This is a genomic window from Coriobacteriia bacterium (assembly GCA_013336165.1).
Lineage (GTDB): Bacteria > Actinomycetota > Coriobacteriia > Anaerosomatales > JAAXUF01 > JAAXUF01.
In genome coordinates, this window is sequence record JAAXUF010000005.1 from 57,672 (window position 1) to 151,621 (window position 93,950).

At 63.4% G+C, this 93,950-nt stretch carries 95 protein-coding genes, 1 tRNA gene and 2 riboswitches (1 of these 98 only partly in view); of the genes, 13 read left to right on the forward strand and 83 right to left on the reverse strand.

Annotated elements, in window-relative coordinates; all coding sequences use genetic code 11:
• From HGA39_05250 to HGA39_05315, 14 genes are all read right to left on the reverse strand, one after another.
• Window positions 1-343 carry the 5' portion of a uroporphyrinogen-III synthase gene (locus tag HGA39_05250; GenBank protein NTW28753.1) on the reverse strand. The gene continues 491 nt to the left of window position 1, outside the view, so the window shows 343 of its 834 coding nt (coding positions 1-343); its start codon is at window positions 341-343; the stop codon falls past the left edge of the window.
• On the reverse strand, window positions 344-1,312 hold the full coding sequence (gene hemC, locus HGA39_05255; GenBank protein NTW28754.1) for a hydroxymethylbilane synthase: 969 nt from the start codon (window positions 1,310-1,312) through the stop codon (window positions 344-346).
• Window positions 1,299-2,681, reverse strand: a complete 1,383-nt coding sequence (locus HGA39_05260; protein ID NTW28755.1) for a glutamyl-tRNA reductase — start codon at window positions 2,679-2,681, stop codon at window positions 1,299-1,301. The genes hemC and HGA39_05260 overlap by 14 nt, the downstream gene beginning before the upstream one ends.
• A 100-nt stretch (window positions 2,682-2,781) precedes the next feature.
• Window positions 2,782-4,137, reverse strand: a complete 1,356-nt coding sequence (locus HGA39_05265) for a sensor domain-containing diguanylate cyclase (GenBank protein NTW28756.1) — start codon at window positions 4,135-4,137, stop codon at window positions 2,782-2,784.
• 204 nt (window positions 4,138-4,341) lie between these two features.
• Entirely contained in the window at window positions 4,342-5,154 is an 813-nt protein-coding gene (locus HGA39_05270) for an SDR family oxidoreductase (protein NTW28757.1), read from the reverse strand.
• Window positions 5,155-5,166: 12 nt separating this feature from the next.
• Window positions 5,167-6,072, reverse strand: a complete 906-nt coding sequence (gene ccsA / locus HGA39_05275) for a cytochrome c biogenesis protein CcsA (GenBank protein NTW28758.1) — start codon at window positions 6,070-6,072, stop codon at window positions 5,167-5,169.
• Window positions 6,041-6,235 (reverse strand): hypothetical protein, encoded by a 195-nt coding sequence (locus tag HGA39_05280; protein ID NTW28759.1) that lies wholly within the window; start codon window positions 6,233-6,235, stop codon window positions 6,041-6,043. Before HGA39_05280 ends, ccsA (HGA39_05275) begins: the two co-directional genes overlap by 32 nt.
• A gap of 15 nt (window positions 6,236-6,250) precedes the next feature.
• Window positions 6,251-6,961, reverse strand: coding sequence for a cytochrome c biogenesis protein CcsA (ccsA, locus tag HGA39_05285; protein NTW28760.1), 711 nt, complete (start codon window positions 6,959-6,961; stop codon window positions 6,251-6,253).
• A gap of 90 nt (window positions 6,962-7,051) precedes the next feature.
• Window positions 7,052-7,756 (reverse strand): heme ABC transporter permease CcmB, encoded by a 705-nt coding sequence (locus HGA39_05290; protein NTW28761.1) that lies wholly within the window; start codon window positions 7,754-7,756, stop codon window positions 7,052-7,054.
• 4 nt (window positions 7,757-7,760) lie between these two features.
• On the reverse strand, window positions 7,761-8,492 hold the full coding sequence (locus tag HGA39_05295) for an ABC transporter ATP-binding protein (protein NTW28762.1): 732 nt from the start codon (window positions 8,490-8,492) through the stop codon (window positions 7,761-7,763).
• Window positions 8,489-10,702 (reverse strand): heme lyase CcmF/NrfE family subunit, encoded by a 2,214-nt coding sequence (locus HGA39_05300; protein NTW28763.1) that lies wholly within the window; start codon window positions 10,700-10,702, stop codon window positions 8,489-8,491. Before HGA39_05300 ends, HGA39_05295 begins: the two co-directional genes overlap by 4 nt.
• A gap of 54 nt (window positions 10,703-10,756) precedes the next feature.
• Window positions 10,757-11,437, reverse strand: coding sequence for a cytochrome c maturation protein CcmE (locus HGA39_05305; GenBank protein ID NTW28764.1), 681 nt, complete (start codon window positions 11,435-11,437; stop codon window positions 10,757-10,759).
• A 111-nt stretch (window positions 11,438-11,548) separates the two neighbouring features.
• Window positions 11,549-12,463, reverse strand: coding sequence for a quinate 5-dehydrogenase (locus tag HGA39_05310; protein NTW28765.1), 915 nt, complete (start codon window positions 12,461-12,463; stop codon window positions 11,549-11,551).
• On the reverse strand, window positions 12,451-13,065 hold the full coding sequence (locus tag HGA39_05315) for a transcriptional regulator (protein NTW28766.1): 615 nt from the start codon (window positions 13,063-13,065) through the stop codon (window positions 12,451-12,453). Before HGA39_05315 ends, HGA39_05310 begins: the two co-directional genes overlap by 13 nt.
• 137 nt (window positions 13,066-13,202) lie before the next feature.
• Here HGA39_05315 and HGA39_05320 point away from each other — a divergent pair, with 137 nt between their 5' ends.
• Entirely contained in the window at window positions 13,203-14,192 is a 990-nt protein-coding gene (locus tag HGA39_05320; GenBank protein NTW28767.1) for a hypothetical protein, read from the forward strand.
• On the opposite strand, the gene HGA39_05325 is transcribed toward HGA39_05320, so the two are convergent.
• Window positions 14,142-14,906, reverse strand: coding sequence for a type III pantothenate kinase (locus HGA39_05325; protein ID NTW28768.1), 765 nt, complete (start codon window positions 14,904-14,906; stop codon window positions 14,142-14,144). The two genes, HGA39_05320 and HGA39_05325, sit on opposite strands and share 51 nt — an antisense overlap.
• Before the next feature lie 163 nt (window positions 14,907-15,069).
• Between HGA39_05325 and HGA39_05330 the strand changes: the two genes are divergently transcribed.
• Complete coding sequence (locus HGA39_05330; protein ID NTW28769.1) at window positions 15,070-15,774, forward strand: response regulator transcription factor; 705 nt, start codon at window positions 15,070-15,072, stop codon at window positions 15,772-15,774.
• On the forward strand, window positions 15,771-16,838 hold the full coding sequence (locus tag HGA39_05335; GenBank protein NTW28770.1) for a HAMP domain-containing protein: 1,068 nt from the start codon (window positions 15,771-15,773) through the stop codon (window positions 16,836-16,838). Before HGA39_05330 ends, HGA39_05335 begins: the two co-directional genes overlap by 4 nt.
• Window positions 16,839-16,849: 11 nt before the next feature.
• Here HGA39_05335 and HGA39_05340 read toward each other — a convergent pair whose 3' ends face one another.
• The 36 genes from HGA39_05340 to cysK all read right to left on the reverse strand — a co-directional run bounded on the left by HGA39_05340 (window position 16,850) and on the right by cysK (window position 55,230).
• On the reverse strand, window positions 16,850-17,347 hold the full coding sequence (locus HGA39_05340) for a biotin transporter BioY (protein NTW28771.1): 498 nt from the start codon (window positions 17,345-17,347) through the stop codon (window positions 16,850-16,852).
• Between the two features lie 237 nt (window positions 17,348-17,584).
• Window positions 17,585-18,859, reverse strand: coding sequence for a Fic family protein (locus tag HGA39_05345; protein NTW28772.1), 1,275 nt, complete (start codon window positions 18,857-18,859; stop codon window positions 17,585-17,587).
• Window positions 18,860-19,161: 302 nt separating this feature from the next.
• Window positions 19,162-19,656: a hypothetical protein gene (locus HGA39_05350; protein NTW28773.1), complete on the reverse strand. Its 495-nt coding sequence runs from the start codon at window positions 19,654-19,656 to the stop codon at window positions 19,162-19,164.
• A 543-nt stretch (window positions 19,657-20,199) separates the two neighbouring features.
• On the reverse strand, window positions 20,200-20,700 hold the full coding sequence (locus tag HGA39_05355) for an XRE family transcriptional regulator (GenBank protein NTW28774.1): 501 nt from the start codon (window positions 20,698-20,700) through the stop codon (window positions 20,200-20,202).
• Window positions 20,701-20,856: 156 nt separating this feature from the next.
• Entirely contained in the window at window positions 20,857-21,819 is a 963-nt protein-coding gene (locus HGA39_05360; protein ID NTW28775.1) for a biotin--[acetyl-CoA-carboxylase] ligase, read from the reverse strand.
• Window positions 21,806-22,513: a DedA family protein gene (locus tag HGA39_05365; protein ID NTW28776.1), complete on the reverse strand. Its 708-nt coding sequence runs from the start codon at window positions 22,511-22,513 to the stop codon at window positions 21,806-21,808. Before HGA39_05365 ends, HGA39_05360 begins: the two co-directional genes overlap by 14 nt.
• A complete protein-coding gene (gene nadC, locus HGA39_05370) occupies window positions 22,510-23,358 on the reverse strand; it encodes a carboxylating nicotinate-nucleotide diphosphorylase (GenBank protein ID NTW28777.1) in 849 nt (282 codons plus the stop codon). The genes HGA39_05365 and nadC overlap by 4 nt, the downstream gene beginning before the upstream one ends.
• A gap of 99 nt (window positions 23,359-23,457) precedes the next feature.
• Window positions 23,458-25,128: an L-aspartate oxidase gene (gene nadB / locus HGA39_05375; GenBank protein ID NTW28778.1), complete on the reverse strand. Its 1,671-nt coding sequence runs from the start codon at window positions 25,126-25,128 to the stop codon at window positions 23,458-23,460.
• Window positions 25,129-25,171: 43 nt separating this feature from the next.
• Window positions 25,172-26,086 carry a quinolinate synthase NadA gene (gene nadA / locus HGA39_05380; GenBank protein ID NTW28779.1) on the reverse strand — a complete coding sequence of 305 codons (915 nt, stop codon included), beginning with the start codon at window positions 26,084-26,086 and terminating at the stop codon, window positions 25,172-25,174.
• Complete coding sequence (locus tag HGA39_05385) at window positions 26,083-26,958, reverse strand: pantoate--beta-alanine ligase (GenBank protein ID NTW28780.1); 876 nt, start codon at window positions 26,956-26,958, stop codon at window positions 26,083-26,085. The genes nadA and HGA39_05385 overlap by 4 nt, the downstream gene beginning before the upstream one ends.
• Window positions 26,958-27,869 carry a 3-methyl-2-oxobutanoate hydroxymethyltransferase gene (gene panB, locus HGA39_05390; GenBank protein NTW28781.1) on the reverse strand — a complete coding sequence of 304 codons (912 nt, stop codon included), beginning with the start codon at window positions 27,867-27,869 and terminating at the stop codon, window positions 26,958-26,960. The genes HGA39_05385 and panB overlap by 1 nt, the downstream gene beginning before the upstream one ends.
• A 139-nt stretch (window positions 27,870-28,008) precedes the next feature.
• Entirely contained in the window at window positions 28,009-28,803 is a 795-nt protein-coding gene (gene folK, locus HGA39_05395; GenBank protein ID NTW28782.1) for a 2-amino-4-hydroxy-6-hydroxymethyldihydropteridine diphosphokinase, read from the reverse strand.
• A gap of 100 nt (window positions 28,804-28,903) precedes the next feature.
• Window positions 28,904-29,710: an energy-coupling factor transporter transmembrane protein EcfT gene (locus HGA39_05400; GenBank protein ID NTW28783.1), complete on the reverse strand. Its 807-nt coding sequence runs from the start codon at window positions 29,708-29,710 to the stop codon at window positions 28,904-28,906.
• Between the two features lies 1 nt (window position 29,711).
• Window positions 29,712-30,563, reverse strand: a complete 852-nt coding sequence (locus HGA39_05405; GenBank protein NTW28784.1) for an energy-coupling factor transporter ATPase — start codon at window positions 30,561-30,563, stop codon at window positions 29,712-29,714.
• Entirely contained in the window at window positions 30,539-31,417 is an 879-nt protein-coding gene (locus tag HGA39_05410; GenBank protein ID NTW28785.1) for an energy-coupling factor transporter ATPase, read from the reverse strand. Before HGA39_05410 ends, HGA39_05405 begins: the two co-directional genes overlap by 25 nt.
• 111 nt (window positions 31,418-31,528) lie before the next feature.
• On the reverse strand, window positions 31,529-32,155 hold the full coding sequence (locus HGA39_05415; protein ID NTW28786.1) for an ECF transporter S component: 627 nt from the start codon (window positions 32,153-32,155) through the stop codon (window positions 31,529-31,531).
• A gap of 87 nt (window positions 32,156-32,242) precedes the next feature.
• Window positions 32,243-32,379: riboswitch (FMN riboswitch) on the reverse strand.
• A gap of 146 nt (window positions 32,380-32,525) precedes the next feature.
• A complete protein-coding gene (locus tag HGA39_05420) occupies window positions 32,526-34,643 on the reverse strand; it encodes a sodium-translocating pyrophosphatase (protein NTW28787.1) in 2,118 nt (705 codons plus the stop codon).
• A gap of 170 nt (window positions 34,644-34,813) precedes the next feature.
• Window positions 34,814-35,644: a dihydropteroate synthase gene (gene folP, locus HGA39_05425; GenBank protein NTW28788.1), complete on the reverse strand. Its 831-nt coding sequence runs from the start codon at window positions 35,642-35,644 to the stop codon at window positions 34,814-34,816.
• Complete coding sequence (gene folE, locus HGA39_05430; protein NTW28789.1) at window positions 35,641-36,213, reverse strand: GTP cyclohydrolase I FolE; 573 nt, start codon at window positions 36,211-36,213, stop codon at window positions 35,641-35,643. Before folE ends, folP begins: the two co-directional genes overlap by 4 nt.
• A gap of 53 nt (window positions 36,214-36,266) precedes the next feature.
• On the reverse strand, window positions 36,267-36,914 hold the full coding sequence (locus HGA39_05435; protein NTW28790.1) for a response regulator transcription factor: 648 nt from the start codon (window positions 36,912-36,914) through the stop codon (window positions 36,267-36,269).
• Entirely contained in the window at window positions 36,915-38,036 is a 1,122-nt protein-coding gene (locus tag HGA39_05440; GenBank protein NTW28791.1) for a GAF domain-containing sensor histidine kinase, read from the reverse strand.
• A 47-nt stretch (window positions 38,037-38,083) separates the two neighbouring features.
• The gene (locus tag HGA39_05445; protein ID NTW28792.1) at window positions 38,084-39,997 is read right to left on the reverse strand and encodes an ATP-dependent zinc metalloprotease FtsH; all 1,914 of its coding nucleotides are present in this window, start codon (window positions 39,995-39,997) and stop codon (window positions 38,084-38,086) included.
• A gap of 112 nt (window positions 39,998-40,109) precedes the next feature.
• Entirely contained in the window at window positions 40,110-40,655 is a 546-nt protein-coding gene (gene hpt, locus HGA39_05450) for a hypoxanthine phosphoribosyltransferase (protein ID NTW28793.1), read from the reverse strand.
• A gap of 43 nt (window positions 40,656-40,698) precedes the next feature.
• Complete coding sequence (gene tilS / locus HGA39_05455; GenBank protein ID NTW28794.1) at window positions 40,699-42,102, reverse strand: tRNA lysidine(34) synthetase TilS; 1,404 nt, start codon at window positions 42,100-42,102, stop codon at window positions 40,699-40,701.
• A 106-nt stretch (window positions 42,103-42,208) separates the two neighbouring features.
• Window positions 42,209-42,961, reverse strand: coding sequence for an ABC transporter permease (locus HGA39_05460; GenBank protein NTW28795.1), 753 nt, complete (start codon window positions 42,959-42,961; stop codon window positions 42,209-42,211).
• A gap of 1 nt (window position 42,962) precedes the next feature.
• Window positions 42,963-44,111, reverse strand: a complete 1,149-nt coding sequence (locus HGA39_05465; GenBank protein ID NTW28796.1) for an ABC transporter ATP-binding protein — start codon at window positions 44,109-44,111, stop codon at window positions 42,963-42,965.
• Window positions 44,108-45,238, reverse strand: coding sequence for an ABC transporter permease (locus tag HGA39_05470; GenBank protein ID NTW28797.1), 1,131 nt, complete (start codon window positions 45,236-45,238; stop codon window positions 44,108-44,110). Before HGA39_05470 ends, HGA39_05465 begins: the two co-directional genes overlap by 4 nt.
• Before the next feature lie 86 nt (window positions 45,239-45,324).
• Window positions 45,325-46,278 (reverse strand): ABC transporter substrate-binding protein, encoded by a 954-nt coding sequence (locus HGA39_05475; protein NTW28798.1) that lies wholly within the window; start codon window positions 46,276-46,278, stop codon window positions 45,325-45,327.
• Between the two features lie 153 nt (window positions 46,279-46,431).
• On the reverse strand, window positions 46,432-48,273 hold the full coding sequence (locus HGA39_05480) for a GGDEF domain-containing protein (GenBank protein ID NTW28799.1): 1,842 nt from the start codon (window positions 48,271-48,273) through the stop codon (window positions 46,432-46,434).
• A gap of 235 nt (window positions 48,274-48,508) precedes the next feature.
• Window positions 48,509-49,225, reverse strand: coding sequence for an ABC transporter ATP-binding protein (locus HGA39_05485; protein ID NTW28800.1), 717 nt, complete (start codon window positions 49,223-49,225; stop codon window positions 48,509-48,511).
• Window positions 49,218-50,054 carry an ABC transporter ATP-binding protein gene (locus HGA39_05490; protein NTW28801.1) on the reverse strand — a complete coding sequence of 279 codons (837 nt, stop codon included), beginning with the start codon at window positions 50,052-50,054 and terminating at the stop codon, window positions 49,218-49,220. Before HGA39_05490 ends, HGA39_05485 begins: the two co-directional genes overlap by 8 nt.
• Window positions 50,055-50,080: 26 nt before the next feature.
• A complete protein-coding gene (locus tag HGA39_05495) occupies window positions 50,081-51,286 on the reverse strand; it encodes an ABC transporter ATP-binding protein (protein ID NTW28802.1) in 1,206 nt (401 codons plus the stop codon).
• Between the two features lie 16 nt (window positions 51,287-51,302).
• Window positions 51,303-52,223 carry a branched-chain amino acid ABC transporter permease gene (locus HGA39_05500; GenBank protein ID NTW28803.1) on the reverse strand — a complete coding sequence of 307 codons (921 nt, stop codon included), beginning with the start codon at window positions 52,221-52,223 and terminating at the stop codon, window positions 51,303-51,305.
• A gap of 190 nt (window positions 52,224-52,413) precedes the next feature.
• On the reverse strand, window positions 52,414-53,625 hold the full coding sequence (locus HGA39_05505; protein NTW28804.1) for a branched-chain amino acid ABC transporter substrate-binding protein: 1,212 nt from the start codon (window positions 53,623-53,625) through the stop codon (window positions 52,414-52,416).
• Between the two features lie 228 nt (window positions 53,626-53,853).
• On the reverse strand, window positions 53,854-54,270 hold the full coding sequence (locus HGA39_05510) for an Rrf2 family transcriptional regulator (GenBank protein NTW28805.1): 417 nt from the start codon (window positions 54,268-54,270) through the stop codon (window positions 53,854-53,856).
• A 3-nt stretch (window positions 54,271-54,273) separates the two neighbouring features.
• Window positions 54,274-55,230 carry a cysteine synthase A gene (cysK, locus tag HGA39_05515; protein ID NTW28806.1) on the reverse strand — a complete coding sequence of 319 codons (957 nt, stop codon included), beginning with the start codon at window positions 55,228-55,230 and terminating at the stop codon, window positions 54,274-54,276.
• Between the two features lie 226 nt (window positions 55,231-55,456).
• On the opposite strand from cysK, the gene HGA39_05520 reads away from it, so the two are divergent.
• The gene (locus tag HGA39_05520; protein NTW28807.1) at window positions 55,457-55,681 is read left to right on the forward strand and encodes a hypothetical protein; all 225 of its coding nucleotides are present in this window, start codon (window positions 55,457-55,459) and stop codon (window positions 55,679-55,681) included.
• Here HGA39_05520 and HGA39_05525 read toward each other — a convergent pair.
• Together HGA39_05525 and HGA39_05530 are read right to left on the reverse strand one after the other, a co-directional pair.
• Entirely contained in the window at window positions 55,659-56,414 is a 756-nt protein-coding gene (locus HGA39_05525) for a hypothetical protein (GenBank protein NTW28808.1), read from the reverse strand. The genes HGA39_05520 and HGA39_05525 overlap by 23 nt on opposite strands.
• A 70-nt stretch (window positions 56,415-56,484) precedes the next feature.
• Window positions 56,485-56,730: a glutaredoxin family protein gene (locus HGA39_05530; protein NTW28809.1), complete on the reverse strand. Its 246-nt coding sequence runs from the start codon at window positions 56,728-56,730 to the stop codon at window positions 56,485-56,487.
• Between the two features lie 67 nt (window positions 56,731-56,797).
• Between HGA39_05530 and HGA39_05535 the strand changes: the two genes are divergently transcribed.
• On the forward strand, window positions 56,798-57,619 hold the full coding sequence (locus tag HGA39_05535) for an MBL fold metallo-hydrolase (GenBank protein NTW28810.1): 822 nt from the start codon (window positions 56,798-56,800) through the stop codon (window positions 57,617-57,619).
• Complete coding sequence (locus HGA39_05540; GenBank protein ID NTW28811.1) at window positions 57,616-58,050, forward strand: DUF1284 domain-containing protein; 435 nt, start codon at window positions 57,616-57,618, stop codon at window positions 58,048-58,050. The genes HGA39_05535 and HGA39_05540 overlap by 4 nt, the downstream gene beginning before the upstream one ends.
• An 83-nt stretch (window positions 58,051-58,133) precedes the next feature.
• On the opposite strand, the gene HGA39_05545 is transcribed toward HGA39_05540, so the two are convergent.
• The 4 genes from HGA39_05545 to HGA39_05560 all read right to left on the reverse strand — a co-directional run bounded on the left by HGA39_05545 (window position 58,134) and on the right by HGA39_05560 (window position 61,733).
• Complete coding sequence (locus HGA39_05545; GenBank protein NTW28812.1) at window positions 58,134-58,373, reverse strand: hypothetical protein; 240 nt, start codon at window positions 58,371-58,373, stop codon at window positions 58,134-58,136.
• A 123-nt stretch (window positions 58,374-58,496) separates the two neighbouring features.
• Entirely contained in the window at window positions 58,497-59,753 is a 1,257-nt protein-coding gene (locus HGA39_05550; GenBank protein ID NTW28813.1) for an ABC transporter ATP-binding protein, read from the reverse strand.
• Window positions 59,750-60,775: an iron ABC transporter permease gene (locus tag HGA39_05555; GenBank protein ID NTW28814.1), complete on the reverse strand. Its 1,026-nt coding sequence runs from the start codon at window positions 60,773-60,775 to the stop codon at window positions 59,750-59,752. The genes HGA39_05550 and HGA39_05555 overlap by 4 nt, the downstream gene beginning before the upstream one ends.
• A 13-nt stretch (window positions 60,776-60,788) precedes the next feature.
• Window positions 60,789-61,733, reverse strand: a complete 945-nt coding sequence (locus HGA39_05560; protein ID NTW28815.1) for a cobalamin-binding protein — start codon at window positions 61,731-61,733, stop codon at window positions 60,789-60,791.
• Window positions 61,734-61,929: 196 nt separating this feature from the next.
• Window positions 61,930-62,079: riboswitch (cobalamin riboswitch) on the reverse strand.
• A 57-nt stretch (window positions 62,080-62,136) separates the two neighbouring features.
• Between HGA39_05560 and HGA39_05565 the strand changes: the two genes are divergently transcribed.
• Complete coding sequence (locus HGA39_05565; protein ID NTW28816.1) at window positions 62,137-62,688, forward strand: tetratricopeptide repeat protein; 552 nt, start codon at window positions 62,137-62,139, stop codon at window positions 62,686-62,688.
• Between the two features lie 18 nt (window positions 62,689-62,706).
• On the opposite strand, the gene HGA39_05570 is transcribed toward HGA39_05565, so the two are convergent.
• The 5 genes from HGA39_05570 to crcB all read right to left on the reverse strand — a co-directional run bounded on the left by HGA39_05570 (window position 62,707) and on the right by crcB (window position 66,760).
• Window positions 62,707-63,417 carry an anaerobic ribonucleoside-triphosphate reductase activating protein gene (locus HGA39_05570; protein ID NTW28817.1) on the reverse strand — a complete coding sequence of 237 codons (711 nt, stop codon included), beginning with the start codon at window positions 63,415-63,417 and terminating at the stop codon, window positions 62,707-62,709.
• The gene (locus HGA39_05575; GenBank protein ID NTW28818.1) at window positions 63,401-63,595 is read right to left on the reverse strand and encodes a hypothetical protein; all 195 of its coding nucleotides are present in this window, start codon (window positions 63,593-63,595) and stop codon (window positions 63,401-63,403) included. The genes HGA39_05570 and HGA39_05575 overlap by 17 nt, the downstream gene beginning before the upstream one ends.
• A 17-nt stretch (window positions 63,596-63,612) precedes the next feature.
• Window positions 63,613-65,628 carry a ribonucleoside triphosphate reductase gene (locus HGA39_05580; GenBank protein NTW28819.1) on the reverse strand — a complete coding sequence of 672 codons (2,016 nt, stop codon included), beginning with the start codon at window positions 65,626-65,628 and terminating at the stop codon, window positions 63,613-63,615.
• Window positions 65,629-66,037: 409 nt separating this feature from the next.
• Window positions 66,038-66,370 (reverse strand): DUF190 domain-containing protein, encoded by a 333-nt coding sequence (locus tag HGA39_05585; GenBank protein NTW28820.1) that lies wholly within the window; start codon window positions 66,368-66,370, stop codon window positions 66,038-66,040.
• Between the two features lie 12 nt (window positions 66,371-66,382).
• Window positions 66,383-66,760 (reverse strand): fluoride efflux transporter CrcB, encoded by a 378-nt coding sequence (gene crcB / locus HGA39_05590; GenBank protein ID NTW28821.1) that lies wholly within the window; start codon window positions 66,758-66,760, stop codon window positions 66,383-66,385.
• Between the two features lie 167 nt (window positions 66,761-66,927).
• Here crcB and HGA39_05595 point away from each other — a divergent pair, with 167 nt between their 5' ends.
• Window positions 66,928-68,712, forward strand: a complete 1,785-nt coding sequence (locus HGA39_05595; GenBank protein NTW28822.1) for an AAA family ATPase — start codon at window positions 66,928-66,930, stop codon at window positions 68,710-68,712.
• On the forward strand, window positions 68,709-70,991 hold the full coding sequence (locus HGA39_05600; protein ID NTW28823.1) for a sensor domain-containing diguanylate cyclase: 2,283 nt from the start codon (window positions 68,709-68,711) through the stop codon (window positions 70,989-70,991). The genes HGA39_05595 and HGA39_05600 overlap by 4 nt, the downstream gene beginning before the upstream one ends.
• Before the next feature lie 71 nt (window positions 70,992-71,062).
• Here HGA39_05600 and HGA39_05605 read toward each other — a convergent pair whose 3' ends face one another.
• The 4 genes from HGA39_05605 to HGA39_05620 all read right to left on the reverse strand — a co-directional run bounded on the left by HGA39_05605 (window position 71,063) and on the right by HGA39_05620 (window position 75,579).
• Window positions 71,063-73,492 (reverse strand): HAD-IC family P-type ATPase, encoded by a 2,430-nt coding sequence (locus HGA39_05605; GenBank protein ID NTW28824.1) that lies wholly within the window; start codon window positions 73,490-73,492, stop codon window positions 71,063-71,065.
• 39 nt (window positions 73,493-73,531) lie between these two features.
• Window positions 73,532-74,155: a hypothetical protein gene (locus tag HGA39_05610; GenBank protein NTW28825.1), complete on the reverse strand. Its 624-nt coding sequence runs from the start codon at window positions 74,153-74,155 to the stop codon at window positions 73,532-73,534.
• Window positions 74,156-74,280: 125 nt separating this feature from the next.
• Entirely contained in the window at window positions 74,281-75,009 is a 729-nt protein-coding gene (locus tag HGA39_05615; protein ID NTW28826.1) for a hypothetical protein, read from the reverse strand.
• A gap of 114 nt (window positions 75,010-75,123) precedes the next feature.
• Complete coding sequence (locus tag HGA39_05620) at window positions 75,124-75,579, reverse strand: hypothetical protein (GenBank protein ID NTW28827.1); 456 nt, start codon at window positions 75,577-75,579, stop codon at window positions 75,124-75,126.
• Window positions 75,580-75,714: 135 nt separating this feature from the next.
• Between HGA39_05620 and HGA39_05625 the strand changes: the two genes are divergently transcribed.
• Window positions 75,715-76,212, forward strand: a complete 498-nt coding sequence (locus HGA39_05625; GenBank protein ID NTW28828.1) for a PaaI family thioesterase — start codon at window positions 75,715-75,717, stop codon at window positions 76,210-76,212.
• Window positions 76,213-76,320: 108 nt separating this feature from the next.
• Entirely contained in the window at window positions 76,321-77,190 is an 870-nt protein-coding gene (locus HGA39_05630; GenBank protein ID NTW28829.1) for a spore gernimation protein, read from the forward strand.
• 102 nt (window positions 77,191-77,292) lie between these two features.
• Here the strand turns inward: HGA39_05630 and HGA39_05635 are convergent, their stop codons facing one another.
• The 16 genes from HGA39_05635 to HGA39_05710 form a co-directional block, all read right to left on the reverse strand.
• On the reverse strand, window positions 77,293-77,664 hold the full coding sequence (locus HGA39_05635) for a hypothetical protein (protein NTW28830.1): 372 nt from the start codon (window positions 77,662-77,664) through the stop codon (window positions 77,293-77,295).
• A gap of 59 nt (window positions 77,665-77,723) precedes the next feature.
• Complete coding sequence (locus HGA39_05640; protein NTW28831.1) at window positions 77,724-78,953, reverse strand: FtsX-like permease family protein; 1,230 nt, start codon at window positions 78,951-78,953, stop codon at window positions 77,724-77,726.
• Entirely contained in the window at window positions 78,950-79,648 is a 699-nt protein-coding gene (locus HGA39_05645; protein NTW28832.1) for an ABC transporter ATP-binding protein, read from the reverse strand. Before HGA39_05645 ends, HGA39_05640 begins: the two co-directional genes overlap by 4 nt.
• Window positions 79,648-81,009 carry an HlyD family efflux transporter periplasmic adaptor subunit gene (locus HGA39_05650; protein ID NTW28833.1) on the reverse strand — a complete coding sequence of 454 codons (1,362 nt, stop codon included), beginning with the start codon at window positions 81,007-81,009 and terminating at the stop codon, window positions 79,648-79,650. The genes HGA39_05645 and HGA39_05650 overlap by 1 nt, the downstream gene beginning before the upstream one ends.
• A gap of 171 nt (window positions 81,010-81,180) precedes the next feature.
• Window positions 81,181-81,882 (reverse strand): response regulator transcription factor, encoded by a 702-nt coding sequence (locus tag HGA39_05655; protein NTW28834.1) that lies wholly within the window; start codon window positions 81,880-81,882, stop codon window positions 81,181-81,183.
• The gene (locus tag HGA39_05660; protein ID NTW28835.1) at window positions 81,860-83,086 is read right to left on the reverse strand and encodes a sensor histidine kinase; all 1,227 of its coding nucleotides are present in this window, start codon (window positions 83,084-83,086) and stop codon (window positions 81,860-81,862) included. The genes HGA39_05655 and HGA39_05660 overlap by 23 nt, the downstream gene beginning before the upstream one ends.
• A 176-nt stretch (window positions 83,087-83,262) precedes the next feature.
• Complete coding sequence (locus tag HGA39_05665) at window positions 83,263-85,989, reverse strand: EAL domain-containing protein (GenBank protein ID NTW28836.1); 2,727 nt, start codon at window positions 85,987-85,989, stop codon at window positions 83,263-83,265.
• Window positions 85,990-86,092: 103 nt separating this feature from the next.
• Window positions 86,093-87,772, reverse strand: a complete 1,680-nt coding sequence (locus HGA39_05670; GenBank protein ID NTW28837.1) for an AMP-binding protein — start codon at window positions 87,770-87,772, stop codon at window positions 86,093-86,095.
• Between the two features lie 10 nt (window positions 87,773-87,782).
• Window positions 87,783-88,361 (reverse strand): cupin domain-containing protein, encoded by a 579-nt coding sequence (locus HGA39_05675; GenBank protein ID NTW28838.1) that lies wholly within the window; start codon window positions 88,359-88,361, stop codon window positions 87,783-87,785.
• A gap of 142 nt (window positions 88,362-88,503) precedes the next feature.
• Window positions 88,504-88,950: a YaiI/YqxD family protein gene (locus HGA39_05680; protein ID NTW28839.1), complete on the reverse strand. Its 447-nt coding sequence runs from the start codon at window positions 88,948-88,950 to the stop codon at window positions 88,504-88,506.
• Window positions 88,951-88,978: 28 nt separating this feature from the next.
• Complete coding sequence (locus tag HGA39_05685) at window positions 88,979-89,671, reverse strand: amino acid transporter (protein NTW28840.1); 693 nt, start codon at window positions 89,669-89,671, stop codon at window positions 88,979-88,981.
• Window positions 89,672-89,732: 61 nt separating this feature from the next.
• Window positions 89,733-89,809, reverse strand: a tRNA-Asp gene (locus tag HGA39_05690).
• Window positions 89,810-89,897: 88 nt separating this feature from the next.
• Window positions 89,898-90,209, reverse strand: a complete 312-nt coding sequence (locus tag HGA39_05695) for a hypothetical protein (GenBank protein ID NTW28841.1) — start codon at window positions 90,207-90,209, stop codon at window positions 89,898-89,900.
• Window positions 90,199-90,753 carry a hypothetical protein gene (locus HGA39_05700; protein NTW28842.1) on the reverse strand — a complete coding sequence of 185 codons (555 nt, stop codon included), beginning with the start codon at window positions 90,751-90,753 and terminating at the stop codon, window positions 90,199-90,201. Before HGA39_05700 ends, HGA39_05695 begins: the two co-directional genes overlap by 11 nt.
• Window positions 90,754-90,892: 139 nt before the next feature.
• Complete coding sequence (locus HGA39_05705) at window positions 90,893-92,281, reverse strand: HAMP domain-containing histidine kinase (protein ID NTW28843.1); 1,389 nt, start codon at window positions 92,279-92,281, stop codon at window positions 90,893-90,895.
• On the reverse strand, window positions 92,278-92,994 hold the full coding sequence (locus HGA39_05710; protein ID NTW28844.1) for a response regulator transcription factor: 717 nt from the start codon (window positions 92,992-92,994) through the stop codon (window positions 92,278-92,280). The genes HGA39_05705 and HGA39_05710 overlap by 4 nt, the downstream gene beginning before the upstream one ends.
• A 151-nt stretch (window positions 92,995-93,145) precedes the next feature.
• Between HGA39_05710 and HGA39_05715 the strand changes: the two genes are divergently transcribed.
• Together HGA39_05715 and HGA39_05720 are read left to right on the forward strand one after the other, a co-directional pair.
• The gene (locus HGA39_05715) at window positions 93,146-93,337 is read left to right on the forward strand and encodes a ferredoxin (GenBank protein ID NTW28845.1); all 192 of its coding nucleotides are present in this window, start codon (window positions 93,146-93,148) and stop codon (window positions 93,335-93,337) included.
• Window positions 93,280-93,702 (forward strand): peptide chain release factor-like protein, encoded by a 423-nt coding sequence (locus tag HGA39_05720; GenBank protein ID NTW28846.1) that lies wholly within the window; start codon window positions 93,280-93,282, stop codon window positions 93,700-93,702. Before HGA39_05715 ends, HGA39_05720 begins: the two co-directional genes overlap by 58 nt.
• Before the next feature lie 162 nt (window positions 93,703-93,864).
• Here the strand turns inward: HGA39_05720 and HGA39_05725 are convergent.
• On the reverse strand, window positions 93,865-93,950 hold an 86-nt coding region (locus HGA39_05725; protein NTW28847.1), incomplete at its 5' end, for an IS3 family transposase.

Below are 93,950 nucleotides of genomic sequence, written 5' to 3' on the forward strand. Positions count from 1 at the left end.
GCATCCGCTCGGCCGTCGCCGAGCCCACGGCTGCCAGCTTCGGGCGACCACTCAGTGCCGTCGGCTCCATTCCTAGCGCGTGCATGCGAGCGAGCAGCGCATCGACCCCGTTCGCGGAGCTGAACACAATCCAGTCGAAAGCCCCGGGTTCCGCGATGGCACGGTCAACCGGAGCCCATTCGACCGGGTCGGTGAGCTCGAGAAGCGGCAGCATGAGAACCTCGGCACCCAGCGCTTCGAGACGCTCGGCAAGCGTCTCGGCCTGCAGACGAGTGCGGGTCACCAGGACGCTGCGCCCCGCGAGTGGCCCTTGTACGGGCGAGAGGCCGCCCTCGGCTCTCATCTAGGTCTCCAGCAGGCCGTCGACACTGGTGGCCAGGCGCACCTGCTCGAGGATCGGCCCGGCACCGCCCGCGAGCAGCTCGGCGACCATCGCCTCGCCCAGTGCGACCGGTTCCTCTGCGGGACCCTCGACGTGTGCGCGCACGATGGTGTCGCCGTTCACGGTACCCACGACGGCATCCATCACCATCAGCTCGCCCACGAGCTGTGCGTTCGCGCCGATCGGCACCTGGCAGCCGCCCTCGAGGCGGCTCATGACAACACGCTCGGCAGTCACGCAGGCGAACGTGGATTCGTCGGTGATTCCCGCGCACACCTCGCGCATGAAAGCGTCGTCGCTGCGGATCTCGATGCCGATGGCGCCCTGCCCCACCGCCGAGACCATCTGCTCGGAGGAGATGTAATGCGTGATGCGGTCGGCCCAGCCCATCCGCGTGATGCCAGCGGCCGCCAGAATGACGGCGTCGACCTCCCCAGTCTCGGCTTTGCGCATGCGGGTGTCGAGATTGCCGCGCACGTCCACGATCTCGACGTCGGGCCTCAACGCCCGCAGCTGCGCGATGCGGCGCAGTGAACTCGTCCCCACGCGGGCGCTGGCGGGCAGCGACGCAAGCCCGTCGTCTCCGCTGTAGCCGGCGCCCGCGACGAGTGCGTCGCGCGGGTCGACTCGCACCGGCATCGCGGCGATTTCGAGCCCGCCGGGCAGCTCGGTGGGAACGTCCTTCATCGAGTGCACGGCGAGGTCAACGGCACCGGCGGCCAACTCGACCTCAATCTCCTTGGTGAACAGCCCCTTGCCGCCCACCTTGGCCAGCGGCACGTCGAGGATCTTGTCGCCGGTGGTCTTGATGATCCGGATCTCAACGGGCAGCCCGGTGATCTCCTCGACGAGTCCCTTGATGTACTCCGACTGCCACAGGGCGAGCTTGCTTCCCCGCGTGCCGATCACGAGCTTGTCACGAGTGGCCATCGGTCGGCGCTCCGTTTCCTAGGTTGTGACTGGCGGGCTTCTTCTCCTGCATGCCGAGAAGATGACGGATCAGACCGAGGCCATGCGGCGCACCGCCCTCAGGATTGTCGTCAAGCCCGTAGAGGTACCGCACGGCCTCGATGTAGGTGTAGCCGTCCTTCTCGGCGGCGACCTTCCTGAGGCGCTGCGTGGGCCCGTGGAGGACCTTGGTCACGATGGACTCGGAAAGCGCCTCTACCGTGGCCAGATCCCGCTCACTAAGATGCTCGAGGCGCTTCAGCGCGCGCTCGAGCTCAACTTGGCGGATCCGGTCGGCCTTCGAGTGGATCTCGGCGATCGTGGGAACGACTTCCATCGACTCCAGCCAACGGCGAAATGCCTGCAACTCCTCGGCAACGATCGCCTCGGCCCGATGAGCCTCGCGTGTGCGTTCTTCAAGGTTGGCCGAGACAACCCCGTTGAGGTCGTCGATGTCGTAGAGGTAGACGTCGGCAAGTTCGTTGACGGCGGGGTCGATGTCCCGCGGCACCGCGATGTCGATGAGGAACAGCGGGTTTGCCCCGCGGGCGCGCCGAACCGCGGCGATCTGCTCCTTTGTGACGACGTGCTCTGTCGCCGCCGTCGAGGAGATCACGATGTCCGCTTCGGCCATACGTTCGAAGAGTTCGTCATACGGAATGGCCTTGCCGGCAAAGCGCTCGGCGAGTTCGACGGCGCGCTCGTAGGTGCGGTTTGCGACGAGGACCTGAGCCGCCCCGCACGAGACGAGGTGCTTTGCCGTCAGTTCGCTCATCTTGCCGGCGCCAAGGATCAGGATCGTGCGGCCGGCAAGCGAGTCGAAGACCTTCTTCGCGAGTTCGACCGCGGCGTAGCTGATCGAGACGGCGTTCTCGCCGATCGCGGTCTCGTTGCGCACCCGCTTGCCCACCTCGAAGCTCTGCCGGAACAGCCGGTTGAAGACCCTGCGGCTGGCCCCGGCTTCAAACGAGCACTCGTAGGCCTCCTTCACCTGGCCCAGAATCTGCGCCTCACCCAGCACCATCGAATCCAGCGACGAGATGACCCTGAACAGATGACGGACAACAGCCTCGCCCTCGGAGACATAGAGGTAGCGGCTAATCTCCTCGCGGTTGAGCCCATGATAGCGGCACACGAAGTCGATGATCTCACCAGGGCCATCATCGGCGGCGGAAGTGACCGCGTAGATCTCCGTGCGATTGCAGGTCGAGACGATAACCGCCTCGCTTACGGCGTCGGCTGATGTGAGGAGCGAAAGCGCCTCCTCTTGGCATCCCGACGGGAAGGTCAGTTGTTCTCGAATCTCGACCGGAGCCGTCTTGTGGCTCAGGCCGACGAGTGTAAGCCGCATGTTTTTGTCGCTCGCCTCGCCCGCGAATAACTTCAGGAAACTTTCGAAGTCTAGCACCGTGCCGAGAGGAGCGGCAAACCGCTTCACCGGTCGCCGACCGCTACCGGCCTACCCGGCGGCGCTGTTTCTGTTTGTACATGCGCGCGTCGGCCTCGGCGAGCAACTTCTCCACGTCGCACTCCTCAGTCGATGCGGCCGCAGAACTGCCCCCCACACTCACACTGAGGGCGTAAGGACGCTCTTCCTGATGATTGAACTGGACCAGAGCGCGCCGGAATCGACGCATCGGGAGGCGCGGGTCTTCTCCGCCCACGAGCAGTACCGCGAACTCGTCACCGCCCATGCGTCCCACTATGTCCGCAGTACGTAGCGACGAAAAGAGGACGTCGGCGACATCGCGCAGCGCTTGGTCTCCGGCGCTGTGACCATGAACGTCGTTGATGACCTTCATGTTGTCGATATCCAAGAACAACACACTCAGCCATACCTTAAACCGGGCCGCAAGCGCCGCCTGCTGTCGCGCCAAGACAAGGAACCCACGACGATTATTCAGTCCTGTGAGTTCGTCTTTCAGAGACATCGCCCGATAGATCGCCTCTGACTGTTTCTGTGGCGAGATGTCTGTGAGCGCAGTCGTGAAGCCGGTAAATTTACCCGAAACATCGAGCATGCGCTTAAAACTGACAATGAACTGTCCCGTGCCCTCCTTGGTCTCGAGCGTACGCTCAACAGCCAGCTCGGTGGCGGGTGAAGCTGCGAAGGCCGCGGCGTCCTCGGCAAGTGGAACAAAGAGGTCACCGCGTCCTGTGCCGGAGTAATACGCCGCACCGGAACCCGAACTCAGCCCGAAAAGACTCGCCGCAGCGGCGTTTGCATTGTCCACTCGTCCTTTGCAGTCGAAGAGAACGACGGGCATGTGCATACTGTCGAAGATGGTCAGGTATTTGTTCTTCTCGTTGGTCATCTTGCGATTGCGATCCTCGAGCAGGTGCAACGCCTCGCTTCCAGACGTTCGCGTCCACTCGTCGCAGAACCCGATTTCGATGCGATCAAAGAAGCGAACCACCGCATGGGTGAAGAGCGACCGCGTCGCCTCGTCCACAACGCGTGCGGAAATCAGATCCAGATAGGCCTGGCAGTAATACTTCATGAGACCTAGAAACAGGGTCAGTGTGACGCCGCGAGAACGATGCATCTGCGCCTCGATCATGCCGAATGACGCAGCATGATCCTTCGTGAGATCTCCCTCGCAGGGGATTTCAAGCTCCCATCCGTGCTCTCGCACCGCGACCAGCAGCGATGTCGACAGCCCTTGTATGGAGACGCGCCATGCCTCCTCAAGTGTAGAGGTGTATCGGGTGTACTCAAGGCGACGTGCGTAGTCCAGCGCGCTCCGCATAAGCCAGAGTTGGTTGTCCTCAACCAGCGATCTCAGCTCATCCAATCGGCCATCCATCAGTTCTGCCTGCCCCCTACCGATACACCGGTCAGGCAGTTCGTACCCGCCGTCGTCCGATTATTGACATGTTCCGAGGATTGAGTATGGCAACCACTACCAAGCATATCAAAGACGCTCCACGCTCGAAGCCGTACGAAAAGCCGGCATCCACTTCCGCAGGGCTATCTGATCGGTCATCCAGCCCACTGGACTCTCAGGGGATCAGGATTTCCGAGCCTTCCTGATGTCACTATCTACGATCCAGAAGAAGATCTCCGGCCAGACGCCTTTGAGGCGGAAGTAGAAGCTGCTGAGAGCATCCGGGATGATGAAGTACTTCCCGCGATCGACACCGCGCACGATTGCGGTCGCGACCTTCTCGGCTGGGATGGGCTTGATGTTGCCGGCGATGACGTCGGTCTCGGCGGGGCGCAGGGTGTGCTCGAACGCAAGCGCGGGCGTGTCGGTGTCCGGCGGGCAGACGACGTGGACGTTGATGCCTTCGGGCTTCATCTCGAATCTCAGCGCCTCCGTGAAGCCCATGACCGCAAACTTCGCCGAAGAGTATCCGGAGTACCCGTAGATGCCGAGATACCCGGCCACGGAGCTCACGTTCACGATATCTCCCCGGCCGCGCGCAACCATGTGCGGCACGGCAGCGCGGCACGGGTACACGACGCTCCAGTAGCCGCATGAGATGTTGGCTTCGAAGTTATCGAGCGGCATTGTGGCAAACTCGCCGGGCACGATCACGCCTGCGGAGTTCACGAGGATGTCGGGGCCGAAACCCTCGGCGACGAGGGAGTCGATCGCGGTGCGCGCGGCCTCGAAGTCGGAAAGGTCGGCGGCGCGCGTGGCGATGCGCTGGTCAGTGCCCGCGCACAATGCGCGCAGCTCCTTCTCGGCGGCGGCGAGCTTGTCGGCACTGCGGCCGATGATGGCGACATCGCCGCCGCGGGCGGCGTAGAGCTTCGCGGTCGCGAGTCCGATGCCGCTGCTGCCGCCGGTCACAATGACGCTGATACGCTCGTTCACAAGATCCCTCTCCTAGAGGCCGAAGATGTGGAACCCGCCGCTGGCGGGAACGCGCGCCAGAATCGTCAGTGCGACCACGAACACGAAGCCGAGAAGCGCGATGCGGGCAGCCGTGCGGCCCGAGACATCGCGCCGGTAGACTGCCACGAGGTAGACGCCAAACGTCGCCCAGACGATGCCGGCAAGCATGATGCGCGGATCGAGAAACCACAGCGGTACGTGCTCTTCGCCTGCGCGCAGGACGCCGAACAGGAGGCCCGCGGTGTAGACGGGGAATGCAAGAGAAATCGCCCGGCGCGAGATCGCAATCAGGGACTCGAGTGACGGGAGACGCCACGTCAGTCCGCCGGAAGCGCGTCGTTTGAGTTGCCGCCCCTGAATGAGATACAGCGCCGAGGTGACGGCGCTAAACGCGAATCCGGCGTTGGCGAACACAATGAGCGCGACGTGGAATGCTACTCGCCAACTCGCAAGTTGCGAGAGCTGGACCGCCGTCAGGTCAGCCGGGTGCATCACGCTGCCGAAGGTCTCGGCAAGCGCCATCAACACCAACGCCGCGGGAATCAGAAACGCGCCGTACGTCTTGACCTTGAGGAAATGCTCGACCACGAAGTACAGCAGCGCCAGAGCCCACGCCACCAGCACAAGCTGGTTGGCACCGGTAAGCTGCGTGCCCCCGCTGGCAATCGAGCCGGCGCCGATCGACAGCGTCTGGCAGATGAAGCCGGCTCCCATTAGAAACGTCGCCCACCAGCCCACTCTGGGCCGCTTGAGCAGGAACCGGTAGGCGTAGAGAACCGACGCTCCGCAATAGAGCGCGAATGCGAACCAGAACAACACTGCGGACGCCTGCGCCAACTCCCCTGCCCTTTCGATGCGCCGCGTACTACTCGGCTGATCTCGGGCGGCGGCGCTCAATTGCCTCTTCGGCCACGTTGAGACGCTTCTCGAGCCCTCCGAGGCGTACCAGAATGAAGCCGATGTAGACGAACATGCCCACCCAGAGCAGCGCATACGCTGAGAGCACGTAGGGGGCCGCACCAAGCACCGTCTTGTATATCTCGGCAAGAACCGGATCCATTGCTTTGCTCCCTTGCTAGTTTTCGAGTTCTTCCTGTATGACCTCAATGCGTTCCTTGATGACTTCCTCGCGCAGGCGGGTCTGATAGACGACCCAAGCGAACATGAGCATGCCGAACAACCCGAGAAGAAACGCCGCCAGCTGAACGCCGGTCAGGCCGCCACCGCTACGCAGGACGACCGGGTGAAGCTCGTTGGGCACGAGCCGCGTAATCGCGAACGAGATCGGTGCATCGATGAAGGCGATGATGCCGAAGACGGCCGCGTAGGTGGCGCGGCGCTCCTCGTCGTCGACCGCGCTTCGCAGCACGAAGTACGCAATCACGAGCAGCGTCATGATGAAGTATGTGGTGAGCCTCGGCTCCCAGACCCACCACACGCCCCACTCGAAGCGCGTCCAAAGGTCACCCGTGAACATCGTGAGCAGCACGAACACCAGCGTAACCTCTGTGGCGATTCGCGAGCGTGTGTCGTAGCGCTTGTCCTTGGTCATAAGGAAGCGCACGCCGTAGTACGCCGTGAAGAAGAACACCAGGAACGAACTGATCGCCACGGGAACGTGGAAGTAGAAGATCTTCTGCGAGAAGAGCAGCTGGTTGCCGACCAGCACGCCGCCGATCACCTGCGATCCGCCTACGCCCGCTCCCTCAACGAGAGGCGCGTAGAAGAACGCCAGAATAAAGTCCGCCAGGGTCAACAGCGCGCCGCAGACGAGCAGCACCCACATCCATGCGCGCCCGGAGAGACCCAGAAACCCTTTCCCCACGCTGTCCTTCTCTCCCACAGAAGCTCCATTCGATCGCGACAGGCGCAAAACTCACGCGCCGATTATGAACTCGTACAGGCCAAACGCGGCCAGGATCATTATGCCATCGTAGCCGGCGCCCAACGCCAGCGACTTCCAGTACACCACTGCATACCCCGGATCGCCGATAAGAACCGCCGAGGTGGCTGCCACGCATGCGTAGAGCAGCGGAAACATCACCGGGATGAAGAGCACCGCGAGGATGAAATCCTTGCCGGTCGTGTTGACCGACATGGTGGAGAGCAGCGTACCGACTCCGGCGATGCCGATGGAGCCCACGATGAGCGGCAACGGCAGCATCCAAAGAGGCGCTCCCAGCTCCTTGCCGGACAGGAAGAAGAAGTAGAACAGCGGCAGCACGATCACCTCGACCATGGCAAGGAAGATGAGATTGCCGATCGCCTTGGCAAAGTAGATCACCGGGCGATCGATGGGCGACAGCAGCAGCGCTTCGAGGCAGCCTTGGTCCTTCTCGTGAACAAGCGAGCGGTTCAGGCCCAGAAGCGACGTGAAGATGATCGCCAGCCACAGCAGGCCGGATGCGATCCGCAGGATCTCGAAGTCCGAGCCCGCCTGCGACAGCGCGATCTCGTAGACCACGAGCACGAGCACGGCATAGAGGCCCATCGAAGTAAGCATCTCCCGCGTGCGAAGCTCCATGACGAGGTCTTTGCGCAAGATGGCCTTGAACTGACGAGCCGAGGAAATCTTGGCCATGACTCTAAGCCACCCCCAGCCCGACGGTGTGCCGATACGTCGACGCGAACGCTACAGGATCGATGTCGTCGGCCTCTTCGAACATGACCACTCGGCCACGCGCGAGGATGAGCGCGTGAGTGCACAGCTCCAGACCCTTGTCGAGGTCGTGGCTGACCATCACGAAGGTGTGATCGGCGCGAACTTGCGCGATGAGAGAGTCGAGGATGTCCATCGCATGCGGATCGAGTCCCGAGTACGGCTCGTCGAGAAAGACGATCTCCGGGCGGTGCAGCAACGCGCGCGCGATGGAAAGCCGCTGCGTCATGCCGCGCGAGAACGTGCGCACGGTGTCGAGACGCCGGTGATCAAGCTCTACCGCGCCGAGCAGTTCGCGGACCCTCTCGGCAGGGTTGTCGATGCAGTAGAGGTCGGCGAAGAAGCGCAGGTTCTCCTCGGCGGTGAGATCCGGGTAAAGAAGCGGGTTGTGGCTGATGAAGCCGATCCGCTCACGCAGCTCGACCGCACCCTCGACCACGTCGAGCCCCACGACTTTGACGCTCCCGCGGGAAGGCGCGGTGAGTGTGGAGAGGATCTTGAGCAGCGTGGTCTTACCGGCGCCGTTGGGCCCGAAGATCGACAGGAACGCGCCCCTCGGCAGATCGAGATCGACGCCGTCGAGCGCTTTGCGTGCACCGAAGGACCGCGACAGTCCGCGAACCTTCAGGGCGGGATATGTGGGCGCGGCCTCGCTCATGAACGCTTGGTCGGACGCTTCTTCGGGGCCGGCTTGACCGCAGCCTTGGCCTTAGCCTTGGCCTTCGCCTTGTCAGAAGCCTTCACGGAGGCCTTCCCCTTCTTCGAGGGAACCGCCGCCAGCTTGGCGCCTCGACGCGGCCAGGCCGCGACCGCGGTGCCGGCAAGCAGCATCAGAAAGCCGACCCACACGCACCAGATGAGTGGATTGACCTTCACGTTCACGTCAAAGGACTGGCCGTCTCCACCTTGGTATGCGACGAAGACGTCCTCAAGAGGCTGCCAGAGCACCTTCGCGTCGTAGCTCTGCTGCTGGGTAGCTGCAAACACCTTCTGGCCCGGGGTCACGACACCCAGAACCTTGCCGGATTTCGCGACCTGAAGGCTGACCTGCGTTTCGGAGGCGCCGCTCGCAAGGGTCGCGACGCTGGAACCTTGGTACGTGAACTGGTACGCCCCTACCTCGAAGGTCGACCCCACCTTCGCCGGAACCGTGACCGTACTGTCCATCACGAACATCGCCGAGCCGATCAGCCCGACCAGGATCACGCCCATACCGAGGTGCGCGAGGAACCCACCGGACTGCGAGCGCGCCTTGACGAAGATCGACCCGAGTGCGCTGAAGAACCCGGTGCCGCGAGACTCCGCGCGCTTGCGAGCGCCGGAGATAAAGAGCGATACGGTCGTCGCGATGAGAAGCGATGCGGTCAGAAGGCCCACAATCGCAAGACCCTTGTAGTACCACGCCGGCCCGGCTTCGGCCATGATCAGCCCCGGGTCGTTACCCAGCGCGACCATGCGCGCGTAGTTGGGCGCAATCGTGGTGAAGAAGATCGCAAGCAGCCCTGCCGCCAGCACCGCTGCGCCGGCAAGCGGCCACTTGATGCGCCGCCAAAATGTCGCCTTGTCGGTCAGCCCCCACGAAAGCAGCGGACAGACTGCGAGGATCATCAGGTACAGAATACCCAGCGGGCGGGCGACGGCATCGTAGGCCGACGCCGGGATCGATATGCCGCCAAGCGGCATCCACGTGGGCAACGCCGATGTCACCGTCATGTAGGCGACCAAGATGCCCGCCACAAGCATGATCACGTTGTTGAAGTAGTACGCCGCATCCTTGCTCGCCATCGACTCGAAATCGTCGTCGGCACCGAACTCAGTCCAGCGCATAACCAGCCCGATGCCCGCAGCAACCAGCGATCCGATGATCATAAGCAGGAAGAGCCACAGCGACAGGTTGTCCGGACTGAACGCATGCACCGATTCGACTACACCCGAACGCGTGATAAACGTGCCGAGGATGACGAGTGCGAACGTGAACGCCGCCAGCATCACCGACCATCGCTTGAAGCCTTCTCGGCGGCGGTACACCGTGAAGCTATGCAGCAGCGCGACCCCTGTGAGCCATGGGAGCAGCGAAGCGTTCTCCACCGGATCCCAACCCCAGTACCCTCCCCAGCCCAGAACCACGTACGCCCAGACCGCGCCAAGTCCGATGCCGGCGCCCAGGAGCATCCAGGAGAACACGGTGATTCTGCCGACGATATCGACCCAGCGGCTCGAACTGTCGTTGACGATGAGCGCCGCAATCGCAAACGCGAACGGAATCGTGAGGCCCGCGTAGCCGATAAACAACATCGGCGGATGCAGGATCATCGCCCAGTGCTGCAGAAGCGGATTCATGCCCCAGTTTGCCGCTTCGCCGATCAGGTGCTTGCTCGAATCGAGGAACTGAGAGGCCGTCTGGTTGAACGGGTTGTTCGCCGTGGAGAAGAGCATCGCAGCCGTGAACAGGCCGAGAACGACGTTGGTCACCATCAGGCCCATGTTGGACAAACGATCGGTGAACTCAAGCCGACGATAGGCGACCCACGCCGCAAACAGCGAGAGTATCCATGTCCACAGCAGGAAGGAGCCTTCTCGGCCCGCCCACACTGCGGAGATCTTGTAGAACCACGCGAGCGACGAGGTATCGGGGCTGTGGTTCTCGGCGACATACTGAAGCGTGAAGTCCTGGCGGAAGAAGGCGACGGCAAGCACCAGAAGCGCCACGGTCAGAGCGCCGCCAGCGACCAGGGTCGCGAGGTAGCCCGCGTTGGTGGCGTCTTCGCCACGCTTCTCGCCAAGCTTGTGCCCTATCAGTAGAGCGATGATCGAGAACATGGCGGCGACAAGCGCCAGCCCAAGACACATGACCCCGAACCGTGCCATACACCGACTCCGTTCCAGTTGTCGGCGGCTCGCATCCGCGAATCGCCGGGATTCCTACTCTTTCAGGGCTACGCTCGTCGCGATGAACTTCCCGGCGGAATCGAGTTCGCCGGAGATCACAACCGCGACACCGTCCTTCATGCCATCAGGCAGACCACCCGAGAACGTGACCGCCACAGCTGCACCGCTGCCATCGGCATTCTCGGCGACAACGAACCTGTCCGTGGAGGTCGCCGGCTGGATCGTGCCGGGCTTGATGTAGCCGGTCGCCTTGACCGGCTTGCCCGTCACGGAGGAACCCGCGATGACCAGGTCCTTGATCGGCATGGCGCCGGTGGCCGACTGGTACTTCGACGGGCACTTCGTGATCATCTCGGTGGCGTTTATCACCCCGCCCGAAGACAGCGTACCGGTCACGATCGCCACAACACCATCGCCGAACGTCGACGGCGCGGCACCTGTGTAGACGACTTTGAGCGTGGGACCCTGCCCGGCAGTGTCGGACTCGTCGCGGATGGTGAACGTCATCGGATTCGACTTCTTGTCCCACGACCCTGTCACGACCGCGCCGCCCACTTTGACGCGCTTGTCCACCAGCGACGTGTCGGATGCGATCTTTGCCACGTCTGAGTACACAGCACCCTGTTTGGTACCGGTCAGCATGACCGTCGTCAGAATCGCAACAAGTATGACGACCGTTACAGCTATCAGGCGTGTTCTCGCCCGTTTGTTCACGTTGAACTCAACTCCCTTACGCGTGCAAGGACAGCAGTCGGATACTAACACACAGGCCAGCGTTAACCTGCCCGTTCAGAGCAGGCCAGACAGCAAACGGGGTGCCGTTCCTCATGCCTTCTGCAGCCATTGCACGTCGGGCGCGAAACCAACGCTGTCAAGCAACTCGCGGTAGCGCTCCGGTGAGAGCTCTCCCGACGCGCCGTCAAGCGCCACCATGGTTGCTTCGATGACGTTAGTGCCGAAGGAACGGCCTGAAAGCCTCGGGGTGGAGGTCACGAACAGTTCGACGCCACGGCTGCGCGCGAGTTCGACATCGGCGGCCGTCGTGGTGTTGGTGATGATCCACTTGCCGCGCATATCCTCGGGCATGAACTTCTTCACGTACTGCCAGTCGCCGGCGATGATATCGGCCCAGGCGTAGAGCGCCTCCATCTTGGGGTTGCGCGTGGGCGCCTTGTCCTGCGAGGTCCCCGTAGGGTAGAGCACCGAGAACGGCAGCTGCGTCGCGAGCGGTGTCATCACGCGAACGAGCACCTTGAGCGAACTCCAACGCTTGATGATAATCGGCACGTCGAGCGCGTAGACAAGGTCGCCAAAGATCTGCTCGCACCCGGCATTCTGAAGCGCCTCGCTCATACCCCAGCGATCCACCGCCGAGCAGGTCAGGACCTTCTTGCCCCTAAGCGTCAGGCCGCACGTGTTGATGAGGTAGTCTACCGTCGAGCCTTCGACCGGACCTTTGAGGCCGCTGCCGTCGACGATCGGCGTCTTGTGGATGCCTTTGAGGAGCTTCTTCGCTTCACGGAAGTAATACTTGCGACCATCGGCGCGCAGGTAGATGTCGATGCCGCCCATGCCGAAAGCGTCGACCTTACCGTCGAGTTCGGCGAAACGAGCTGCAGCCTCGGTAAGGTTGCCGTTGTGGCCTTCTCGGCGAATGCGGAACGTCTCGCCGCCGAGTTCGATCTCGACCTCGTGGTCGCGACTGGACGAGCCGATCGAAACGCTGACTACCTCTTTGATGGCTTCCACCTCCCGGTGAGATCGGCGACCTGCTGGGCCGCCATGCCGATTCGGGTCTTGGGCCGGCGCGTGCGCCGCGCCGACATCACGTTGGCAAGAACGGTCTCCAGCTCGCCGAGATCGACCGTGACCGCACTCCTGAGCGGCGACGGTCCGAGCGGGATCCCGATGACTTCCCCGCCGAGAATCCGCTCCATAGTGTTGATGCGCCAATCGCTCGCCATGAGCACGACCACGTCGTAGTCGCGCAGTAGGGCGATGGTCTCGAGAAGGGCGTTGAACACCTTGGTCGCCTCGCCGGAGGATTCGACCTGCTCGCGCTCCTCTTGCGAGAGCACCAGCACGAAGTCGACGGCGTGTTTCTCGGCGACGGCCTTGACCTCGACGGCATTCGAAACGGGGAAGCCCACGACCGCCACGCGCGCTCCCCGGCGAACCTCGCCGAGGGTCTCGAGGAACGAGACGAACGAACGCTGCACGAGATGCGTGCGGGCGACGTCTTCCTGCGTGGCACCGCCCTCGCGTGCCGAGAGGATCGCGTCGATCGCGTCGACAAGCTTGTCTCGGCTCACAACCTTGTCGCCAATTCTGTAGAACTTCACGGCTGCCGCCCCTCGATAAGCCGAAACTGTGTACAGATTCGTGTACGGCGAGTATACGCGAGTGCGAATGCGTTTGGCGGCCGAGTGTGACCCGAAATGCTCTATCGTGGGAATGCATGCTCATGAGGAGGAAGCCCGTGCAGTGCAGTGACATGTACGCCGCAGTAAGCGCGATCGTGGACCCCGTCTTCCTTGTGGGCGGATCGGTCCGTGACAGGTTGATGGGACGCGACTGCAGCGACTACGACTTCGCGACCCCACTTGAGCCCGATCGCGTCGAGGAACTCATCCGCGCCGCCGGGAGACGGCCGTACCTTGTGGGCAAGAGGTTCGGCACAGTCGCCCTGCGGCTCGACGGTCGCGTGATCGAGATCACGACGTTTCGCTCGGAAGCCTACGAGGAGTTCAGCCGCAAGCCGCGCGTCGAGTTTCTCCGCGATCTCGCCGAGGACCTCCGCCGCCGCGACTTCACGGTCAACGCCATCGCAATGCGCGGTGACGGCGAAGTGATCGATCCGTGGGGCGGGCGCGCCGACATCGATGGACGCGTGATCCGCGCGGTCGGCGATCCGGGTGCCCGCTTCCGAGAGGACGCGCTGCGGATGCTTCGCGCCGCCAGATTCGCCGCGCAGCTCGAGTTCACGGTCGAGCCGGGCACCGTTGCGGCGATGGAGCGCCTGGCGCCCCGCATCCTCCACGTCGCCCGCGAGCGCTGGGTCCAGGAGCTCGACAGGCTACTCGTCGGGCTGGCCGCAACCGACGCCCTCCGGCTGCTCGCCGAGACCGGCCTGCTGCGCTGCATGCTGCCCGAGCTGCAGCTCCAGCTCGAAAGCGATCTCTTCGCCCGCACGCTCGCAGCGGTCGACTCGGCGCCCGCCGACGTCACCGCGCGATGGGCCGCCCTGCTGGGTGAGATCGCCGAGCCCTATCGGCGCGCGGGAAGACCGGCGCAGCACGCCGCGGCGGCCGGGCATGATCTGCTCGGCGGAGAGCTGGTGGAGCGCATCGGCCTGTACCTGAAGTGGAGCAACGATCGTCGCGAGGCAGTCAAGGCACTCGTACGCGACCGGCAAGCTCTAGCGGTTGCGGCCAAAGATGATGAGCAGGCCCTCGAGAGTGAGGTCTAGGTCGGCCTCGCCGATCGTCTCGCACAGCGGCGTCATCTGCAGTGCGAGCCCGCCCGTGGCGATCACCGGCGCTTGTGCGCCCAATTCGTCCCACACGCGGCGCACCAGCCCGTCGACCATCGCCGCCTCGCCCAGCAGCAGCCCGGCCTGCACGCTGGCGCGCGTGTTGGTGCCGATGACGCGGGAGGGCGCCTCGAGATCGACCTTTGAGAGCCGTGCCGCCTTCGAGAAGAGCGCCTCGGCGCTTGTCTCCACACCGGGTGCGATCGCTCCGCCGAGATAGGCGCCCTCGGCGTCGATCACGTCGATGGTCGTTGCCGTTCCGAAGTCGACCACGATGACCGGCCCGCCGAGTCTCTCGAACGCGGCGACACCGTTGACGATGCGGTCGGCGCCAACCTCGTGCGGATTGTCGTAGCGGATGGGCATGCCGGTCTTCAGGCCGGGGCCGACCACCATGAGTTCGCACTCCCGGAGTGTGTGCGCGAGGTCTTCCCATGCCACAGTCAAGCTCGGCACCACGGACGCTAAGACGACGTGGCGAACATCGGCGATGGAACGGTCGTCGAGCGCGAACAGCCCTGCGACCTTGACGCGCAACTCATCCCCTGTGAGGCGAGCATTCGTCGAGATGCGCCAGTGGCTCACCAGCTCATCGGCGATGAAAAGGCCCAGCACTGTCTGGGTATTTCCTACATCCACGGCCAGCAGCACGATATCTGCGCCTCCTCATTGTTGAGCTCGGGAAGTTGACGGCGAGGTGTCACCCGCCGACAGACCCTTTACATGCGATGCTATCATCTGACGGTAGCCCTCGCGAGGGCGCACACGTTCATGATCGAGGCAACGTGCCGCTAAATGAGCCGGGAGGCACACCGTGTCGGATACGCCAGCTCGTATCCTCGTCGTCGACGACGAGGCTTCCATCACCGGATTCGTTTCGTACAACCTGCGCAAGGAAGGCTACGAGGTCTCGGTCGCCGAGAACGGCGACGACGCGCTCGCCTTGGCCAAGGCGCAGCCGTTCGACCTCGTCGTACTCGATGTCATGCTCCCCGGCATCGACGGCTACGAGGTCTGCCGCCGTTTGCGGGTCGACTCCAAGGTGCCCGTCTTGTTCCTCTCGGCGCGCGACACCGAGCTCGATAAGGTTGTCGGACTCGAGATCGGCGGCGATGACTACCTAGCCAAGCCGTTCGGCGTCCGCGAACTCACCGCACGCGTCAAAGCGCTCCTGCGCCGCGCGCCTTCGGGCTCGCACGAGCCGGGTGCCAGCGCCGAGCACATCGAACTCGCCGGCGTCTCGCTCGACGAGGCCATGCACTCGGCGACCTCAGAAGGCCGCCCCATCGACCTCACACCACGCGAATTCGAACTGCTCGCGTGCCTGATGAAGCACGGCGGCAAGGTGCTCTCCCGCGACCAGCTGCTGCGCGAGGCTTGGGGCTGGGAGTACCTTGTCGAGACCAAAACCGTCGACACTCACGTGAAGCGCTTGCGCGACAAGCTCGAAGCTGCCGGCGTTGACCCGGCGCTCGTCGAGACCGTGCGCGGCTACGGCTACCGGTTCCACACTTCGTGAAGCCGATGCGTGCTTCCCTTCGCCGCCGCATCACGCTGACGATCTTTGCCGCCGCACTGCTGGGCGCCGGCATCATGGCTGCCGAGGCGTACTTTCTGCCCGGTCGACCGCTGGTGCTGGCGGGGACGCTCGCGGCCATCGTCGTCGTGGCGCTGCCTTTGGGCCGCGCGGTGGCCCGCAGCGTGACCAGCCCGCTTGAGCGGCTGGGAGCGGTGGCGACATCGTTTGCGTCGGGCGGCCACTCGTCGCGTGCGGACGCCACCGGGCCGCGCGAGGTCCGCATCATCGCCGAGGCGTTCAACCGCATGGCCGGCGAGGTCGACGTCGTGGTAAACGAGCTTAAGGCCGAGGAGCGTCGCAAGACGCAGTTCGTCTCGGACGTGAGTCACGAACTGCGCACGCCGCTGACCGCCATCCGCGGGGCTGCCGAGACCCTCCTCGACGGCGACGTCGAGCCCGAGGACCAGCAGCGCTTCCTGACCACGATCGCACTTGAAGCCGAGCGCCTGGGCAGACTTGCGAACGACCTGCTCACGCTACAGCGGATCGAGGGCGCGACCGGGGAACTGCCGCTGCGCCAGGTCGACCTGCGTCTGGCCGCCGACCGAGCGGCCGCGATGCTCGAACCGCTGCTGGAGGACCGCGAGGTCACGCTCACCGTCAACGGCCGCGCGCCGTTGGTCTTGGGAGACGTCGACAGGCTTCAGCAGGTAGTCTTGAACCTCGTCGACAACGCGAGCCGAATCGTCGGCGAAGGCGGCCATGTCCAGGTCGAGCTTTCCGCCGAGGGCGACCTCGCGGTGCTCTCCGTGATCGACGACGGACCCGGCATCGATGAAAGCGACCTCCCCCGCCTGTTCGACCGCTTCTACCGCGCCGACTCCAGCCGCACACGCCAAAGCGGCGGATCGGGGCTGGGACTGGCGATCGTGCGAGCGATCGTGAGCGCGCACGGCGGCCATATCGAAGCCGAGAACACGCCGAATGGCGGCGCCAAACTCACCGTCAAGCTCCCCGCGCTCCCCGCCGAGAAGACCCTCGACGAGCTCCTGCCCCAAGTCTAGAGACGGTGGCGCTACAGCCGCACGCCCGCCCGGCGCACGCCACGCGCCACGACGATGGCGACAGCAGCCTTGACCGCGTCCGGGATCACAAACGGAGCCACCCCGCCGATGAACGCCTGGACCGCAGTCAGATGGGCGACCAGCGAGAGCTGAGCCCAGCCTGCCGCGTATACGGCGACGATGACCACCAACGCGGCTGCAGCATCGGCGACAAGCGCGGACGTGCGCCGTTCCAGCGCGCCGCGCACCAGGGCACCCAGCGAAGCGCCAAGGACGAAGCCGAACAGGTAGCCGCCGGTCGGACCGACCACGACGCCGAGGCCTACCTGCCCGCTCGCAAACACGGGAACGCCTGCTGCGCCGAGGACAAGGTAGGCTCCCAGCGACGCGGCAGCCCACCCGGCAGGCAGCAGCAACGCCGCAAGCACGACGCCGAAGACCTGGAGCGTGACCGGCACGGAGCCGAGCGGGATTGCGATCCAGCCCGTGACGGCCATGAGGGCGGTCATGAGAGCAGCGGCGGCCAAGGCGCGAGTGCGTGTGCGAGCGGGGATTGCTTGCGATGCCAATGGGTTCTCGATTCCGTTAACCAGTGCGTCTTAGACCAGTTAACGGTAGCCGAGAGACCTCACGAGAGTCAACCTGTCGTGCTTATTTCTCCCATGCCTTCCTCGTGCTGGTACTTTGAACAGTACTGTGATGCCTCAGGTGCCAGCGGTCCCTCCGCGAACCTCAAGGATATCCCCCTACTTCCGTCGCGCGGGTACTGCACGTGCGGGTGGATCGACTTGCGTGTCTCCAGATGGGCTGGCGAGTTGCCGTTCAAACCTAGTGAAAGCGTCGATCACCTCAAGGGCCTCGAATGCCCGATTGCGCTTCCCGACGCTGACCTGCTTCAGGACTTGAGCGTCAACCAGCGCTTCAATTGCCAAGTTGGTCGCGCGGAAACTCCGGCCCAAGAGGCCAGCTGCCCCGCTGACCGTGAGTATCGGCGTTCCCGGCAAGGTCTGAACCAGAAGGTCGACTGCGGAATTGCGCCGCACAGGCCCCAGCCGCCCTCGCCATGCATCCTGAATCTCATGCACCGTGCGCTCAAAACCCCCTGCATCTCTTACCGAGCGCGTGCAGCAACCCGCAAACAGTGCGACCCATCGATTGAGCCCCGAAGACGCCTCAGGGGAGTCAGCCTCGCCTTCATGTCGATAGCCCGTGAGTCCAGAGATGTAGTCGACCGACAGAGTTGCAAGCACCAGCGAAACTGGCGGAACCACACGCGGCGCCAGACCACGGCGACGCAAAATCAGATGAACGAGTGCTCTACCCGTGCGCCCATTGCCATCCACGAAAGGATGTATGGTCTCGAATTGTGCGTGCACGACCGCAGCCTGGACCACAGCAGGCAGCGAGTCATCATTGCAGAATCGCGCCAGATCCTCCAAGAGCTCTGGAACCTTCGCCGCAGGAGGCGGAACAAACGCAGCCGAGCACGGATTGTAAGAGCTACCGCCGATCCAATTCTGCACTTCGCGCAGGCGCCCGCCATATCCAGCGAGGGCAGTTCCCGCAAGCAGCTGCGCATGGATGTCCAGAATCGTCTCCGCGGTCACCTCGTCATTTGAGTCAGCGGCATCCAAAGCACTGTCCATCGCGTCTATGTTGCCCAAGACTTCTTCTGCGGTCACGTCAATGCCACTGCGGCTTTCAAACTCGCGCGCAGCCTCAACACGCAGCAGTCGCCGTGCACCGACCTGCAGACCCTCGATCCGGGAGGAGGCTACGGCTTCGGCGCGCAGCAGCAGCCGCGCGATCGCCTCCGTGTTCACCAGACTCGTGGCGTGGGCATTGAGACGCAGGATAGCGGCTTCAGCATCCGCGACGTCCGCCGCAACCTCACCTTCCAGCTTGAATTGACGCCCTACGAGAGGATCAGGGACGTATGCGGTGTACTCGCATCCGCGGCGATCATTGCGAGTGATGCCATCGCCCTCCGAAACCCAGTATTCCTTGACAAAGTACGCCATGGCTCCTCCTTATTGAACTTTAGTATACAAGGTTCAATACAGGATCGTGAAGATGCACACATCGGGCGAAGAGGTCGCTCAAAGGTCCCGCGCTCACGGCGTGCAGGAGGTTGTCAACTGTGTAGATCCACCGTTGAGTTGGCAGGCGTCTGGTTGCCGTTAGCGTCGTGCCAACGCCATGTTCATGGTGCCGACTCTGACGAGCGGTACCAACTGCATCCCGACGTTCGCCGAGTGCAAGATCTCGAACAACTAATCATGATCGGGCAACCCACAACATACGCAGCACTATCACACCACCCCTACGGCGAGACAGCCGTATCCGATTCCGGATGAGACGCCCGGAGGCTGCGCGCGTCAAGCTTTCCTTGTGCTTCCTCGGGCGGCTCTTGCGCGAACCACTCATCCGCTCGTTGCAGCATATCGCCCCCAGAGCCAGTTGACTCACACACTTGATGCAATCGGCCCTTTCGAACGTCCGGTGCTTGGGCCCCAAACCCGACATTATCAGAGCGACGGAGCAGTACGCTGTAAGCATACGGTCTTACTCTCTTGTAGAAGGAGAGGTAAAGAAGACCCCAGATACCAGCCAGAATGCCAACGGGAATCGCATACCACAACGGTGTGTGTGCCATCGACGCGTAGATCAAAGTGCCAATCATCGTCACTACGCCCATCCAGACCGCAAAGAACACCGTTGTCAGCTTTCGACGGTGCCACAAAACCATCATCGGGACGGCAAAGCAAAGAATGATGCCTGCCAAGAGAATAAGACCTTGCACCGTCTCTTTGTCCATTAAGGTCTCCACTGTATCTGTGGGTTCTTCTCAAACACTTTCGTACGCATCACCGCTGGTCAACGCAAAGACCCAGTATTCGACCGACCGCAGAGCAGAGTAAGCAGATGACTCCTCTTCTCAGCCCCGAACATCCGCGGTTCTTCGCAGGACACATTGGCGCTCACTCATCGCTCCATACCACTGTCCCTCGCCAGGTCGCCCAGCAACGAACGAGCGGCTTCGCCGATCGCCGGCACCTTCTCCACTGCGATCTGCCAATCCGTGCGCGATCGATCGTGGCGTAGCCGTGGACGACGATGTTGCGTGCCGAGCGCATGCCGGGCGGGTCGAGTTCGGGGTGCGCTCGACATAGTCTTCGTGCCGATTGCGCAACTGAGAGGCGATCTCCCCGAGCTGGATAATCCCTCGCTCAATCGCCCCACGAGCCTGTGGATGAGGTCATGAACGTCCCACGATCCGTACTGGCGACGAGCTGCGCCACGCCGTCGGCCATGTCGCGCATATCGTGCAGGAACTGCTCAATCGTGCGGTCCTGGCTCATCACAGGGGCACCGACTCTCTCTCTACATTCTCCCGGACATGAGGCTTGAGGCACTTGCGCTCGCCGAGGTCGACTTTGCGACCGAGCGCCGCGCTCATCGCTTCCTCGACCACGGCGACGACAAACAGGTCAAGCTCCTCGGGAATGTCGGCCACCAAGTCCAAGTCGCTGCCCGCCGTATCGGTTCCACGCGCAACTGAGCCGAACACCACGACGTTTTGAAGACCGTACTCCTCGGCGATTCGCCTGAGCTCGTTGCGATGGCGCTCCAAGAGCACCGAAGGTCGCTCCGGTGCGAGCGACACGGCCGGCTCGCGGCCCAGAGCCGCCGCCGCGCGAGAGAGTGTTGAAAGTGTCACGGACTCGTCGGCGGGGTCTAGGACACGGCCGACGGTCGAACGGCTGGTGTGCATGCGTCTCGCGAGTTCGGCGCGGCTCACGCCGTCGCGGACCATGACTGCAGTCAGTTCGGCGGCGTAATCCGCTTTGGTCGCGGGCATCGGGCCTGCTCCCTTCGGGTCGGGTGTCTCACATATGATACACCACGAAGCCCCGTTTACGGGCGATGAAGTCCTAGGCACTACTCGGCGGCGACGAGCCTTTGAGCCAAGCGCTCCGTAACGAGCCGCTGAAAAGGCCTCAGCAACGATCCGTCCCTACCTCAGCGTCACATCCCCTGCCGCAACCGGCACCACCCAGCCATCTGCTTGCCGCACCAGCAGCCGCCCATCATCGTCCACACCCAATGCGACGCCATCGGCGATCACGACTCCCGACAGGTCGCGCACGGTCACGTTGTGCCCCGTGAGCAGCAGCAGTGACTCGTACTCAGCGCGCAGTGCCGAGAAACCGTGCGTCACCCAAGCGGCGTAGACGGACGCGATGCCGTCAAGCACGGCCGCGATCGTCTCGGGAATGCGCACGGCCGGGTCGACGTCGCCGAGCCAGGCGGCTCCCTCGCGAGCGATCGAGCCGCTGGAGGGCCGATGCACGTTGATACCGACGCCGGCCACAACCCACGCAACCCGGTCGGCCTCGGCAGTCATATGAAGGAGTATGCCGCAGACCTTGCCGCTGGCAAGAAACACATCGTTGGGCCATTTGAGCTGCGGGGAGAACCCCATCGAGGCCAAGCCCCGAGCAACTCCGAGCGCGACGGCAAGAGCGAGCGATGCAACTGCAGAGGGAACCGTTGCGGGCCTCAGCACCGCCGAGAAGTACGCTCCGCCGAGCGGCGAATCCCACGTGCGCCCGAGGCGTCCCTGCCCGTCGGTCTGTCGAGACGCGAGCGCCACGGTGCCCTCGGCAGCGCCTGTTCGCGTGAGCACGCGGGCATCGTCGTTGGTCGACGCGGTCTCCCCGCCACCGGTAAGCGCCGTCCAGAACGGATCCTTCAGCAGGATCGTCACCTCGGCAGGAAGCGGCAGGTCGGGCACGGCTGTCAGCTGATAGCCGGAACCCAGGAGCGCGTCGATTGAGTAGCCCGACGCCCTCAGGCCGGCGACATGCTTGGCGACGGCCACGCGGCTGATCCCGAGTTCGCGGGCCAGCTTCTCCCCGCTTAGGCCCTCGGCACCCGCCTCTCGAAGCGCAGCAAGCACCCGGTCACGCGTTGTCATCGGCGTCCTCCGCCTCCAGCGGACCGCCGTGCTCGGCCTCGTACTCGGCGTCAAGCTCGGCCACCATCACACGCTGGCGCCGCTTGCGTGCGCGCCACAGCACCACGACCGCGACGATCACGACGGCGAACACTCCCCACGAGAACCCGCCCAGAAGCTTGAGCCCCGCCTCGAAGTTCGCGCCCAAGAACGTGCCGATGCCCACGAGCACCGATACGTACAAGGTCGCGCCCGCGATCGAATACAGCTCAAAGAGCCATATGTTCATCTTTGAGGCTCCGGCCAACGCCGGCGCCATGTTCTTCATGACCGCAACCCATCGGGCGAAGACGATCGTCATCGGGCCGTTGCGCTCGAAGTAGACCTCGGCGGCTTCGATCATGTCGGCGCTGATGCCAACCCGAATCCCAACGCGCTCGATGAATTCCCGGCCCGCGCGCAAGCCGATCTGATAGCTGATGTTTGCGCCGATCAGAGCGCCGAGGATAGCGATCGCCCATATGAGCCACGGCGAGAGCGCGTGACCTTGCGAGGTCGACGCGGTAAACGCTGCGGCGGCAACGATGAGGTCGCCGGGCATGAAGCTCCCGACGACAAACAGGTTCTCGGCCACTGCTGCGAGCAGAACAATGATGTAGCCGTATGTCGCAAGGCCCGCGATGACCCAGGCGAGAGCATCGTTGAGCCAGCTCATGTCCGGACTGCCGTCTCGGCATCCTCATCGAGGCCGAAGTCGCAGGGGCCCGCCATGGTGAGCGCACTCGTGCTCACGCGGTCGACTCCGGTCTCGCGTAGGGCCGCAAGACGCCCGATGGTGATTCCGCCGGAAGCCTCGATCAGAACCGCTCGGCTGCGTTTCTCGGCGCTGTCGCGCACGGCTATGACGGCCGAGGTGAGTTCGGCGTCGTTCATGTTGTCGAGCAGCACCATGTCGGCACCGGCTTGGACCGCTTCAAGCGCCTGGGAGAGGTGGTCGGCCTCGACCTGGATCAGCAGATCGGGATGGCTCGCGCGTGCCTTGGCGACGGCCGACGCGATCCCGCCGGCGCGAGCGATGTGATTGTCTTTGATGAGCACCATGTCGTAGAGGCCCATGCGGTGGTTCGTGCCGCCGCCCACGGTGACGGCGTACTTCGAGAGCGCCCGCAGCCCCGGAAGCGTCTTTCGCGTGTCGCAGACCGTCAGCGCCGGACCGGCAGCTTCGACCCAGCGCGCCGTCTCAGTGGCTATCCCGGAAAGCGTCATCAGGAAGTCCAAAGCGGTCCGCTCACCGGAAAGTACCGCGGCGGCCGGTCCTTCGATCTCCATGACAGGCGTGCCGGGCGACACTCGCGCGCCCTCGGCGACAAGCGGGAAGGTTTCGATGGGTGTCAGAAGGCCCGCGAAGGTCGACAGCCTCTCAAAGACATCGGCGACCACCGGAAGCCCGCAGACGACGGCCTGACGCCGGGCGACAATCCTGCCCGAGAACCACGCGTCGTGCGCCAACACGGAGGTGCTCGTCACGTCGCGCTCAAGCAGACTCGGATCGGCTGGCATGCCTGCGCGAAAGTGCTTCGCCGCCACTCCGAAGTCCTCGGCAAGGGCGGAAGCCACAACCTGCTCAACATCGGGCGGCTCGAACACGAAGGGTCCTCTCTACTGGCGGTCCGGTGCGGACGTGGCGGTCGCTGCGTTCGCGGCGCCCTCCGCTGGGTCCACATGCCCCACCTGCGCCATCCGCGGCAAGGCTCCCCGGCGCAGAATCGTGCGAACACGCCAGCGCACGTCGTCGCGCGTCGGAGCGTCAAACCGGAAGTGACAGCCCCGGGACTCGGTGCGAATCCAAGCGGCGTGCGTGATGAGATCGCTGACTGTGACAAGATTCTCAAGCTCCAGATGCGCCGGGTCGATGCTCTCGGACTCGAGTACCGAGGTAAGGTCCGCCAGCACCATCGCCGCCTCGCCAAGCCCGGAGTCACTTCGACTCATGCCGACGTTTCGCTGCATCGCATCCTTGACCGCCGAGACCAAGCCTTCTGTCGTCACGTTCTCGGTGACCGGCTCGCCGCCGACCGCCATGATGCGGCTCGGCACCTTCTCGGCAGGGGAATCTCCGAGGGCGCGGGCAATGCGGCGCGAGAAGACGAGGCCTTCCAGCAGCGAGTTTGACGCAAGCCTGTTGGCGCCATGCAAGCCGCTCGCGGTCACCTCGCCTGAGGCGTAGAGGCCCGGGATCGTGGTGCGGCCATCGATGTCGATCGCGACACCGCCCACCATGTAGTGCGCGGCCGGAGCCACCGGCACGAGGTCGTGCGCGAGGTCGTATCCCGCCTCGGCACAGGCCTGCCAGATCGTCGGGAACCGCGCGCGCAGATACTCCTCGCCGAGATGGCGCGCGTCGAGGTGGACATTCTTGCGCCCAGCGGCGGTCATGATGCGCTCGATCTCACGGGAGACGACGTCGCGCGGCGCGAGCTCGGCCAGCGGATGGACGCCCAGCATGAAGCGCTCGCCGGACGCATCGAGCAGGTAGGCGCCCTCGCCGCGCAAAGCCTCGGTAATGAGGAATCGCGGAGCGGCCGAGCTATCGAGCGCCGTGGGGTGGAACTGCACGAACTCGAGATCGGCGACTTCGGCTCCCGCCCGCCAAGCGGCCGCAAGTCCGTCGCCCGTTGCCATCAGCGGGTTGGTGGTGACCCGGTACACCTGCCCGGCTCCACCCGTCGCCAGCACCACGGCGCTCGCCCAGAAGACCTCGAGCGCGCCAGTAGCCACATTGAGCACGAGCGCGCCGACGCATTTCTCGCCGGCGGTGAGCAGGTCGATCAGGAAGCGCTGTTCGAAGACGTCGATGCCGGTGCTTGCGCGCAGCGAGTCCGTGAGTGCCTGCTGGATCGCGGCGCCCGTCGCGTCACCGGAGTGCAGCACGCGCGGCAACGAGTGGCCGCCCTCGCGTGCAAGCGCGACCTCGCCGCCCTCGAAGTCGAAGCGCACTCCGCGCTCCTGCAGCGCCGCAAGCGCTTCCGGCGCCTCGCCGACCACCGCGCGCACGACGTCTTCGTCGCACAGCCCCTGGCCCACAACTAGAGTGTCGGCCAGATGCAGTTCGACCGAGTCCGCCTCCCCCACCGCTCCGGCGATGCCGCCCTGCGCGTACCACGTGTTGGTCTCGGCGAGCTCGCCCTTGGTGACGAGGGCCACCGCATGTGTCGGCGAAGCGGTAAGAGCCGCCGTTAGTCCGGCGATACCGCTGCCGATGACGAGCACGTCGTACTCGCGCTGCTCGCACTCGGCGGTGTCGAAGCCGATGAGGTACCGGCGGCCCAGTGCATCCGGCAGCACTCCGGGGGCAATCTCAGAACGTGCCTCGCTAGCCAATCGCCACCATCTTCTCTACGGCCGCTCGTGCGCGCTCGCGCACGTCGGCGGGAACTGTGACTTCTCCTGTGCCGTTCAGAAGCGCATCGCGCACCTTCGTCAGCGTGGTGAGTTTCATGTTAGGGCACAACATCCTCGGCGCAAGCTCAAAAAACCGCTTGTCCGGCGCGGCCTTCGAGAGAGCGTGAAGCAGGCCGGCCTCCGTCACCACGATGAACTCCTGCGCGGGGCTCTCAGCAGCATACGCGAGCATCTGTGAGGTGGAGAGCACCGCGTCGGCCAGATCGACGACTTCGGGACGGCACTCGGGATGCGCCATCACGAGTGCCCCCGGGTGCGCCTCGCGCGCGGCAAGCACCGCCGCCGGCGTGACCTCGTCGTGCGTCGGGCACCAGCCCTCCCACAGCGTCACCTCGACGCCGGGCAGCGCGCGGGCCACCCAGCTGCCCAGGTTGCGATCCGGCGCGAAAAGGATGCGCTTGGCACCCAGCGCTCGCACGACGGCCACAGCGTTCGCGCTGGTCACGCACACGTCGCTTTCCGCCTTCACCTCCGCCGAGGAGTTCACGTACGTCACGATCGGTACGCTCGGGTTGGCGGCCTTCCATGCGCGCAGCGCCTCGCCGGTTACCATGTCGGCCATCGGGCAGCCGGCCTTGGGTTCGGGGAGCAGCACGGTCTTCTCGGGAGCGAGGATCTTGGCGGTCTCGGCCATGAAGTGGACGCCGGCGAACACGATCGTTGTCGCACCCGTAGCGGCTGCCTGCCGAGAGAGGCCGAGCGAATCGCCGACAAAGTCGGCTACGTCCTGCACCTCCGCACGCTGGTAGTTGTGCGCGAGAATCACCGCGTCGCGCTCTTGCGCAAGCGTGCGAATCTCGGCGGACAACGCTGCGATGTCGATCACAGGCCTGGCTCCTTCGCAGCTTCTGCACGCGGATCAAGCGCGAGATTGTCGATGAGGTGGGTGGCGCCGACACGCCCCGCGATGATGGCCCGGGCCGGGCGGTCAACCTGGGAGAGTGGCTCAAGCGTCGCGGCGTCGACGACTGCGGCGTAGTCCAGGACGAGATCGGGGTGGCCGAGCGCGACCGCGAGCATCACGGCTTCAAGCGCGTGGACGTCCCGCTCGCCGCCCACCAACGCGAGCGCGGCCGCTTCGAGCGCATGCGGCAGCGCGAGCGCAGTCTGGCGCTCCTCGGCCGACAGGTACGCGTTGCGGCTCGAAAGCGCCAAGCCGTCGGCATCGCGCACGGTCGGGCAACCGACCACCTCCACGCCGAGATCCAGGTCGCGGTTCATGTGCCTGACGATCTGCAGCTGCTGGTAGTCCTTCTCGCCAAAGAACGCGAAATCGGGGCGCACGATGCACAAGAGCTTAGTGACGACCGTGGCTACGCCGTCGAAGTGGCCGGGGCGCATCGCACCTTCCCACCGCTGGGCGAGTGGCCCGGGGCTGACGGTGACCTGCGCGTCTGCGCCGTACATCTCCTCGGCACTCGGCGTGAAAACGAACTCGACGCCGGAGGCGCCGAGCAGTTCGAGGTCGGTCTCAATCCGGCGAGGGTACTTCTCGAAGTCCTCGCCCGGAAGAAACTGTGTCGGGTTCACGAAGATGGAGACCACCACCAGCCCCCCGCGTGCGCATGCAGCCTCCACAAGCGACAGGTGGCCTTCGTGGAGCGCTCCCATCGTGGGCACGAGAGCCACAGCGCGTCCCTGCCGGCGCGCCTCGGCGATCGCCGAGCGAACCTCGTCCTTGGAGTCGATGCGCAGAATCACAGGTACACCGGTCCGTCCGCGTCATCGTCGGCGAACCACTCGGCAAGCCGGGCATCAACCTCGTCCATCACTCCGGCGGCGCTGTGGGTGCTCTGCTCCTCGCCCGGGAACGTGCGCCCGCGCACGTCACCGGCGTATGCACTCACAGCCCGGCCGATCTCCTCGGCGAGGTTCGCGTAGCGCTTGGCATGGCGGGGCAGGAAGTCTCCGAGGCCGAGGATGTCGTGGAAAACCTGCACCTGCCCGTCGCAACCAACTCCCGCGCCGATGCCAATGGTGGGGATATCGAGCATGCCCGAGATCTTCTCGGCCAGCTCGGCGGGAACGCACTCGAGTACGACCGCGAAGGCCCCTGCGTCCTGCAGCGAGAGCGCGTCGAGCACGAGAGCGGCCGCACCGGCGGCGTCCTTGCCTTGCGTGCGATAGCCGCCCAGCGTGTTGACCGACTGCGGCGTGAGACCGATGTGCCCCATGACCGGGATGCCCGCGCCCGCGAGCCCGCTCACGAGGGCAAGCGTGTCGGCGGTGGCGCCTTCGAGCTTGACGGCATGCGCACCGGCCTGCGCGAGGAAGCGGCCCGCGTTGCGCATGCCTTCGGCGTAGTCGGCCTGGTAGCTCATGAACGGCATATCGGCGATCACGAGCGCGTGTCCTGTCGCGCGGCTGACGGCGCGCGTGGCGCGGAGCATGTCGTCCATGGTGACCGGCAAAGTCGAGCTTTCGCCGAGCACGGTCATGCCCAGGGAATCGCCGACCAGTATCGCGTCCACGCCGGCGGCCTCGACGAGGCGGGCCGAGTGGAAGTCATAGGCGGTGAGCATGACGATGGGGGTCCCCGAGCGCTTCATTTCGCGAAACGCCGCAGCCGTCACTCGGGGAACGGGGGCGGGTCGAGCCTGTGTGCTCATGACGTCTCCTTCGCGGTTCCACCGTCGCAGCCTCGCCCGATTGCCAGGTCCACGCGGCGCCTCCGACTAGAGAAATCAGTATAACGCGCCGAGAAAGCGCGGACATGCGTTGTTGTCGGGGAACGGCGGCAATGCGCGCCTAGTCGGTGCCTTCGCTGCTCGATTGGGCCGGCATCGTGTCGACGAGTGCGGCCAGAAGCTCGCGAGCAGCGTCGGCGTCAGCTTCGGGAACCAACAGCCGAAACGTTCTCGGCAGGCCGAAGGGATCCATCGTCATTTCGGGCTCGTAGGGATCCCATGCGTAGGGGATTCCCGCCTCCTCGAGCACCTCACGCTTCAACGCCAGCGCCGAGTCCCACCCGGCCGTTGCGTCCTGTCTGGCCGAGCTGCTCGCGACCTCGACCCACTCATCGGCCACTATCGGCATGTCGTGCAACAGCACGCCGATGTCGGGGATCTCGCCCAGATCGCCGATCACTACCCCCTCGGTCGCGCCGTCGCGCGTGATGCGCGTACCGTCGGGCAAATGCAGGCGAGGCGCGATATCCAGAAGCGGCGTGACCACGAAGTCCCTCTCGGCCAGCCGGGGGTGCGGAATCGTGAGCTCAGGCGTGGTGCTCTCCTCGTCGCCGAACAGCAGGATGTCGAGGTCGATGACGCGCGAGCCGTTCTCGATGCCGCGAACGCGCCCCATGCTGTCCTCGATCTCGTGCAGGTAGCCGAGAAGTTGCTCGGCGGAAAGCCCGGTCGAAACGGCAGCGACCGCGTTGGCGAACCTGCGCTGCTCGCGCAGATACGCCGGCTCCGACTCATAGGCGTGCGACACGCGTTCCACGTGCATTTCCGGGATCTCGGCTATGGCGTCAATGGCCCGCGAGAGATTGAGAATGCGATTGCCCTCATTGCTTCCGAGCGCGATGTAGGCGGCTACCATCCGTGAAGACCCCCTCTTGGCCAGAGTCAGCAGCGGGCGCGGCCGCTCACTTTGAGTATCCCCAAGCAGCGATAAGTGTTACCCGTTGACTCTCTATCGCCTAGATTCCCGTCACGCGGATCGCGATCAGCGCTGCAACCAACACCGCCGTCGCCCCGGCGGCTGCCCAGTCACGAGCGCGTGCCTTGAGTTCCCTGACGCGCGTGCGGCCCTCCCTGCCATGATAGCAGCGGCTCTCCATCGCGATTGCGAGTTCTTCCGCATGGCGAAACGCGCTCACGAACAACGGTGTCAACAGAGGGACGATCGCCTTGGCCCGTGCCAGCAGATTGCCGGTCTCGAAGTCGGCACCACGAGCGGTCTGCGCCTTCATTATCTTGTCGGCTTCGTCTACGAGCGTGGGAATGAAGCGCAGCGCGATGCTCATCATCATGCCGATCTCATGGGCCGGCATACCGAAGCGGGCGAAGGGGCTCAAGAGAGACTCCACGGCGTCGGAAAGGTCGATCGGCGATGTGGTGAATCCGAGCATCGCCGTCGCCATGAACAAGACGAGGAGGCGCAGCGTCAGGATGATCGCCGACCATAGGGCCGCATCGGTGATCGAAGCAGGTCCGAGATGCAGGATCTCCACTCCGCTCCTCTCAAAGAACAGATACGCTACGAACGTGAAGACCAGGAACCCGACCACAGGCTTGAGCGAGCCAACGACCTTGCCGAGCGGCACCCGAGTCATCAGAACCGCTGCTGTCAAGAAGGCGAAGAGACATGCAAGCCCCGCCCAACTCTTCGCAACCACGAGCACCAGCATGAATGTGACGGCCAAGACTATCTTGAATCGCGGATCCATGCGATGGATGATCGAGTCGGTGTTGTAGTACTGGCCGATGGTGACCTTTATCGCCATGTCACACACCCCCGCCGAGAGCAGAAGCGATAGAGTCAGCCAGTTCGTCGAGCGCGAAGATCCCGTCGGGGAGCACAAACCCCTTATCGCGGAGCCTCGTCGCGAAGCTCGTGGCGAAGGGTACGTCGAGGCCGATTTCTCTCAGCTGCAGACCGCGGCTGAAGACTTCCGACGGCGTTCCGTGCGCAAACACCCTGCCGTCCTTCAGAACGAGTACGCGCTCGGAATGGGCGGCGATGTCTTCCATGCTGTGCGACACCATGATGATGGTCATGCCGTGTGCGTGGAACCGCCGCACTATCGCCATGATCTCATCGCGCCCCGATGGATCGAGTCCGGCCATGGGTTCGTCCAGAACCAACACCTTCGGGTCCATCGCAATGATGCCGGCGAGCGCAACGCGGCGCATCTGCCCGCCCGAGAGGTCGAACGGGCTGCGGTGTGCGTAGTGCTCGTAGTCCAACTCGACTCCCGCCATGGCCAGCCGGACTCGGTTCTGCACTTCATCTTCAGGAAGCGAGAGGTTCCGCGGGCCAAAGGCGATGTCCTCGGCGACCGTCTCGGCGAAGAGCTGGCTTTCGGGATACTGGAACGCCATCCCGATCTGGCGGCGCACCTCTCGGCGTGTGCGTTTGTCGGCCAGGTCGACGCCATTGACCGCGACGCGCCCAGAGGTCGGCTGCAGCAGACCGTTGATATGCTGGACAAGAGTCGACTTGCCGCTCCCCGTGTGGCCGATGATCCCTAGGAACTCCCCATCGGCGACCTCGAAAGACACGTCCCAGAGAGCGCGTGTGCAGGCGTCGCCGGCGCAGGGGTAGTCGTAAGTCACATGTTCGAAAACAACCGGCACAACTCCACCTCCAGCGTCTCCTCATCCAGTGTGTCGGGTACATCGATTCCGCGTGCGCGAAGCGCTTCGGAGAGCTTCACGACCATCGGAACGTCGAGCCGCAGCTCTCTCAGACGATCACCCTGAGTGAACACCTGATCTGGAGTGCCCTCCATGGCGACGCGGCCCTCAGAGACGACTAGGACACGGTCGGCAGCCAACGCCTCCTCCATGAAGTGCGTGATGAGCATCACGGTCATTCCGTGCTCACTCAGCTGATGCGAGACTCGGCGGATTCCTCGGCGACCACGCGGGTCCAGCATCGCGCCCGGCTCGTCGAGGACAAGGATGTCGGGCTCCATCGCGAGAATGCCGGCAATGGCGATACGCTGCTTCTGGCCGCCGGACAGGTTCGCGAATTCAGTCCTCGCGAGGTCCTCCATGCCGACGGCCGCAAGCGCTGCGGCCACCCGCTGAATGATCTCCTCCCGGGAAACGCCGAGGTTCTCCGGGCCGAAAGCGACATCGTCGGCCACAATCGACGTGACCATCTGGTTCTCCGGGTTCTGGAACACCATGCCGACTCGGCTGCGCACGTCATAGACGTTGTCGGGATCTCCGGTATCGATACCCTCGATGACGACCCGTCCGGAATCCGGGATGCACAGCGCATTGACGTGCTTCGCCAGCGTCGACTTGCCGCTGCCGTTCGACCCGATGATGGCGAGGTACTCGCCCGGCCGCACATTCAGCGTGACTCCGGCAAGCGCCGGCCTCTCGCCGTCATAACTGTAGTGAACGTCATCGAAGTGCGCATCGCCCCCACGATACTTCCCGGCACCCGCCCCTTCGACGTCGACGACCGGGACCGGCACAGGTATCTGCGGGCCCCGGTCGAATGATTCGACATCGTCAATGTAGTGGGAAGTGCTCACCGGTTCTGAGTTACCCTTCGCAATTGAACATGCTGACGCAATAATCGCTCCCTAGTTCTCGGAAGGATCGGTGACTGTGGCAGGAACGCTCTTCTTGGCCGGCTTCACGATCTTGGAGATGCTCTTGTACACCAGGAAGGTGATAACGCTGTTGATCAGCACCTTGGCGACGTTGAACGGAAGGAGTGCCGGAACGATCAATCCGGCTACTACTGCGACCGGCATTCCGGTGTAGATGGGAGTAACCACCAGGTTCGCGAGAATACTCACGACCACCATGACCACCGAGCCGACCACGAGCCCCAAGGCCGCTCCCTTGCGGGTCTTGTTGCGCTTGTAGACAAGCCCGGCGGGCACGCCCATTGCGATCATTGCCAGAATGTTCATCACGACGCCCCATACTCCCGAAGTCGACCAGTGGAGCAGGGCGATGAGGGTTCCGATGACAGCGCCCGCAAGTGGCCCGAACGTAAACGTTCCCACGAGCATCGCCACCGACGACGGGTCATACTTGAGGAAATCGAATCCTGGGATAAGCGGAAAATCAATGAAGCTGATAAGTACACCGATCGCGACCAGCACAGCCATCGTCACGAGTTGCCGGGTGTCCCAGCGGTTCGTGTTCTTTGGTGCGCTCCCCTTCACGGGGGTCTGACTGGAAGTGCTCTGCTCGTCCATGTGCCTTTCGTCCCTTCGGTTGGGGCGGGCACAAAAATACCCGCCGATGGTCATCTGCGGGCTTCAAGCACGTCCACTTTGGACGAGTGCTCTGTTCTTTCATCCGGACTATACCGTCGGTCCCGGAATTGCACCGGATCAGCGGCACTTGCATGCCGGTCGCGGACTTATGGCTCTTGCCAATCACCGCCGGTGAGGAATCGCACCTCGCCCTGAACAGACTCACCAGAATAGTAGCCGCCTCGTGCGGTTTTGTAAACGCCGAGTTCTTCCGAGTTCCGCCAAGTCCCTCTCATGCAGAAGGGTCCCGGTTCGATACCCGGGACCCTTCGTGAGTGACTCTGAAACGACGTCGCGCCGAAGCCCTAAGCTAGCCGGCGAGGATCGCCAGCAGCGGGACGAGCAGCAGTGCAACGATGTTGAAGACCTTGATCATCGAGTTGAGCGCCGGGCCCGCAGTGTCCTTGTAAGGATCGCCGACGGTGTCGCCGGTGACAGCGGCCTGGTGAGCGAAGGAACCCTTGCCGCCGAACTCGCCTTCTTCGATGAGCTTCTTGGCGTTGTCCCACGCGCCGCCGCCCGAGGTCATCGAGATGGCGACGAACAGACCGGTGACGATCGTGCCGACCAGCGCACCACCCAGTACCAGCGCGGTCAACGTGAAGGCGTCAGCGTACCCGAAGGCTTTGAGGATGAAGCCGATGATGATGATCAGCACCGGAACGCCCGTCGGGATGAGGGCCGGAAGCGACATCTCCTTCAGGGCAGTCTGCGTCACGATGTCGACGCACTTGGCATAGTCAGGCTTGCCGGTGCCCTCCATGATGCCTGGGATCTCTTTGAACTGCCGGCGCACCTCGACGACGACGCTACCGGCGGCCTTGCCGACCGACGTCATCGCGAGCGAGGCGAACAGGTACGGCAGCGCGCCGCCTATGAGCAGACCGACGAGCACACGGGGATCGGACAGGTTGAAGACAAGGTTCGCGTTCGGAACCTGCTCGGCGATCGTGTGCGTGAAGTCCGCGAAGAGCACGACGGCGGCGAGGGCGGCCGAGGCAATCGCATAGCCTTTGGTGACGGCTTTCGTGGTGTTGCCAACCGCGTCGAGAGCGTCGGTGTGGACGCGAACCTCGGCGGGCAGGCCAGCCATCTCGGCGATGCCACCGGCGTTGTCGGTGACGGGACCGAACGAGTCGATCGCGACGACGATACCGGCCATGGAGAGCATGGCGAGCGCGGCCACGGCGATACCGAAGATGCCGCCAAGCCAGTAGCTGCCGAGCGTGGCAAGCACGATCGCGACGACCGGCAGCGCGGTCGCCTCCATGCCCACCGAGAGGCCCTGGATGACGTTGGTGCCGTGGCCAGTGACCGAGGCCTTGGCGATCGAGTGCACCGGACGGAACTTCGAGCCGGTGTAGTAGTCAGTGAGGTAGACCATCGCAGCGGTGAGCACAACGCCGATGACGGCGCAGAACCAGATCTTGAGCGGCGACAGGCTGGCGGAGGCCAGACCGGCGTTCACGACGGTCAGGTTTGACGTCAGCCACGTGGTTACGGGATAGAACGCCACTGCTGCAACGCCGGCGGCGACCCAGAGACCCTTGTAGAGAGCGCCCATGATGGTCCCGTTGGGGCTCATTTTCACGAACCAGGTACCGATGATCGACGCGACGATGGAGACCGCGCCGATCGCGACCGGGAAGCCCAGGGCGGCGGCGAGGCCGTCAGCGCCAAAGGCGAGGTTGCCGATCAGCATCGCGGCGACAGTGGTGACGACGTAGGTCTCGAAGAGGTCGGCAGCCATACCGGCGCAGTCGCCAACGTTGTCACCAACGTTATCGGCGATGACGGCGGGGTTGCGGGGATCGTCCTCAGGGATACCGGCCTCGACCTTGCCGACCAGGTCGGCTCCGACGTCAGCGGCCTTGGTGAAGATACCGCCGCCGAGACGAGCGAACACCGAGATCAGCGAGCCACCGAAGCCAAGGCCCACCAGCGCACCGAACGGCGCGATGCCAGCGTAGACCAAGAGCGACATGACCGACACCGACAGGATGCCGAGGCCGACCACGAACAGACCGGTGACGGTACCGGACTCGAAGGCCACCGTGAGCGCCTTGCCGAGCCCCGAGCGGGCAGCCTCAGCCGTGCGGACGTTGGCCCGGACGGAGATGCCCATACCGATGAAGCCCGCTGCAGCCGAGGAAATGCCGCCGAGCAGAAAGCCCAGCGCCGTCCACAGTCCGAAGCCGGGAACCTTGTAGAGGGCAAGGATGAGAACCGCGATGATCGCGGCAACAATTGCCACCGTACGGTACTGGCGGCCCAGATAGGCCATCGCACCTTCCTGGATGGCTGCAGCGATTTCCTGCATCTTAGCGTTGCCCGCAGGCAACTTGTTGATCCTCACAATGAGGAAATAGGCGTAGACAGCGGCAAGAACGCCGGCGGCCAAGCCGAGGAACAGGGGCAGTTGGGGCATTTCTCCTCCATGCATCCGGAACGTGCGGGCGTGAAAGCCCACACCCCTCAAGTCGGGGCACATTTTAGCAGAGTGAGTCCGCGTGCAAGAACAATTCGCGTACATGAATCTGCAAGCGACCCAATATGTGGCCGAAAAGGTCGGTGAGCGGTCGAGCAGGACGGCGGTACCTACTCGGCGAGCGCCTGGATGAGCTTGAGCGCTTGGACCGTGGGAGCCACGTCGTGCACCCTCAGGACAGCCGTGTTGCGCTCTGCGGCCCAGCATGCGACAGCGAGCGACCCGCCGAGACGCTCCTTCGGCTGCGCAACGCCGCTGAGCGCCCCTACGAAACTCTTTCGCGACGCGCCGACCACCAGCGGATAGCCGAGGGCGGCAAGCTCAGGCAGCCGCCTGAGCAGCTCGATGTTGTGTTCGAGCTTCTTACCAAAGCCGAGGCCCGGGTCGATCGCAATCCGATTGCGGGCCACGCCCGCAGCTTCGAGCGTCGAAGCATGTCTGATCAGGTACTCGCCCACCTCGATCACGACGTCGCCGTAGCGAGGTTGCTCCTGCATGGACCTCGGATCCCCTGCCATGTGCATCACGACCACGCCCGCGTCGCATGATGCCGCAACGCGGATCATCTGCGTATCGCGAAAGCCGGAGACGTCGTTGATGATACTCGCGCCCGCATCCACACACGCCTGCGCGACCTCGGATCGACGCGTGTCAACGGACACGGCAATGCCGTCCTGAGCAAAACGCGTCACCACCGGCCGAACCCGAGAGAGCTCGGCGGCAACCCCGACGGGCTCGGCTCCGGGGCGAGTCGATTCGCCCCCGATGTCGAGGATGTCGGCTCCCTCGGCAAGGAGGCGTTGTCCCCAGAGAATTGCAGCCGCAGGCTCGTCATGCAGACCACCGTCAGAGAACGAATCCGGCGTGACGTTGAGGATCCCCATGACAAGCGGGCCCGTCAGATCGAACTCAAAGCGTCCGCACTTCCAGATCGAGCTCACCTGCGCGACCTGTCGGTGATGAGCGACATGGCCTCGGCGCGGGTGGCGGGGTTGCTCTCAAAGATGCCGCGAACGGCGCTCGTGATGGTCTCGGCACCGGGCTTCTTGACGCCGCGCATCGACATGCACAGATGCTCGGCCTCGATGACCACGATCACGCCGACAGGGCCGAGATGCTCGACGATGGTATCGGCGATTTGGGAGGTCATTCGCTCCTGGACCTGCGGGCGCTTGGCGAACACGTCCACCACGCGGGCCAGCTTGGAAAGCCCGCAGATGCGCCCACCCTTCCCGGGGATGTAGGCCACATGTGCACGCCCCATGAACGGGATGAGGTGATGCTCGCACATCGAGTACAGCGGTATGTCGCGCACGAGCACCATTTCCTGGTGCCCCTCGTTGAAGGTCACGCAGAAGTGCTCTGAGGGGTCTTCTCCCATTCCCGAGAAGATCTCCTCGTACATGGAGGCGACTCGGCGCGGGGTTTCGAGCAGCCCTTCGCGATCCGGATCCTCGCCTATCCCTTCAAGGATGAGGCGAACACCGAGTTCTATCTTCTCACGATCCATGCACTGCTCCTGCCCTATCGGCGTCGGTATTCGTGGTTTGAGACGACCTTTGGCTACTGCTTTAGCCCGATGATTCCGGCCTTCACGGCAACCAAGACGGCCTGGGTCCTGTCGGCTTGGCGCAGCTTGCGCAGGATGTGGCTCACATGGGTCTTTACCGTCGTCTCGCCGATCCACAGCGCACGCCCGATGTCTTTGTTGGACATCCCTTTTGCCATGAGTTGCAGCACCTGCAGTTCGCGCTCGGACAGCGAATCCGTTTCGCCTTCTGCGCCCTTCTGGGTTCGCCCGGAAATGATGCGTGTTGCGACGTTGGAGTCGAACACCGACTGCCCGTCGGCGACAGCGCGAATCGCGCGGACGATCCTTTCGGGCCTGGTGCCTTTGAGAATGTATCCGGACGCTCCCGCCGAGAGCACCCCGAACACCTCGTCGTCGTCGTCGAAGCTGGTAAGAACCAGCACACGGCTTTCAGGGGATGCCTGTAAGATGCTTCGACAGGCCTCAACACCACCCGCTCCGGGCATCCTGAGATCCAGCAGCACAACGTCGGGCCGCAATTTCGTGCATTCGTCAATCACGCTCTGCGTGTCCGCGGCTTCGCCCGCGACAGCAATGTCCGCTTCGCTCTCGAGCAGCGTGCGAAGCGCGTATCGGACCAGTTCGTGATCGTCGGCGATGAGCACACTGATCTGTTCCATCTACGCCACAGCCCCGGAAAACTCGACACGGATGGTCGTGCCATGACCGGGCGCACTCTCCACGCTGAGGCTGCCGCCTTCGCGGAACACGCGCTCGCGGATGCTGCGCAGGCCCACGCCCGAGTGAGAACCGCTGTCCGGCTTGAACGCGGGGTCGAAACCCCGTCCGTTGTCGCAGATCGTGAGGCTAACACTCTCATCATCTGCCCCGGTGAGCCTCACCTCGAACGTCTCGGCCGCGGAATGTCTGACGATGTTGCTGACCGCTTCTTTTGCGACGCAGTAGAGGCAGGACTCACGAGAAGCGGGCATGGAAGGCATCGCGCCTTCGACTACGAGTCGGCCTTGGACCGTCGTGCCTACGGTGACCTCGTGAATCCAGTACTCGATCGCACCAGCCAAGCCAAGCTCATCGAGCTTCATCGGCCGCAGGTCGTAGATTATGTGGCGCAACTCGGTCATCGAATCGTCGACCTGCTGCTGCAGATGGTCAAGGCGTTCAGCCGCCCCCTCGGGGTCCATAGCGATGCGCTTCCGGGCGATCTCCATGCCCAGCGAGATCGCGAAGAGCGACTGCACCACGCCGTCATGCAGTTCGATTGCGATGCGGTCGCGCTCGCTGGCGAGCAGGACGTAGCGGCTCTGCTCGGCAAGACGGGCGTTCTCGACGGCCGCACCGGCGAACGCCGAGAGAACCGACAGGAAGGCGATCTGCGTCTCGGTGAAGGGCCGGTCGGCCGAATTGATGGCGAGGATCAACCCCACCGGATGGTCCTTGACCTTCACGGGGCTGAAAAGGAGCCAGGCGTCGTGCTCGGGGTAATGCTCAAGGAGCACGCCATCGGCTTCAAGCGCCGCTTCCCCGAGCTCCTCAAGCCGCTCCCCCCACCACGCCTGCGAATGCACATTGCGCCGGCCGCGCACCACGATGGTATCGAGGTCCAGCTGCCCGCCATGCGAGTCCGCGAGCACGATGACGGCCTTGTCGGTATCGGTGATGCGCTTCGCGCGCTCCACAATTCCGCTCAGGACGGCTTCAACCCCGCCCGACGAGGACACCACATCGGCAACCTCGCCGAGCATCGCGATCAGCTCAAGCTGATGGCTCTGGTCGAACTCCACAGTTCCCCCAACTCCTGCAACGACAGCGCCCTCTACGGCAGCGATCCCTACAACTGGAACGCCGAGGGGACGCCCGGCGCCATCGGCGGTCCGACAGGCTCCCCGCCTTCATCTTCGCTCTTGTTCTCCGCTTCCGGCTCGTCCGAGGGCTCCTCAGGCTCCGGCACCGGCCTTGCGGCCTTCTCGATGAGGAACTCTTCCCAGCGGCCGTTGAGCAGCGCCTCAAGCTCCTCGCGATCGAGCGTCTCGCGCTCGATGAGGATGCTTGCCATCAGATCGAGCTGCTGCATGCGCTCGCTCAAGATGGAACGAGCCTTCGAGTAGGCCTCGTCGATGAAGCGCGAGACCTCCTTGTCGATTTCATAGGCGACCTCGGGACTGTAGTCGGCATTCGCCGAGAAGTCGCGCCCGAGGAAGACCTCGTGATTGGCCTCGCCGAACGTCTGCGGCCCGAGTTTCTCGCTCATGCCGAATCTGGTGACCATCTGCTTGGCCAGCTTGGTCGCGCGCTCGATGTCGTTGCTGGCGCCGGTTGTGACATCGCCGATGGCGAGCTCTTCGGCCACGCGCCCGCCGAGCAGGCTCGCGAGGTCGGCGATCATCTCGGACTTGGTCCCGAGGAACTTCTCCTCCTCGGGCAGATGCCACGTGCTGCCCAGAGAGCGGCCGCGCGGAATGATGGTCACCTTGTGAATGACATCTCTGTTTGGCAGAACATGGCCGATGATGGCATGCCCGGATTCGTGATACGCGATGACCTTCTTCTCCTCCTCGGAGATGAGGCGGCTCTTGCGCTCCGGACCGGCGATGACGCGATCGATGCCCTCTTCAAGCTCGACCATGTCGACTTTCTTCTTGCCGTGCCGAGCCGCGAGCAGCGCGCCTTCATTCACCAAGTTGGCGAGGTCGGCACCGGTGAAGCCCGGCGTGCGGCGTGCGAGCACCTCGAGATCGACATCGTCGGCCAGTGGCTTGCCACGCGCGTGAATCTTCAGGATGCCGAGACGCCCCTTGAGGTCCGGGCGATCAACGGTGACCTGGCGGTCGAAGCGGCCCGGGCGCAGAAGCGCGGGGTCTAGGATATCGGGACGGTTGGTCGCCGCAATGAGGATGACGTTGTCCTTGATGTCGAAGCCGTCCATCTCCACGAGGAGCTGGTTCAGCGTCTGCTCACGCTCGTCATGGCCGCCGCCTAGTCCGGCACCACGCTGGCGCCCAACGGCGTCGATCTCGTCGACGAAGATGATGCAAGGACTTGCGGCCTTGGCCTGCTCGAACAGGTCACGCACTCGGCTGGCTCCCACACCAACGAACATCTCGACGAAGTCGGAACCCGAGATTGAGAAGAAGGGAACGGCTGCCTCGCCTGCAACTGCACGCGCGAGCAGCGTCTTACCTGTGCCTGGAGGGCCCACCAACAAAACGCCTTTTGGGATCTTGGCGCCGAGAGCCTGGAACTTCCCGGGGTTGGCGAGGAACTCCTTGATCTCCTGCAGTTCTTCGATTGCCTCATCGGCGCCGGCTACGTCTTTGAACGTGATCCTAGGCTGATCGCGCGTCATGCGCTTAGCCTTCGACTTGCCGAAGCTCATGATTTGAGAGTTGCCGCCCTGCATCCGGTTCAAGAAGAAGAACATGATCAGGACGAGCAGCAAGATGGGTAACACGGACGAGAGTATCGAGATCCAGGGGTTCGGCCCGGATGCATCAACGGTATAGGTGGTTGCCGAGTAGTCGGCCATGAGCGTGGCGAGGTTGTCCTCTCCGACATAGGTCGACGTGAACGACTTCACGTTGGTGTCGTTCTTGTCCGCGCCCGACTCCCAGTAGTGACCGGTGAGGGCGTTGCTGCTCACGACGTATGTCGCGTCTTTGACGCGTCCGTCCTTGACCGCCGTCACGAACTCGCTTGTCGCGAGTGCCGTAGGCTTGGTCGTGCTGGGCGAACCCATCTGGACCATGACGACCCACACAAGGACCGCCAGCAGAACCAGATACAGTAGAACGGTTCTTAAGTTCTTGTTCACATTCACGTGGTGCTCCTAAAAGAGAAACCGTAGTGAGCCGATACGCCTAGCTGGTGTAGATTTCGGGCTTCAGGACCCCGATATAGGGAAGATTTCGATAGCGCTCCGCGTAGTCCAGCCCATATCCGACCACAAACTCATCAGGTACATCAAATCCCACGTACTTACAGTTGATAAGTACCCGTTGCTTGCCTTGTTTGCTCAAGAAAGCCACAACTTCGAGCGACCGAGGTTTGCGTGATGCGAGGTTCTTGAGCAGGTACTTCAGAGTCAGCCCCGTATCGAGAATGTCCTCGCACACGAGAACATGGCGTCCTTCGACCGTCTCATCGAGATCCTTGAGTATCCTCACAACACCCGACGACTTGGTCGACGAGCCGTAGCTCGACACGGCCATGAAGTCGAGCTCAACCGGCGAGGAGATCGAGCGCGCGAGATCGGCGAGAAAGATCGCCGCACCACGCAGCACGCCGATGAGAAGCACGGGCTCGTCGCCGTAGTCCCGGCTGATCTGCTCGCCGAGATCACGAACACGCTGCTGAATGTCCTCTTCGCTGAGGATCACATGCGATATGTCGGAATGAAGTCCCATGCGCCCAGATCGTCCCTTCACCAACGAACTCGCTTATTTGCCCTTAGTCCTCGGCCTTCAGCCAAGAGAGCTTCATGGCCCTGCTCGTACCGGGACCGACCCGATACTCCTCACTCACGCGCACACCGGCCAACCATACGATGCGTTCGCCGTCCCTGACTACCGGCACCGCCGGCCGTTCTCGGCGAGGGACTTTTGCGTCGACCAGCAGGTCGGAGAGCTTTCGCGTCCCCTCCATGCCAAACGGCCGCATCCGATCCCCCGGTCGCAGCGCATCCACAACGAGCGTACGCGCATTCCCCGCGTCAATCGTCACCGAACAGGGACCGCCCGCTATGTCGGCAGGCGAGACCTCCTCGGCAATCATGCTCCCGGCCGGACCGAGATCGACGGTACCGGGTATCGGGAGCAAGGAAGGTGCCACCGCACGCGGCTCGGTGTCCGCGAGCGAGACGATCAGTTTACCGTACTCGCCCTCAGCCCGCAGACCGCACGGCAGGTCGCGGGCGAAGCCGTCTTGCGCGAGGCCGTCGACGAGCGCCTCGATGTGTGAGGATTCCAGCCGAGACGCCTCAGGAAACGCCGCCGCGAGGGCCGTGCGGATGGTACGCCGCGCCATCGTGCGATCCAGCGTCAGTATCCAGGCGCGATCGAATTCGATGCGCTCGTTGGGAGTGATGTCGGCGAAGTCGCGGGCGAAGTCGGAGGCCATGCGGGACAGGAGCGCGTCGTCGGCGGCTAGGAGATCGATGGAGCGCGCCAGCGTCTCGCGGAAGGCGGGGTTCACGCGCTCGGCGACCGGAACGATCTGTGTGCGCACGAGGGCGCGCAGTCGCGTGGTGTCGGCGTTCGTGGCGTCTTCGCGCCACGGCTGGCCGAGATCGTCGCGCAGGTACGCACGGATGGCTGCGCGGTCGCAATCGAGCAGCGGGCGAACAATGCGGCCGCGCTCGTACGGGATCGAGGAGAGCCCGGCCGCGCCGGAGCCGGTGATCGCGCGCATGAGGAAGGTCTCGACGCGGTCGTCACGATGGTGCGCCACGGCGATGCGACCAGCGGAGCGCGACACGCCCGCTGCGTCGCACGCGACATCGAGCGTCTCATCGGCGAAGCGGTAGCGGATACGGCGGCCGGCGTCCTCGAGGTTCAGGCCTTCCTCGGCGGCATAGGCCGCGACATCGAAGCGCACAACGGTGCAGGGAACGCCGATCTCGGCTGCGAGCGCCGACACGAAAGAGGCGTCACCATCGGCGGCATCGGCGCGCAGGAGGTGGTTCACGTGGAGGACCGAGATCGGCCCAGTCTCGCCGAGATCCCCTGCGGCAAGCAGGCGCAGAAGCGCAACGGAATCAGCGCCGCCGCTGACGAGCGCGAGCACAGGTGAGTCTTGCGGGAGCATGGCGCGACGCTGGACGGTCGCGCGTGCGGTTTCTGGAAGAGATGCCATGTGAGAAGGATAACGATATATCGGCAGGAGCGCCAGCGCACGAGCGGCGGCCTCCCGCTCCGCCGTGTGCGCCGCATCCTCGGCGTACGGGAACAGCTCAAACGGCTTACGCGCTCCCCCGCGGCCGCAGCCAGCCGCCGAGAACCGCCAGCGCGCCGTCGAGCACCAGCGCGAGTGCCGAGACTGTGAGTGCGCCTTCCAGCACGATGCCCGCGTTCTGCGTGCTGATGCCGGTGAAGATCGGCAGCCCCAAGCCGCCCGCGCCGGTTGCCGCAGCCACCGTCGCGGTACCGACGTTGATGATCACCGAGGTCCGCACACCCGCCATGATGACGCCGGAAGCCAACGGAAGCTCGACGGTGAACAGCACGCGCCAACGCCCCATCCCCATGCCGCGCGCAGCGTCGATGACGGCCGGCTGCACCGAATCGAGCCCGGAAACCACGCCGCTTACCACCGGGAACAGCCCGTACAGGAAGAGCGCCACAACCGCAGGCGCTAACCCGATGCCCAGCACCGGCAGCATGAGCGCGAGCACGGCGATCGGCGGGAACACTTGTCCGAAGTCCACCCCAGTCGAGACGATCTCTCGAAAATCCCGCCCGCTGTCGCGTGTCACCCAGATCCCCAGCGGGATGCCAACCACCAGCGTGAGTGCACTAGAGATGGCGACGATGAGGAGGTGCCGCGCTGCGAGATCGAGGAGCGGCGTCGCAAATACCGGGTCGCGCGCTTCGCCGAACAGCGCCGTGAGCGCGCTTGCCACCAGCGGCTGATTGGCCACCACGAGCGCGAGCGCCACTGCACCCGCCAGCACGCCGACCGTTCCTCCCCACCCGCGAGTCTGCACCCCGCTCATGTCAGGCCTCGGGGTTCTCGGCGGGGCGCGAGACGGAGGGCGCGGCGAGGTACGCGTCGCTGGTTTCGAGCGTGCGCTCGACGTCGGCGAGCGAGATGTCGCCGAGAAGGCGGCCGGCCTCGTCGACGACCGGCACCGTCCGGTATCCGAGCGCGAGCATGCGCGCAAGCGCCTCCTTGAGTGACGCGTCGGGCGCGACCGAGGTCTCGCGCCAGTCCACGCGGGTGGCAGCCTCGGCTGGCGTGACGCTGCGGGTGATCCGGCGGCAGTCGATCCAGCCGGCAAGAGTGCCGGCAGCATCCGTGAGGTATACGAACTGCTCTGGGCCGCAGGCCGCGCGCTCGACCTCATCGGGGTCATCGACGCGCGCCATGGGGAAGCCGGTGCGCATGGCGGTGCTCACGCGCACGCGGGCGAGGCGCTTGAGTGCCGCGTCGGCTCCCATGAAGTCGTGGGCGAACTGGTTCGCCGGGTGGTCGAGCAGCATCTCGGGGGTGTCGTACTGCTGGAGCCGCCCGTCGCACAGAAGCGCGATACGGTCCGCGAGGCGCATTGCTTCATCGGCGTCGTGCGTCACGAAGACGACGGTCTTGCGCAACTCCCGCTGGATGCGCGCGAACTCGCCCTGCAGACGGTCGCGCGTGAGCGGATCCACCGCGCCAAACGGCTCGTCCATCAGCAGCACCGGCGGATCGGCCGCTAGCGCCCGCGCGACTCCGACGCGCTGCGCTTCGCCGCCGGACAGCTCCCGCGGGTACTTGTCCGCGTACGCCGACGGGTTCAGGCCGACGAGCTCCAGCAACTCCGACGTTCTCGGCGCGATGCGCGAAGGTTTCCAGCCGAGGAGGCGCGGGACGGTCGCGATGTTCTCGGCGACAGTCATGTGGGGAAAGAGGCCGACCGACTGGATCGCATAGCCAATGTGGCGGCGCAGCTCCTCGGGTACGAGTGTGGCGGCGTCGATGCCGTCGATGAGGATGCGGCCGGATGTGGGCTCGATGAGACGGTTGATCATGCGCAGCGTTGTGGTCTTGCCGCAACCCGACGGGCCGATCAGCACGCAGACCTCGCCGTCGGGGATCTCGAGCGTGAGGTCGTCGACGGCGGTGTGGTCGCCATAGCGCTTGGCGACGTGTTCGAGCGTGATCATGCGGCGGCCCTTTCACGACGAATGCCCGGCGAGACGATCGCGCGCTCAAGCGCACGCATGCCGCGGTCGGCCGCGATCGAAAGCGCGACCATCGGCAGTGCGCCGAGCAGCGTGAGGTCCGCCGCCTGCGATCCCCAGCCGAGAAACACCAGCGTGCCCAGGTCCTGCGCGCCGCCGATCGCCATGACCGCAGCGATGCCGATGGTGAGCACGAGCGCTACGCGGACGCCCTCAAGCACGAGCGGCAGCGCCAGCGGGAACTCGACCCGGCGCAGGAGCTCGGCGCGCGACATGCCCATGCCGCGCCCGGCGTCGGCGATCGCGGCGTCGACTCCGGCGATGCCGAGGTAGGTGCTGCGCACGATCGGCAGCAGCGCGTAGAGCGTGAGCGCGATCAGCACCGGCAGCGGCCCGATTGAGGGCAGGCCGAGAGCGGCCAGCGGCACCATCAGCAGCCCGAACAGCGCGAGCGACGGCACCGTCTGGATGACGCCCACCACCGGGATCGCGGTCGCCCGCACAACGCGCCGGCGAGCCGCGAGGATGCCCAGCGGGATGCCCAGCGCGGCTGCGATCGCGGTGCCGCCGAGCGATAGATAGATGTGGTTGACGACGAGCGTCCAGAACGTGTCGGCTTGCGCCCGGTATTCGAGCGCCAGGGACAACCATGCGAGACCGCCCCACAGCACGGCGACCACAGGTAGCACGATGGCTGCCCCAGCCGCTGCGACGGTGACCATCCGATGCGACGCGCGAGCCCCCTGATACCACACGGCGACCACTCCCGCGAGCATGAGCCACGCACCCACGCCGATTGAGACCCGCGCAGGTGTGTCCCCCGCCGGAGTCAGCCTCACCGCCGCCGAGCCCAGCGCCAGAAGCCAGCAGCCCCATGTCGCCACGGCGGAGGCGAGCAGTGCCGGCCCGCGGTACCGCCGGGCAGCCTGCGACTGCACAACGGCCGCCGTCAGCGCGCCCGCCAGCGCGATGAACAGCAGCGCTGCCCAGAGCGGCGCGGCCGTCCAAAGCCTCACCGGCACGCCACTGACGATGCGATTCGCGCTCGACTCCACGAACGGCAACGCAACGCAACTCACGAGCGCGACAAGTGCGCCCGAGAGGGCCACCCTGTCACGCGCGCGGACGGAGGTCTCCTCGGCAATGATGTCTGGCGTTCTCGCTATGGTAGCCCCCCGATGCGTGCAGTTGGTCGCTATTTCACGAACCCCTGAGCTTTGAGCCAGTCCGCAGCAACTTGTTTCGCGCTCTTGCCATCGACGTCGACCTGCTTGTTGAGTGACTGCAACGTGGTCAGATCGAGTTTGGCGAACACGGGATTCAGAATGCCTGCGATCTCAGGGTACTTCTTCGTGACGTCTGCGCGGAACGTCGGAGCCGGCTGGTAGATCGGCTGAACGCCGAGCGGGTCGCCCAGAACCACGAGATCGAGCGCGGCTAGCGAGCCGTCGGTCCCGTAGGCCATGGCGGCGTTCACGCCTTGCGCACCCTCGGCGGCGGTCTTCTCGGTGACGGCGGTATCGCCGGTGGCGAAGGCGACTTGCTGTGCGGAGGTGAGCTTGAACCCGTACGCCTTCTCAAATGCCGGGAATGCGACGTCACTGGTGAAGAACTCCTGCGACCCTGCGATCTTGAAGGTGCCGCCCTTCTTGATGTAGGTCGCGAGATCAGAAAGCGTCGTGATGTTGTTGGCAGACGCGAACTTCTTCGGAACTGCCACGGCCCATGTGTTGTTTGCCGGTGCGGGCGATAGCCAGTCGATGCCGATTGCGGCATCTTCCGTCTTCGCCGTCTGATATGTCTGGTCGGCGCTCTTGAGCACCGCCGCATCCACTTTCACGTCGCCGTGAAAGACCAGCACGGCATTGGCGGTGTATTCGGGATAGACGTCGATCTGCCCGTCGAGCAATGCCTGGCGAACGACCTTTGTGGCACCCGTACGCGTCTTGTCGACAACGGTGAAGCCATTGGCCGCGAGCGTCTGCATGATGATCTGGCCCAGGATCGTGCCTTCGGTGTCGATCTTCGACCCGACGGTGATCGGGCCCTTCGTAGCGCTTGAGCCGCTCTTCGCCGAGCAACCCACCACTGCGACCAACAACGCCAAGGCCGCGACTATTGAGACGATGCGTCTCCAAGATCTTGTCATCCCGCCGCTCCCCTTTCAGACTCCCCGACACTGGACTCCCGCCAACGATACAGCGGATGCGCTCCAGAACGATGAAGTGTTTGTGCCCGAGTGCGGCTGAGGGCAATCGCGCCGAAGTGCGTATCACCGCGGAGTCCGAGAGTCCGACGCTTTCTACAATGCCGTTAGTTCAGCGGTATTCTGACAGAAGCCGGAAATCGGATTGCGCGGAATAGCGATACATTCGACTCGCGCGCCCGACGGCGTCAAGCGCTCGTGCAACACTCGCAACCTCTCCGATTTCACACGGCGCTTGACTGCGCCGAGCAGCGCCGGAATGTCTTCGACAGCGATCCTCAACTCTCCCGACGGGATCTCCAGCACTCCCGCCGATACGCCAAGAAGACCGAAGCGGCGAACTACCCCGTCTCGATCAGGCGCCATAATGCAGCCCCGATCCCTGTCTTGTGCCGAATGCAGGGAAGCTGCCGACTGTGCGAAGCGCTCACATAGGTCGCTGACAAGCGCAACCACTTCATCGATCTTCCGTCCGACAAGTCCAATGCTTGCAATGAAGTCATCGCCCCCGACGTGCCCAACAAAGAACTGTTTTTCGGCACCGGAGGACCGGAGCAGATCCCCGAACACCTGGATCGCCCGATCTCCCACCCGAAATCCATAGAGGTCATTGAACGGCTTGAACTGATCGAAATCAAAGTAGACAAATGCTCTGCCTTTGTCTCGATCGGCCAAGTCTCCTCGAAAATGCTCGTTGATCAAAGCGTTGCCCGGCAGGCGGGTAAGCGGATTCGAATCGCGCGCGCTCTCTAAATCGAACTCATGCAAGGCCGACAACAGCTCCGAAGGAGCGAGGATTCCGGCATAGCAACCGTTGTCGGTGACGACTATCCCATTTTGGGCACGCGTCGATACGGAGAAGAGCCCGAGTGCATCTTGAATCCCCGCGTGGACATCGCACGTGACAGTACGTGTGACCAACTCGCGGATTGTCCGCCCGCTGGGGCCGGTGAGAAGCGACCAGCCATACTGCGAGTACATGTAAGGTCGCATCGTCTGCTCAGTGACTATTCCGAGAGGCTCGCCACTCCCCTCGACCACGGCAACATAGGCCGGACGCTCAGCTCCCTTGAAGCGCTCGATGAGGGTGTCGACTCGATCGTCCGCGCCGACTGGTTCGACGTATTCCACAGGCAGCGATCGAAGTCTCATTGCTTTGCTTCTACGATCGTTTTGGGCGAGTTCCGCCAAGTGGGGATACGATTCGCGCAGATCGGCGAGTTCGGTTGTAGGGCGTTGAACGAAGTACCCCTGAACGAGATCGCATCCGATCTCCCGGCAAAAATGCAGTTCCTCTTCCGTTTCCGCGCCTTCCGCGATGACAGATATTCCGAGCAGATGCGCCATGTCGACCACGTGTTTGACGAAGAGGCTCTTCCTAGAGTCGGTGTTTGCCCCGCCGATGAAGAAGCGGTCAACCTTCACGAAGTCGGGCTGCGTCTCGTAGAGCATCTGAAGCCCCGAGAATCCCGTCCCGAAATCGTCGAGGGCAATGCGAAAATGCTGGTCGCGGTACGTTCCGACGGTCATGAGCGCACTGCCCGCGGAAACCCGGTGACGTTCGCTGATCTCGAAACACACACTGCTCGAAGCGATACCGTGTTCGGCGAGCATCCGATTGGTCTCGCCGGGATGATAGTCGGCCATCTCCATGACCCTGTTGTCCACATTCATGAACAGTTTGGCCGACCCGTGGTTGGGAAGCCTAATAAACTTCGCGATTGCCAGAGCGCGAAGCTCTAGGTCGAGCTGGAAGATCTGCCTCTCGGCGAACGCGGCATCGAGCATCTCATGTACCGAGCCAAAGTGCGCATCCCAGCCGCGTACGAGCGCCTCGTAGCCATAACAGGAGCCGGTGTGCAGATTGCATATCGGCTGGAAGGCGAAATCGAGGTGCGAGAAGACCGTCTTCCAGTGCTCGCCGACAACAGGACCCATTCGGAATGCCTCTCTTGTGCGATCACGTCTTGTCACTGCATGAGTGAGTATCGACAGCCCTGAGACCCCAAGACATTGGATCCGTGTGAACACTGGCAAACCTTAGTAACAAACCCGTGAAACTAAGGAAGACTGGCATCTCTCATGCGCCTCGCAACGGGCCGGACCAACGCAAACGGGGCGCCCTTTTCGAAAGGCGCCCCGCCATTGAATCAAAGCCGCACACTTCAGACATCTACTCGCCGAGATACGCTCCCCGGACAGCTTCGTTGGCAAGCAGTTCCTTGCCGGTGCCGGTCAGCGTGATTTCGCCTGTGGCCAGCACATAGCCGCGATCGGCGATGGAAAGCGCCATATTGGCGTTCTGCTCCACCAGCAGGATCGTGATGCCGGCGTCGTGGAGCTTCAGGATCGTCTCAAAGATCAGCTCAACCACAACCGGCGCCAAGCCCATTGAAGGCTCGTCAAGCATGAGGAGCTTCGGCTGCGACATGATCGCGCGGCCGATCGCGAGCATCTGTTGCTCTCCACCGGAAAGCGTTCCGCCCTGCTGGCCGACCCGCTCCTTCATCCTCGGAAACAGCTCGAAGACATGTTCGAGATCCGCGCGAATCCCGTCTTTGTCCTTGCGCAGGAACGCGCCCATCTCGAGGTTTTCCATGACAGTCATCCGAGAAAAGATCCTCCGGCCCTCAGGAACCTGAATGATGCCTTTTGCAGTGATCAGATGCGGTGGCATTCCGCCGATAGGAGCGCCATCGTAGACGATACTGCCCACCTTGGGCGCAATTTGTCCCGAGATGGTTTTGAGCGTCGTCGACTTGCCTGCTCCGTTCGCGCCGATGAGCGTGACAATCTCGCCCTGCTTCACTTCGAGAGAGATACCCCTCAGTGCCTCGATCTTTCCGTAGAACGAATGAATGCCGTCGACTTTGAGCAATGCGTCAGCCATTCGTCGGCTCCTTGTCAGATGCAGATACCTCGACGTCACTGGCGGCCCTCTCGGCCAGCAACGCATCAGCGCCCTTGCCGAGATACGCCTCGATGACCTTGGGATCGCGTTGGATGTCAGCAGGGCCGCCCTGCGCGATGAGCTCGCCGAAGTCGAGCACGTAGATGCGGTCGGCGAGGTCCATGACGACCTTCATGTCGTGCTCGATGAGCAGGATCGTCACTCCAGTGTTGCGGACTTTGCGCACCAATGCGTTGAGGCGCAGACTCTCCTGCGGGTTCATGCCGGCGGCAGGCTCATCGAGCAGCAGCAGCGAGGGCTCGGTCGCAAGAGCACGCGCTATCTCAAGCCTACGCTGGTCACCGTAGGGCAGGTTCTTGGCGAGCTCGTTGGCGCTCGCCGCCAGCCCTACGAACTCCAGCCGCTTGAATGCTTCCTCCTGGGTCGCGGCTTCCGCAGCTTTGAAGGCCGGCGTGCGGAAAACGGCTCCCCACATCGTGGCCTTGCTGCGCGTATGCCGGCCGACCATGACGTTCTCAAGAGCCGTCATGTTCTGGAACAGACGGATGTTCTGGAAGGTCCGAGCGATCCCCATCTTCGTGATCACGTGAGGCTTCTTGCCTCCCACGACGTTCCCGCGGAAGGTCAGAGCCCCCTGCGTGGGCGTGTAGATGCCCGTGAGCATGTTGAAGAATGTCGTCTTTCCGGCACCGTTCGGGCCGATCAGTGCGACAATCTCGCCTTCATCGATGTTCATTGTCACGTTGTTGACGGCCCTCAGGCCACCGAACTGCATCGTGACATTCTGTGCGTCTACCAGGCGTGCCATTTCATACCTCTCCTGCGCCCGGGGTGTTATTGGTCATCGGGATGCCCCACATCATGTTGCGCGTCGTAGAGCTGCTCGCTCTCGATATCTGCTATCTCCGCGGTCTCAGGCCGCAACTCTGCGGCCCTGCGTTTGGACGGCAGTATCCCTTGAGGTCGCCAGACCATCATCGCGACCATGAGTGCGCCAAACACCAGAAAACGGTAGTTGCCGATCGCTGTGACCTGTGCTCCGCTGAGGCCTGAGATGATGCCGGATGCCGCAAGGCCTTGAATCACAGCAGGCGTTCCCTGAATGAGCAGCGCACCGATGATCGCGCCCGGAATCGAGCCCATACCACCGATTACGATGCTGCACACGATGAACACCGACTCCATAAACGTGAACGATTCAGGACTCACGAACCCTTGATAGTTGGCGAAGGTCAGACCCGCGATTCCGCCCCACAAGGCGCCGAGCGAAAACGCCATGAGTTTGGTCTTGGTGATGCTGATGCCCATGGACGCCGCAGCGACCTCGTCCTCGCGCATCGCAGCCCACGAGCGGCCAAGATGTGAGTGGTCGAGGCGCCGCACAACGAACACGGTGAGCAGGCACAGCAAGACGATCAGATAGTACCAGTACAAGTTGTTCGAAAACTGGAAGTTGAAGCCGTTGGGCCCAAGGCCCGGGATCGAGAAGATCCAGTTGTCGGTCGCGTACTCCAGGCCTGCCGGAGAAGGAATCGACTGCCCGGCGCGAGGAAGTCCCGCTGCGCCGTTCGTGATCCCAAATGCGTTGTTGTTGATGATAATGCGGACGATCTCCCCAAACCCGAGCGTGACGATGGCGAGGTAGTCGCCTCGCAGTCTCAAGACCGGGGTGCCGAGCAAGACGCCCGCAAGAGCCGCGAATGCGCCGGCAACCGGGATCATGAGGAAGAACGAATACGGAACAAGCTCGGGCGGCAAGTGCTTCACGGCGGCTGCGCCTATGATCACACCCGAATACGCACCGATCGCATAGAACGCTATGTAGCCAAGGTCAAGCAGACCTGCCAAGCCGACAACGATATTCAAGCCGAGTGCGAGCATGACGTAGATGCCTACCAGCGCCATGATGCGCGTCATGATGAACAGGCCGAAACCGTCGAAGATGATCGGCGAGGCGATCAACACAATGGCCAGCAGGAAATAGAGAGCCTTCTTCGTGGCGCTCATTTTGCCCGAAGAGACAACCGTCTTGATATCCATCTTTGTTCCGCCCATGCTACACCTTCTCCACTACGGACTCGCCGAGCAGGCCGCCGGGACGGAAGATCAGAACGAGAATCAACACTGCAAACGCGATGACGTCCTTATAGCCTGTCGAGATATAGCCTGAAGCCAGCGATTCGACGATTCCGAGCACGAACCCTCCAAGCATGGCCCCGCGCAGGTTGCCGATGCCACCGATAACCGCAGCAGTAAACGCCTTCATTCCGGGCAAAAACCCCATGTTGAAGACGATCGACCCGTAGTACATGCCTGAGAAAATGCCCGCGACGGCACCCAGAGCCGGGCCGATGAAGAAGGCAAGCATGATGGCAAGGTTGATATCGATTCCCATGAGACCAGCGGCCTCTCGGTCCTGCGAAGTCGCTCTCATGGCTTTGCCCATGCGTGTCCGCGAGACATACGTGTCTAGGGCGATCATCAAGCCGATCGCCGATGCAACAATGACGACCTTCAGCACGCTGATGCTTACGCCGGCAACCTGAAACGCCTGCGCATTGTGCAAAAGATCGGGAAAAGGCAGCTGAGAGGAACTGATCCACAACAGCACTGCGTTCTGCAGGAAGATCGAAACACCTACGGCCGAGATGAGCGGGGCAAGACGCGGGGCATGGCGCAGGGGTCGGTATGCCACCCGCTCAATCACAACACCCATGATGCCAACCGCCACCATGGCGACAAGGAACACGATTGCGAAAAGAACGATCAGTCCCAGAGTCCCGCTCGTGAAGAACTGCTGGGCCGGCGCAAGCCAACTCAGCCAAGAGACCCTGGCGATGAAATCGGCGTTGGTAAGCATGGTAATCATGCCCAAGCCGACAAAAGCCCCACTCATGAAAAGCTCCGAATGTGCGAAGTTGATCATGAGCAAGATGCCATAGACGAGCGTATAGCCCAAGGCGATCAGCGCGTACATGCCGCCCAGGGTGATTCCGTTCACGAGCTGCCCGATGATGTTCTCAAGCACAGCTGGAATTCCTGTCTATCCGGACGCCATTCATAGACCAAGCCAAGCACCAACACTCGAATCCGAGCGGACACCCTCGTTGCCGATGCCCGCTCGGATTCGCATGCTTATCAGTCAAGAACAGCGGTGCGCCTGTTCCCTATTGCGGGGTTGCCTTGGTGACCCATTTGCCGCCCTGGACGACATAGAGCGTGATCGCCTTGTTGGTGGTGTCACCGTTCTTGTCGAACGCGATGTCGCCGGTGATACCGGTCGTCTTGGTCGCAGCAGCATTGGCAATGATGGCATCCTTGCCGGCCGAAGTCGTCAACTTTGCGACGCCTATCGAGGAGTCCTTCGCGGCCTTCACGATCGCGGCAATGATCACGTTTGCGGCATCATAAGAATACGCATCGTAAGCGGCGATCTCCTTGCCGGGGAACTTCTTCTCAAACGCGGTCTTGAACTCCTGGCCCTTGACAAGCTTGTCAATCGGAAGGCCAACGGAGGTTGCAAAGCAGCCTTCTGCCTGGGTGGTACCGGCAAGAGCAATGAACTGGCTGTCGTAGAGGCCGTCGCCGCTCATGAGGGGAGCAGCGATGCCGCCGTCATGGGCCTGCTTGGCGAGAAGGGCGCCGGCGTTGTAGATTCCGCCGTAGTAGATGACGTCAACCTTCGCGCTCTTGATCTTGGTGACCAGCGCGTTGAAATCGGTGTCCTTGTCGGACGTCTTAGCCGTGGCGACTACGGTGCCGCCGTTCGCTTTGAACTGCTTGGCAAACTCGGCGGCAAGACCCTCGCCGTAAGGGGTCGAGTCATCGATGACGTACGCGGTCTTGAAACCAAGAAGCTTGCTCGCGTAGTCGGCCGCTGCGGGACCCTGGATCGCATCCGTGGTGCAAACGCGATAGATGCCCGCGAGACCCTGCTGGGTCAGCGAGGGGTTGGTCGATGCAGGCGAGACCATGATGATCTTCTTGTCTGCGTAGATCTTGGAAGCGGGAATCGAGACACCGGAGTTCAGGTGACCCATAACCCCAAGGAGGTTCGGATCAGAAACGAACGTGTTGGCGACGTTGACGCCCGTCTTGGGGTCGCCCTGATCGTCACCGCTGACGGCCTGGAACGTGATACCGAGCGCCTTGACCTCGGCCGACTCGTTGGCCTGCGCGATTGCAAGTTCCGCACCGCGCACCATGCCTTGGCCGAGTGACGTGGCGCCGGCAGTGATCGGAGCACCAATGCCGATCTTGATCGTCTTGGTAGTAGTGGTGGTGGTGGTCGAACCCGACGTGCTGCACCCGGTTGCGGTCGCCGTCAGCGCCAAAAGTGCTGCCACAGCGACCAGCAGGTACTTCCTGCTGCCCTTCATGTTGCCTCCCTTGCTTCTCCTGGACAAATACGGTACCCCCGTGGCTGCCATCCCTGACACACGAGGCCCACGGCATCCCTCCGCAGCGTTTGGAGTGTATCAGAACCGCACACGCACGTGTATGCAAAAACCGCGAGAGGCAATGCGCGATCGACCATCGGCATCGCACTTTTCGAAGTTGGAAACATGCTCGACATAACAAATGGTGGTTTCAGGTGTCCGAAAGCCTTAAATCCAATACATAGAAGCTATTGCACGATCCATCTCTCGCTGTTTTGCGGCAAGCACCGATAGCGTCGTCCCGCCAAGAAAGCCAGACAATGCCTCATCGGCCTCTTCCCACAACGCTGATGCAGCCGAGCCTGTGACATGCGGCACATCCAGAACCTGGCCTTGAACCGCCTCGACCACATCGAGAACCGTGATCTCGTTTGCGGGTCTGCCCAGCGAGCATCCGCCCGTCGCACCGCGACGGCAGCTTACGATACCTGCGCGGGCCAAGACAGTGACCTGCTGCTCGACGAACCGACGTGGCAGCCCAAGGTAGTCAGCCAGATCGCCGGCTGCGATGACCTCGTTGTCGGGTTGAAGCGCAAGCAGTATGAGCGCACGCAGCGCATAGTCGAGCCGCTGGGGAACTCGCATGAACTATCCCAACTCCTCCCACAGCTTTGTGGACAGGTAGCGCTCGCCTGTCGACGGGCCGACCGTGACTATCAGTCGCCCGTCCATTTCCGGACGCGCGGCAATCCGCAATGCGACGGCGATGTTGGCGCCGCTCGAAATGCCCACGAAGATTCCCTCCTCATCGGCAAGTGTACGTGCAGTCGCTATAGCCTCCTCGGTCGTGACATGCTCGACACCGTTGAGAACCGTGAAGTCGAGTACTTCGGGGATGAAGTTGGCGCCGATGCCTTGAATACCATGCGAGGCTGGTGTGATTTCCTCGCCCGCGATGCGCTGTGCGATGATTGGCGACTCGGCGGGCTCGACCGCGATCGCGAGAACGTCCGGATGATGCTCCTTCAGGTAGCGCCCGACGCCGGAAATGGTGCCGCCCGTCCCCACACCAGCGATGAAAGCGCCGATCTTGAGGTCTCCCAGCGCCGCCTCGATCTCGGGACCGGTTGTCTCGTAGTGTGCTCGCGGGTTGGCAGGGTTGATGAACTGGCCGGCGAGCCATGCGTCCGGTGTCTCGGCGACAATCCGGTCGGCCTCGTCAACGGCCCCCGCCATGCCCAGAGCCTTGGGTGTCAGCACCAGTTCGGCGCCGTATGCCTTTAGGAGCTTGCGCCGCTCGATCGACATCGACTCCGGCATCGTCAGGATGACCCGGTACCCCCTTGAGGCGCCGAGCATCGCAAGAGCGATACCCGTGTTGCCGCTCGTCGGCTCGACGATGACGGACCTGTCGGGCGAGATGACCCCGCGCGCCTCGGCGTCATCGAGAATTCCGCGAGCGATCCTGTCCTTCACGGAGCCGCCCGGGTTGCGTGATTCAAGCTTGATCGCGACCAATGCGGGTAGCCCGGCGCTCAGGCGATTCAGAAAGACGATCGGGGTGTTGCCGATAGTGTCGTCTACACGCTTTACGATTCCAGTCATGTGCAGCCTCCCAGCTGACAAAGGATGTCTTGTCCGTATGCTATCCCCCTGCGTCGGGTCCGAGAAGCCCTTAATGCGCACCTTTTAACTGTAGTACATGCGCTTTCCCCGTGTTTCTTGCAGCGCGATGCGGGTGGACCGGTTTGCTCAGGAGTGCCCTTCTCCCCGCCTAGTGTGCGAAACTGATTGCAGATTCGTTAGCTCGACGTGGAAGAGATGAGAAGACGTGCCTCCGATGTTTTGGGCCTGGGTAGCAATCGCCGTGATCCTTGCCGTCTGCGAAGGCGCCACCGGCGGCCTACTGGCACTGCCCTGGGCGGTCGGAGCGGCCTGCGCGGCCGGACTCAATGCCCTTGGCGTGAGCGCAAATTGGCAGTGGGCCGCGTTCGCGGTGATATCGTCCGCTCTGACAGTCGCGGCACAGCGCTTCATTGTGAGAAGAGGGCGATAGCCGCCGAGATTTGGCGAACCGACACCCTGATGCAACATCCACTGCATCCGGCGTCACAAACCTCCATGGACTCACCGGTGAGTCCGAGTTCTAGGCCGTCCTTCTCGGCGACGAGAGATGTGTCCGAACTCGCGCTCACATGCCAGCCCGCCTGCTCCAGCGTGCCCCTCGCGCGCGCGACTTCAATCGCCGCGCTGCCCTGAGGAACCTGCCACACGCAGGACCACTTTCCCCCGGCCAACGGCTCCTCGCGAACGCTCACCACGGTGGCTGCCGCCGTACCGGTGGGATAGATGGGTAGTTCGCGAAGCGCTTGTCGGCCGGTCGCGGGCCATGCGAGACTCACGTATTCTCCGAGTCCGATCGCCGAGAGCACGAGCAGCGAGATCACGGCCAAGACGGTCGCCATGGCCATGCGTTCGGAACCGGAGGCCGCAGTGAGGTCCATCGCCTCGGCGAGCAGCAAGGCGGTGCTTCCCCAGAATGCGACGATCTCCCAAGGAACCACGCCGTTGACCATCATCGCAAGCGCGGTTGCGATGATGCCGAGCACACCGGTGGCTGCGACCAGCCAGCCGCCATACCGATACCCCAGAAGCCATGCGACCGCACCAGCAAGAGCCAGCACTCCGGCCGCAGCGCCGCAAGCTGCCACAACACCGCCAGCCAGCATGCCCGCGCAAGCCAGAGCAAGAGCCCCTGCGCCCGCCGCGCCCGGGACTGCTGCGCTCAAGAGAAGCGACCGCGGCCCTCTCGGCAAGAAGAGCGGTGATGTGCGTTCATGGGGTGTATTCATGTGCGGCCTACAGACCGAGAGCCCTGTCGATGTGTCCCTTGTTGAACCCGACCACGACTTCCTCGCCGATGAGAATCACAGGAAACGAAAGCCCTCCCGAGAGACGCTTGACCTCGGAGGCTGCGACAATCCGAGGTTCGCCTTCGAGTAGGTCCACCTCGGTCAGATCATAGGCCACGCCCCGCTCATCGAGATACTTCCGCGCCATCCGGCAGTAGGGGCACGTGGACAGTGCATACACGCGAACACCCATTTCAGCTCCTTACGACTAGAGAGAGTGTTCCCTAAAATGCAGGTTCTTGTGGGTGTACACTTCCCGCATGTCAGACACACGGAATTTGCGGATCGTTTTCCTCGGATCCGGTTCGGCGGGTAACGCCCTCGTCGCAACCGACGGCGAAACGACGCTCCTCATCGACTGCGGCTTCTCGGCGCGCGAGACGTGCCGACGCATGGCGCTTGCGGGTTTGAACCCGGCATCCGTCGACGCGATCCTGCTGACGCACGAGCACGGCGACCACATCCGCGGCGTCGAGGTGTTCGCTCGGCGACACGAAAGCGTCGTCTACGCGACGACGGGGACTCGGCGTGCGGCGGGTCTGGACGCATTCCGCTCGGAGGTGCGCAGTCTCGTGCCCGGGTGCGAGATCACCGTCGGGGCGCTTCGCGTGCTCCCCTTCCGGACATCGCACGACGCGGCCGAGCCCGTCGGATTCCGGATCGAGGCGCGAAGTGGCGGATGCTTTGGGATGGCGACCGACACGGGCGTGCTGACGCCCGAAGCCGCCGAAGCGTTGAGGGAGGTCGACCTTCTCGGCATCGAGTGCAACCACGACCTCGACATGCTGGAGCGAGGACCCTACCCGTACTGCCTCAAGCGCCGAATCCGGTCGGAAACAGGGCATCTCTCGAACCCCGATGCGGCCGACGCGCTTGCGCTTCTGGCTTCCGACCGTTTGCGCCGAGTGTTCGCTCTGCACCGCTCGGCAACAAACAACACGGCCAGCCTCGCGAAACGGGCGCTGGCGGCCCGCGCTGCCGGGATCGGTCTGAGCGTGCCCATCGAGGTCGCTTCGCAGGACGAACCGCTCGACTCGTTCCCGCCACAAACGCAGCTGTTCGCGGAGGAGGCTACGAGATGAGCGACGCGGACACTGCGGCACCTCCCCGCTTGCGCGGACATCACCTCATTTGCCTGCAGTTCTTTCGCGGCGAAGGGTACTCGGAGGCATTCGTCGCAAACCTCGCGGACGTGGTCATGCGTGCGAACGCCGAGCCGGCGCTTGTAGTGCAGGGCGCTGACGACGTGTGTGCCGCGTGCCCGGGACTCGGCCCCGACGGCACATGCCGCGACCCTGAGGCAGGCGAAACTGAGGTGCGCCGGCTGGACGCCCTGGCACTGGAAACCCTCGGACTGGCCGAGGACGATCGGGTCTCGCTCTCGCAAGCCCGCAAGCGGCTCACGGGTAATCCGGCACGGATCGCCCGCTGGCGCGCGGAGGCATGCGTCGGCTGCGCCTGGGAGAGTGTGTGCGCAGACGGCTGGAAGCAGGCCGCAGAGAACGCGAGTTGAGCGAGAGAGCCCCGCGTCGAGTTGGGCGCGGAGCTCCGGGGTGGGAATCCGTTTTGCCTACCTTGAGGTGCTCTTCGTCTTCGCTACTTCTTCTGCAGATAGATCTGTCCGCCACGCTGAACCACGCTCATGCCGAGAGCTTTGTCCTTCGCCACCTTGCGCAAAGCAACTACTGCCGTAATGGCCTTGACGCCAGCTATCTCAACTCGAACGCTTGCGTTGGATGACTTCATGAACTCATCCACGATAGTCGAGTACACACTTGCTCCGCGAGTTGATTTGGAAGGTACCTCGGCTGGCACGAGTTTGAATGACTTGTCCATGTTCTTTCTCCATCCAGGTGTTATCGACTACGCTATTTTGCTCACTATACCCTACTGATATGCTAGGCGAATGACAGGCGACATCTCACACGCAAATTCACGCGCACTGTCGCACCGGTGCCGCTAGGGCCGTTCGGTCAGCGTGTCGAATGCAGCATCGTGATTCGCGACGGCCTTCGCACCCAGCGCAAGCGCCTCGGACCAGAGAGTTTCGGCCTCGCCGCCCGCGAAATCGCGACCTGCGATCGCCCCCACCAGCACGACGGGCGTTCCGGCTCGCGCCGCGACGACAGCCGCGCGCAAGTTGCCGACGTTGCCGTTCCCGAAGGGGATCTCGGCGACCACGACCACATCCGCCTCCTGCGACAACTGCGCGACGTGCTCCTGCGCCTCCGCATCCATCGGCGCAAATGGTGGGATCGCGGCGTACTCGAGTCCGAGCGCTGTTGCGACAAGCTGGTCGGCGTCGCCGAGGTTGAGCGCGCCCGCCGAGACGTGCCAGCCGGCCAGCACCAGCCGACGCATCAGTGACGCGGCAACTCCCGAACCGCCGATCACCAGCGCACGTCCGCGCTGCGTGCGAGCGACGGCGCCCTCGCGCAACACCGGCGTGACGCTGACCGAGCCGGTGATGGGGTCGGTGCCGACGACGGCCCGCACGCCGAAGACCGCCGAAAGCATCTCGGCGGTGATGGCTAACGCAGGCGGAAGCGCTTCGCCGAGACGCCCGTCGGCGACAACCGCTATGCGGTCTGCATAACGCGCGGCCAGGTCGAGATCGTGGAAGACGGCGAGCACCGCCAGCCCCGAGTCGGCAAGCTCGCGTGTCAGGTCGAGAACCTGGAGCCGGTGGTTGAGATCGAGGTGGCTCACCGGCTCGTCCAGTAGTAGAATGCGCGGCTCCTGGGCAAGTGCCTGAGCCAAAGCGAGGCGTTGCAGGTCGCCGCCGGAGAGTTGGTCAGTGGGCTTGTCGGCGAGGTGCGCCGTGTCGGTGAGCGCCATCGCCCGATCGACGACCTCCCGGTCGTGCTCGCCGGGCGAAGCGAAGCGCGACAGGTGCGCGTGCCGCCCCATAGCCACGAAGTCGCGCGCCGGCACCGCAAACGCGGGCTGCACCTGCTGCGGCACGACGCCGACCATCCGTGCACGGGCCACCGAGGAATACTCCCTTGCCGGCAGACCACCTAGGTTCAGCGCTCCCCCGAGGAGCTCCGCATCCCCGGTCACCGTGCGCACGAGCGTGGACTTGCCGGCGCCATTGGGCCCAACAAGACCTACGATCTCGCCCGCGTGTACTTCTAGGTTCGCGCCACATACGACAGGCGCCCCGGCGTAGCCCACGTCGGCGCGTGCGTATTCCAACAAGACCTCGGCAATCACCGCGATCGCCCCCGCACCAGCAGCCAGATGAAGAACGGCCCGCCGAGAACCGCCGTCACGATGCCCACCGGGATTTCGACCGGACGGATCACCATGCGGGCCGCAAGGTCAGAGAGCACCAGAACCGATGCGCCGGCAAGAAGCGACGCCGGCAGCAGCCGACGATGGTCGGGGCCGACGATCCGCCGCATGATATGCGGCGTCATGAGTCCAACGAAGCCGATCAGCCCGGAGACCGCCACGGCGGCGGCCGTAAGGAGCGATGCTGCTGCCAACATGAGGAGCTTGAAGCGCTCAACGGACAGGCCGAGATGGCCGGCGCGCTCGTCACCAAGCAACATGAGGTTGAGTTCGCGCGTCGAAAGCAGCGGAAGGAGGATTCCCAGCACGAACATCGGCGCGATCATGGCTACGTACTGCCATGAGGCGGCGGACAGGCCACCCATCATCCAATACACCAGCGCCATCATCTGTTGGCGCGCGACCAGCATGATGAACGACGTCAGGGCCGCTAGCACATACGAGACCGCCACGCCTGCAAGCAGAAGTGATGTCGGCTCCAGACGCCCACGCGACGACGCGAGCCTCACGACCAGGATCATCGTGAGCAGCGCGCCCGCAAACGCGCCGGCCGGAACCGCTCCGAATCTCCACACGGTTGCGCCCGCGGTCGCGGTCAGTGCGACCATCGCCCCCAGCCCGGCACCACTCGACACGCCGAGAATGTAGGGGTCGGCCAGAGGGTTGCGGAAAAGCGCTTGGTAGAGCGTACCTGCCGCTGCCAACGATGCCCCAACCAGCGCGGCTATCAGCACCCGTGGAAGACGCACGTCCACCACAAGCGTATCGGCAAGCCCACCGCTGCTGCCGCTGAACCGCCGACCGAGAGCGGCGATCACGTCGCCCGCCGACAGCGGCACCGCCCCGAACGCCACGCCGACCAGCATCGCCGAGGCAAGCACGGCGATGAGAGCGGCGATGACCGCGGGATACGAGAGCGGCTGTCGATCGATCCTGGCCACGTTTCGCTACTTCCTAAAACGCTTCCGGATGCAGGCCCATGGCGATCTGCTTCAAGCCCTCGATGAGGCGCGGGCCGGGACGCGAGACTGTGTTGTCGTCCAGGATCACGACGCGCCCGTTCTTCACCGCTGAGAGCTTGTCGAAGCCGGCACGCTTCTCGATGGACGCGGGATCGCTGCTGGAACCTTTCGTCGCCAGGTAGACCTGCGGGTTGGCGGCTATGAGCTGCTCAGACGAGTAGGCTACGTAGCTTTTCTCGGTGACGACGTTGGTGCCACCGGCGAGCGTGATGAGCTCGTCAATGAAGGTGCCCTTGCCCACCGTGTAGAGCGGGTTTTGGCCGATCTCGACGAATGCCGTGACTTTGGGCTTACCAGCGACGGCCTTCTGCACCGACACCACGTCTGCCTTCATGCCTTCGACGATGGAAGTCGCCTTCGATGCCGTGCCGGTCGCCTTGCCTACGCGCTCGATGTCGGTGTAGACGCCTGCGAGGTCCTGCGGGTCGATAGCGATCACCACCGCGCCAAGCGCCTCCAGCCGCTTCACCATGTCGGCCTGCACGCCGGTGGTCGCCAAGATGAGGTCCGGCTTCGCAGCTGCAATAGCCTCCAAGTTGGGTGTCTGAAAGTCGCCGACTTTCGCGATGCCGCTTACCTCGGCAGGATAGTCGTCATAGGTCGTGACGCCGACTACGCGGTCGCCTAGACCCAATGCGAACAGGATCTCGGTGTTTGCGGGCGCGAGTGAAACGATGCGTTTGGGCTCGGCGTTGATGGTAACCACGCGGCCGGCATCGTCGGTCAGCGTCACCGGATATGCCGCCGAGGAGTCGGACTTCACTGTGGACGGACCGCCGCTCGCGGTGCAGCCGGCGAACGAGAACGTCGCAAGCACAGCGGCTAGGAGCAGGATCAGTGTGGTTCGGGTGGCGCGAGTGCGTTTCGTACGGGGCATGCATCCTCCTTGTGGAAATCGATCACGGATTCTTGGACGCCCCCGCCAAAACGAAGAAGCCCGCTGCCCTACAGAGAAATCTGTCGGCAAACGAGCTTCGAGTTGAAAGCGGAGCGGATCGGGGTGAAGTCTCCGGCGCGAGCTTTCGAGCCTGCTTTCGAGACATCACCGCGAGCCGGCCTTGCACCTCGAAGGCCGCGTCGCGCATCACCTTGGCAGGTCTCCTGACTTGGGGAGCGCACAAGCGCTTCCCTCTACAGTGGCGGGTCCCGTCCCGGATTCGCACCGGGTTCCCTATTCTCCCGCGACTGACGTGTCCGCGGGCACCAAGTGACGCCTATTCAGTTGGCAATGCGGTCAGTGTAGTCTAGGCGCAGCGGCGGCGCCATCAGGAATCCGCCGAGTGGGCACTCTTCGCGCCGCTTCGCGGATCGGGTTCTCGGCATGGCGTTCGCTCATCCCGCGACGAGACGAGTATGTGCCGCCCAAGGGAAAGGCGAATCTCTTGCCCGGAAGTCCCAAATGGAACCGTGGATGGCCGGTGATAGCCTGCGCATTCGCGTTTGCGATTCTGGCCGCAAGCGTGGTGGCGGCGCATCTCATCGCCCATGCCGAGTATTCGCGAAGCTTCGACTCACCAGCTTCGATCGAAGTGCGCGCACATGCCGCCGCCATCGCCGCGAGCGTAGAACCCTGGAACCGTGGATTCGTGGCTAGAGCACACCTGCTAACCCTGTGGGTCGAGGGCAAGGACCTTCTGGAAGCCGGAGATTACAACGCAGCGGTAGACGTGCTCGACTCGGCGTACCGCCAAGATGTGGGCAACGTCGAGCTTCTCGCGCTCTACCAGCAGGCGCAAGCCGTCCAGGCCGAGGAAACGAACCGGAAGGCTCACCTGCAGCACGGTCACGAGGGACCCGGTGGCACGCTGCTCCCAGAGGATGTGGAGAGGTAGCCTGATCGCCTCGCCAACCTATGCCCTGACCTCAAACTCCTCAAACTCCGCGCCGAAGCCATCCGGCAACGCGGTCAGCGGGTCCGGACCCAGCCCGACCGTGATCGCCTCCGGCCGAGTGCCCTGGGCACGAAACGCCTGCAGTGCCCATCGCCGCACGCCAAGCGAACTCAGCTCTCCCGCCATGCGCCGGAGCGCATCCAGGCCGAGAAGTCCCGGGTGCACCGTCGTCCGCACCTCGTAGTCGACGGCGCTCGCGAGCAACGCCTGCAGACTCATCCGCGCGTGCTCGCCGCTGCCGGGCACGCGCGTGATGCGCTCGTACTCGGCGAATGGTGCTTTCACGTCGAAACCAACCCAGTCGGCCAAGGAGAGCGCCTCGGCGAAGCGCTCGGGTAGCTGCCCACCGCTGTGCAGGGCCACACGCATGCCCAGCTCGCGCACTTCGCGCATTGCTGGCAGCAGCGCCCGCTGCGCAATGGGCTCACCACCGGAGAAGACGACTCCGTCGAGCAGCCCGACGCGCCCCTCGATGAACCGGCGAACCTCGCGCCACGCCAGCGCCTCGGAACCGGCGGCCGCCGCAGCGGACAACAGTGCCGGGTTATGGCAGTACACACAGTCCCACGGGCAGCCCTGGCAGAAGACCGTCGCTACAAGCTGGCCGGGCCAGTCGCACGTCGACAGACGCGTCAGCCCTCCGATGCGAAGGTCAGCTGAGGTCGACACGCGACTCGAGGAAGCAGGTTCGCTCGGCGTACTCGCCCTGCTTCCCGCGGTTGAACGACGAGACCGGGCGATGGTAGCCCATGACACGCGTCCAGACTTCGCAGGGCTGGCGCTCGTTATCGGCCAGCGCGATCGCGGACTGCGCGGAGACTTCTTCGGTCGCGGTGATATCACTCATGCCTTGGCTCCTCTGGGTTAAGCCACGCCGACGGCGTCGCGTTGCTTGCGTGCGGCGATCTCGAGATCACACTTGGGGCAGAATGGGTGCTCCCCTGCCAGATAGCCATGTGTCGGGCAGATCGAGAACGTCGGTGTGATGGTGATGTAGGGCAGCCGGAAACCCTCCAGCGAGCGGCGCACAAGCTTGCGGCACGCATCCGCCGAGGAGACCCGCTCGCCCAGATAGAGATGCAGCACGGTGCCGCCGGTGTACTTGCGCTGCAATTCCTCCTGAAGCCCGAGCGCCTCGAAAGCGTCGTCCGTGAAACCGACCGGCAGCTGGCTCGAGTTGGTGTAATACGGCGTCACAGGCGTGCCCGCTTGCAGGATTCCGGGGAAACGCTTCTGGTCCTCGCGGGCGAATCGGTGCGTGGTGCCCTCGGCAGGTGTCGCTTCAAGGTTGTAGAGATGTCCGGTCTCCTCTTGGAAGCTCACGATCTTCGTACGCACATGGTCGAGAAAGCGGATCGCGAACGCGCGGCCCCACGGCGTGGTGATGTCGTCTTCGTCGCGTGTGAAGTTGCGGATCATCTCGTTGACACCGTTGACGCCCACCGTCGAGAAGTGGTTGCGTAGCGTGCCGAGGTAGCGCTTCGTGTAAGGGAACAGCCCGTCGTCGATGTGGCGCTGGATGACCTTGCGCTTGATCTCGAGACTCGTGCGCGCGAGGTCGAGCAGCTCATCGAGGCGCGCGAACAACGCGGCCTCATCGCCCTGATGCACGTAGCCCAGACGCGCGCAGTTCACGGTCACGACGCCGAGCGAGCCGGTCTGCTCGGCGCTTCCGAAGAGGCCGTTGCCGCGCTTGAGAAGCTCGGTCAGGTCGAGCTGCAGACGGCAGCACATCGAGCGCACCATGTTGGGCTTGAGCTCGGAGTTCAGGAAGTTCTGGAAGTACGGCAGGCCATACTTCGCCGTCATCTCGAAGAGCAGCTCGGCATTCTCGCTCTCCCACGGGAAGTCCGGTGTGATGTTGTACGTCGGGATCGGGAATGTGAAGACGCGACCCTTGGCGTCGCCCTCGGTCATGACCTCGATGTAGGCGCGGTTGATCATGTCCATCTCGACCTGAAGCTCGCTGTAGGTGAACTCCATGACCTCGCCGCCGATGACGGGATACTGGTCGCGGAGGTCCTCCGGGCAGACCCAGTCGAAGGTAAGGTTGGTAAACGGCGTCTGGGTGCCCCAGCGCGAAGGCACGTTCAGGTTGTAGACGAGTTCCTGGATCGACTGGCGCACCTTCTCGTACGATAGCGAGTCCTTGCGGATGAACGGCGCCATGTACGTGTCGAAGGAGGAGAACGCCTGCGCACCCGCCCACTCGTTCTGTAGCGTGCCGAGGAAGTTCACGATCTGCCCGACGGCGCTCGAAAGGTGCCTGGGTGGGGCCGACTCGACCTTGCCCGGGACACCGTTCAGTCCCTCAGTCAGCAGCGTACGCAGCGACCAGCCGGCGCAGTAGCCGGACAGCATGTCAAGGTCGTGGATGTGGTAGTCGCCGTCGCGGTGCGCCTGCCCGACCGCAGCCGGGTACACGTGCGACAGCCAGTAGTTGGCGACGACCTTGCCCGAGATGTTCAGGATGAGCCCGCCGAGCGAGTAGCCCTGGTTGGCGTTCGCGTTCACGCGCCAGTCGCTGCGGTCGAGGTACTCGTTCATCGAAGACTCCACCTCGACCACCGTGCGGCGATCGTTGCGCAGCCGGGCGCGCTGTTCGCGGTAGACGATGTAGGCACGCGCCGTCTCGAAGTGGTTCGCCGAGATGAGCACCTGTTCGACGACGTCTTGGATCTCCTCGATATGCAACGCCTTCTCGGCGAAGCGGTGGACGAGGACCTTCAGTGTCTGGCCGGCAAGCAGGTCGGCCTCAAGCTCGCCGAACTCGCCGGTGGCCCGGCCCGCACGTGCGATGGCCGAGCGGATCTTGGACGCGTCGAATGGTGCCTCTTCGCCGGCACGCGTGATGACGGTGGAGAGCACCTTGTCGGCAATGGAGTCGTTACTGTTCGCGCAGGACAATGGATCCCCCTTCTTGCTTGCATGGCAGAAGCGGACGTGACGCCCGCCGAAAAAAGAACCCGTCACCTCCGCTGAGGCGAACGGGCTTTCAGAGCATAGCGGTTCGAAATGACATCGAGAGACCCCCGGACACCGCGTGGTCGTCACGAGCCGGCCTCGATCACTTCGAAGGTCGTACCGTGCGTCACTGTCATCGCTATTCTTAGCTGACAACGACCCAAGTCTAGCCGAGCAAGACCATGGGGGGAAGCTAATCCGACGACGAAATTCGGCGACCTGACGAACGGCGCCCTGCGAGCGACGATCACAACCTGTTGCGGAGCCGAACGGTCGCAAACACCATACCTTGTGGTTCGCTCCGCTTGTTGCGCCTAGCGGTTCGCTACCCTCGCGAGTACTTTGCGACCCTCACGGCCTCGACGACCACAAGGCCGCTGCCCACCATCTCATCAAGCTTGGGCATCACGCGCGCGACGTTCTCGGCAGTGTCCACGAAGACGATCATCATCGGCAAATCGCTCGAGAGGTCGAGCAGGTGGGCGGCGTGCATGCGACTCGATTCACCGTAGCCCAGCGTGCCCTTGACGACCGTGGCGCCGGCGACTCCCTCGGCATGCAACATGGCCACGATGGCCTCATAGAGCGAGTGCGAGTGCCAGCGGTCGGTCTCGCCAACCATCACGGTCACACGCTCTGCGTCAAATTCAGTCTTCATGCGCGCCATCCCCTAGATCGATCGGCCGATAAGGATGCCGAGCCACGCTGCTGCCAGCCCTACCACGCCGCTGCCGAACATGTTCGCGAACCCCGCCGCCATCAGGCCGCGCTCCATGAGCGCGATCGACTCATACGACAGCGTCGAAAACGTCGTGAACCCGCCCAGAACCCCCGTGCCGAGGAACAGCCGCCAGTTGCCGGGCACAAACCCGCGATCCAGCGACATGGCCATGAGGATGCCGATGAGGAATGCGCCAGCTATGTTGATGACGAATGTCGGCCAAGGAAAGCCCGCCCCGGTGCGCGTGGCGATCCAGCCGCCGAGACCGAAGCGCAGTGCAGCGCCGAAAGCGCCGCCAAGCGCCACTACGATCACGTCCCGGGCCAACCGAGCACTTCCTCTCTTCGCAGGCGATGCCGCAGTACATGCCGTCAGTATACCGTGCGTGAAACTTGAGTCGGTGGTACATACTACCGATACTTCAGCTTGAGGGTTCCCTCACCATCCTCCCCGGACTCCAGATCCGGGCGGCAAACAGAAAGCCGTCTGATTCGATGCAAGAGACAGAAAACGGCCCCGACGAGATCCTCTACCTCAGCGATTTGACACGGGTCGCCCGTCGGCGCACCCCCACAGGAAGCGTCATCGTCAAGCAGGACGTCGGAGGTGACTCGCGAAAGCGCCTGCGAAACGAATTGCGGGTCCTCAAACGACTCAAAGGAATCGATGGCGTACCCTCGCTCGCCCCGCAGATGCTCGCCAGAGCGCCGCATGAACTCGTCCTCGCAGACACCGGTTCGATTTCTCTCGCCGATGCGCTCACCGCGTCGAGAATGCCGATCCCGCGCGTGATGACGCTGGCCATCCGGCTTGCGAAGATCGTCTCGGACGTACACCGAGCCGGCATCATCCACTTGGACATCAATCCGGCCAACATTCTCCTCGACACCACTACCGGTGCGCCGATCCTCATCGACTTTGATCTTGCGGCAACCTTCAACGAGAAGCAGATGAGATTTCAGGTCCAATCCGGAATCCACGGCACGCTCGACTACCTTGCCCCTGAACAGACCGGCCGCATGAACCGCACCGCCGATGAACGCACCGATCTGTACTCTCTTGGCGTCACACTCTACGAGGTGTCGACAGGCCTCCTGCCTTTTGGCGGGCAGGATCCGCTGGAAGTTGTGCACGATCATCTGGCGCTGGTTTCCACATCGCCCCACGTGCTTGATCCTGGCGTGCCCGAGGGACTGTCAGAGATCATCATGCATCTGATAGAGAAGGATCCCGACCGGCGGTACCAGAGCGCGGAGGGGCTTCTCCATGACCTGAAGATGCTCGACGAAGCGCTGAGCCAAGGTGAGACAAGACTGGCTCTCCTCGGGGAGCGCGATTTTCCCGCGCACTTCATACCGCCCACACAGCTCATCGGCCGCGAATGTGAGCTGGCGAGGCTGCGGCTTGCGCTTGAAGACTCGCACTGCACGCAAGGATGCTTTGGGATGATCACCGGCGATCCTGGGGTCGGCAAGACGATGCTGACCAACGAACTACGACGCATGACCGCAGAAAAATCCGGCTGGTTCATCGAGACCCAAGCCAACGAGCATCGTTACGACACCGGTCCGGGCCTTGTTGCCCGCGCCTTGGGGATGCTCGGCGGACTGCTGCTTTCCGAGCCGGAGACGCGACTGCTCACAGCCACGCAACGCATGAGAAAAGGCCTTGGAAACAACATCGGCGTGATAACCGCGATGGTGCCGGAGTTCGCCTTACTCTTGGGTGACGAGCATGAGACCACAGAGGATCGCTCCACCGAAGCCGAGAAACGCGCTGGGGTAGCTGTCGTAAGTCTACTGCGTGCGGTCACTCCGCTGCGACATCCGCTCGTGATGGTTCTCGGCGATCTTCAGTGGATCAATGAGAGCTCGCTGAATGTCATGAGCGCCATCATCCAGGGAGGCGTTCCCGGCCTTATGGTGGTAGGCACCTATCGCGAAACGGATGTGGGGCCGACACATCCATTGGCTCACGCCATGGCTAGGTGGGAGCAACTCGGGCTTGCACCTGAGATGCTGCGATTGGACAACTTCGGCCGCGAGGATCTCGCAGCGCTTCTGGGATCGATGCTGCGCCTTCCGGTCGAAGATGTAGAGAGCCTCGCCGCGGCTATGAGTACGCATACCGGGGGGAACCCGTTCGACACCGTCGAACTTCTCAACGCCTTGCGAGCCGACAAGATCCTGGAGCTTGGGGCCGACGGCTGGACCTGGGACAACAAGGAAGTCCGGCGTTTCGTAAGCAAGACCGAGGTTGTCGCCTTGCTGGCGGCATGAGCCTGCTGACAGTGTCTGCGCTCTACACCGACCAGCAGCTCCTCTCGTGGCTCGTGATCAAGAGCGTCGAACTGTGGATGCACAATGGCCCGTGCGCGCCACTCATCCCAATCATATGCCGAGCTCCGCTCGCCGCCATTCGTGAACGCGGCGATTACCGCATCGGGTACCGCGCCGCACGAAAAGCGTTGACTGTCAGCGAGGCACACGGGTGGGAGCCGGAGACATCGGAAGCGCGCTTCGTGTTTGTGACTGGGGCGGCGCACTGGGCAGAGCCCCTGCAGAACAGCATCGAACAGGCCGCCTTGGCGCACGAAGGGATGGTACGAGCCGGCGACCCACACAACAACGCCTGCTACTCCTACATGCCTGCGATGGCCGCGTATCTGGACTGCGGACCCACTGTCGATGATTTTGTTTCCGAGGCCGAAGCTGCCATCGACTTCGCAAGGCGCATGGGTATGGACTGGGTCATCGAATCGATGACGATCGGCAGGCAAACCGGGCGCGCGCTCCAGGGAAAGACCGAGCGCATCGGCAGTTTCGGCGATGCCGAATTCAACGAGTCCGCGTATGCCGCGGGCGTCGACCGCTTGCCATTCTCGGCCGGGCTGTTTCACATCCACAAAGCCTTCGCGGCCGCGCTCTTCCGCGACGCTGCCGGTCTCGAAGAACACTCCCTAGCGGCGATGCCTTTGCTGGATCTCTTCAGGGGCACCTATTTCATCATGCTGGCGCATCTCTTTCGAGCCTTGGCGCTGGCCGAGAAGGCCCGAACGGTCCCCGAAGCGCGCGAGAGTGCTTTGGCCGACCTCGAAGTCCACGTGGACTGGCTTTCCGCACGCGCGCAAGATGCTCCTGAGAACTTCTCGCACCTCGCCGCGCTCCTTCGGGCCGAGCGGGCCTGGGCGGGCGGCGATTGCCTCGAGGCGATGAGCCTGTTCGAGATGGCGCTGAGCCTTATCTCGCCTTCCCAGCGTCCTTGGCACTACGCCTTCATCTGCGAACGTCAGTCGCTCCTTTGCATGGAGTACGGCTTCGATCACGCAGGTTTGGGGCTCATCGCTCAGGCGCGCGACGCATATGCTTCTTGGGGCGCGACCGCCAAGGTCGAACAGCTCAAAAACATCTATGGCTCCTTGTATCCCTCGAAGCCCCGACATACCCGGTCGCTCGGACATACCAGCAGTGCCTCGGCCAGCGATATCGACCTGCTTGCCATTCTCAAAGCTTCACAGGCGCTCAGTTCGGAGACTAATCCCGAGACACTCGGCATCCGCGTTAGCGAAGTCCTGAAGAACATGACAGGTGCCACGCAGATGCTGGCGATGTTCTACGACGAGGTCATGCAGGCCTGGGTGCCAACCACCGGCACGGCGCTGCCGGATCAGAGCAAGGCATTGTCGTTAGAGGACGCCGCACATGAGGGTTTGTTGCCGTTCTCGGCGTTCAGTTATGTCGAACGCACGCGACGGACGCTTGTGGTCGAAGACGTCAGGCAGGACAACCGGTTCGCAGACGATCCCTACTTTGCAGGGTTGGCGCAGGGCTCACTGCTGGTATTCCCGCTCCTTAGCCATGGTCGGCTCAGAGCCATCCTCATGTGCGAGAACCGCCTTGTTCGTGGGGTATTCACCGCCGAACGTCTCGACGCTGTGAACCTGATCGCCGGACAACTTACCGTGTCTCTCGACAACACTCGACTCTACGCCGAGCTTGAGAACAAGGTTGCCGAGCGCACCGACGCGTTGGAGACCGCGAACCGTCAGCTCGAGGAGCTGAGCATTACCGATCCCCTCACCGGCCTCGCCAACCGTCGACATCTCACGGATACCTTGGCCTCGGAGCTGCTTCGGGCGAGACGATCGCAGAGCCCTATCGGCATGGCAATGGTCGACATCGACAATTTCAAGCTCTACAACGACCGATATGGACACATCCTCGGCGACACATGCCTAAGGCGCGTGAGTTCCGTACTTGCCGACAGCGTTCGCCAAGGCGTCGACTTGGTCGCTAGGTATGGCGGCGAGGAGTTCGCCATCGTATTGCCGGGGGCGAATCTCGAGACAGTGGCAGACGTAGCCGAACGGGCTCGAGAGGCCGTGGCCGCGCTTGCGGAGCCCAATGAGGACACCGATCTTGGGACAGTAACGATAAGTGTGGGCGTCACCTCGATTACGCCTGATGAAGACAGTCTCGCCGAAGAACTCGTTCAAAGGGCAGACGCTGCCCTGTACACAGCCAAGGCCAACGGACGCAACCGAGTCGCGCGAAACTAGGAAGGCGCACCCGACGCGGGCCGAAGAGTACCGGTAATCGTCCAGCAAGTGCACCTTTCGGCGCCCGTTTCCTAGCGCTTCTCGGCTGCTTTCTGCACGAAGTGCCAGTTCGCGCCGAGGGCGAACCAGCCCGCGAGGGTGATCGCGGCGGTGAGGACGACCATCGGCCACGCCGCGAGAGACGGAAGCGTGAACTCGAAGAACGCACGCGCGACCGGAAGCACGAGTGCGAGCAGAAGTGCGCATACCATCGAGCCGAGAAGCCAGCGGCGCCACCCGCGAACCGGGCGCTCAAGGATCTGGATGACACGCAGGCCGAGAACGGACAGCGCGACGGTGGTGAGCGTGCGCGCCTCGTCGAGCGACGCACCGAGGCCCCTGCTCGCGAGGAAGATGCCGAGAAGGCCGATCGCGAGCGCGACGCCCGCAGGAACCGCGAACTTGAGCACCCGGCCTACGAAACCCGGGCGGTAGCGCGCGGAGTTGGGCATGAGCGCGAGGAAGAATGCCGGAATGCCGATGGTGATGGCTCCCACCAGCGTGAGATGCCGTGGCAGGAACGGGTACGGCATCGCCGCAAGCGCCGAGACGATGGCGAGGATCGTGGCGTACGTGGTCTTAGTCAGGAAGAGGTTCGAGACGCGCTCGGCGTTGGCGATGACGCGGCGGCCCTCTGCCACCGCCGGCGGCATGTTCGCGAAGCGGCCGTCGAGCAAGACGAGCTGCGCAACCGCCTTGGCCGCCGCCGAACCCGAACCCATCGCGATGCCGATATCGGCCTGCTTGAGCGCGAGCACGTCGTTGACGCCGTCGCCCGTCATCGCCACAACGTGGCCACGAGATTGCAGTGCCGCGACCATGTCACGCTTCTGCTCGGGTGTGACGCGGCCGAAGACGGAGGTGGCCTCGAGCGCGTCGGCGAGGTCCGAACTGCCGGGCGCGGGGAGGCTCCGGGCGTCGACAGGAGCATCGGCGCCCTGCACGCCAGCCTGCATGGCGATCGTCCCCACTGTGGCGGCAGCGTCGCCGGAGATCACCTTGACGGCGACGCCTTGCTCGGCGAAGTAGGCGATGGTGGTGCCGGCGTCAGGGCGTATGCGCTCGGCAAGCAGCACGAGTGCGACCGGCTCCAAGTCGGCGGGGAGCGAGTCGGAGGCGGCGGTCAGCGGTTCAGGCGTGTGCGCAAGCAAGAGCACGCGCGGGCCTTCGCTCGCGAGCGCGGCGACACGTCCGCGAGCGGCGACGATGGAAGCTGCAAGCACGCCCTCGGCGGTATCGGAACCGGTAGCGATGTGGTCGAGGATCACGTCGGGAGCGCCGAGCACCCACGTGCCGCGCTCCGCGAACTCGGCAGCGCTCCACTTGCGCGCCGAGGAGAACGCCGCGATGCCTCCGGCGATCCAGCCGTCGGGCGCGGGCACGGCGGCGGTGATGGCGTCGACGGTGGCGTTGCGGGCTGGGTTGGTCCGGGCCAGCGCGCCCAGCGCCGCCTCGGCCTCGGCCGCGACTTCGGGGAACGCGCTGACGGCAGCGACGCCGTCGGCAGCCGCCCCCAGCGTCTCGATGCGGCCGAAGACCGGCACCGGCTCAGTGATGGTACCGGTCTTGTCGACGCAGATCACGTCGACGCGCGCGAGACCTTCGACCGTCGGCAGCTCCTGAATGAGCACGTTACGGCGCGCGAGCACTACTGCGCTCAGCGCGAATGCGACGCTTGTCAGCAGCACAAGCCCCTCAGGCACCATGCCGACAAGCGCAGCTACCGTGTTGGTGACGCCGTCGGCGAGCGAAAGCCCCTGCCGCATCGCGGCGATCACCAGCAGTGCTGCGGTGGGCAGGATCACGAAGATGATCGCCTTGAGGATGCGGTTGATGCCCTCGACCAACTCCGAGCGCACGAGCGTGAACCGCCGACCCTCGGCGGCGATGCGGTTCGCGTACGCCGCCTCCCCCACCGCAGTCGTCACGAAGCGCCCCGCGCCGGCCGCGACGAAGCTGCCCGACAGCACCTCGGCGTCGATCTCCTTGCGCACCGGCACGCTCTCGCCGGTCAGCAGCGACTCGTCGATCTCGAGTCCCGCATTCGCGACCACCCGCCCGTCCGCCGGCACTTGGTCCCCTGCCGACAGCATCACCAGGTCGCCGAGAACCACCTCCGCGAGCGGGATCTCGACCTCCGCGCCGTCGCGCACCACCCGACACCGGGGCGCCACCAGCAGCGCGAGTCTGTCGAGCGTGAATTTGGCCCGCAGCTCCTGCACGATGCCTATCGCGGTGTTCGCGACCAGCACCAGACCGAACAGCGCGTCCTTAGGCGACCCGAACGCGAGCATCAAGACCAGCAGCACGCCGAGGATGCCGTTAAAGATCGTGAAGACGTTAGCGCGGACGATCTCGGCGACCGAGCGGCTCGTCTTGAGCGTCGTCGTGTTGACTTCGCCGGCGGCAATTCGCTCGGCGACCTGCTCAGCTGTGAGACCTGTCCGGATCGGCGTCGTCATGAGCCCAACAGTACCACTCTCATGCCGACGCCGCCCTGCCTATTCTCTGAAGCCGACTATGGTACCCGTTCCTCCACAATGTCGCGTTGTGGAGCCGATCTTGGCTGCCGGTTTTCCGTTTATGAGCACCTCGGAGTCGCCTCCAGCGATTGTAAATGTGTTCGGCCCCGAACATGCGGCGTGGACACCGGTGTCGCCAACTCTGGCGGCGGCTTTGCCGTTGATGAACACGTTGGAACTCCCCGACGTGATCGGCCCCGTCACCGGATGCGGATCTCCGGGATCGCCATGCGCATCGGCGGGACAATAGGCGAGCATCCCGACGCACGCATAGCCCTCACTGGACACCGCTTCCACCGAGAACGACTTGCTGGTTGTCTTGCCGTTGACGGTGACGGAAAGCGTGATCGTGTTGGAGCCCGGGCCGTTAAAGACCGGACGGCTGCGCGCTCCGACCTCTGGACCGAACGTCCCCGTGCCGCTCCACTTGACCTGATCGGAATAGTCCTTGCCATCGATCACACAACTCGCGCCGAAGACCCAGCCACTGACGAAGACTTTCGGGCTGCGCCCCACCGGATAGGTCAGCGCCAGGGTCACTTCGGCCTCTTTGTCTTCAGAGTCCGCGTCCTGTGTCAGGTAGTTCGTAATCCACTGCAGCATATCCGCATCCGACATCCCACAGCCCGACAGCGGCACCACCGCCATCATCATGCCGAGCAACAGCGTGATAAGGCCCAGTCGGCGCACTAATTTGCCACGTTTCATCTCGGCACCTTTCCGCGCGCTCATTGCTGCGCCATCTTCAGCCAGGGACCCAGACTCGACAGCGGGCGCTCGCCCTTCATCTTGAGCTGGCCATTGTCGATTGTGAGCGACTCAACCTTGTAGCCGTTGTTCGTGAGCGCGCTGTCGATATACTGCGTGCCCACGCCTTCCTTGCCCTGGTACCAGCTGGCAGGAACGGTGAAGCGCCCGATCTCGAGTTGCGCGACAGAGAGCGCCACCTTGTTGTTGGTGACCGAGCACGTGCCCTTGAGATAGAACGGCATGTCGCCGATCAGTTTGACCTGGCTCATCACCGCATCGGCTGCCGCTGCCGGCACGCCCAAATCGGTCAGGAACGGCTTCACGTTCGCGAACCTGATGACTCCGGACGCTTCAGCCTCCCCTTTGGACCCAAGCTTGATCTGCACGCGGGCCAGCGGGTAATTCGGAATATCGCCTTGGCCGATGACCAGCAGCGACGAGACCTGCTCGGAAGTGAATGCCGCGTCGTAACGTTTGAGGGAGTCGGGCTTGGCAAGCAGCGCCTTGAGCTGCGCGCTTGTAGTCGGGATCGCCATGGCGTTGGCAGCGGAATACGCGCTCTTGGTGGTCATCTCGACGCCGAGATCGCGCGGCTTCGGACCCAGCCAGCGTGAAAGCCCGGGCACGATCCCCGCCCACGCTCCCGCAAGCACCACACCCAACACCAAGACGCCGAGAACGATGAGGACGACCCTTCGTGCTCTCACCTGCGACCCCCTTCGGACGAAAGGGCGAAACCGCATCCCCGGTCTCGCTGGGCCGAGTATAGCGAGCACCGACGACGTCGAGAAGGGGATTATCCGATCAGTTCGCCCCGGACACTACGTCGCCGAAGTCGGCGGCGTCTGCTGGCGCCGGGCAAACAGATCGCGCACCAGCATCACCCCGGCCACACCCATCTCAACCACTGCGGCCGAGTAGAGCACAAGCGACGCCACCACCAGCGCCCACGCGAGACCGGTTGGCTCAGTGTCGCCGGAAGCGAGCCCTGTCACTTGGGCGAGAACCATCCCCGCCACGAGCAGCCCGACCGCGAGGCCAAGCCCCCACCCTACGAGCGCGCGCCTCGAATGCGCCCGGACCGCAGCCCACAGAAGGATCACCCCGCCCAGCAACGCCGCCGGGAACAGCTCGGCGGGCATGAGCCAGTCGAAGTGGAAATGCTCTGTGCCCAACGCGCCCCATCTGGTGAAAACAAACGGGGACAGAATGGGCATCCAGACCACAACCATCCCCGCGAGCGCAAGCATCTTCGTGAAGACATCAGTACGCTTCATCTTCATGTCTCGCAGCATCGACCGTCACCCCCGGCTGTCATCTACAAGAACTCGCTCCCAACAAAGTACTCCTATAGACTTCCCGAACGCGAGATTTCTCACCCCGTATCCGGGCTATCAGCAGAAAGGCCGTCAATGAACCACAAAGTGCTCGGGGCGCAAAACGTCAGCCGGATGTGCATGGTGTGCGGCGCCGAGAACTCAAACAGCCTCAAAGCCCGCTTCTACGAACTCGAAAATGGCGAACTGCTCGGCATCTTTCGGCCGCTTGCGGAACATCAAAGCTATCCGGGGAGGCTTCATGGAGGCGTCTGCTCGGCGATTCTCGACGAGACGATCGGCCGAGCGATCAACATCATCAACCACGACGACTGGGGCGTGACGGTCGAGCTTACCGTACGGTTCCGTCGGCCCGTGCCACTGGACGGCGACGTTCGCGCTGTCGGACGGATCACTAAGGATTCGCGCCACCTGTTTGAGGGGACCGGCGAGATTCTCCTCAGCGACGGTAGCGTCGCCGTCGAGGCCCGAGGCAAGTTCATGAAGATGCCGATCGACAGGATCGCCGAGGGCGACTTCGGCCAAGAGTGGTTCGAAGACACGCGCGATGCGCCCGAGGAACTCGAACTGTAGACGACATCTCGGCAACAACTCGCCTGAGGGCCGAGTGGAGTACGCTGGTTACGCGTATCACTCGTGTTGCGCGAAGAATGTGCTAGGGAGTCGCACTAGGAGGTTGCCATGGCAACACGAACATTCCGCTTGGCGCTCGTGCTCGTCCTGATCGGTATGCTGGGCCTGCTTCCCGGCTGCTCCCGGAAATCGGATCAGACGACGCCCCCAGCCGTCAACCAGAACCCCGGCAGCACGGTCCCGACGAGCTCTTCCGAGCCCGCCGCACCGCAGGTATCGGTGGTCGTCTACCTCATTGATGCCGCCGAGAAGGTCACACCCGTGCGCCGCACGGTCACAGGCCCCGCAGTCGCAAACGGCGCGATCACCGCACTTCTCGCCGGGCCGACCACAGCCGAGAAGGCAGCCGGGCTGCGCACTCTCGTGCCCGAAGGCACTACGCTTGGAAGCGTAACGATTCAGGACGGCGTTGCGACTGTCGACCTGAGCAGCGCCTACCAGTCCGGCGGCGGCTCGCTGAGCATGCAGGCACGGGTCGCGCAGATCGTGTTCACCCTCACCCAGTTTTCGACCGTCAACAGCGCGAAGTTCAAACTCGACGGAAAGCCACTCACGGTGCTTGGCGGTGAAGGCATCGAACTGGCAAAGGCGCAGACACGGAAGGACTGGGAGTCCTTCGCTCCGGCGGTTCTGATCGAAACCCCGCTGCGCGACGATCTCGTCACCACCCCACTTCGTGTGCAGGGAAGCGCGAACGTATTCGAGGCCGTATTCGAACTCAAAGTCGTGGGGAGCGGTGGCCAGATACTTGCCACGAAGCACGTGATGGCAACATCGGGCACCGGCACGCGCGGAACATTCGATGCGACGCTCACGTGGGACTCGGCGCAGCACGGCAACGCGACCGTCGTCGCGTGGTACAGCTCAGCGAAGGACGGTTCGCCCGTTGTCGTCGCAGAAATCCCGATTCGGTACTAGACGGGGTCTTGAAGAGAAGAGAGAGAGGCGGCCCACATGGACCGCCTCTCTCTTATGTCGCCCAAGAAAGCTCTCTTCGCTGGCGCCGTCTATCCTCTTGCACTACTCCGATGTCGGCGCCTCCGGAACTCCCGCAGATTGCGCCTCCTCGGCGACCATCGCCTCGACCATCTTGAGACGCTTCATCTCCTTCAGGATCGGCCACTCCCCGAATGCGAAGTGGAATGCAACTCCGAGGTTCACAACTGGAATCAGCATCAGCAGGCCGAGAGCCGGCTGACGGCCAGTCCTCTTGTACGCCTGCCAAAACGTGATGGCGAGAACAATGAGCATAGCGGCAAGGATGCCGATCAGAACCCACGTTGTCACACCCCCCATGAGCAGGCTGCTGCCACCCGGGCGGGCCCCCGGCACACCCGTTCCTCCCGGTCCGCGCATACCCTGAGCTGCCGCTGTCGCCACCGTACTGTCCATCCTGTTTCCTCCTGTTTGCATGCCCGAATGAGTGTCTTGTCAGACCGGAATCAGTCCGCCTACTGGTACCTGAGCGCCTCAATAGGATCGAGCCTCGCGGCGCGTCTCGCCGGGTAGTACCCGAAGACGATGCCGATAGCCGTAGATACTCCCACAGCGAGAAGAACGGAACTCCAGCTGACCACGGTGCTATAGTTCGCGAACTGCTTGATGGCCGCCGCGATCCCCCAACCTAGGATGATGCCGATGACGCCGCCAAGCACGGTGAGCGCAACGGCCTCCGCCAAGAACTGAGATGTGAGATCGGAACGGGTCGCACCGATCGCCTTGCGCAGGCCGATCTCACGAATGCGCTCGGTGACCGTTGTGAGCATCATGTTCATGATGCCGATACCGCCGACCAACAGGGAAATGCCCGCGATGGCTGCCAACAGGGTCGTGAGAGTGGCCGTGACCGTCGACAACGTCGAAGCAAGCTCAGCTTGGTTGGCGACCGTGAAGTCGGCCTTGGTTGAGTCCGTGATGCCGTGGCGGCTGAGCAGGAGGGCCGTGATGTCTGCCTGGACCTGCGACATCGCATCTTGCGACGAGGCTTCGATGTAGATGGTGCTGACACCGGTGGCACTCGAAAGGTAGCGTTTGTACGCGTCAAACGGGATGTAGACGGCGCTGTCGCCACTACTCTGGGTGCTCGTGGTGGTGCCCTTCGTCTGGGTCACTCCGATGACGGTGAACGGCTGCCCCTGGATCCTGATGGTCTTACCTAAAGCATCCGCCCCGGTCCCGAACAGTGTCTCGGCAGTTGTGGATCCGAGGACCGCCACGCGCGCCGCATTCGTCTGCTGCGATTCAACGAACCAGCTCCCCGACTGCAGGGTGATGGTGCGGATCGAGGGGTACTCTATCGTGGTTCCAGTCACGGCGACGTTCGTGTTGTTCGAACCCGCCGAGACCTGGTAGTTACCCGACGAAGCCTCGGCGACCGCCGCGATGTTTGCGACTTGGGTCTTGATCGCGGCGACGTCGTTGGCCGTGAGTGACTTGGTGTTCGACCCGGCGCCGCCGCCGCCGATCATCGACGAACGCGAACCACCCGGCGAAACCGTGAGTAGGTTGGCTCCTATCGACGAAATGTTCGACTTGATGGACGCGCTGGCCCCTTGGCCGAGGGCGACCAGAACAATGACCGCTGTGATACCCACCACAATGCCGAGAATCGTGAGGAACGAGCGCGCCTTGTTGGCCGTGAGAGAAAGGAACGTTTCGGCCATAAGATCTTTGACTTTCATTGCGCTGCACCTCCCCCCGCGTCCTCGGTCAGGCGACCGTCCCTGATGTGGAGGACTCTGTCGGCGTGAGCGGCCACGTCGTGCTCGTGAGTGATGAGCAGAATGGTCCTACCCTCCCTGTGCAGCTTGTCGAACGCCGCAAGAATATGCTCGCCGGTGGCCGTGTCTAGGTTGCCGGTGGGTTCGTCGGCCAAGATAAGCGTCGGATCATTGATGAGAGCGCGTGCTATCGCAACCCGCTGCATTTGACCACCTGAAAGCTGGTTTGACAGCTTGTAGTGCAACTCCTCGGTCAACCCCGCAGCCTCAAGCGCTGCCGTCGCCTTCTCTGCGCGGACCTTCTCAGGGGTTTGCGAATAGATGAGCGGAAGCATCACGTTTCGCATCACCGAAGTCCTCGGCAGCAGGTTGAATGATTGAAAGACGAAGCCGATCTCTCTCGAGCGCGCCTCCGCGAGCTCGTTGTCGTTAAGCGACGAGACGTCCACTCCACGGATGAAGTAGCGGCCACTCGTCGGCGTGTCCAGCAGGCCGAGCAGGTTCATCAGCGTCGACTTACCGGACCCCGACGGGCCCATGAGCGCGACAAACTCGCCTTCCTCCACCGAGAGCGACACGTTCCGCAGCGCCCGCGTGTAGGTGTCACCCGTCACGTAGGTCTTGGACACGTCTCTGACCTCAAGGATGACGCTCATCAGTTGCCGCCCGGACGAGCACCGGTCGGCCCGCCACCGGTCGTGCCAAGAAGCGAGCTGGCCGAGTTGCTGGTCGTCGTCGAAGTGCCGGTGCTCGTGCTTCCGGTCACTACAACGGCGCCTGCCGACAAGCCGGACTTCACCTCGGTGTAAGTGTCGTCACTCAAGCCCGTTGTGACCGACGTTTCTGTGGAAGCCCCATTGTTGTAGACAAGCACGTACTTGGTGGTGCCGCTGGTGTGGATCGCAACGCTCGGCACCGCAACGACGTTCTCGACGGTCGCGATCTTGATGTCGGCTGTTGCCGTCATGCTCGGCCGAAGCCTGGAATCCTGCGGGTCCAACGCCAGCTGCACGGCGAATGTAACTACGCCCGAGGAGCTAGTGCCGTTCGGCGAGATCGAAACCACCGTGCCGGTGAAGGTCTTATTGGCCAGAGCATCAATGCTGATCGAAGCTTTCTGACCCAAAACGAGCGACGTCACATTGACTTCGCTGACCGAAATGCTGACCCGAAGCGAGTTCAGGTCAGAGATGGTGAGCCCGGTGGAGGAGCTGCTCGATGACGAACTTGTCCCCGTAGTTGCGCCAGCCGAGGAAGCGCCAGTGCTCGAGGAGCTGCTCGTGCCGGCGCTGACTGTGGATCCAACCGTGAACGGCAGCGAAGTGATCATACCGGCCATCGGCGCGGTAACGACCGTGTTCTGGCTGTTGGCAAGAGCCGTGTCGTAGGTGGCCTGCGCCTTGCTGACGGCAGCTTGATTCGTATCAACCTGCAGGGAGGCCGATGACACCTGGGCCTGGGCGTTGGTCACGCCACTCTCGGCACTTGTGACATTGCGCTGGGCAATCGTGATCTGATCGGCAGAACCGCCGCCAGCCACGAGTTTGTCAAGACTTTGCTGGGCTTGGATGACTTGGGTTTGGGCGGAGTAGACGCTGTTGGTCGCCTGGCGGTATGAGGACTGCGCCTGAATGAGCTGCTGTTTGGCCTGCAACAGTGCAGTATTCGCCGTGAGCAGCGTGGCTTGTGCGTCTTCATCTGAGATCTTGTAGAGCTTCTGGCCGACCGCCACCGTGTCACCGAGGCTCACGTAGAGTTCCTCGACCTTACCGCTGATCACGGGGGTCACAACGACCGACTTCGAGACAACGAGGCTTCCCGTTCCCGATATCGTCGAAGTCACCGTTCTGGTCGTCGCGGTTCCCGTCGAGATACTAGTGGCCGAGGTTCCCTTGTTGAGCAGGAAGTACGCGCCGATCGCCCCGGCCGCAACGACAGCCACCGTGCAGACTCCTGCAATCGCCCAGCGGCTCTTCCGCTTGCGTGCCGCCGTCGTCGGCGCAGCCTCGGCGCTCATGTTCTCGCCCTCGGGTAGCGGGCATTCAGCACAAAGATCATGGTCCCTCCTCATAATCGGGTTTCGGCACAGATAGAAGGTACCTGCCGAGGAGGGGAAAAGCGTCATGCCGAGGGATACAGTTCGGATACTCCGGCTGGAGTATCCGGAAGCGAAGGGGCGTCGCGCGAGCTACGCGCCGGTTCCCGGAACGACGAAGCCGCTTTCGTACGCCAGAGCCACAAGCTGAGCCCGATCGCGCATACCGAGTTTGACCATCGTGCGGCTCACGTGGGTCTTGGCGGTTGCGGGGCTGATGTAGAGCCTGCCCGCTATCTCGGAATTGGACAAACCCGCGGCCACCAAGGTCAAGACCTCGCGTTCGCGAACGGTGAGCTGGTCGAGTTCGGCAAGGCGTGCGTACGGATGCGCGGGGCGCTTTGCGAACTCGGCGATCAGACGGCGCGTGACCGAGGGTGACAGAAGCGCTTCCCCGGCAGCTATGACCCGGATGCCGTCGAGCAGGGCGTCGGGATCGGTATCTTTCAGCAGGAACCCGCTGGCACCGGCACGAAGCGCGTCGTAGACGTACTCGTCGAGATCAAACGTCGTCAGGACCAAGATCCTCGCAGAAGCCGTCGCCGGATCGGCCACGATCGCACGTGTGGCCTCTATGCCATTCTTCACCGGCATCCTGATGTCCATGAGCACGACGTCAGGCACAAGCTCGCGAACGAGCCGAACCGCCTGCTCGCCATCGGCAGCTTCGCCTACCACTATGAGGTCCGGAGCCGAATCGACGAGAACACGGAAGCCTCCGCGCACCAACGCCTGATCATCGGCGACAAGGACTCGAATCGGCTGATCGACCTTATTCACGGGAGTCCTCCCCATCGAGCGGCAGGTATGCCACTACGCGGAAGCCGCCTTCGGCGCGCAATCCCGCTTCGAAAGCGCCGCCGAGAGCGGTGGCCCTCTCGCGCATGCCAGCCAGCCCGTGGCCCTCGATTCTCGCGTCTGAAGCAGGTGTCTTGCCGTCATCGGCGATTTCGATCGTCAGCCCTCTGGCATCGCGACGCAGCGTAAGCCATACAGTGCAGATCCCCGCGTGGCGAACGACGTTCGTGAGCGCTTCCTGGATGATTCGATACGCCGAGAAATCGACGACTGACGGTACATCGGCCAAGTCCCCGGTGAAATTGCGATGGATGGTGAAGCCGGCTTCCATGAGCGGCGCCGTCAGTTCATTGATGCGCCCCAGCCCGGGAACCGGCGCCAGCGGCGCCCCCGGCTCATCAGCCGAGCGCAAGACTCGCAGCATGGCGCGCAACTCGTCCAATGCCCCCTTGCTGGTCTGTCGGATCGCCTCAAGCGAACGACGCGCTTCGATAGGATTGCTGTCGAGCACATGCGAAGCGGCGCCGGACTGGACTGCGATTATCGAGAGTGAATGCGCAGTCACGTCATGAAGTTCGCGTGCGATCCGAAGCCGCTCCTCATCGACGCGCCGATGTGTCTCTTCTTCGCGCGTGCGTTCCGCCTCTGCAGCGCGAGCCTCCACCTCGGCGACGTACGCGCGCTGGTTTCGCACCGCCTGCCCGGCCGCCGCAACAGCACCAAACATCGCGAAGGTGCTCAGATGGGTCAGCCAGAAGCGGTTGTCGGCAAAGCCGGGAGAGGAGACCACCGCTATCAACACGGCGGAGAGCACCGTGCCAATCAGCAGAACTCCTCTGCTCCTCATGGTTCCGAGCGAATAGACCGCGAACAGAGGTGCGATTACTAGAAATGAAGAAGGGAAATGACCCAGCTCATAGACAACGACGAAGAACATTGACGTCACCAGAGTGGAAACGGGGAAACGCCGTCTGAAAGCAAGCGGAAGAAACACCAGCGCCACGAGAAGGTAGGTGATCGGCATTGCCTGAATGGGGGAACCGATGAGGTTCTGGGCCGGTTGAGGAAGTGGCATGTGCTGGCCGGTCAACAGCGGACTGAGGGCAAGGACGATCCACGCTGCGCCTGTCAGTCCAATGGCATAGAGCCAATCGACTGTGTTTGGTCCGATCCTGCGAATCCGTTCAAGAAGTTGTTCCATGCTCAAGATGGTAAGCCCTCAGCGCTATTCGCGCATTCTCTGCAAGGAGTACATTCCAATGCGCCCGGTAGAGTAGTGTGGAGTCCTCTTGTGGAATTGTCGCCGAAAGCCTTGGTAGTAGCCTTTCGCGGTAACCCATGTCTGATGACAATCTGCTATCTGTCCTCGGCGACGATCTAGATGTCAGGAAGCGAGTACGGTCCCCTGCCCAGAAGTAGAATCAGCTCTTCTGTGGGGATCGGGTGGCTGAAGTAGAAGCCTTGTGCTACGTCGCAACCATTGGCCCGAAGGAAACGGACCTGCTCCTCGGTCTCCGGCCCCTCGGCGACGACGACGGCTCCAAGGCTCTTCGCAAGCGCGATGATCGACAAGACCACGGCCCGGGCTTCGAGGTCATCGGGAAGCAACTCGACAAAACTGCAGTCGATCTTGATCGTGTTGGCGCGAAACATCCGAACGTAGGTGAGCGAAGAGTAGCCCGTTCCGAAGTCGTCGAGCGCCAGTCCCACGCCAACAACGTCTCGCAGCTGCGCGAACTTCGCCTGGGCCTCCTCGGCATCGAGCAGAAACGCGGTCTCGGTGATCTCAAGCTTTATGGACTGCGCTTCGACGCCGGAATCGCTCAACACGTCGCCGAGCAGCGCGGTTACATCCATTTCCCTGAACTGGCGCACGGAGAAGTTCACGGACATGGTGAGCCCAGGAGTCACCTCCTGCATGATCGCCAGATCTGCGCATGCTTTGCGCATGACCCAGTCCCCCAACAAGACGATGAGTTCGGAGTTCTCGGCTATGGGGATGAAGTCCGTCGGCGACATCACGGCGCCCTCACGGGTGCGCAGCCGCGCGAGCGCCTCGACTCCCGTGATGCGCCCCGTCGACAGGTCGACCTGCGGTTGGTAGAGCAGGAAATACCGATCCTCATCAAGGGCTCCCCAGAGCTCTTCCTCGATGGACCTGAGTCGCTGCATGCTGACCTGAAGCTCTTCGGAGAAGAACTGGACTCTACTGCGACCAAGCGCTTTGGCGCCATACATCGCCAGATCGGCATGCTGCATGAGGCTCGTCGCGTCTGTCGAGTCTGTGGGGAAAAGGGAAACGCCGATGCTCGCGCTCACGTGCACGTCTTCGACACCTAGGCGGAAGGTCCGGCCCATGGCCTCAAGCAGGCGCTGAGTCGCAGTCTCCACCTGCAAGGCGTCCTCGACGTCGGCTAGGACGACGGTGAACTCGTCCCCGCCGAAGCGTCCGACCGTATCGCTCTCGCGCAACGCACCCGTGATGCGCTCTGCGACCGCAACCAGCAGCGCATCTCCCTGAGCGTGTCCGAGGGTATCGTTTATGCCCTTGAAGTTGTCCAGATCGATGAAGAGGACCGCCACCCCCCGCCCGACTCGCGTGGCATACGCCAGAGCGTGTTCGAGCCTGTCACTGAGCAGGATGCGATTGGGCAGACCGGTCAAAGCGTCATGGGTCGCGTTGAACTGCAGGGTTATCTCGGCCTGTCTGATCTCCGTGAGATCCGTGACGACACAGATGGCACTTGTATCGCGCTCATCGGTACCTGCGGAAGCGGCCATAGACACCCATGCAGGAAAGACGGTGCCGTCGGCCCTCGTCTGCTCAAGTTCGCCTCTCCATTCTCCCTCGGCTGCGAGGATCTCCTGCATCGTCTCGAGGGATTCGAACATGCGGTCCTCGGACAGAAACCGCCTCGCGCTCGTGTTGACGATGTCCTCGCGTGCATACCCCGTCATACGGCAAAAGGCGCTGTTGACGTCGACTATCCGTCCGCCTTGACCGGGCAATAGAACCAAGATGCCCTCGTTAGTGGTCTCGAACACCGTACTTGCCAACTTGAGTTGATCGGTCCGCCGGCGCTCGTCGGTGACATCCTGAAGGGTCACAAGCTGCGCGGGCGCCCTGCCCGGGCCGACAACCAGCGGCGTGACCCCGAGTTCGATGTATCGCTGACCACCGTCAGTCTCGAGAGAGAGCACACAGCGCTGAGGCTCGCTCTCGCCCAGAAGGGCATTCGCCCCCGCTATCGCGCTGAAGACCGCCTCGGCGGGCCTGCCGAGAACCTCGGCCGAAGGTGCGTCAAGCATCGAGAGCGCCGCCGAGTTCGCATCGACAACCAGGCCGTCTCCATCGACGAGAACCACTCCGTCTCGCATCTGTTCGACGAGTGCGCCGCGGGCCAAAGGGACGATGTCGAACAGCCCGCCGCGCAGGATCGCGAACAACCACAGAGCACCGGTAGCCAAGAATGCGATCGGCGCCGAATCGATGCCCAAGGGAAGGAACCCGACTTGAGCAACCACGGTGACAACGGTTGGTACCAACCCGCCGATGAGAAGGATCACTGCCCGGGTCCTCCTGATCCCGGTGGACCGAAGGTACATACGAAAAATGATGACCGTGGCCAAGAGGATCAGAGCATACGCGTAAGCGACAAAGACCCAATACAGCGGGCCCCATACTATCTGGTAGTACGTGAACGAACCGATCGTGCGTGCGACTATCGCCGCCTCGAACAGGCGGCCAGGGTTCAACCACTCGATGTTGTTAAGCGCAAACGACGCACTAGCTATGAGCGCAATGCGACCGGGAGTGAGCCATCGCTTCATCCCCGCAATTTCGAACGCTAGAGTCAGGAATCCGACCGGGACCAACCAACTTCCGAGAGATGTCGTTCTCGACCAGAAGACCTGCTGATCCAAAGTGGGCATACACCACATCACCGCGTAGCCACCAGCCCAGATGGCGACGCCGAGCATCAGTGCCGCAAGCGGCAGTGCCTCGCGAGCAGCGCGACGGCGCCAAGCAACCACTACTACCGCCAACGCCAGAACACCCGCGACCGCGTAGAGAAGCATGTAGAGATAGTGCAGCTCCACCACGGAAGCCGCCTCCCAATCTGAAGCTTCGGACGGTGCTCGAATCGAGACTACGTTTTAAGTTACCCATGGATGCAGGCTTCCTACCAGCAGTTTCCAATGGATACTATGGCTTCTTTGCGTCGTCCTCTCCTGCGAACACGCCGAGCTTGATGTCGAGCATCTCCTTGGCCATGTCGCGTAGCTTGTACTTCTGAATCTTGGCGCTCGCGGTCATCGGAAACTCGTCCACGAAGAAGACGTACTTAGGCGCCTTGTAACGGGCGATCCGAGCGCGAGCGAACTCCTGTACGTCAGACTCGGTGATGTCGGATCCTGCATGACGCTGCACGAACGCGCCGACAACCTCACCGTACTTCGCGTCCGGCACGCCGACGACCTGAACGTCCTTCACGCCCGGCATCGTGTAGAGAAACTCCTCGATCTCGCGCGGGTAGATATTCTCTCCTCCGCGGATGATCATGTCCTTGATGCGGCCCGTGATGCGGTAGTAGCCGTGCTCGTCGACCGTGCCCAGATCGCCGCTGTGGAGCCATCCGTCGGCGTCGATTGCTTTGGCCGTCGCCTCGGGCATCTTGTAGTAGCCCTTCATGATGTTGTAACCGCGGCAGCACAGCTCGCCCGGCACGTCGATGGCGCACTCCTCGCCCGTCTCGGGATCGATGACGCAAACCTCGACGGTATCGTGCTTGCGCCCGACGGTCTCGCATTTGCGCTCAAGCGTGTCGTCGACCGTCGTTTGCGTGAACACCGGCGATGTCTCCGTCAGCCCGTAGCAGATGGTCATCTCAGAAGCGTGCATCTGATCGATGACCTGGCGCATCGTCTCGACCGGGCACGGCGAGCCCGCCATGATGCCGGTGCGCAGCGACGTCATGTCAAACATCGAGAACATCGGGTGGTTCAGCTCGGCAATGAACATCGTCGGCACGCCGTAGAGCGCGGTCGCGCGTTCCTTCTGCACGGCAGCGAGAACGAGCAGCGGATCGAACTGCTCGACCATGACCATCGTGGAGCCGTGCGTGAGCACCGCCAGCACGCCCAGCACGCAGCCGAAGCAGTGGAACAGCGGCACCGGCAGGCACACGCGATCGGCGGGCGTGAGGTTCTGGCGCTCGCCGATGTAGTAGCCGTTGTTGAGGATGTTGCGGTGCGTCAACATGACGCCCTTCGGGAAGCCCGTCGTCCCCGAGGTGTACTGCATGTTGATCACGTCGTTGTTGCTGAGGCTCGCCTTGGCCTCGGCAAGCGCCTCGTCGCTGCCATGCTCGCCGAGAAGCAGCAGCTCGGGCACGGTGTAGAACCCGCGATGCTTCTCGGGACCCATGTAGATGAGGTTCTTCAGGAACGGGAACTCGGGCGCCGAGAGATGTCCACGCTGCTGCGTGAGCGACTCCGGGATGATCTCGCGAACGATCTCGACATAGTCAACATCGCGGAACGCGTCGATGATGCACAGCGCCTTCATGTCGGACTGCTGCATGACGTAGGCAAGCTCGTGGCTCTTGTAGACGGGGTTGACCGTCACCAGCACGACGCCGATCTTCGCCGTCGCGAACATGAACGTGAGCCAGTCCGGAACGTTCCTCGCCCAGATGCCGAGATGGTCGCCCGGCTCCATGCCGATGGCGAGCAGTCCTTTCGCGAGGTTGTCGGTGCGCTTGTCGAAGTCCTTGTACGTCCAGCGCAGGTCGCGGTCCGGATACACGATGAAGTCATGGTCCGGGTTGGCGGCGACTTGCTCCTCAAAGTACGCGCCAATCGTGAGTTCGGTATGCAGCTGCATCGTCGCCTCCCTATACCGGGGTGTAGACGACGCCGAGGAACTTCGCCGGCCCACCGGAGCCTGCACGGACCTGATGCGGCACGATCGAGTCGTAGTAGATGCTGTCGCCGGACTCGAGGACGTAGATGTCCTTGCCGTACTCAACCTCTATGGCGCCGTCGAGCACGTACAGGAACTCCTCGCCCTCGTGTGAAGAGAGCACGTGCGTCTCGGCGGGTGCAGGGCTGACGGTGATCGTAAACGGCTCCATGTGCCGCGCGCTCTTTCCCTCGGCGAGTGAGAAGAAGCCGAGCGTACCAGCGTCACTCTCGGTCTCGAGGCTCTTGACGCGCGAAGTCTCCTCGGCTTGGCCGGCGCGGGTCACGACGGGGCCGACGTTGGTGTCGTCGTCGAGCAGCGTGCCGAGCCGGACGCCCAGCGCGCGGGTGACCTTGATGAGCGGCGCAAGCGATGGGGCGAGTTCGCCGGCCTCGAGCGCAACGATGACGGAGACTTCGCAGTCGCAGCGCTCGGCGAGCTCTTCTTGCGAGAGCCTGAGCGATTCGCGCAGCGTGGTGATCTTGACACCGATCCTGTTGTCGTCGGCCATGAGAAGCCATCCCTTTCCCGTGGTTTGAACATACCTATGCGTACGCGAAGGGTACAACAGACCCGACGGCTGCGGATACTGCTCCCAGTGGTCAGTTTCGCTGACGGCTCCGATGCGCCGGGGAGCGGGCAAGAAGGCGGCCCTATTCGCCGAGAAGGCGCTCCAGTGCCCACGTGAACCGCTCGCGGTCCTCTTCCTCGAACGGCGTCGGACCGCGATGGCGGCCGCCCGCCCGGCGAAGGCGAGCCTCGGCATGCCGCACCGCCAGCTCGGCGTCGATGCTCTCGAGGTGGAAGACCCTCCCGCGCGGCGAAATCGCCCGCGCTCCCCGCCCGAGGACCATGGCAGCCAAGCCGATGTCCTGGGTGACCACGACGTCGCCCCGCTCGAGCCGCTCGATGATCGCGAAGTCCGCCGAGTCGCTCCCGACGCTCACCTGCAACGCCTCGACGCCGCGTGCACGAGTATAGCGCTCGGTGCTCTGGGTGCTGTTGGCAACGATCAGGACCGGAATGCCCCGCGACCTCGCAAGGGTGATCGCTTCACGGGTGACAGGGCAGGCATCGGCGTCTATGAACAGAGTGGTCATAAGGCGATTCTACCTGATGCCCGCGCTTCTAACGCAGCTGGCCGACAGCAAGTGAGATCGCGATCGACCACATGATGATGCCGATGACCACATCCAGAACCCGCCATGCCACAGGACGCCCGAAGACCGGCGCGAGCGCTCGTGCGCCAAAGCCTAGCGTCGTGAACCAGGCAGCCGAGGCAACGCAAGCTCCCGCCGCGAACCAGAAGCGCATCGAGCCGCTGTACTGCGCCGCCACCGCGCCGAGAAGCACGACCGTGTCGAGGTAGACATGCGGGTTGAGCAGGCTGATGGCGAGAGTGGCGACCGCCACACGCCCGGCGGATGCCGGACCGGTGGTCTCGGCGGGCTCCTCCCGCTGCGCAGGATACAGCGCCGAGCGCAGAGCGAGCGTCCCGTACCCGGCGAGAAACGCCGCCCCTCCCCACGCGGCGACGCTCACAAGCGCGGGAAACCTACCCACGAGCGAGCCGAACCCGACCGCGCCCAGCGCGATCAGAGCGACATCGCATGCGATGCAGATGGCGACCACGACGGCGACGTGGTTCCGGCGCAGCCCCTGCCGCAGCACGAAGGCGTTCTGGGCACCGATGGCGATGATCAGGCTGGCGCCCAGTGCGAAGCCCGCGGCTAGGGCAGCTGGCGCCGCCGAGTGCAAGATCGCCACCGCGAAGCCCCCTCCCCCGTCCGACGGTGGAATCGCCGGACATCCCAGTGTCATTCCGGTCGCCAAACTAGAAAGGCCCACGTGGCTTTGGCCACGCCGGCCTCGTGATTATCAGTGGCGGGATGTACGGGACTCGAACCCGCGACCTCTGGCTTGACAGGCCAGCGCTCTAACCAACTGAGCTAACACCCCATGCTTGGACAGCGAACGGGATTCTACCCTGCAAGTTGCAGGCTTGTCCATAGCTTCCGCCTGCAATGTGCCAGTTTGCGCAAATCCCCTAGTAGAGTCCCGCCTCTATGTCGCCGAGATCGGCATCACTCGGCATGGAGAGTGAATCGAGCTGCTTCTGAATCGCAGCCAGCTGGGCATCGAGCGACTGGGCGTCTTGAGCTGAGAGTCCAGCCGACGGTGAAGTCGCCGCCTCTTCGGCGCTCGGAGATCCGGCGCTCGGAGAAGTCGTGGCCGTCGTGCTTCCTAGTGCGGAAGGCTGGACCGAAATGGAAGGCTGCTGGCGGTCGGCGCAACCCGTGAGGGACAACGCCAAGACCACCAGCAGCGCCGGTACGAGTCTACGCAGACTATTGCCCATTGCTCACATTTGCCGGGGCATCGGCCTTGAGCTGGCTGACTACATTGCGCAACTCACTTGCAGCATCGCGGAGTTGCGTCCTGGCAAGCTGCAGCTTGTCTTGAGCCTCGCGCGCCAGCGTCTGCGCCTGGCGGAACGCCTCGAACTTGTTGGATGCGGTCGGGACCAGCTTGAACTGGGCCACGGCCTTCGCCTCGGCGGCGATAGCGGCGTCCAAGGTGCGATTCGCCTTCGCGATCATCGCACGTGCAGCACCGACGTTGCCGCCGCGACCGGCGAGGTTGTCCGCAATGTCAGTCAGCTTACCCAAGTTGGTGCGAACGGTGTCCGCAGCTGTGTTGAAGCCTTTCGCGCGCTGCGTCAGTGCCGTTTCGACCCGCAGCTTCAGGTCCTGCATCTTCTGAGTGGCGTTGGCCGCGACGTTCGTTATGGCCGTACTGGCTGGACTCTGCGGTGCAGCCAGCGCAATGGCCGGAACAGCCAGCGCTGCAACCAGCGCCACCGAGACCGACGCCGCTACCAGTCTTCTCTTGGTCCTCTTCATTTCGCACCTCGACTTAGATCGGGTCCATCGGACGTAGGTGGCCTCAAGCCACGACCAGAAGTATCTTCTGCCCGCATTGCCCATACGTTGTCACCGTGTTGAGTTTTGGTTGAGTTCAGCAATTCTGCCGCCAGACCGCCTATTCCTCGGCAATCGAGAGCGCGATTTCGAACCGCGCGCCCCCCAGAGTGCTGTCATTCACGCCTACGGTGCCGCCCATCAACTCGATGAGGCGCCGGCATATCGCCAGCCCGAGACCTGCCCCTCCCGCCCCTGCGGGCGCCCCGAAGCGGGCGAAGCGCCCGAAGATCGCGTCTCTACGGTCGACAGGAATTCCCGGCCCCGAGTCCTCGACCGCGAGTCGCCACTCTTCCGCCTCGGTCTGAGCGCTCACGAGCACCGTCCCGCCTTCCGGGGTGTGCGCGATCGCGTTGTCGACCAGCGTCGAGGCGGCCTGCAGGAGCCGCTCAGAATCGCCGAGTGGACGGGGCAGCGCCGGAATCGCCAGCTCCAGCGAAACGTGCGCGGCTGTTGCGGCTGCGGCGAAGCGCCCGCCAAGCGCATCTGCAAGCAGTGCAGGGTCGACCGGAACGCACGCGAGCGTGATGGAGCCCGCCTCGAGCTCCGAGAGCGCCAGCAGCGCCTGCGAGACCTCGCCGATGCGTACGGCTTCGTCGCGGATCACACCGAGCGCGCGGAGGCGCGCGTCCTCATCGGCGACGGTGCCGTCCAACATCGCCTCGGCGTAACCGCGGATTGAGGTGAGCGGCGTGCGGATCTCGTGGCTGACGTCGGCGACGAACGCCTTCTGCGCCTCATGCGTGGCCGCGACGCGTCTGGTCATGCGGTTGAACGAGCGCGCGAGCGAGGCGGTTTCGCGGTCTCCCTCCTCGGCGACTTGGGTGCCTAGGGCGCCCGCCGCGACCAGCTCGGTCGCGGACTCCAGGCGAATCAGAGGCGCCGTCAGGCGCCGTGCAAGAATGCCGCCGATGAAGTACGAGGCGATCACCGCCAGAAGCAGCGCGATTGCGGCAATCAGGATGATCCCTGCCTGCGCCGTGCGGATCTCGGCAAGACTCTGAATCGCAACCAGCTGGCTGTCGGCGTCGATGGGAGCGGCTACCACCAGCACCTGCACGCCGGCTGCAGTGCGCAGCACACCGCTGCGGGCGCCATCGCCAGACGCCGCGGTGGCGAGGCGGTCCAGTGGCAGCGTCGCAGGCGGAGTCGCGACTGTGGATCGCAGGACGCCGCCTCCCGTGTCGGTTACGAACAGCTGTGCGCCCATCAGCCCCGCCTCGACGCGCATGAGGCGGTCCTGTGTGGAGGCAGTCGCAGCGTCGCTCGCGGTCATCCCACCTGCCACCGCCGCGACCTGCCGAGACAACTCATCGGCCCGCTGCTGGATCGAGTACTGCGCCCAGCCGATCGCGAAAGCGCCAAACGTGACCGCAAGCGCTACCGCCACAGCACCGCCGAAGTACAGGCGTGCTTTCGCGGCTATGCTTCGCCGAGGACGCACGCTCATATGGCGTCCCTGCGCACGCGGTACCCGACACCCCGCACCGTCTCGAGGAACCGCGGACTGGACGCATCATCTCCCAGCTTCTCCCGCAGGTGCCGGATATGGACGTCGATGCCACGAACCTCCGAGAACTCGGCGCTGCCGCCAACCGCCTCAATGAGCTGCTCCCGGCTCAGGACAGCTCCGGGCCGCGAGGCCAACGCCCTCAGAAGATCGAATTCTCGCGCGGTCAGCACGATAGGTGCGCCATCGACGGAGACCTCGCGAGTCTCGGAGTCAAGCGAGAGAGCGCCCACACAAAGGGCCGTGCCCACGCCGCCGACAGCGGGCGGAGTCGGCTCGCTTCGGAGCGCATGGGGGCCTCGACGCAAGACGGCGCGCACCCGGGCAACGAGTTCCGGAGGCGAGAACGGCTTGACCACGTAGTCGTCGGCGCCCGCCTCGAGCAGCGCGACCTTGTCGAGATCCGAGTTCCTGGCCGTGAGCATGATAATGGGCGTGCTCGACTCGGCACGCACGACGGTGCACACTTCTGCACCCGTCATGTCCGGCATCGTGAAATCGAGAACAATCAGGTCGGGCGCGCTGACGCGAAACTTCGCGACGGCCTCCCGTCCGTTGGCGGCCGTCTCAATCGCAAAACCCGCAGCCCGAAGATACAAGCCGACAAGATCGCGGATGTTCTCTTCGTCATCGACAACCAATACCGTTGGCATGCCATCTCCTCAAACGGCGGCGCGTCGCGGTTCAGTGTAGCGCGTCAGCCCGATCTTCCGCCCGCGGTCAGGTTCGCTTTCCGTGCCGACGGGGTAGATTCGATTAGTAGCCCCACCGGCTAATCAGCCAGTTCATGCAAGGAGACCTACTATGAAGCCTGTTGTGGACGAAGACCTGTGCATTGGGTGCGCCGCGTGTGAAGACCTCTGCCCCGACGTTTTCCGGATCGAAGACGATGGGCTCGCACACGTCATCAAGGATGATCCCGGTCCCGAACTATATGCATGTGTGCGCGAGGCTTCCGATGCCTGCCCGGTATCGGCCATACTGATCGAGGAATGACACAGATACCTGAAACCTATCGCCTGCCCGAAACCGACGAGGCTCTTCTCGGCGAGTGTGACGTGCACGTGTTCCGAGCCACCGGCCCCGGCGGGCAGTCCGTCAACACGACTGACTCGGCGGTGCGCCTCGTTCACAAGCCCACGGGAGTCGTCGTGGTATGTCGGCGTGAGCGCAGCCAGCTGCGCAATAAGATCGAGTGTGTGCGTCGCCTGAGGGAACGAATCGCCGAGGCGCAGCATACGGATCCCGAGCGCGTTGCGACGCGTCCCTCGCGAGCCGCACATGCGAGGCGCCTTGCCGAGAAATCGCGTCTCTCGGCGAAGAAGACGGTCCGGCGGCGCCTGCCCGACGAGAACGATTGAGCATGCGATGAAGTGTGTGACCTGGCTCATCGCGTCCCTTGTGATTTCGGCGGTGCTGACCATCATCGTCAATGTCGCGTGGAGGTACTTCCGAAGATAGCCCAAGAAGAAGAGCGACCCGATTGAACTAGACCCCAAAAGCTGGACGGCTTAATAGGGGTCTCAAGCGGCGTCCACGGACTGGGTCCGGAATTGTTCCGGGCTCAGCCCTTTCAGTTTCGGCTGGTACCTCTTGGTGTTCCAGTAGC

Excerpts from the sequence above, each read along its gene's own strand:
- hemC (NTW28754.1), bottom strand. The coding sequence starts at position 1,312 with ATGGCCACTCGTGACAAGCTCGTGATCGGCACGCGGGGAAGCAAGCTC.
- HGA39_05260 (NTW28755.1), bottom strand. The coding sequence starts at position 2,681 with ATGCGGCTTACACTCGTCGGCCTGAGCCACAAGACGGCTCCGGTCGAG.
- HGA39_05265 (NTW28756.1), bottom strand. The coding sequence starts at position 4,137 with ATGGATGGCCGATTGGATGAGCTGAGATCGCTGGTTGAGGACAACCAA.
- HGA39_05280 (NTW28759.1), bottom strand. The coding sequence starts at position 6,235 with ATGGATCCGGTTCTTGCCGAGATATACAAGACGGTGCTTGGTGCGGCC.
- ccsA (NTW28760.1), bottom strand. The coding sequence starts at position 6,961 with ATGTGGGTGCTGCTCGTCTGCGGCGCGCTGTTGACCCTGGCGGACTTT.
- HGA39_05290 (NTW28761.1), bottom strand. The coding sequence starts at position 7,756 with ATGGCCAAGATTTCCTCGGCTCGTCAGTTCAAGGCCATCTTGCGCAAA.
- HGA39_05295 (NTW28762.1), bottom strand. The coding sequence starts at position 8,492 with ATGAGCGAGGCCGCGCCCACATATCCCGCCCTGAAGGTTCGCGGACTG.
- HGA39_05300 (NTW28763.1), bottom strand. The coding sequence starts at position 10,702 with ATGGCACGGTTCGGGGTCATGTGTCTTGGGCTGGCGCTTGTCGCCGCC.
- HGA39_05340 (NTW28771.1), bottom strand. The coding sequence starts at position 17,347 with ATGACCGCCCTCATGGCCGTCACGGGCTGGATCGCAATCCCGCTCGGC.
- HGA39_05345 (NTW28772.1), bottom strand. The coding sequence starts at position 18,859 with ATGGCGTACTTTGTCAAGGAATACTGGGTTTCGGAGGGCGATGGCATC.
- HGA39_05350 (NTW28773.1), bottom strand. The coding sequence starts at position 19,656 with ATGGACAAAGAGACGGTGCAAGGTCTTATTCTCTTGGCAGGCATCATT.
- HGA39_05355 (NTW28774.1), bottom strand. The coding sequence starts at position 20,700 with ATGCCCGCGACCAAAGCGGATTACGCCGCCGAACTGACTGCAGTCATG.
- HGA39_05360 (NTW28775.1), bottom strand. The coding sequence starts at position 21,819 with ATGACAACGCGTGACCGGGTGCTTGCTGCGCTTCGAGAGGCGGGTGCC.
- HGA39_05365 (NTW28776.1), bottom strand. The coding sequence starts at position 22,513 with ATGAGCTGGCTCAACGATGCTCTCGCCTGGGTCATCGCGGGCCTTGCG.
- nadC (NTW28777.1), bottom strand. The coding sequence starts at position 23,358 with ATGCCAGCCGATCCGAGTCTGCTTGAGCGCGACGTGACGAGCACCTCC.
- panB (NTW28781.1), bottom strand. The coding sequence starts at position 27,869 with ATGAGCACACAGGCTCGACCCGCCCCCGTTCCCCGAGTGACGGCTGCG.
- folK (NTW28782.1), bottom strand. The coding sequence starts at position 28,803 with ATGGTAGCCGCCTACATCGCGCTCGGAAGCAATGAGGGCAATCGCATT.
- HGA39_05400 (NTW28783.1), bottom strand. The coding sequence starts at position 29,710 with ATGGCGATAAAGGTCACCATCGGCCAGTACTACAACACCGACTCGATC.
- HGA39_05415 (NTW28786.1), bottom strand. The coding sequence starts at position 32,155 with ATGGACGAGCAGAGCACTTCCAGTCAGACCCCCGTGAAGGGGAGCGCA.
- HGA39_05420 (NTW28787.1), bottom strand. The coding sequence starts at position 34,643 with ATGCCCCAACTGCCCCTGTTCCTCGGCTTGGCCGCCGGCGTTCTTGCC.
- folE (NTW28789.1), bottom strand. The coding sequence starts at position 36,213 with ATGGATCGTGAGAAGATAGAACTCGGTGTTCGCCTCATCCTTGAAGGG.
- HGA39_05435 (NTW28790.1), bottom strand. The coding sequence starts at position 36,914 with ATGGAACAGATCAGTGTGCTCATCGCCGACGATCACGAACTGGTCCGA.
- HGA39_05445 (NTW28792.1), bottom strand. The coding sequence starts at position 39,997 with ATGGTCCAGATGGGTTCGCCCAGCACGACCAAGCCTACGGCACTCGCG.
- hpt (NTW28793.1), bottom strand. The coding sequence starts at position 40,655 with ATGGGACTTCATTCCGACATATCGCATGTGATCCTCAGCGAAGAGGAC.
- tilS (NTW28794.1), bottom strand. The coding sequence starts at position 42,102 with ATGGCATCTCTTCCAGAAACCGCACGCGCGACCGTCCAGCGTCGCGCC.
- HGA39_05460 (NTW28795.1), bottom strand. The coding sequence starts at position 42,961 with ATGAGCGGGGTGCAGACTCGCGGGTGGGGAGGAACGGTCGGCGTGCTG.
- HGA39_05465 (NTW28796.1), bottom strand. The coding sequence starts at position 44,111 with ATGATCACGCTCGAACACGTCGCCAAGCGCTATGGCGACCACACCGCC.
- HGA39_05475 (NTW28798.1), bottom strand. The coding sequence starts at position 46,278 with ATGACAAGATCTTGGAGACGCATCGTCTCAATAGTCGCGGCCTTGGCG.
- HGA39_05480 (NTW28799.1), bottom strand. The coding sequence starts at position 48,273 with ATGGGTCCTGTTGTCGGCGAGCACTGGAAGACGGTCTTCTCGCACCTC.
- HGA39_05485 (NTW28800.1), bottom strand. The coding sequence starts at position 49,225 with ATGGCTGACGCATTGCTCAAAGTCGACGGCATTCATTCGTTCTACGGA.
- HGA39_05490 (NTW28801.1), bottom strand. The coding sequence starts at position 50,054 with ATGGCACGCCTGGTAGACGCACAGAATGTCACGATGCAGTTCGGTGGC.
- HGA39_05495 (NTW28802.1), bottom strand. The coding sequence starts at position 51,286 with ATGGATATCAAGACGGTTGTCTCTTCGGGCAAAATGAGCGCCACGAAG.
- HGA39_05500 (NTW28803.1), bottom strand. The coding sequence starts at position 52,223 with ATGTACGCGCTGATCGCCTTGGGCTATACGCTCGTCTATGGCATCTTG.
- HGA39_05505 (NTW28804.1), bottom strand. The coding sequence starts at position 53,625 with ATGAAGGGCAGCAGGAAGTACCTGCTGGTCGCTGTGGCAGCACTTTTG.
- HGA39_05510 (NTW28805.1), bottom strand. The coding sequence starts at position 54,270 with ATGCGAGTTCCCCAGCGGCTCGACTATGCGCTGCGTGCGCTCATACTG.
- cysK (NTW28806.1), bottom strand. The coding sequence starts at position 55,230 with ATGACTGGAATCGTAAAGCGTGTAGACGACACTATCGGCAACACCCCG.
- HGA39_05530 (NTW28809.1), bottom strand. The coding sequence starts at position 56,730 with ATGGGTGTTCGCGTGTATGCACTGTCCACGTGCCCCTACTGCCGGATG.
- HGA39_05535 (NTW28810.1), top strand. The coding sequence starts at position 56,798 with ATGTCAGACACACGGAATTTGCGGATCGTTTTCCTCGGATCCGGTTCG.
- HGA39_05540 (NTW28811.1), top strand. The coding sequence starts at position 57,616 with ATGAGCGACGCGGACACTGCGGCACCTCCCCGCTTGCGCGGACATCAC.
- HGA39_05545 (NTW28812.1), bottom strand. The coding sequence starts at position 58,373 with ATGGACAAGTCATTCAAACTCGTGCCAGCCGAGGTACCTTCCAAATCA.
- HGA39_05560 (NTW28815.1), bottom strand. The coding sequence starts at position 61,733 with ATGCCCCGTACGAAACGCACTCGCGCCACCCGAACCACACTGATCCTG.
- HGA39_05575 (NTW28818.1), bottom strand. The coding sequence starts at position 63,595 with ATGAGTGATATCACCGCGACCGAAGAAGTCTCCGCGCAGTCCGCGATC.
- HGA39_05585 (NTW28820.1), bottom strand. The coding sequence starts at position 66,370 with ATGAAGACTGAATTTGACGCAGAGCGTGTGACCGTGATGGTTGGCGAG.
- HGA39_05595 (NTW28822.1), top strand. The coding sequence starts at position 66,928 with ATGCAAGAGACAGAAAACGGCCCCGACGAGATCCTCTACCTCAGCGAT.
- HGA39_05600 (NTW28823.1), top strand. The coding sequence starts at position 68,709 with ATGAGCCTGCTGACAGTGTCTGCGCTCTACACCGACCAGCAGCTCCTC.
- HGA39_05605 (NTW28824.1), bottom strand. The coding sequence starts at position 73,492 with ATGACGACGCCGATCCGGACAGGTCTCACAGCTGAGCAGGTCGCCGAG.
- HGA39_05610 (NTW28825.1), bottom strand. The coding sequence starts at position 74,155 with ATGCTGCAGTGGATTACGAACTACCTGACACAGGACGCGGACTCTGAA.
- HGA39_05620 (NTW28827.1), bottom strand. The coding sequence starts at position 75,579 with ATGAAGCGTACTGATGTCTTCACGAAGATGCTTGCGCTCGCGGGGATG.
- HGA39_05625 (NTW28828.1), top strand. The coding sequence starts at position 75,715 with ATGAACCACAAAGTGCTCGGGGCGCAAAACGTCAGCCGGATGTGCATG.
- HGA39_05630 (NTW28829.1), top strand. The coding sequence starts at position 76,321 with ATGGCAACACGAACATTCCGCTTGGCGCTCGTGCTCGTCCTGATCGGT.
- HGA39_05635 (NTW28830.1), bottom strand. The coding sequence starts at position 77,664 with ATGGACAGTACGGTGGCGACAGCGGCAGCTCAGGGTATGCGCGGACCG.
- HGA39_05640 (NTW28831.1), bottom strand. The coding sequence starts at position 78,953 with ATGAAAGTCAAAGATCTTATGGCCGAAACGTTCCTTTCTCTCACGGCC.
- HGA39_05645 (NTW28832.1), bottom strand. The coding sequence starts at position 79,648 with ATGAGCGTCATCCTTGAGGTCAGAGACGTGTCCAAGACCTACGTGACG.
- HGA39_05650 (NTW28833.1), bottom strand. The coding sequence starts at position 81,009 with ATGAGCGCCGAGGCTGCGCCGACGACGGCGGCACGCAAGCGGAAGAGC.
- HGA39_05655 (NTW28834.1), bottom strand. The coding sequence starts at position 81,882 with ATGGGGAGGACTCCCGTGAATAAGGTCGATCAGCCGATTCGAGTCCTT.
- HGA39_05660 (NTW28835.1), bottom strand. The coding sequence starts at position 83,086 with ATGGAACAACTTCTTGAACGGATTCGCAGGATCGGACCAAACACAGTC.
- HGA39_05670 (NTW28837.1), bottom strand. The coding sequence starts at position 87,772 with ATGCAGCTGCATACCGAACTCACGATTGGCGCGTACTTTGAGGAGCAA.
- HGA39_05675 (NTW28838.1), bottom strand. The coding sequence starts at position 88,361 with ATGGCCGACGACAACAGGATCGGTGTCAAGATCACCACGCTGCGCGAA.
- HGA39_05680 (NTW28839.1), bottom strand. The coding sequence starts at position 88,950 with ATGACCACTCTGTTCATAGACGCCGATGCCTGCCCTGTCACCCGTGAA.
- HGA39_05685 (NTW28840.1), bottom strand. The coding sequence starts at position 89,671 with ATGACACTGGGATGTCCGGCGATTCCACCGTCGGACGGGGGAGGGGGC.
- HGA39_05695 (NTW28841.1), bottom strand. The coding sequence starts at position 90,209 with ATGGGCAATAGTCTGCGTAGACTCGTACCGGCGCTGCTGGTGGTCTTG.
- HGA39_05700 (NTW28842.1), bottom strand. The coding sequence starts at position 90,753 with ATGAAGAGGACCAAGAGAAGACTGGTAGCGGCGTCGGTCTCGGTGGCG.
- HGA39_05705 (NTW28843.1), bottom strand. The coding sequence starts at position 92,281 with ATGAGCGTGCGTCCTCGGCGAAGCATAGCCGCGAAAGCACGCCTGTAC.
- HGA39_05710 (NTW28844.1), bottom strand. The coding sequence starts at position 92,994 with ATGCCAACGGTATTGGTTGTCGATGACGAAGAGAACATCCGCGATCTT.
- HGA39_05715 (NTW28845.1), top strand. The coding sequence starts at position 93,146 with ATGAAGCCTGTTGTGGACGAAGACCTGTGCATTGGGTGCGCCGCGTGT.
- HGA39_05720 (NTW28846.1), top strand. The coding sequence starts at position 93,280 with ATGTGTGCGCGAGGCTTCCGATGCCTGCCCGGTATCGGCCATACTGAT.